The 114517-nt window shown below is 66.7% G+C and carries 99 protein-coding genes, 2 tRNA genes and 3 pseudogenes (2 of these 104 cut by a window edge); 47 read left to right on the forward strand and 57 right to left on the reverse strand.

Annotated features, from left to right (window positions below; translation table 11 throughout):
- The 3 genes from AC10QF_RS03725 to AC10QF_RS03735 form a co-directional block, all read right to left on the reverse strand.
- On the reverse strand, positions 1-1046 hold the 5' portion of the coding sequence (locus tag AC10QF_RS03725) for a peptidoglycan-binding protein (RefSeq protein ID WP_494541761.1). 679 nt of this gene lie to the left of the window's left edge; the window shows 1046 of its 1725 coding nt (coding positions 1-1046); its start codon is at positions 1044-1046; its stop codon lies beyond the left edge, outside the window.
- Positions 1047-1166: 120 nt separating this feature from the next.
- Entirely contained in the window at positions 1167-1739 is a 573-nt protein-coding gene (locus AC10QF_RS03730; RefSeq protein WP_227836791.1) for a hypothetical protein, read from the reverse strand.
- Between the two features lie 52 nt (positions 1740-1791).
- Positions 1792-2316, reverse strand: coding sequence for a hypothetical protein (locus AC10QF_RS03735; protein WP_494541762.1), 525 nt, complete (start codon positions 2314-2316; stop codon positions 1792-1794).
- 205 nt (positions 2317-2521) lie between these two features.
- Between AC10QF_RS03735 and AC10QF_RS03740 the strand changes: the two genes are divergently transcribed.
- A complete protein-coding gene (locus tag AC10QF_RS03740; RefSeq protein WP_494541763.1) occupies positions 2522-3148 on the forward strand; it encodes a YiiX/YebB-like N1pC/P60 family cysteine hydrolase in 627 nt (208 codons plus the stop codon).
- A gap of 54 nt (positions 3149-3202) precedes the next feature.
- Here the strand turns inward: AC10QF_RS03740 and AC10QF_RS03745 are convergent, their stop codons facing one another.
- From AC10QF_RS03745 to ubiA, 3 genes are all read right to left on the reverse strand, one after another.
- Positions 3203-3367: a hypothetical protein gene (locus tag AC10QF_RS03745; RefSeq protein WP_005414774.1), complete on the reverse strand. Its 165-nt coding sequence runs from the start codon at positions 3365-3367 to the stop codon at positions 3203-3205.
- Between the two features lie 272 nt (positions 3368-3639).
- Positions 3640-5064, reverse strand: a complete 1425-nt coding sequence (locus AC10QF_RS03750; RefSeq protein ID WP_175421910.1) for a short-chain fatty acid transporter — start codon at positions 5062-5064, stop codon at positions 3640-3642.
- A 161-nt stretch (positions 5065-5225) separates the two neighbouring features.
- Complete coding sequence (gene ubiA, locus AC10QF_RS03755; protein WP_005411493.1) at positions 5226-6119, reverse strand: 4-hydroxybenzoate octaprenyltransferase; 894 nt, start codon at positions 6117-6119, stop codon at positions 5226-5228.
- A 149-nt stretch (positions 6120-6268) separates the two neighbouring features.
- Here ubiA and AC10QF_RS03760 point away from each other — a divergent pair.
- Positions 6269-6345 (forward strand) — tRNA-Arg (locus tag AC10QF_RS03760).
- 39 nt (positions 6346-6384) lie between these two features.
- On the opposite strand, the gene AC10QF_RS03765 is transcribed toward AC10QF_RS03760, so the two are convergent.
- The 16 genes and pseudogenes from AC10QF_RS03765 to AC10QF_RS03840 form a co-directional block, all read right to left on the reverse strand.
- The gene (locus AC10QF_RS03765) at positions 6385-6834 is read right to left on the reverse strand and encodes an adhesin (protein WP_494541764.1); all 450 of its coding nucleotides are present in this window, start codon (positions 6832-6834) and stop codon (positions 6385-6387) included.
- The gene (locus AC10QF_RS03770; protein ID WP_494541765.1) at positions 6831-7013 is read right to left on the reverse strand and encodes a hypothetical protein; all 183 of its coding nucleotides are present in this window, start codon (positions 7011-7013) and stop codon (positions 6831-6833) included. Before AC10QF_RS03770 ends, AC10QF_RS03765 begins: the two co-directional genes overlap by 4 nt.
- A 76-nt stretch (positions 7014-7089) precedes the next feature.
- The gene (locus AC10QF_RS03775; RefSeq protein ID WP_494541766.1) at positions 7090-7383 is read right to left on the reverse strand and encodes a hypothetical protein; all 294 of its coding nucleotides are present in this window, start codon (positions 7381-7383) and stop codon (positions 7090-7092) included.
- Positions 7384-8054: 671 nt separating this feature from the next.
- Entirely contained in the window at positions 8055-8339 is a 285-nt protein-coding gene (locus tag AC10QF_RS03780) for a hypothetical protein (protein WP_494541767.1), read from the reverse strand.
- 329 nt (positions 8340-8668) lie between these two features.
- Complete coding sequence (locus AC10QF_RS03785) at positions 8669-9088, reverse strand: hypothetical protein (protein ID WP_494541768.1); 420 nt, start codon at positions 9086-9088, stop codon at positions 8669-8671.
- Between the two features lie 28 nt (positions 9089-9116).
- Positions 9117-9497 carry an ankyrin repeat domain-containing protein gene (locus AC10QF_RS03790; RefSeq protein WP_494541769.1) on the reverse strand — a complete coding sequence of 127 codons (381 nt, stop codon included), beginning with the start codon at positions 9495-9497 and terminating at the stop codon, positions 9117-9119.
- A 148-nt stretch (positions 9498-9645) separates the two neighbouring features.
- On the reverse strand, positions 9646-10011 hold the full coding sequence (locus AC10QF_RS03795) for a hypothetical protein (RefSeq protein ID WP_329847038.1): 366 nt from the start codon (positions 10009-10011) through the stop codon (positions 9646-9648).
- Positions 10012-11234: 1223 nt separating this feature from the next.
- Positions 11235-11509 (reverse strand): annotated as a pseudogene (locus AC10QF_RS03800) (RHS repeat domain-containing protein); the annotation flags it as partial.
- A 20-nt stretch (positions 11510-11529) separates the two neighbouring features.
- Positions 11530-11754 (reverse strand): hypothetical protein, encoded by a 225-nt coding sequence (locus AC10QF_RS03805; protein ID WP_164262967.1) that lies wholly within the window; start codon positions 11752-11754, stop codon positions 11530-11532.
- 254 nt (positions 11755-12008) lie between these two features.
- The gene (locus AC10QF_RS03810) at positions 12009-12467 is read right to left on the reverse strand and encodes a hypothetical protein (RefSeq protein WP_494541770.1); all 459 of its coding nucleotides are present in this window, start codon (positions 12465-12467) and stop codon (positions 12009-12011) included.
- Positions 12468-13633: 1166 nt separating this feature from the next.
- Positions 13634-14764 (reverse strand): annotated as a pseudogene (locus AC10QF_RS03815) (RHS repeat-associated core domain-containing protein); the annotation flags it as partial.
- 108 nt (positions 14765-14872) lie between these two features.
- A complete protein-coding gene (locus AC10QF_RS03820) occupies positions 14873-15250 on the reverse strand; it encodes a DUF6869 domain-containing protein (RefSeq protein WP_146257519.1) in 378 nt (125 codons plus the stop codon).
- Positions 15251-15260: 10 nt separating this feature from the next.
- Entirely contained in the window at positions 15261-20012 is a 4752-nt protein-coding gene (locus tag AC10QF_RS03825) for an RHS repeat-associated core domain-containing protein (RefSeq protein ID WP_494541771.1), read from the reverse strand.
- 315 nt (positions 20013-20327) lie between these two features.
- Complete coding sequence (locus AC10QF_RS03830; protein ID WP_494541772.1) at positions 20328-21683, reverse strand: Gfo/Idh/MocA family protein; 1356 nt, start codon at positions 21681-21683, stop codon at positions 20328-20330.
- Between the two features lie 65 nt (positions 21684-21748).
- Positions 21749-24724 (reverse strand): TonB-dependent receptor domain-containing protein, encoded by a 2976-nt coding sequence (locus AC10QF_RS03835; RefSeq protein WP_494541773.1) that lies wholly within the window; start codon positions 24722-24724, stop codon positions 21749-21751.
- Positions 24725-24858: 134 nt separating this feature from the next.
- Positions 24859-28218: a TIM-barrel domain-containing protein gene (locus AC10QF_RS03840; RefSeq protein WP_494541774.1), complete on the reverse strand. Its 3360-nt coding sequence runs from the start codon at positions 28216-28218 to the stop codon at positions 24859-24861.
- 322 nt (positions 28219-28540) lie between these two features.
- Between AC10QF_RS03840 and AC10QF_RS03845 the strand changes: the two genes are divergently transcribed.
- The 6 genes from AC10QF_RS03845 (at position 28541) to AC10QF_RS03870 (ending at position 35870) form a co-directional block, all read left to right on the forward strand.
- The gene (locus tag AC10QF_RS03845) at positions 28541-29695 is read left to right on the forward strand and encodes an SIS domain-containing protein (protein ID WP_494541775.1); all 1155 of its coding nucleotides are present in this window, start codon (positions 28541-28543) and stop codon (positions 29693-29695) included.
- A complete protein-coding gene (locus tag AC10QF_RS03850; RefSeq protein WP_494541776.1) occupies positions 29688-30626 on the forward strand; it encodes an ROK family protein in 939 nt (312 codons plus the stop codon). Before AC10QF_RS03845 ends, AC10QF_RS03850 begins: the two co-directional genes overlap by 8 nt.
- A gap of 16 nt (positions 30627-30642) precedes the next feature.
- Complete coding sequence (locus tag AC10QF_RS03855) at positions 30643-31977, forward strand: D-tagatose-bisphosphate aldolase, class II, non-catalytic subunit (protein ID WP_494541777.1); 1335 nt, start codon at positions 30643-30645, stop codon at positions 31975-31977.
- Positions 31978-32010: 33 nt separating this feature from the next.
- Entirely contained in the window at positions 32011-32787 is a 777-nt protein-coding gene (locus AC10QF_RS03860; protein ID WP_049417055.1) for a DeoR family transcriptional regulator, read from the forward strand.
- Positions 32784-33899 carry an N-acetylglucosamine-6-phosphate deacetylase gene (nagA, locus tag AC10QF_RS03865; protein WP_494541778.1) on the forward strand — a complete coding sequence of 372 codons (1116 nt, stop codon included), beginning with the start codon at positions 32784-32786 and terminating at the stop codon, positions 33897-33899. The genes AC10QF_RS03860 and nagA overlap by 4 nt, the downstream gene beginning before the upstream one ends.
- 192 nt (positions 33900-34091) lie before the next feature.
- Positions 34092-35870 carry an MFS transporter gene (locus AC10QF_RS03870; protein WP_494541779.1) on the forward strand — a complete coding sequence of 593 codons (1779 nt, stop codon included), beginning with the start codon at positions 34092-34094 and terminating at the stop codon, positions 35868-35870.
- Positions 35871-35922: 52 nt separating this feature from the next.
- Here AC10QF_RS03870 and AC10QF_RS03875 read toward each other — a convergent pair whose 3' ends face one another.
- From AC10QF_RS03875 to AC10QF_RS03905, 7 genes are all read right to left on the reverse strand, one after another.
- Positions 35923-36351, reverse strand: a complete 429-nt coding sequence (locus tag AC10QF_RS03875) for a SecDF P1 head subdomain-containing protein (protein WP_111176082.1) — start codon at positions 36349-36351, stop codon at positions 35923-35925.
- Between the two features lie 38 nt (positions 36352-36389).
- On the reverse strand, positions 36390-36941 hold the full coding sequence (locus AC10QF_RS03880) for an HdeD family acid-resistance protein (RefSeq protein ID WP_049400854.1): 552 nt from the start codon (positions 36939-36941) through the stop codon (positions 36390-36392).
- Positions 36942-36999: 58 nt separating this feature from the next.
- On the reverse strand, positions 37000-37689 hold the full coding sequence (locus tag AC10QF_RS03885; protein WP_494541780.1) for a ComF family protein: 690 nt from the start codon (positions 37687-37689) through the stop codon (positions 37000-37002).
- 89 nt (positions 37690-37778) lie between these two features.
- On the reverse strand, positions 37779-38948 hold the full coding sequence (locus AC10QF_RS03890; RefSeq protein WP_494541781.1) for an L-dopachrome tautomerase-related protein: 1170 nt from the start codon (positions 38946-38948) through the stop codon (positions 37779-37781).
- Between the two features lie 191 nt (positions 38949-39139).
- Positions 39140-39640: a hypothetical protein gene (locus AC10QF_RS03895; protein WP_188248098.1), complete on the reverse strand. Its 501-nt coding sequence runs from the start codon at positions 39638-39640 to the stop codon at positions 39140-39142.
- 23 nt (positions 39641-39663) lie between these two features.
- Complete coding sequence (locus tag AC10QF_RS03900; protein ID WP_494541782.1) at positions 39664-41034, reverse strand: chloride channel protein; 1371 nt, start codon at positions 41032-41034, stop codon at positions 39664-39666.
- Positions 41035-41402: 368 nt separating this feature from the next.
- Complete coding sequence (locus AC10QF_RS03905) at positions 41403-41711, reverse strand: hypothetical protein (RefSeq protein WP_005420123.1); 309 nt, start codon at positions 41709-41711, stop codon at positions 41403-41405.
- A gap of 159 nt (positions 41712-41870) precedes the next feature.
- Between AC10QF_RS03905 and bioB the strand changes: the two genes are divergently transcribed.
- From bioB to bioC, 5 genes are all read left to right on the forward strand, one after another.
- A complete protein-coding gene (gene bioB, locus AC10QF_RS03910; protein ID WP_005420125.1) occupies positions 41871-42914 on the forward strand; it encodes a biotin synthase BioB in 1044 nt (347 codons plus the stop codon).
- A gap of 67 nt (positions 42915-42981) precedes the next feature.
- Positions 42982-44205 (forward strand): 8-amino-7-oxononanoate synthase, encoded by a 1224-nt coding sequence (bioF, locus tag AC10QF_RS03915; protein WP_005420127.1) that lies wholly within the window; start codon positions 42982-42984, stop codon positions 44203-44205.
- An 18-nt stretch (positions 44206-44223) separates the two neighbouring features.
- Complete coding sequence (gene bioH / locus AC10QF_RS03920; RefSeq protein WP_494541783.1) at positions 44224-45003, forward strand: pimeloyl-ACP methyl ester esterase BioH; 780 nt, start codon at positions 44224-44226, stop codon at positions 45001-45003.
- A 29-nt stretch (positions 45004-45032) separates the two neighbouring features.
- Positions 45033-45812 (forward strand): SDR family oxidoreductase, encoded by a 780-nt coding sequence (locus AC10QF_RS03925; RefSeq protein ID WP_494541784.1) that lies wholly within the window; start codon positions 45033-45035, stop codon positions 45810-45812.
- A gap of 12 nt (positions 45813-45824) precedes the next feature.
- Positions 45825-46709 carry a malonyl-ACP O-methyltransferase BioC gene (bioC, locus tag AC10QF_RS03930; protein ID WP_065177888.1) on the forward strand — a complete coding sequence of 295 codons (885 nt, stop codon included), beginning with the start codon at positions 45825-45827 and terminating at the stop codon, positions 46707-46709.
- Between the two features lie 110 nt (positions 46710-46819).
- On the opposite strand, the gene AC10QF_RS03935 is transcribed toward bioC, so the two are convergent.
- Both AC10QF_RS03935 and AC10QF_RS03940 read right to left on the reverse strand, forming a co-directional pair.
- Positions 46820-47464, reverse strand: coding sequence for a YdcF family protein (locus AC10QF_RS03935; protein ID WP_072168071.1), 645 nt, complete (start codon positions 47462-47464; stop codon positions 46820-46822).
- Entirely contained in the window at positions 47449-48411 is a 963-nt protein-coding gene (locus tag AC10QF_RS03940; protein WP_494541785.1) for a pyridoxal-phosphate dependent enzyme, read from the reverse strand. Before AC10QF_RS03940 ends, AC10QF_RS03935 begins: the two co-directional genes overlap by 16 nt.
- Before the next feature lie 160 nt (positions 48412-48571).
- Here AC10QF_RS03940 and AC10QF_RS03945 point away from each other — a divergent pair, with 160 nt between their 5' ends.
- Together AC10QF_RS03945 and mnmG are read left to right on the forward strand one after the other, a co-directional pair.
- Positions 48572-49063: a hypothetical protein gene (locus AC10QF_RS03945; RefSeq protein WP_053496813.1), complete on the forward strand. Its 492-nt coding sequence runs from the start codon at positions 48572-48574 to the stop codon at positions 49061-49063.
- A gap of 542 nt (positions 49064-49605) precedes the next feature.
- A complete protein-coding gene (mnmG, locus tag AC10QF_RS03950) occupies positions 49606-51495 on the forward strand; it encodes a tRNA uridine-5-carboxymethylaminomethyl(34) synthesis enzyme MnmG (RefSeq protein WP_494541786.1) in 1890 nt (629 codons plus the stop codon).
- Positions 51496-51628: 133 nt separating this feature from the next.
- Here mnmG and smeC read toward each other — a convergent pair whose 3' ends face one another.
- The 3 genes from smeC to smeA are packed head-to-tail and all read right to left on the reverse strand — an operon-like array spanning position 51629 to position 57399.
- Positions 51629-53044, reverse strand: a complete 1416-nt coding sequence (gene smeC / locus AC10QF_RS03955) for a multidrug efflux transporter outer membrane subunit SmeC (protein WP_494541787.1) — start codon at positions 53042-53044, stop codon at positions 51629-51631.
- The gene (smeB, locus tag AC10QF_RS03960; RefSeq protein ID WP_494541788.1) at positions 53041-56190 is read right to left on the reverse strand and encodes a multidrug efflux RND transporter permease subunit SmeB; all 3150 of its coding nucleotides are present in this window, start codon (positions 56188-56190) and stop codon (positions 53041-53043) included. The genes smeC and smeB overlap by 4 nt, the downstream gene beginning before the upstream one ends.
- A 12-nt stretch (positions 56191-56202) precedes the next feature.
- Complete coding sequence (gene smeA / locus AC10QF_RS03965) at positions 56203-57399, reverse strand: multidrug efflux RND transporter periplasmic adaptor subunit SmeA (RefSeq protein ID WP_494541789.1); 1197 nt, start codon at positions 57397-57399, stop codon at positions 56203-56205.
- Positions 57400-57527: 128 nt separating this feature from the next.
- On the opposite strand from smeA, the gene baeS reads away from it, so the two are divergent.
- The 10 genes from baeS to AC10QF_RS04015 all read left to right on the forward strand — a co-directional run bounded on the left by baeS (position 57528) and on the right by AC10QF_RS04015 (position 68112).
- Positions 57528-58919: a sensor histidine kinase efflux regulator BaeS gene (baeS, locus tag AC10QF_RS03970; protein ID WP_053496809.1), complete on the forward strand. Its 1392-nt coding sequence runs from the start codon at positions 57528-57530 to the stop codon at positions 58917-58919.
- On the forward strand, positions 58916-59605 hold the full coding sequence (locus tag AC10QF_RS03975; RefSeq protein WP_005420147.1) for a response regulator: 690 nt from the start codon (positions 58916-58918) through the stop codon (positions 59603-59605). The genes baeS and AC10QF_RS03975 overlap by 4 nt, the downstream gene beginning before the upstream one ends.
- A 147-nt stretch (positions 59606-59752) precedes the next feature.
- Positions 59753-60574 carry a nucleotidyltransferase domain-containing protein gene (locus AC10QF_RS03980; protein ID WP_069138793.1) on the forward strand — a complete coding sequence of 274 codons (822 nt, stop codon included), beginning with the start codon at positions 59753-59755 and terminating at the stop codon, positions 60572-60574.
- Between the two features lie 140 nt (positions 60575-60714).
- The gene (locus tag AC10QF_RS03985) at positions 60715-61245 is read left to right on the forward strand and encodes a gamma carbonic anhydrase family protein (protein ID WP_053496806.1); all 531 of its coding nucleotides are present in this window, start codon (positions 60715-60717) and stop codon (positions 61243-61245) included.
- A gap of 123 nt (positions 61246-61368) precedes the next feature.
- Complete coding sequence (locus tag AC10QF_RS03990; RefSeq protein WP_005420157.1) at positions 61369-62058, forward strand: RDD family protein; 690 nt, start codon at positions 61369-61371, stop codon at positions 62056-62058.
- Entirely contained in the window at positions 62055-63047 is a 993-nt protein-coding gene (locus AC10QF_RS03995) for a stage II sporulation protein M (protein ID WP_065177881.1), read from the forward strand. Before AC10QF_RS03990 ends, AC10QF_RS03995 begins: the two co-directional genes overlap by 4 nt.
- Positions 63037-64653, forward strand: a complete 1617-nt coding sequence (locus AC10QF_RS04000) for a DUF4129 domain-containing protein (protein ID WP_069138794.1) — start codon at positions 63037-63039, stop codon at positions 64651-64653. Before AC10QF_RS03995 ends, AC10QF_RS04000 begins: the two co-directional genes overlap by 11 nt.
- Positions 64650-65834 carry a DUF4350 domain-containing protein gene (locus tag AC10QF_RS04005; RefSeq protein WP_494541790.1) on the forward strand — a complete coding sequence of 395 codons (1185 nt, stop codon included), beginning with the start codon at positions 64650-64652 and terminating at the stop codon, positions 65832-65834. Before AC10QF_RS04000 ends, AC10QF_RS04005 begins: the two co-directional genes overlap by 4 nt.
- A complete protein-coding gene (locus AC10QF_RS04010) occupies positions 65831-66817 on the forward strand; it encodes an AAA family ATPase (protein ID WP_164162749.1) in 987 nt (328 codons plus the stop codon). The genes AC10QF_RS04005 and AC10QF_RS04010 overlap by 4 nt, the downstream gene beginning before the upstream one ends.
- Complete coding sequence (locus AC10QF_RS04015) at positions 66814-68112, forward strand: DUF58 domain-containing protein (protein WP_494541791.1); 1299 nt, start codon at positions 66814-66816, stop codon at positions 68110-68112. Before AC10QF_RS04010 ends, AC10QF_RS04015 begins: the two co-directional genes overlap by 4 nt.
- A 41-nt stretch (positions 68113-68153) precedes the next feature.
- Here the strand turns inward: AC10QF_RS04015 and AC10QF_RS04020 are convergent, their stop codons facing one another.
- From AC10QF_RS04020 to AC10QF_RS04030, 3 genes are read right to left on the reverse strand one after another with little or no spacing between them, the layout of a single operon-like run.
- Positions 68154-68801 (reverse strand): hypothetical protein, encoded by a 648-nt coding sequence (locus tag AC10QF_RS04020; RefSeq protein WP_111175951.1) that lies wholly within the window; start codon positions 68799-68801, stop codon positions 68154-68156.
- Positions 68801-69979 (reverse strand): glutathionylspermidine synthase family protein, encoded by a 1179-nt coding sequence (locus tag AC10QF_RS04025; protein ID WP_494541792.1) that lies wholly within the window; start codon positions 69977-69979, stop codon positions 68801-68803. The genes AC10QF_RS04020 and AC10QF_RS04025 overlap by 1 nt, the downstream gene beginning before the upstream one ends.
- 7 nt (positions 69980-69986) lie before the next feature.
- Positions 69987-70559: a DUF1190 domain-containing protein gene (locus AC10QF_RS04030; protein ID WP_005420172.1), complete on the reverse strand. Its 573-nt coding sequence runs from the start codon at positions 70557-70559 to the stop codon at positions 69987-69989.
- Positions 70560-70967: 408 nt separating this feature from the next.
- Between AC10QF_RS04030 and ilvD the strand changes: the two genes are divergently transcribed.
- A complete protein-coding gene (ilvD, locus tag AC10QF_RS04035; RefSeq protein ID WP_065177877.1) occupies positions 70968-72806 on the forward strand; it encodes a dihydroxy-acid dehydratase in 1839 nt (612 codons plus the stop codon).
- Positions 72807-72945: 139 nt separating this feature from the next.
- Entirely contained in the window at positions 72946-73554 is a 609-nt protein-coding gene (locus tag AC10QF_RS04040) for a hypothetical protein (protein WP_058979311.1), read from the forward strand.
- A gap of 57 nt (positions 73555-73611) precedes the next feature.
- On the opposite strand, the gene dinG is transcribed toward AC10QF_RS04040, so the two are convergent.
- The 3 genes from dinG to aroE all read right to left on the reverse strand — a co-directional run bounded on the left by dinG (position 73612) and on the right by aroE (position 77072).
- On the reverse strand, positions 73612-75714 hold the full coding sequence (gene dinG / locus AC10QF_RS04045) for an ATP-dependent DNA helicase DinG (RefSeq protein WP_494541793.1): 2103 nt from the start codon (positions 75712-75714) through the stop codon (positions 73612-73614).
- A 155-nt stretch (positions 75715-75869) separates the two neighbouring features.
- Entirely contained in the window at positions 75870-76223 is a 354-nt protein-coding gene (locus tag AC10QF_RS04050) for a hypothetical protein (protein WP_494541794.1), read from the reverse strand.
- Between the two features lie 3 nt (positions 76224-76226).
- Positions 76227-77072, reverse strand: a complete 846-nt coding sequence (gene aroE, locus AC10QF_RS04055; RefSeq protein WP_494541795.1) for a shikimate dehydrogenase — start codon at positions 77070-77072, stop codon at positions 76227-76229.
- 49 nt (positions 77073-77121) lie between these two features.
- Here aroE and AC10QF_RS04060 point away from each other — a divergent pair, with 49 nt between their 5' ends.
- Positions 77122-77985, forward strand: a complete 864-nt coding sequence (locus tag AC10QF_RS04060; protein WP_069138802.1) for a TolB family protein — start codon at positions 77122-77124, stop codon at positions 77983-77985.
- An 82-nt stretch (positions 77986-78067) separates the two neighbouring features.
- Here the strand turns inward: AC10QF_RS04060 and AC10QF_RS04065 are convergent, their stop codons facing one another.
- The 4 genes from AC10QF_RS04065 to AC10QF_RS04080 form a co-directional block, all read right to left on the reverse strand.
- On the reverse strand, positions 78068-78337 hold the full coding sequence (locus AC10QF_RS04065) for a hypothetical protein (protein ID WP_005420179.1): 270 nt from the start codon (positions 78335-78337) through the stop codon (positions 78068-78070).
- Between the two features lie 32 nt (positions 78338-78369).
- The gene (gene hemB, locus AC10QF_RS04070; RefSeq protein ID WP_005420181.1) at positions 78370-79359 is read right to left on the reverse strand and encodes a porphobilinogen synthase; all 990 of its coding nucleotides are present in this window, start codon (positions 79357-79359) and stop codon (positions 78370-78372) included.
- 19 nt (positions 79360-79378) lie between these two features.
- Positions 79379-80296, reverse strand: coding sequence for a bestrophin family protein (locus AC10QF_RS04075; protein ID WP_134972492.1), 918 nt, complete (start codon positions 80294-80296; stop codon positions 79379-79381).
- A 123-nt stretch (positions 80297-80419) separates the two neighbouring features.
- Entirely contained in the window at positions 80420-80668 is a 249-nt protein-coding gene (locus AC10QF_RS04080) for a hypothetical protein (RefSeq protein WP_005420185.1), read from the reverse strand.
- Between the two features lie 186 nt (positions 80669-80854).
- Here AC10QF_RS04080 and AC10QF_RS04085 point away from each other — a divergent pair, with 186 nt between their 5' ends.
- Complete coding sequence (locus tag AC10QF_RS04085) at positions 80855-81313, forward strand: hypothetical protein (protein WP_005420187.1); 459 nt, start codon at positions 80855-80857, stop codon at positions 81311-81313.
- Positions 81314-81403: 90 nt separating this feature from the next.
- Here AC10QF_RS04085 and AC10QF_RS04090 read toward each other — a convergent pair whose 3' ends face one another.
- The 4 genes from AC10QF_RS04090 to AC10QF_RS04105 form a co-directional block, all read right to left on the reverse strand.
- Entirely contained in the window at positions 81404-83200 is a 1797-nt protein-coding gene (locus tag AC10QF_RS04090) for a DUF885 domain-containing protein (protein WP_005420189.1), read from the reverse strand.
- Between the two features lie 67 nt (positions 83201-83267).
- A complete protein-coding gene (locus AC10QF_RS04095; RefSeq protein ID WP_494541796.1) occupies positions 83268-83783 on the reverse strand; it encodes a cytochrome c oxidase assembly factor Coa1 family protein in 516 nt (171 codons plus the stop codon).
- A 25-nt stretch (positions 83784-83808) separates the two neighbouring features.
- Entirely contained in the window at positions 83809-86034 is a 2226-nt protein-coding gene (locus AC10QF_RS04100) for a S9 family peptidase (RefSeq protein ID WP_494541797.1), read from the reverse strand.
- A 157-nt stretch (positions 86035-86191) separates the two neighbouring features.
- Positions 86192-86881 (reverse strand): glutathione binding-like protein, encoded by a 690-nt coding sequence (locus AC10QF_RS04105; protein WP_005420195.1) that lies wholly within the window; start codon positions 86879-86881, stop codon positions 86192-86194.
- A gap of 112 nt (positions 86882-86993) precedes the next feature.
- On the opposite strand from AC10QF_RS04105, the gene AC10QF_RS04110 reads away from it, so the two are divergent.
- Together AC10QF_RS04110 and AC10QF_RS04115 are read left to right on the forward strand one after the other, a co-directional pair.
- The gene (locus tag AC10QF_RS04110) at positions 86994-87614 is read left to right on the forward strand and encodes a TIGR00645 family protein (RefSeq protein WP_005420197.1); all 621 of its coding nucleotides are present in this window, start codon (positions 86994-86996) and stop codon (positions 87612-87614) included.
- A 200-nt stretch (positions 87615-87814) separates the two neighbouring features.
- Complete coding sequence (locus AC10QF_RS04115) at positions 87815-88828, forward strand: energy transducer TonB (RefSeq protein WP_139727972.1); 1014 nt, start codon at positions 87815-87817, stop codon at positions 88826-88828.
- Between the two features lie 82 nt (positions 88829-88910).
- Here AC10QF_RS04115 and AC10QF_RS04120 read toward each other — a convergent pair whose 3' ends face one another.
- The gene (locus AC10QF_RS04120) at positions 88911-89165 is read right to left on the reverse strand and encodes a hypothetical protein (RefSeq protein WP_111128509.1); all 255 of its coding nucleotides are present in this window, start codon (positions 89163-89165) and stop codon (positions 88911-88913) included.
- Positions 89166-89243: 78 nt separating this feature from the next.
- On the opposite strand from AC10QF_RS04120, the gene AC10QF_RS04125 reads away from it, so the two are divergent.
- On the forward strand, positions 89244-90041 hold the full coding sequence (locus AC10QF_RS04125; RefSeq protein WP_494541798.1) for an AraC family transcriptional regulator: 798 nt from the start codon (positions 89244-89246) through the stop codon (positions 90039-90041).
- Positions 90042-90140: 99 nt separating this feature from the next.
- On the forward strand, positions 90141-90851 hold the full coding sequence (locus AC10QF_RS04130) for a transposase (RefSeq protein WP_069138814.1): 711 nt from the start codon (positions 90141-90143) through the stop codon (positions 90849-90851).
- Between the two features lie 21 nt (positions 90852-90872).
- Here the strand turns inward: AC10QF_RS04130 and AC10QF_RS04135 are convergent, their stop codons facing one another.
- The 3 genes from AC10QF_RS04135 to AC10QF_RS04145 are packed head-to-tail and all read right to left on the reverse strand — an operon-like array spanning position 90873 to position 94323.
- Positions 90873-92057 (reverse strand): ABC transporter permease, encoded by a 1185-nt coding sequence (locus AC10QF_RS04135; RefSeq protein WP_069138817.1) that lies wholly within the window; start codon positions 92055-92057, stop codon positions 90873-90875.
- On the reverse strand, positions 92054-92800 hold the full coding sequence (locus AC10QF_RS04140) for an ABC transporter ATP-binding protein (protein ID WP_111175975.1): 747 nt from the start codon (positions 92798-92800) through the stop codon (positions 92054-92056). Before AC10QF_RS04140 ends, AC10QF_RS04135 begins: the two co-directional genes overlap by 4 nt.
- The gene (locus AC10QF_RS04145) at positions 92797-94323 is read right to left on the reverse strand and encodes an alpha/beta hydrolase (protein WP_069138819.1); all 1527 of its coding nucleotides are present in this window, start codon (positions 94321-94323) and stop codon (positions 92797-92799) included. Before AC10QF_RS04145 ends, AC10QF_RS04140 begins: the two co-directional genes overlap by 4 nt.
- Positions 94324-94619: 296 nt before the next feature.
- Between AC10QF_RS04145 and AC10QF_RS04150 the strand changes: the two genes are divergently transcribed.
- The 4 genes and pseudogenes from AC10QF_RS04150 to AC10QF_RS04165 all read left to right on the forward strand — a co-directional run bounded on the left by AC10QF_RS04150 (position 94620) and on the right by AC10QF_RS04165 (position 99174).
- Positions 94620-95105, forward strand: coding sequence for a DUF1203 domain-containing protein (locus AC10QF_RS04150; RefSeq protein ID WP_069138821.1), 486 nt, complete (start codon positions 94620-94622; stop codon positions 95103-95105).
- Positions 95106-95338: 233 nt separating this feature from the next.
- Complete coding sequence (locus tag AC10QF_RS04155; protein ID WP_069138823.1) at positions 95339-96508, forward strand: lytic polysaccharide monooxygenase; 1170 nt, start codon at positions 95339-95341, stop codon at positions 96506-96508.
- Between the two features lie 140 nt (positions 96509-96648).
- Positions 96649-97838 (forward strand): annotated as a pseudogene (locus tag AC10QF_RS04160) (lytic polysaccharide monooxygenase).
- Between the two features lie 178 nt (positions 97839-98016).
- Positions 98017-99174: a lytic polysaccharide monooxygenase gene (locus AC10QF_RS04165; protein ID WP_111175983.1), complete on the forward strand. Its 1158-nt coding sequence runs from the start codon at positions 98017-98019 to the stop codon at positions 99172-99174.
- Positions 99175-99289: 115 nt separating this feature from the next.
- On the opposite strand, the gene AC10QF_RS04170 is transcribed toward AC10QF_RS04165, so the two are convergent.
- Positions 99290-100039 carry a ferredoxin--NADP reductase gene (locus AC10QF_RS04170; protein WP_080104359.1) on the reverse strand — a complete coding sequence of 250 codons (750 nt, stop codon included), beginning with the start codon at positions 100037-100039 and terminating at the stop codon, positions 99290-99292.
- 84 nt (positions 100040-100123) lie between these two features.
- On the opposite strand from AC10QF_RS04170, the gene AC10QF_RS04175 reads away from it, so the two are divergent.
- The 4 genes from AC10QF_RS04175 to AC10QF_RS04190 all read left to right on the forward strand — a co-directional run bounded on the left by AC10QF_RS04175 (position 100124) and on the right by AC10QF_RS04190 (position 103859).
- Positions 100124-101092 (forward strand): ABC transporter ATP-binding protein, encoded by a 969-nt coding sequence (locus AC10QF_RS04175; protein WP_069138829.1) that lies wholly within the window; start codon positions 100124-100126, stop codon positions 101090-101092.
- Positions 101089-101880, forward strand: a complete 792-nt coding sequence (locus AC10QF_RS04180) for an ABC transporter permease (RefSeq protein WP_005420226.1) — start codon at positions 101089-101091, stop codon at positions 101878-101880. Before AC10QF_RS04175 ends, AC10QF_RS04180 begins: the two co-directional genes overlap by 4 nt.
- Positions 101881-102039: 159 nt before the next feature.
- The gene (gene panE / locus AC10QF_RS04185; RefSeq protein ID WP_005420228.1) at positions 102040-102978 is read left to right on the forward strand and encodes a 2-dehydropantoate 2-reductase; all 939 of its coding nucleotides are present in this window, start codon (positions 102040-102042) and stop codon (positions 102976-102978) included.
- Positions 102975-103859 (forward strand): NAD-dependent epimerase/dehydratase family protein, encoded by an 885-nt coding sequence (locus AC10QF_RS04190; RefSeq protein ID WP_111175985.1) that lies wholly within the window; start codon positions 102975-102977, stop codon positions 103857-103859. The genes panE and AC10QF_RS04190 overlap by 4 nt, the downstream gene beginning before the upstream one ends.
- Before the next feature lie 56 nt (positions 103860-103915).
- Here AC10QF_RS04190 and AC10QF_RS04195 read toward each other — a convergent pair whose 3' ends face one another.
- A complete protein-coding gene (locus AC10QF_RS04195; protein ID WP_076739713.1) occupies positions 103916-104713 on the reverse strand; it encodes a TatD family hydrolase in 798 nt (265 codons plus the stop codon).
- A 67-nt stretch (positions 104714-104780) separates the two neighbouring features.
- Here AC10QF_RS04195 and hrpB point away from each other — a divergent pair, with 67 nt between their 5' ends.
- Together hrpB and AC10QF_RS04205 are read left to right on the forward strand one after the other, a co-directional pair.
- Positions 104781-107285: an ATP-dependent helicase HrpB gene (gene hrpB / locus AC10QF_RS04200; RefSeq protein WP_494541799.1), complete on the forward strand. Its 2505-nt coding sequence runs from the start codon at positions 104781-104783 to the stop codon at positions 107283-107285.
- A gap of 210 nt (positions 107286-107495) precedes the next feature.
- Positions 107496-107870, forward strand: a complete 375-nt coding sequence (locus AC10QF_RS04205; protein ID WP_111175989.1) for a hypothetical protein — start codon at positions 107496-107498, stop codon at positions 107868-107870.
- A 94-nt stretch (positions 107871-107964) separates the two neighbouring features.
- Here AC10QF_RS04205 and AC10QF_RS04210 read toward each other — a convergent pair whose 3' ends face one another.
- Both AC10QF_RS04210 and AC10QF_RS04215 read right to left on the reverse strand, forming a co-directional pair.
- On the reverse strand, positions 107965-108504 hold the full coding sequence (locus AC10QF_RS04210; protein ID WP_111175991.1) for a pseudouridine synthase: 540 nt from the start codon (positions 108502-108504) through the stop codon (positions 107965-107967).
- Between the two features lie 122 nt (positions 108505-108626).
- Positions 108627-109484 carry a class I SAM-dependent methyltransferase gene (locus AC10QF_RS04215; RefSeq protein WP_069138836.1) on the reverse strand — a complete coding sequence of 286 codons (858 nt, stop codon included), beginning with the start codon at positions 109482-109484 and terminating at the stop codon, positions 108627-108629.
- A 169-nt stretch (positions 109485-109653) separates the two neighbouring features.
- Here AC10QF_RS04215 and AC10QF_RS04220 point away from each other — a divergent pair, with 169 nt between their 5' ends.
- The 4 genes from AC10QF_RS04220 to AC10QF_RS04235 all read left to right on the forward strand — a co-directional run bounded on the left by AC10QF_RS04220 (position 109654) and on the right by AC10QF_RS04235 (position 114087).
- Positions 109654-110610, forward strand: coding sequence for an aldo/keto reductase (locus tag AC10QF_RS04220; RefSeq protein WP_053496774.1), 957 nt, complete (start codon positions 109654-109656; stop codon positions 110608-110610).
- 648 nt (positions 110611-111258) lie between these two features.
- A tRNA-Gln gene (locus AC10QF_RS04225) sits at positions 111259-111329 on the forward strand.
- 356 nt (positions 111330-111685) lie between these two features.
- A complete protein-coding gene (locus tag AC10QF_RS04230; protein ID WP_111175993.1) occupies positions 111686-112810 on the forward strand; it encodes a slipin family protein in 1125 nt (374 codons plus the stop codon).
- A gap of 56 nt (positions 112811-112866) precedes the next feature.
- A complete protein-coding gene (locus tag AC10QF_RS04235; protein WP_005420260.1) occupies positions 112867-114087 on the forward strand; it encodes an RtcB family protein in 1221 nt (406 codons plus the stop codon).
- Positions 114088-114196: 109 nt separating this feature from the next.
- Here AC10QF_RS04235 and AC10QF_RS04240 read toward each other — a convergent pair whose 3' ends face one another.
- Positions 114197-114517, reverse strand: the final stretch of a protein-coding gene (locus tag AC10QF_RS04240; RefSeq protein ID WP_494541800.1) for an NAD(P)/FAD-dependent oxidoreductase. The gene runs 585 nt beyond the window's last position; the window shows 321 of its 906 coding nt (coding positions 586-906); its start codon lies off the right edge, out of view; it ends in the stop codon at positions 114197-114199.

Here is a 114517-nt window from a genome sequence, read left to right on the forward strand (position 1 = left end):
AACTGGTAATGCACGTGCTGGGCATACTGACCCGCACCGCCCGGGCCACGCCCGCCCATGGTGCCGATCGGCTCGCCCGCCTTGATCGGCTGGCCTTCCTTCACCTGGGTCGACTGCAGGTGCAGGATCTCGTGCGAGTTGCCCTGTGCATCCCTGATCTTCACCGTACCGTAGTCGCCACCGACGAACGTCACCGTTCCGGAGATCGGCGCGTTGACGGTCGGGTGCTGCAGATTACGGCCGTGCTGGCCGCCGACATAGTTGAAGTCGGTGCCACCGTGCGGCTTGTGCGCGCGGTGTTCGCCGAACTCACCGGTAATGTGGGGCTTGACCCCGTTCTGCGGGGGCAGCATCACCTGCATCGTCTGCTCGAAGTTGCGCGTCTGGCCTTCGGCATGCGCCGCTGCCGGCTTGGCCTGCGCGTGCGTGGCCGCAGCTACGGCGGGGGCCGCGTGGCTGCCCTGGGACTGGCCGTGGGTCAGTCCCAGGCGCTGCTCCACGAACCGCTCGTACTTGTCCACGTACGGCATCACCTTCTTTTCAGACAGGGAGAGACCGCCGTAATCGCGGGTCGGGCCGTCGTGATGGTACTTGTAGATGTACTCCTCACCCTGGCCGCGCTTGTGCGCCAGCGTGCGGTTATCGATGTAATGGTCAACCAGTGCGTCGGACTGTGCGCCGACGTCGAAGCGGTTGCGGTTGTTGAGGTGGTAGTGGTTGCCGGTCTTGTCGATGAACTGGCCCAGGCCCGAGGCCGAGGTGGTGCCAGCGGCGGCATCGGGGTTGAAACCCGATTCAACGCGGGCGATGGCCAGTACGTGCGCCGTTTCGCGCGGGGTCAGGCCCTTCTCGCGCGCCGACTCGATGATCGTGTCGATCACCCGTGACTGTACTTCCGGGGTCGCATCGCCCCACCGGCGGGAGTTGCCATGCAGGCGGCCGTCGCTCTGGTCGATCGGCTCGCGGTAGTGGCTCCACGGTTTGATGCGGTCACTGCTGTAGGCCGCCCCGCGGGGCTGGACCATGTCCTGGTAGATGTCTGCCATGTCTGTGCTATCCATTCTATGAAAAAGGGGATTTCCTTAAGGGGTACTGCTCCTGGTACTTCTGGTACTGCGGTACTGCGGTGCTGCGTTCAGCGCGCGTGCGACGTCCTGCCGCTGCGCTCAGTCTTCGATGTAGTTCACCTCCGGGTGCTTGATGCCGAGCGAGTCGATCAACTTCTCGTACTCGTCGTTGTTGGGCTCCTGCTCCTCGCCTTCCGCGCCGCGCAGCGGCGGTGTGCTGTGGGTCAACTGGCGGCCACTGGCGTCGTACAGGTAGTACCACTCGCAGAAGCTGCAGCCGAACGGCAGTTCACCGTACTGCACGACGAAGTACGGCGTACCGCTGCGGTCCTGCACGCAGGCCAGGCCAACGGCGGTATAGCCGTCCATCTCCTTGGGCGCAGCAATGGCCTGGCGTGCGCCGTCCTTTTCAATTTCCAGCGTGGTCAGCCGGGAAGCGTCCGTGTCTTGGGTGGGCTGGGCCGCCAGGTGCAGGCGGGTGCCTTGGCAATCGATATGCATGCCGGTCTCGTCGCGCGTAAGAGAGGTGGAATGGTCCGCAACGGCAGCCGCAGGTGCGGCCGGCGTCGCTGCCGGGTCAGTGGAAGCAGGGGCCGCCGGTGCAGCCGCCTCAGGGCCGCTGCAGGCAGCAAGCATCAGGGCCAGTACGGGGGCAACGGGAGACAGACGCATGCGGGGCTCCTTGGGTGAATCACACGACCGCTCGCAGGCAGTCGCTCAGGGGTCAGATCGATTCGTCCTCACGCTTGACCAGTTGCCAGCACGGCTTCTGGGCAAAGGTGTAGATCTGCTGGTCGCTGGTATCGGGAGTGCGCATCTGCACCTGTACCTGGCCATCGGGCAGGCGGGTGACCTGCATCTCGCGGCCCTGGCGCTGCAGCGTGGCCGGGTCCGGCATCACCGGCCATTCGACCTTGGCAAGCGGCACCTTCTCCTCCACCTTGCGTGGCTCCGGCTCGGCTTCGCTGTCGATGTGGCTGTCCAGCAGCGGATCGGCAGTGGACGTTTCCTGCAGCTCGATCTCGTTGCCGAAATGCTTGAGGAAGTCGTCGAAGACCGGATGGGGGCAACTGGCAGACGCGTCTGCCGGGGCTGCGGCAACCGGCGTGGCCGGCGTCGTGGCGGCGGCCGTGCTGGTCGCAGCCGGTGCGGCGGCGTCAGCGGGGGCTGCCTGGGGCGCAGGCTTGCAGCCGGACAGCGCAAGCCCCAGGGCAAGCGCAAGCAGGGCAACGGGGCGGAGCTGGTTCACGGGATCCTCCTGATTCCGGGCGGTCGCGCGCGGTTCCGGCGCGGTAGGGAGGCAAGGATAGCCATGCCTCGGTCAATTCAGTTTCAACATCCGCTGTCAGGAATATCCCGACATGCTGAATTGAGACTAATATCACACTAATACTGAAATCAACGTCATCGCAGCAGCCGTTAGACTACGCCGCACACGCTTCGACCCTGGCCCCATGCGCGCATTCCTGCTTGCCCTCTCCCTGCTGCTGCCAACGCTGTGGCCTGGTGGTGCGGCCGCGCTGGAGGTCCGGGAAGGCGATCTGCTGTTCGTCACCGCCGGCCATGCCGGCCTGAGCGCAGCCATCGACGATGCCACCGGCAAGCAGGGCGCCCCCAGCTTCGATCACGTGGCCCTGGTCGCTGCGGCGCCAGACGGCTGGGAGGTACTGCATGCGGACGAGAAGGGATCGCGCCGGCAGACGCTGGATCAGTTCCGCGAGGACGCCCGAGGCAAGCAGCGGCAGGTCGTCGTCTATCGACTGCGCGCATCGCAGCAGGCTGCCATCAAGGATGCGATCGCGACCGCACGCATGATGCTGGGCAAGCCCTACAACACGTCGTATGTGTTGAATGAGGACAGCTACTACTGTTCGGATTTCATCGAACGTGCGTTCCGTGCGCACCATGTGTTTGCACTGCAGCCGATGAACTTCCGCAACCTGAAGACCGGGCAGATCGCACAGCACTGGGTCGATCTCTACCGCGCCATGGGCATGGAGGTGCCGCAGGATCAGCCGGGCACCAACCCGAACGACATGTCAGCAGCGCCGGTGCTGCAACGCATTGGCGTGCTGGAATAAGCGAAGCCCCGCACGGGGCGGGGCTTCGCGCATCACAGGAAGTGGGTACCGAAGTCACTCCTCCTCGTCCTGCCCACCCTGTTGCTGGTTGCGCTGGTTGCGCTGCTGCTGTTCCTGCTGCTGTTGCTGCTGCTGGTCGCGGCCACGCCCCTGCTGCTGATCCTGCTGGTTCTGCTGGCCCTGCTGCTTCTGGTTCGGGTTCTGGTTCTGCTGTGCCATGTCCGATCTCCAAAGCCACACGCGGAATGCGGTGGACGGGACCATCGTCTGCAGCGAAGAGTTAATCGCGCGTTGGTGGGCGGCTACATTGGTGTGTACGCGCGTGAATGAACGGGCAAAGCCCCTTGCGGCACAAGCCGATGAAGGATTCATATGGGTTCGGCATGTGCTCATGCCGTCAGCGCGACTGCGCGCATTCATGACGTGCTCTGCTGGAAACACGCGCTGAACGGAGCTGGCGTCCTGCTCGCGCACGGACGCCAGCCCTGCACTCACGGCATCACCGGCGGCACATACGCCAGGGTCATGCCCAGCAGCCACAACAGGCCCAGCACCAGCGGGATGTGCACCAGCAACTGGATGAAGGTGAAGCCCACGATGTCGCGTGCCTTCAGCCCCAGCACGCCCAGCAATGGCAGCATCCAGAACGGGTTGATCAGGTTCGGCAGCGCTTCGGCCGCGTTGTAGACCTGCACTGCCCAGCCCAGGTGCGCCTTCAGCTCGTTGGCGGCCTGCATCACGTACGGCGCCTCGATGATCCACTTGCCGCCACCGGACGGCACGAAGAAGCCCAGCACCGCCGAGTAGATGCCCATCACCAGCGCGAACGAATCGGTGCTGGCCACGTGCACGAACAGGCTCGACAGCCGGTGCGCCAGGGTCTGCCCGTCACCACCGGCGGCGTGGGTGAGGATCATCGCGATACCGCCGTACAGCGGGAACTGGATCAGCACGCCGGTGGTGCTCGGCACCGCCTTGGCCACCGCGTTGAGGAAGCTGCGCGGGCGCCAGTGCAGCAGCAGGCCCAGCGAAATGAAAAGGAAGTTGTAGGTGTTGAGGTTGGCGATGGCAGTGACCACCGGCTTGTTGGCGAACTCGTTGAACAGCCAGCCGAACGCCAGCAGCGAGAGCAGCACGGTCAGCAGCGGGCTGTATTCCAGCCATTCGCCCGGGCGCGTGCGTCGCTGCAGCGGTTCCGGCTCGGCCTGCGCAGCGCCGGGAAATTCCTCGGCAGTACGCGCACTGCCGGCCGCAGGCGCGGTCAGCCAGGCGATCAGCAGCGAGACAAGGATCAGCACTGCGGTCAGGGCGATCGACTGCCACAGAAAGATGGTTTCGGTGAACGGCAATACGCCGGTGATCTCCACCAGGCCCGGCGGCATGCTGGCCGGGTTGGCCTGCAACTGTGCGGCCGACGAACTCAGCCCCATCGCCCACACTGCGCCCAGGCCGAGATAGGCCGACGCACCGGCGGCGCGGTAGTCCATGCGCAGTTCGGTGCGGCGGGCCAGCGCGCGGACCAGCAGGCCACCGAACACCAGCGAGAAGCCCCAGCTGAGCAGCGAGGCAAGCATGCTGACCAGGCCCACGTATACCACCGCACCGCGGCCGGTGCGCGGCACCCGGGCCAGGAAGTCGATGAAGCGTGCGACCACCGGCGCGGTCGCCACGGCGTAGCCGCCGATGACCACGAAGGCCATCTGCATGGTGAAGGGGATCAGGCTCCAGAAGCCGTCACCAAAGGCGCTGGCGGTGGACTGAGGGGTCGAACCGAAGCCCATCGCGGCCAGCGCGACAATGACCACGCCCAGCACCGCGAACACATACGCATCGGGGAACCACTTTTCCGCCCAGGCGGCCGAGCGCAGCGCTGCGCGCGCCATCCAGCCGTCCTGTACTGCTGCCGTCGAGGCCATCGCCTACCCTCCCAGGTTCGATGGACCGATTCTGGGCGGTGGGGTGTGGGCTGTCTGCCACCTATTGGTCGTAGGTGGCGGTAGTGCCGGCCGCTGTCCGGCAAACTCGGGATCGCGCACGGGTGCAGCCGGCCAGCGGCCGGCTCTACCAACCCCTGGGGTCAGCGCAGCGCCAGGTCCACGGCGATACCGGCAAACAGCGCGGCGCCGACCCAGTTGTTGTGCAGGAACGCCTTGAAACATGGGCCGCGCTCGCGGTTGCGGCAGATCCAGAATTCGTACACCACCAGCGCGGTGGCCACGGCCACGCCGGCCAGGTAGTAGCCACCCAGCCCGCCGCGCACGCCAACCAGCGCCATGGTGGCCAGGAACAGCGCGTACAGCACGCCCTGGATGACCAGATCGAGATCACCGAACAGGATCGCGGTGGAGTGCGAGCCCATCTTCAGGTCGTCCTCGCGGTCGACCATGGCATACCAGGTGTCGTAGGCGGTCGACCACAGGATGTTGCCGGCATACAGCAGCCAGCCCAGCATCGGCACTTCACCCTGCACGGCGGCGAACGCCATCGGGATGCCCCAGCCGAACGACATGCCCAGGTAGACCTGCGGCAGATGGGTGTAGCGCTTCAGGTACGGATAGCTGGCGGCCAGGAACACGCCGATGAAGCTCAGGCCGATGGTCAGCCCGTTCAGGGTCAGCACCAGGCCGAACGCCACCAGCATCAGTACGGCGAACAGCGCCAGCGCGGCGCGACCGCTGATCGCGCCGGTGGCCAGCGGCCGCGCCTTGGTGCGCTCCACATGCGGGTCGAGCCAGCGGTCAGCGTAGTCGTTGATGACGCAACCGGCCGAGCGGGTCAGCCACACGCCGGCGGTGAACACGAACAGCGTCCACAGCGGCGGCAGGCCGCCGGCAGCCAGCCATAACGCCCACCACGTGGGCCACAGCAGCAGCAACGTGCCGATCGGGCGATCAGCGCGCATCAGACTCCAGTAATGCCGCCAACGCGGCGTCGCCGGCGACTGCGGCGAAGTGAGGGGGGTATCAGCCATGGCGATAGGATACTCCTGCCCCTCTGGCAGGGCTTTGCCGGTGGGGGGAGATTTGTTCGACGAAACTGGATAGAATGCCGGTCCCGCACCGCCTCATGGCGCTGCGATGCCCGCCCCGGCACTGGCCGACGGCGCGGCGGTTCTACAACGCGCCCGTAGCTCAGCCGGATAGAGTAGTGGCTTCCGAAGCCATTGGTCGGGGGTTCGAATCCCTCCGGGCGCGCCATTTTTCCTTCGTTGCCTGGCCGGCGCGCCGCCAGAAATGTCAGGGAATGAACGTTGCCGAGCGATGCTCGCAACCGGCAGCGTCCTGTACCACGATGGAGTAATTCGCGCCCGCGCTGGATGCGCCGGGCAGGAACAGGCCATCACCATCGAACAGAACGCTCTGCTGTTCATCCTGCCCGATCGACAGCCCGATCGCTCCCGGTGTGATTTCCTCAAGGATTACGTTGTAAGGCCGCCAGCCATCCTCGCCTGTGCGCCTCATCTCTGCGCGAGCGGTCCTTGGGTTCAACCTGCGTCTCTCATCCACCCACAGCTGAAGCGGCTGATCAGCATTGTGGGTGACCTGGAAGCGCCCATAGGTCAGTCCGTCGACGCTCTCGGTGCCGACGTAGGTGAAATGGGCCGGCGGACACTTCGTGGTGCGTTTCGGATGCGCCGCACAGGGTGTCAGTGCAACCACGAGGCAAAAGGCGTTCAGGTGCTTCATGGCTTCGAGGCCTGACGTGGGTGGTTGTCGCGGCGGTGTTCGGCAGTGAGGGGAACCAGCACTACGCCCCAGAGCGGCGTGAGCAGCACGACGCTCATCACCGTCAGCGAAACCGGTACCTGCCAGAGCAGCGATGGCCTGAATCCGCCAGCGCGCTGCGGAACATCCTGCGAAGACACGGGTGGGCCTCTTCTTCAAGCTCAAAGCGATCACGCGGCGCATGGGATGCTCCGGCACGTGCACGCCTATCTGCAATCACACTTCTTCACTCATCCTCCCCCCTATCTCGTAGAGGAGGCAGGCCAAAGCAGATAGATGATAGGCCAGTGGCTCCTGCTGCCCCGACGCTGCTCTTTGAATATCAGAGTAGTCATCGAAAAGACTTCCAACTTCAAGCTCCACCCGCTCACCGCCCATGGAGTGGCGTTCCGACCATGGCACCACGCGGTAGAACACGTCCTCCACTTCAATCTCTTGCAAGCCCCTGGAGCGCAGCGCGTCGAACAATATTGATGAGACCTTTTCCAAGGTGTCCAAATTCATCTTCATACTAGACGCCAAATTCGAATTTCATAAGGCCAGGGTGGCACTGAAAAGAAGATTGCGACTGCCGGCCCAAAGCGGGTATCTGCGCCCCCACGCTAGAAGGATACGGAGAAGATATGGGAATCACCACCTGCATATTTCCCGCGCCCTGCCGAGAACGGCCGCACTTGCCCGTCCGACTTCGAGCTTCCGTATCAATCCAGCACATTCAGGCCGATCCCCGGTTTTCACTCCATAGATCACGGGCTCACCGTTCCTATCTACTCCATCCAAATAGAGCACTGCGCAGTCACCAGCGATTGTTCCAATGCGCACCGCACGAACCTTCTCGATACTGGCATCTGGACCGGCTGCACCCTCGCACATCCCCCCGTAGTACGCACTACTCAGCTCAGCGTAGATGGGTTTCAGCTGCAGCTCCCCTAAGCGGTCATTCTCGCATCCGCTCAGGGCGAGCACGCAGACGGACGCGGAAGACAAAGCGCGTAGGAAGAAGCCTTTGGCATCGAGAGAACTCCTGAGCAACCCCGATTTCATTTGACTGCTTTCCATTAGCTCCCCAGAACAATCTGCTCGAACGCATTGGTCGCGCTGCGCAATTCCCCCTTGCGGTTGCCGAACACGCCATTGGTCGCACACCTGGCGTCGTCCGCCAAGTAGTAGGCGGAGCTAGACTATAGCGCCGCCGAGCATCGACCGAAAACGTTGGCGGGCTTCTCCCGAAAGCTCACGGCAACCACCCGTTGCTTCTGCTCACCGCAGCCCCCCATCACCCCATGCATGATGAGAAGGCCCTTGTCGTTGACGTAGCCGATGAACTTGCCCCCACTTTCATCCGAAGCGGCCCTGACGAGATAGACGCTCTCCCCGGGCGCTGGCTTCAGGTCACTCAACGACATTGGACCGATCTTCCCTTCAACCTCTGATGCCGATACCACGACCAGCGAATGCTCCAACATCCACTTCGCAATGGCTGCCTCACTATCAGGATCAAGCGTGGAAATGCGGTCAAGCGGTAGAGTCGTTGAATTGCCAGGGAAGATCGCACCGGACGAAACATCGACCCAGTCCGACCTCCATTCCGTATGTTGAAACTGATGAATGCTGCAGCCCCCCCAGCATTGGCAAGAGCAGCACCGCTACACGCAAGATGTCAGCCTTCGGCATGGACATGAGAGCCCCAGAAAGGGCCGGCCAAATGTTAATTACCATCTGCAACCCGTTCTGCAAAACGATTCAGGGACTGCGCCTCGCGCCCAAGATGGTATGTCATTTCTTGACTTCCCTATCATGGGCTGACACTTGGCGTGTCGCTACGCTGCTCCGGATTTGCGGCAGCGTGCGCAATCGAAGCACCTGACCTGCGCGCATAGCTGTAATCGGCATCCCGGCAGGCGCGCACGATCGGACTTCGTGCGTGCCTGATCACGCCCGGGAACCAGCAGAGCACCAGCACTACCAGACAGATCGTTCCCAGCCGTACCCATTCACCCGCGACACTGGCCCCGATCAGCGGCAATGCCGCCACCAGGATGACGACCTGTGTGTACAGAAGATAGAGCGTGTACGTGCCCAACCGCGGGTCTGAACGAAGCTCGACGCGACACCTCCGGCAGGACATCTTTGCTTGACGCCTTCCAGCAAATCGCAGGGGAAAGCGCTGCCCGCTGGCGCCACAAAGTGGACAGATGAAGCTCATCAGGCGCATCGGTAGAACCTCTTTTCAGAAGTTTCCATCAGCAGGTTCCATCTGCGGCGTCGACCATACGCACCACATCATCAAACCTCGGGTCCTGGCACATCATTTCCAGTGGTGTCCGATCAAGCTCATTCCATGCGTGTGGGTCTGCACCACACCATAGGAGATAGGCCGCAGCCGCGACGCTGCCATGTGCCACCGCGCTTGCCAGCGGCGTCAGATCAAGATCACCACGCACATCGATGGTGGTCACGAAGGGCATCAATGCGCTGAGGAGAGCCACATCGTTGTAATAGGCCACCACATGCAGGGGCGTGTCCTCATGGGCTCCTCGGGTCTCCGGACAAGTCAGCGCCGCATCGCCGAAGTCAGTGTCGACACCGAGCCGAGAAAGCAGTTCGCTGAGTACAGGATCCATGATGTTCATCGGGCTGCACGCACGGTAGAGCCCTTTGCGTTGGCCCGATGATGGTCCGTCCCACAATCCATCTCTCCGTCAGATCCCTGTCCACCTACAAGCCAAGCGGTGCGTGCGTCTTGGAGCGATGCACTCGACAGATCAGGAATCATGATTTGACAGGAATCAACCGGCTATCCCAAGTGCCCTCTACTAGAAGTGCAATCTCTGCGCCGACAGAAGCCTCAATGAAGACCAAGGTGTCACCATCGACAATTTCCCGGGCAGCCACTGGGTCTAGACCAAGGAGGAAGCAACACCGCTTGAATTCAAAGGAATCATCCTTTCGATTGAAGACCTTGAGATCGAGCACGACATTCTGGCTAGAGAAACCATCAACGCTTGCTCTCCTGACTTGGCCAAATACCAAATCATAGGATGCCCGCGAAGATTCATCGAACAGAGAAACAGTCACACCTGACACCGGATCAAGACGAATTCCAACCAGCTGGAAATCGTGAATAGTGATACCCATGCAATCACCTGTCGGAACCATACGTCGCGCGTGATACTCCAGGCGGAGCCTACTGATTGGATTTCATTCCTTTAATCACAATTGCCATGAACATGCCGCAAATCAGGAGTGACCCCAGCGCCATAGGCAACATTACAAAATAATCACCCCTCTCAAGGTGACTAATCGCATACACCTTCAATACAAGATAGGACGAGGACCTCAGAAAAACCAGCGCAAATAACAACAGACCAAGCCAATTCAGCATTTTCTTGCACATATGCATATCACCTCCATTATATGCAACTGCACTCAGACCCACCCGAAACATCCTTCACCGCCTTCATGGCATCCAGCGCATCCTTGTCAGGGGCTACGCATTGCAACAGTTCCGTGTGGCCTTAAGGTGACCGTTGAACGTCAAGCCGAATGACGACAGCTCTCCCGTCTTCGCGCCAACTGCCCCCCGCCACCTCGGTGTAGATGGGCTCTCTTTCCTTTGCATCCTGAGCGGTTTGTATCACTGACACTCCATCGTACGCCGTTGCTCCACCATTCACCATTACCAGGAATCCGGGGATTGCAACTTCGGGCTGCGGAGACAAAACACCGGCAATGGTGACTCCTTCGCCATTCACAGCTTCCAAGCCTCCAAAGGCGAGGTCTGCCACACCGAACGTCACGCCCAAGTAGTCGACGCACTCACACGGGCACAGACCAGGTGGATCTACCAAATACAACGGGACGCCACCTGCGTACGGCCGGCACTACCCCGGCAGTTGTTCAGAGCATCCCTGGAAAGATCTATGGTGCCCTCCTTTGCCGAAGACGGAGCAGGCCGACAGACCCGATTTTCCACATGGCAAACGCTGTGCAAAGAGAGAGCGCGACAAACGCCAAACCCGCAAATCCGTAGTCTCGTCCACCATCAGAAATATTAACCAGCACAAAGGCAAGGAGCACTGAATTTACGGCAACTCCAAGGCAAGCAACCAGCCTGAGCGCCCAGAAGAACATGATGTAGTAAGCCCAAAAAAAACGATTGTATTTTCTCATCTCAAGGACACCCGCAACCTTTTTCAGTCGGCGCAGCTATCTGACCAGGAACTGTGTAGCCAGATCCCGACATGACGCCAAACCCAACTCCAAGCAGTGGAGGGACCGAAAGGGATCCACCACCGACCTTATCTCGCCTCATATCTTCAAGTGAGAAAAGGCGGCGAAGCCACCCAATCTGCTCCACTCCAGATCGCGACATTCCGCATCGGATCGATCACCACGCGTAGCGTACCCAGGTGATCTGGCTGGACGTAAGCCAGCTCCGGCACTCCGGCGCTCAGCACATTGATCAGCGCCACCGGGTAGTTGTCCAGCCAGATGGCCTGCTGCTGCGCTTGGCCCATGGCCGAAAGTTGCCCAGCGACTGCCCCGCTTCGTCGTATAGGGTGACCTGCGCTGCGCCACCGGTCGGGGCACGCAGCACGCGTTCACCGCGATGGTTGTAGCTGTAGCTTTCCAGTTCAATGATCCACGGATGGACTAGAGCAAGTCTCGGCCCCCATTGAGAAAAAACACGATCACAATCGAGAGAACCTGCGAAAGAAGCAACATCAACACCGGCCTATCCTTGATCAGCACGGCCGAAACTGTACTGGCAAGGAAGCAAAGGAAACCTTGCCCGATGGATTTCATCGCGAAGTCGAGGGTGAGGACGCCTTGCAAGTTCTGCCCCCCCACCAGGCCATCAGGATTACGGTCGAACACAGAGTCGCCAGAACGACCCTCTCTATGTAGCTCATTTCGGCTCGCCATTCATTGCCACGCTCTCCGAAACGACTGACGATTACCCACTCCTTCAGCAATACCAACGGATCGCTCTGCTGGGGCCACCCCATCACAGGGGCGTGTTTTCGATGTTAGTTGAGGAAGGGGCCGCCAGAATTTTACGACTGCTGATACGGGAGCAGATCGGCAGCCCGAGAACGTTGCGCGCCAGCATTGAATCCACCCAGTGCCAACTATTCTTCTCTCAAGAATTTCCTCGGCCGAGCTCCAAGCCTGATGATCTTTCGCGCAGCGCCAAGATAGATATCACCGAATACAAATGAGAAAGCGACAGCTGTATAGAAAACAAGTAGTGCACCAGGAATGGGAATCGCGCGAACGAAGCTAGCGCATTCGAGATTGCGGGCGACAAGCAACCCAATCATCAGCATCTCGGCCAGGAGCGCCATTGCGAACGCGAAACGCACCCGCCCAACCTCAATCGACAGAATTCCCCTTCTCGCCAGTTCGAACTTGGAATATACGAGCAACATCAGCAACGCGAAAAAAAGAGCAAACATAACTTCCGGTGAGTACCTGGCGACTGGACAGCGCATACTCAACATGGACGCGATCAGCGCGCAACAGACCCCCAGCGCTCCCGCCGCAGCTGCGCCCTTCATGAACCTTATGAAAATCACTTCGCCGGACATTGGCATTTATTGTAGTTTGACCTGTAATTCACGATTGCTCCAAGGGGCCCCAGGATCTTCGACCCACCCCGCAAGAGATTGGCGTTCCCCGGATGCGCTGCAGCTCGATTAAGTCGACCATTGGCAACCGAGATGCGGTTGGCATCGTTGTAGGTGAACGTCTTGCTGCCGATGCTGGTGGTGTTGCCCGCTGCGTCATGGCTGCGCGCCTCGACATCCACCGCAGTCAGCCGATGGCTGGTTGCGGGACAGGGTGTAGCGGGGGCGCCGAGCCCCCGTGCATCCCTCAGCAGACGTCACCGCACCAAGGTGCCCTGCCATCACTGTGTCTTCCCAACCTCGCTGGGTACGCTCTGGCCCATATCCAACTAGGTAATTCACGCAGTGGCAGGTCCTGTTTCGCCACAGTCTCCAGCTTGGTGATCTCAGTTTCGCCTCGCTTAGTTAACTCTAGTCCGCGCTTCTCGCGGTTTCCGGGCAGGATGAGCTCCGGCCCACTGTTGATCTTAGCTCTCGTATTCCATCCCGCACATATCCTATGTGACCCAGATAGCAGACCTTCAGCACGTAACGAGTCTTATCCGGATAAACATATCCAACAACCGGAATCGGAGTAGTACTCGTACCAATTACGCCCCCGCCCTCTGCCGAATCATAAACTTCGATCACGCCCTCCGGCACAACTTCTCTACCCTTGTGTTCGCAAGAGGTGATAGTTAAGACTGAGCAGATAAGAAAAATTCCAGGAATAAATTTCATCACCTTTTCCCGCGTTGAATGGTTGAGTCATCAGACATCCACCAAAGCAGGTGGTTTATCGATTCCGGAAGAATCATGTTCACAGGCTGAAGCTCCTTGCCAATCTCCCGCATGCAATTCTGCAACGGCGTCCCGCAGTTATTATTTATTGCACTGTACTCCCCCTGCGGCCTCGCGAGACATGCCGATAGTTTTGACTCCTGCTGCGGTGTAAGTTCTATTGTGTGCTTAATGCCAGTGCGCAAATTAAGCTGAGATGAAACGTAGTTTGTACTTATCGAGTTGCCCGCAGGGCCAAATGAGTAATCGACACCATTTGAAGTTGTCGATATGTGCCCGAAAGAGGAATGCAGCTTTCCATAGCTCGGCAGCCCTCCCTCATAGGGGAGCGGCATCCATACCCAGACGTCGACCAGCCCCTTTTCATCGATCTTCGAAAGAGGCTTGCCGGAGGCATACAGGTACGTACCAATCCCTCCCATCAACCCAATCGGATCACTCTGCGAATACCGCCCCACAGCCGGGTCGTATTCACGCTGGTAGTTGTAGAACATCCCACTCGCATCCGTCGCCTGCTGGCCCGGGAAGCGCAGCGCCAGCTCGAACGCCACACCATCCCCATCCGGATCAGCGCTCGGAATCTGGTTGCCGAACACCTCGCTCTTGTTGCTCCACTCCCAGATCGCCACATCACGCACCGGATCGATCACCACGCGCGGCGTACCCAGATGATCCGGCTGCACGTAGGTCAGTTCCGGCACGCCGGCGCTCGGCACGTTGATCAGCGCTACCGGATAGTTGTCCAGCCAGATGGCCTGCTGCTGCGCCTGGCCCGTAGCCGAGTAGTTGCCCAGCCACTGCCCTGCTTCGTCGTACAGGGTGATCTGCGCTGCGCCACTACCCGGGGTACGCAGTACGCGTTCACCGCGATGGTTGTAACCGTAGCTTTCCAGTGTGGCATTGCCCTGCTTCACCGCGTTCATGCGGTTGGCATCGCTGTAGGTGAACGTCTTGCTGCCGATGCTGGTGGTATTCCCCGCTGCGTCATGGTTGCGCGCTTCGCCGTCCACGGCGGTCAGCCGGTGGCTGGTTGCGGGATAGGTGTAGCTGGCGGTGCCTGCCGAGGTGGTCAGCGCGGTGCGATTGCCGGTGGCGTCGTAGGCATAGGTTTCAATCGGCGTGCCTGTCGTCCCGTCCTGGGTCTGGGTCAGGCGACCCAGCGCGTCGTAGGCGTACTTGGCCAGCACCGACGAGCCTGCGCCGTTCTTCAGCTCGGTGATCGAACCGACGGGATCGTAGCCATAGCCCAGCGACAGGCCGCCTGCCGCGGGGTCATGCACCGCCTGCGGGCGGTAATCCAGATCCAGCGGACGCTGCAGCTGGCGGCCGTTGCCGTAGGTCCAGCCGATCGCCGGGCCGAAGGCCGCATAGGTCAAGTTGTTCACCACGATCTGGCGTGCCTGGCCGGGCCGGGTCAGGCCGATCTGGCTGATGCGGCCCGGGGTATCGCGCACGTAGTCAGCCACGCTGCCATCGGGCTAGTTTGTCCCGGTGATTTAAGCAACCCATTCAAATCAGCAGGATCTTCTCGATCGCCGAAGCTGCCAGACGTAGTCGCAAGGCGTTCGAGCGTTACCCATGGCAGCCTAACCTGATGTGGCAGCAAGTTGTACCCGCCGCCATACCTCATCCGACATCGAGTTCTTCCACGTCTGAGCAAGGAGATCCCGAAGAGATGGGTCGTGCTTTGCCAAGCTTTCAACCCTCTCGATTTCGGTCTCGCCGTGGGCAACCAAGTAGTCCTCCAAAGGTCCGGCAGCAAGATTGGAAAGTAGATGCGCATCCACATCCATTCGCCTGACAGCCTCAATGAATTTCCAACCTTCGCCAGGATCTCGCTGGATGATGCCATCAACTTCATCCAGCACGCCTGTGAGCGGACCCCGCTCATTCGCATCGACTGCGAGCCGATTAAAATTAACCCATGCTTCAGCGACTTTTTCCATGCACTCTTTATCAAGCATTGTCTAGATCTCAAATTGGTCGAGCCATAGTCGCCCATTGCCACGCCTCATTGCTATAACCTGCACAGCGCTTTGCTGCAGATTCAGCAAGCAATCGCCTCAACTGTGCCTGCTTGTTTTGAAATTGCTGCACATGCCCATCTATTGACATACGACCGGTAGCCGGAAGCCCACGTCTATCCAGTTTAAGATCCCAGTATCGCTTTCTCAGCTCGACCACCAAAGAATCTATCTTTGCTATGAGACGATTACAGTCATCGTCGTCTTCTTTCTCGCACGCCTTGGATACGATGTTCCGCGTCAGAATTGACGCGGGACTTTGCGGATTTAAGACACTGCTTGAGTGAGTTAGGCTAAGGCTGTTCAGCGCATTTGTCGTTGCGGCAAGGCCAGAAGACACTTCCCCCCAAGAAGCGGGCGCAGCGAAGTTTGATTGATTGTCTCCTGTAGGAGCTTGGTTCGAATTCATCATAGCGCGAGAGCCTGCGTGCACGCCGCTGCGCATGACTTGCAGACCCTCTGCGTCACTATGTGAGCCCGGGGAACTTAGTGCGTAGCTGAAGGTACTTATTCCACCGGCCAACCCAATCGGATCACTCTGTGAATACCGCCCCACAGCCGGTTCGTACTCGCGCTGGTAGTTGTAGAACAACCCACTCGCATCCGTCGCCTGCTGGCCTGGGAAGCGCAGTGCCAGCTCGAATGCCACACCATCGCCATCTGGATCGGCACTTGGGATCTGGTTGCCGAACACCTCGCTCTTGTTGCTCCACTCCCAGATCGCCACATCGCGCGCCGGGTCGATCACCACGCGCGGGGTGCCCAGGTGATCCGGCTGCACGTAGGCAAGTTCCGGCACGCCGGTAGCCGGCACATTGATCAACGCCACCGGGTAGTTGTCCAGCCAGATGGCCTGCTGATGCGCTTGGCCCGTGGCCGCGTAGTTGCCCAGCCACTGCCCTGCTTCGTCGTACAAGGTGATCTGCGCTGCGCCACCGGCCGGGGTACGCAGCACACGCTCGCCGCGATGGTTGTAACCGTAGCTTTCCAGCACGGCATCGCCCTGCTTCACCGCGTTCATGCGGTTGGCATCGCTGTAGGTGAACGTCTTGCTGCCGATGCTGGTGGTGTTGCCCGCTGCGTCATGGTTGCGCGCTTCGCCGTCCACCGCAGTCAGGCGGTGGCTGGTTGCGGGATAGGTGTAGCTGGCGGTGCCTGCCGAGGTGGTCAGCGCGGTGCGATTGCCGGTGGCGTCGTAGGCATAGGTTTCAATCGGCGTGCCTGTCGTCCCGTCCTGGGTCTGGGTCAGGCGACCCAGCGCGTCGTAGGCGTACTTGGCCAGCACCGACGAGCCTGCGCCGTTCTTCAGCTCGGTGATCGAACCGACGGGATCGTAGCCATAGCCCAGCGACAGGCCGCCTGCCGCGGGGTCATGCACCGCCTGCGGGCGGTAATCCAGATCCAGCGGACGCTGCAGCTGGCGGCCGTTGCCGTAGGTCCAGCCGGTCGCCGGGCCGAAGGCCGCATAGGTCACGTTGTTCACCACGATCTGGCGTGCCTGGCCGGGCCGGGTCAGGCCGATCTGGCTGATGCGGCCCTGGGTATCGCGCACGTAGTCGGCCACGCTGCCGTCGGGGTAGGTCAACGCAGTCAGGCGCCCCGACTTGCTGTAGGCATAGCGCAGGGTGGTGGCCACACCATTGACGGTCTGCACCTTGCGGGTGACCTGGCCGAAGCGGTCATGGCAGTACTGGGTGCTGCCATTGGCGTGCAGCACCTGCCCCAGACGTCCCTTGGCAAAGCGTTCGTCGGCGGCACAGGCGGCCGGCGCCACGTCATAGCTATAGCCGATATCCAGATTGGGATCCGGGTAGGCGATACCGATCAGGCGGTTGAGTGCATCGTAATGATAGGTGGCGGTGACTCCACGCGCATCGGTAGCCGTCTTGCGATTGCCGGCGGCGTCCACGGTGAAGCTGCTGGCGCCACTGTCCGGGCTGACTTGCCCGGTCATATCACCGAAACCGTTGTAGGCGTAGGTGGTATGCAGGCCCTTCGGGTCGGTGACCTGGGTGACCTGGTCCAGCGCGTTGTACTGGCTGCGGATCTCCGCCGCGACGCCGCCGACGTCCTGCAGGGTCTGCGCCAAGCGGTTCAACGGATCGTACTGCTGGCTGGTCACGCGCTGCAGGGCATCGGTCACCGTCTGTGGGTTGCCGTTGGCATCGTAGGCAAAGCCGGTGGCGTGGTTGCCCGCATCCTTCAGCGCGGTCAGCTGGCCAAGCGTGTTGAACGTCCGCGCCAGGGTACGGCGCAGGGTGCCGCCTGCATCCAGCGTGTCTTCCTTGAGGCGGTTGCCGGCGTTGTCCAATACGTAGTGGATCGTGTTGCCGCTGTTGTCCGCAATATCGGTCAAGCGCTGGGCGGCGTCATAGACATAGGTGACACTGCTGCCGTCCGGCTCGGTGACCTGCTGCACCTGGCCGGTCGGCCAGTAGCTGATCTGGGTCACCCGGTCCTCGGCTGTGGTGGCACCGCGCACGGTGACCGAGGTCGGCCAGCCGCGCGCATGGTAGGTGTAATCGGTGACCACGCCGTTGGCATCCTTGACCGACAACGGCCGCCCGAACGCGTCGTAGGCCAAGGTCTCGACCGTCTGGCCCAGCGCATTGGTCACGCTGCGCAGGTCGCCCTTGCGATAACTGCAGGCACCACTGGTCGCGCATCCCGCGTCGTCCGCGGTGTAGTAGGCATAGGTGGAGACATCCGCCACATCACTGCGTGGGCCATCCACGCTACGCAGCAGTCCCACCAGCGGGCACTCCGGCCCTTCGGCCTCACAGTAGGTCTGCGTGGTGATGCGGGTATCACCGGTCACCCTGTCGCGCACGGTGATGGTGGTTGGCTGGAGGCGCGCATTGCGTGCGATGCGGATCTCACGGTTACCGATGGTCTGCTGCACCAGCCGATTGCTGTCCATGGCCACGCGCATTTCGCTGACGCGCTGGTCCGGAGTACCGGCCGCTTCGGTGGTGGTGGTCACGCTGACGGCGCCTGCGGCAGCATCACTGGCCTCGGCATAGGCGTAGCTGGTGACGACACCACGGCGATCGGTCACCGACTGCAGCCGACGCCGGAAATCGGTGCCCTCGGGCAGATAGGCGCGAGTGATGCTGCCGTTGCTTTCGGTGATGCTATTGACCTTGCGCGGAAGGCCACTGGTGCCGCTGGCGGTCAAGGCGTAGGTGCTCTGCTTGCCCAGTGCGTCGGTGACGATGGTGGTGCCTGCCGGCGTGTACTCCAGGCGCACGCCATCAATGCCCACGTCGGCTTGACTGCAATCGCCGGAATGGCGGCTGCAGGTAACCCGCCCCTTGGCGTCGTAGCCGTACCAGCTGTAGCGCCGGGTGTCTTCGGCGGTCACGCCGGTCAGGTAGCCCGGGAAGCGGGCGTCCTCATAGTGATACGTACGGCTGGCACCGTCTGCATAGGTCGCAGTGATCAATTCCCCGGCCGGGGAATAGGCGTAGCTCACCACAGGCTGGCCGGCGATCACCAGGGCCGAGATCAGCGAATCGTCACCCGGCGCGAGATACTGGACGTCCACGCGCCGACCGGTTGAATGGGTGATGCTGAGCAGGCGGCCACGGCTGTCGTGTGCATAGGTCAGCGAAGTACCGTCTTCGAGATCACGGCGCTGCATCAAGCCATCAGCATCAAAATAAATGCGCTCTCCGGCACGTGAAAGTTGCCAGTTGGTGCCCTGCTGGACCGCACGATCGCCGCTTCCGTCCATGGCTTCGTAGCTTGCCCCCACTTTCTGGAATGCGGTCTGCCCGCCATCGGCGCCGATCAGCCCAACTTTCAGTTCGGAGCTGGGAGGGAAGGTGGAATCGTCTACGCCTGCGGTAAGCCGCAGATTGTGGGAATGGGTCCAGCCCGTGCCCAACGCGCCGCCCGCCGTGCTTGTCAGGGAGTGATAGTGGCGTTGGAAGCTCACCCATCCAAGATTGAAATCCGGCTCAGGCTGGGATTTATCGCCAGTGGTCGGATCACACGGGTTACCAACAGGACACTGCTGCGGCGGCAGCGGCCCGCTTGTGTAGGAGAGCATGGGCGACATGTGCTGCTCGTCCTGCTGGACCAGAGAGCACATCTGCAGGGCCTCATTCCACGTCAGGGACGGCCGATTCGGACAAAGCGCCGTTCTGGCCCGGCGCACACGCTCCCACCCGACTATCGACGAGCATTCTTGAGTGCTCTGATGATAGAAGTTCAAGGTGTAATGGAAATCCTTCTCCTCGTTGGTCACGCTACCGTCGTCGCCCCTGCCAAGTCCAAGGAGCTCCACCCAAGGATCCTCCGTGAGTGAAGTCGCCGGGCACTGCGGGTCGCTGACGCGGGTAGCGAGGATCACGCTACGAATCTGATCTTCGGATGAGTACTCCTGCCCTGAGTGGATGTAGACCCAGTCGGTAGTAACGATCTTCTCGGGTCTCACCCGGTAATCGTAGATGACCTTCTTTCCAAGGACGCGTTGGCGTTTGACATGCCAATCGAAGGGTTTGTCCTTTTCGTACTGGGAAAAGAGCGACTTGATGTCCTTCTGCACCGCCGCTTCGGTGGCTCGCGGCTGGCCCATCGACAGGTAGCTCTCCCACTTCTTCTGCACCTCCTGCGCCTGCGCAGCCCAAGGAGCCAAGCTCCCCAGCGCGATCATCGCCAGTGCGGCACACGAAATGGTCTTCAGTCGTTTCAACATCCCTGTTCTCCTTCCTGGACGAACACAGCACCGGCGGGAACGAGAACGTGGGGCTAATGCCTCACCACGTCATGCTTCGGATCGTCCCTGGTCCGGAATGCGGCCTGACCGCACGGTGAACGTTATCTCCGATGTGGTTTACACATTCAAGTCAGAAAGTGTGGAGCGGGTCCGGATTTCAGAGTTTTCTGATAAAGCGAGCGGCCGACCGCACAAGCAGCCGAGCGTGGGCTCGGCTCTACAAGGCGAATGCCCCATAAACAGAAACGCCGGGCATGGCCCGGCGTTCCCGTCACAGCATGGAAGGGATAAACCTCAGTACTTGCCGTCAAACGCGAAGATCGGCTTGCGCGTCTTCCACGCACCAGCAGTAAAGTCCGGGAACTCCAGCGTCTGGAAACCGTTGGCGATCGACTGCTCGCTCAGCGGCGTGATCGCACTCCAGGTCACCGCGTCATAGATGTCGATCGGCATCGGCGCCTTGGCCTTCAGTGCTTCAACGAAGGCATGGATGACGAACCAGTCCATGCCGCCGTGGCCGGCGCTGGCGGCAGTGTCGGCGTTCTGCTTCCACAGCGGATGCTCGTACTGGTCCTGGTACTTCTTGAACTCCTCCCACTGGTGCGGCGGGCTACGGCCTTCGATGTGGATCGAATGATTCACGTCCATCCACAGGCCCTTGGTGCCCTGCACACGGAAGCCCATTGAATACGGGCGCGGCAGCGAGGTGTCGTGCTGCAGCAGGATGGTCTCGCCGTTCTCGCAGGCCAGCGTGGTGGTGACGATATCGCCGAGCTTGAACTTCACCTTGGTGCTGGGGTGGGTGCTGCCGCCACTCTTGGCCACGGTGTATTCGTGCAGGCCGCGTGCCTTGGTCGCGAAGGCGTTGATGTGGGTGAAGCGGTTGCCACGGTTGATGCCGGTGTACATCGCACAGGGGCCGATGCCGTGGCTGGGGTACAGCTCACCATTGCGTTCCACCGAATGCTCGGTGCGCCAGCGAGCTTCGCTCCAGCCCTTCGGACCGAACTCCACGCCGCTGTCGTAGGGCTGGTTGGGGTCGCCGGAATTGAACTTCACGCCGCGCAGGTCGTGCTGGTAGCCGGCCTGCAGGTGCACCAGTTCGCCGAACAGGCCCTGGCGCACCATCTGCAACGCCGCCATCACGTCGCGGCGGTAGCAGACGTTCTCCAGCAGCATGTACGGGGTGCCGGTGCTCAGCTGGGTCTTCAGCACGTCCCAGTGGTCCTGCAGCGTGATGCCGGCCACCACTTCACAGCCCACGGCCACGCCGGCCTGCATCGCGGCAATCGCCATCGGTGCGTGGTACTCCCACGGCGTGGCGATGATCACGCCATCGATGCCCTTCTGTTCCAGCAGGCGCTTCCACGCGTTGGTATCACGATCCTGGCCATAGGTCTTCGGCGCGGGCTTGCCGGCCTTCGCCACCATCTCTGTGGCACGGCCCAGCATGATCGGCTCGACGTCGCACAGGGCAACCACTTCGACGTCGTCGCGGCGCACCAGCTCCTTCAGCAGCACCAGCCCGCGCATGCCGGTACCGATCATGGCCAGGCGCACCTTGCGCCCGCGTGCCCATGCCGGGGTCTGCGGCAGCAGGCTGCTGGCGGCGACAGCGGCACTGGCCGCGATGAATTCCCTACGCTTCATGGCAGACATCTCTCCTCTTGGCAGCGTGCCGGCCGCAGCCGGCACGCCAGGTCACGCAAACGGAATTACTTGAACCGGTAGCCGATGGTCACACTGTAACCACGGCCGAAGATGGTGGCGTAATCACTGGAGTCACCCAGGAAGCTGTTCGGATCGTAGAACGGCAGGCGGTTGAACAGGTTCTTGACGGTGAAGCTCAGGTTCCACGCATCATCCGGGCGCCAGGTGACGCTCATGTTGGCGGTCCACCACGACGGTGCACCATCGCACTTGCTGTTCTGCAGGGCCAGGTAGCCGCCGGTGCAGGTTTCGTTGTTGTTGCTCTCTTCGTCGATCTGGTCGGTAGCCCACTTGGTGCCACCCACGTAGTTGACGAACATGCTGGTGGTCACCTGCTTGTAGGTCCAGTCTGCATTGAGCGTGGCACGCAGGCGCGGGTTGTTGTAGTAGCCCACCACGTCGCCGTAGTACCAGCCGTTCTCCGCATCCATGTAGAAGCGGTTGCGGTTGGCGATGGTGGCGGCCAGGCCGATGTTCAGGTTGCCCCAGTCACCCAGCGAGAAGCGGCTGCGTGCGTCGATGTCGAAGCCGTCGATCAGCGTCTTGCCGCGGTTCTTGTACTGGCCGACCACGCTAGCCACGTTGCCGGCGGAGTAGCCCGGCAGGGTGGCCGGGCAGCTCACGCCGCTGGCCGGGTCGGCGCACATCGCCGCCAACTGGGCAAGATTGGCACGGTCGCTGTCGGTGATCGGCGAGCGCGACATCGAGATGATGTCTTCCATGCGGCGGTAGTCCGGCGCGACGATTTCATTGTCACGGTAGATGAACCAGTAGTCGGCCGACACCGACAGCCAGGTTGCTGGCTCGTATACGAAGCCGAGGGTGGCGATCTTGGCCTTTTCCGGCTTCAGGTCCTTGTTCGGCTGGGTCATGCGCGCCACGGTGCGGCTGCAGTCGACGTTCAGCAGGTTCTTGCCGAGGTCGACGTCACCCGGCCGCTGCGACTTCAGCAGCAGGTTGGCGATGGCGTTGGTCTCGCCGCAGCGCAGTTCATCACGGAAGCCACCGAGCTGTGCGAACACGCCGCCATTGCCGGACTCGGCCAGGCTCGGTGCGCGGAAGCCGGTGGAATAGGTGCCGCGCAGCATCAGCTGGTCGAAGGCCTGGTACTTGAAGCCGATCTTCGGCGCCACGTTGGCACTGAAGTTCGGGTACTTGTCCACGCGCACCGCCGCATCCAGTTCCAGCTTGTCGGTGATCGGCGCCACGGTCTCGGCAAACAGCGCGTAGGTGTTGCGCTTGCCGTCGAACCACGAGCCGCCCTGCTGGGTGATCAGGCCATTGGCCGCATCGGCATTGCCCGGGGTGTAGAAGGTCTCACGGCTGGCGTTGAAGCCGAACGCGGCGCGCATCTCGCCCGCCGGCAGCTGGAACAGCGGTCCTTCGATCTTGCCGTCCAGGGTATGCAGGCGGGTCCACGACTGGATGTCGAAGGTCGGGAACGCTTCACGGATCAACGCGGCGTTGGCTTCGCTGATCTCGCCGAACTTGTACGCCGGGTGGTCGGAGATGATCACCCGACCGGTGCCCGGATCGATCGTGTACGGCCCGAACGCCTTCTCGAAACCCTTGGTGTTGACGTTGATCGTCTGGTAGGTGGTGGAGTGGGTACCCGCGCTGGCGAATGCGGTTTCCCAGTTCCAGTCACCCGCGTTGCCACGTGCGCCCGCCAGCACACGATAGCTCTTGTCGGTATTGCGCTGGCCGAAGTAGTTCGGGCCGGCATCCTGCAGCAGGTAGTTCAGGCCGACCACGCCGCCCATCATGGCCTTCAACTGCGGGCTGGCGTGGTTGTACTCGTTGTTCGGGCCCAGGAACGGGTACAGGAACTGGTTGACGGTGTTGCCGGTGTTACGCGAGAACCAGCTGGTCGGGTTGCCGGTCGTGGTGCCGTAGGTGCGCGGCGTGCCGCCGTTGGCGCGCAGGTCGATGTCGGTGTAGGTCGCCTCGGCGAAGATCTCGGTGTTGTCACCGACCAGGAAGGTGCCGTTGAGGTAGGCGGTGTTGCGCTCGGACTTGGCGCCGGCATCGATCTCGTTGTTCATCCAGGTTTCCCAGACGCAACGCGGGCCGGCCGCTTCACTGGTCAACACGTTCCTGCAGCCCGGCGCAGCTTCCTGCACGCGGCGGCCGGTGACCGGATCGAAGGCGAAGTAGGTGCCCGGGTTGAACTCGCCCGGCCTGCTGCCCACGCCCAGGCGCAGGTTGTTGAGGTAGTTCGGGTTGTTGACGTAGTACTGGTCTGGACGCTTGTCGTAGAAATCGCTCAGCGGAATCGCGTCGCGACGGTACATGTTGACCGCGCCGTAGATGTTGAAGCGGTTCTCGGCCAAGTCACCGAAGCCGGCGGTGATGCTGGCCTGGCGCTCACCGTAGGAATCGATGCGCGAGGAGGTGTCGTTGGTGAAGCTGATCTCGGCACCCTGGAAGTTGCGCTTGGTGATCACGTTGATCACGCCCGCCACCGCGTCGGTACCGTACACCGCCGAGGCGCCGTCGGTCAGCACTTCCATGCGCTCGATGGCCGCGGCCGGAATCGCATCGATGTTGACGAACTGGGTCTGGAACCCGGCCGGTGCGCCGTAGTACGACAGGCGGCGACCGTTCAGCAGCACCAGTGTGCCCTGTGCGCCCAACCCGCGCAGGTTGGCCTGCGAGGCACCGTCGGAACCGGTGAACAGCGAACGCGCGTCCTGCTGCGCAGGGCGGGCGGCCGGCAGGTTGTCGAGCACCTGCAGCAGCGTGCGCGCACCCATGTTCTGGATGTCCTGCTTGCTGATCACCTGCACCGGCGAGGCGGTTTCAACGTCGGTGCGGCGGATGTTGGAGCCGGTGACCTCGATGCGGGCCAGGTCGGTGGCGTTGTCCTTGCTCTCCTGGGCGAAGGCAGGAGCGGCAAGCGAGAACAGCGCGCCGGCGATGGCCAGCGTCAGCGGAGCGATCGAGCGGCAGGGGGGGCGGTGGTGGCGGGCGGGCAACATCGGGGTTCTCTCCTGGCAGGGGTGCGGCGCAACTGAGTGAGCGCGTGGGCGTTCGGCGGGCAAAACGCTCCCGGGCCACGGCCATGAGGGCCGTAGTCGGGATGGGGCGGGGGAGGAGCGGTGTTACGTGGGGGTCATGGGGCGACGATGCTGGCGGAGTCGCCCTCCTGGCCGATCAGTACGGCGTTGGCCCAGTTGGCACAGACCTGGGCGGGTTGGCTGCCCTGCGCACCCAGCGTGCGCAGGCTCAGGGTGGAAAGGCCACGGATGTCCAGCTCCGGCTTGACCACGCCGGGCGCCTTCACCAGGCCGCTGTCGTACAGCAGGCGGTTGTCGCCCCATACCTGGAACTGCAGGCCGCCGGCGCTGCGGCAGGCGTCGTCGATGCCGAGGTCGGCACGCAGCAGGTGCCAGCCGCCCTGCAGGCGCAGGTCGATGCGGCTGTTGGCGCCGACCCCCAGGCCACGGCGGAACTGCAGGCCGTTCATGCGCATGCCAGCGTCGCCACGGAAGGACTGGTCGGTACGCAGCTGGCTGGCCAGCGCGGCCGGCACCGGCAGCTCGGAGAGATAGCGCTGCCGGGCCGGTCGCTCCGGTTCCTGGTGTTCGAGGATGTGGAAGGTGGACAGTGCGATCGGGCCGACGTCGCGCGGCTGCAGTGCATCGAACGCGCGGGCGCTGCCCTGGGCGGCGGTCACCATCGGGTCGGTGCTGCTGGCGCCGTCGCCTTCGGGGTTCTGCACGCTCAGCACGCGGAAGCGCAGCAGGCGGCCGGCATGGGCCGGGAAGTCGATGCGTTGCACGCCTTCCTTCAGCTGCAGGCGGCCACGGGCGATCGGCTCGCCCCACTCGCCATTGCTGTCGCCCAGGTACACCTCGTAATCGCGCACCTGGCCGTGCTTCCAGTTCTTGTCGTTGCGCGGCGCGATGTCGATGCCATCGATCATCCTGCGCTCGCCGAAGCCGATCACCCACTCGTGCGCGCCAGTGCGCACGGCCTGGTTGCGCACGCTGCGGAACCAGGTGTTGGGATCGTCATCGAAGGCGTTCTCCAGCGCATGGCCGGGCTCCTCGGCCGGGCGGTTGACCACCAGCAGGCTGTCTGCGGGCAGTTCGCGGCCGAGTACCGGCGCGGCCGGATAGGCATCGTCGGCGGCCGCAGCGGCCGCCGCGAAGTCCAGCTGCAGCTGCAGCGGCTGGCGGATGTCCTGGACAGCGGTACGCACGTGCAGCGTGCCGCGACGCTCCCGCGCGTCGAAGTACCAGCCCTCGTTGGCGCTGTTGAAGGCGGCGGCATCGGCCAGCGCCGGCAACGCACGGCCACTGACCTGCACTGCACGCGGCGCCTGCCGGCTGAGCACGCGCAGGCCGTAGCGGCGCTGCGCCAGCTGGCCGTTGTACTGGCCCTGCACCGCGTCGATCTGCACCTGCACCGGGCCGCTGCCCTGCGCCGGCGCCCGCACGCGGATCTGCTGCGTGCTCGACTCGCCCTGCTGGTAACGGCGCGTGTTGCCATCGTCTTCGTACAACGTGTACTGCGAGTCGCCCTGAGGGTACAGGTCGAAGGTCACTTCATCGAGCGGCTTTTCGCCGTCGAACAGCATCGACGGGTACATCGGCAGGATCGCACCGGCGCGCACGAACACCGGCAGCGTGGCCAGGTCCACCTGGCGGTCCAGCTGGCGGCCGTCGGCACCGGCCTGCACGCGGCGGCCGTCCCAGTAGTCGATCCAGCCGCCGGCCGGCAGGTGGATGTCGCGGCGCCAGCCACGGCTGGCGGCCTGGCTGCGGTACACCGGCGCCACCAGCAGGTCGCGGCCGAGCAGGAACTGGTACTTGTAGGTCTCATCCTGTGCATGCGGGTCGCGCGGGTAGTCCCACATCAGCCCCCGCACCGGCGGTGCGCCGGTCTGCGCGGCCTCGTGCACCAGCCCGTACATGTACGGGGTCAGGCGCATCTTCAACTTCAGGTAGTCGCGGTTGATGCTGCGGTACGGCTCGTCGTACCACCACGGGTGCTTGCGCGCGTTCGACGACCAGCCGCTCATGCCCATCAGCACCGGGGTGAACGCCTTCCACTGCAGGTCGCGGGTGAAGGTTTCGGCGCTGCCGCCGAAGATTGCATCGACGTCGCCACTGGCGTAGGCCATGCCGGAGAGGCCCGAACCGACCAGGGTCGGCACGTGCCAGCGGATGTAATCCCAGCTGCTGCTCTGGTCGCCGGTCCACGCTACGGCGTAGCGCTGGATACCGGCCCAGCCCATCACCGTCCACAGGAACGGGCGCGAATCGGAGTTGTCGAGGATGCCGTTGAACGCCTGGCGGTTGGCATCCATCGCGAACTGGTAGCCCTTGCCGGTCCAGGCCACGTCCAGCTTCTGCACGCGGCTGCCGGCCTTGCCGACTTCCCAGGCGATCTTGTCGACGCCGTTCTCGGTCCACAGGCCGGTGCGGAAGCCGTAGCCGGCGAGCCCCTTCACCGTTTCCGGCAACTGCTTGTAGCCGCAGCCGTAGCCATCATTGGGCAGGATCCAGCCACCGGGCATGTCGTGGGCGCGGTACTGCCTGGCCACGCTGTCGATCACATCCGGCGTGGTGCCGGTCGGGCCGTCGCTCCAGCCTTCGGGCACGGTGCCGGGCTTCTTGCTGTTGTCGCCGTCGTTGTAGCAGTCGGCATCGCCATAGGACAGCGCCCAGCGCGCCACCATGTTCGGGCGGCCGGTCAGCTGGGTGTAACGCTCGATCAGCTTGGGCAGGTCCGCGCCGACGAAGTAGTAGGCATCGAAGCGGTCTTCGCGATGCAGCAGCGTGGCCTGGTCGGGCTGGCGCAGGTCGTAGCTGCCATCGCTCCAGGTATTGCGCAGCATGCCCCAGCCACGGCTGCTCAGCAGCATGGGTGCCGGGCTGGGGCGGTCGCCCTCTTCCCAGCCGCCGGAATAGGACACCTCCAGCTCGCGGCCCTTGAACTGATAGCGGCCGTTCTGCTGGCCGCCACCGAAGTAGCCCTCATCGGCCTGCGAGGACAGCACCTGCACGCTCTGCGTGGCCTCCAGGTCCAGCGGCTGCAGTTCCTGCCACAGCGCGGTGGGCTGGCCGTTGTCCAGGCGTTCCAGGCGCAGGCGCAGCGGTTGCCGCTGCACATGCAGGACCAGTGCGTCGGTACGCACGCGGATTTCCTGCGCGTCTTCTTCCAGCTGCGCCTGCACGTTCGCCTTGGGCTGCGGCAGCACGATCGGTGCGGCCTTGTCGCCGGCGCCGGTCAACGTGCCGTTGCGGCCGGCCTGCACGCGGATGATGTCGGTCGCCGGCAGTTCAATGCGGATGCGCGCGCCCTTGTCGGTCTGCAGGTCCCAGCCCTGCACGCCATCGCGGCTGGCGCTGGCGCTGACCGATCGCAGGTGTCCGACCGGCTCGGCCCGGGCCGTCATGGACGCCAGCATCAAGGCCGGCAACAGGGCCAGCATCAGCGGCGAGCGACGTACGCAGTTTTCCACGCGGACTCCCAACCCGTTCACCGGGCGTTTCGAAAGCGATTGGGCCGACTCTAGGGCAGCGATTCGAAAGATGTCAACAAATTGAAAGGAAAAAGGAAGATATATTCCATTGAAACGAAAGTTGTTGCGTCGCAATACTTTGTGTAAGCGCTTGCAGTCGCCTGTTAAGCATTGTGCAATACGGCATTTGACCCGTACTTTCGTTTTCCTGGTCATGCCGTGACTGGGAAAGCCACTCGGCCATTTTCTTTCTTTTTACTTTCGATGTTTGACATTTCGAAAGAAAACACAGATGGTGCGCTGGCCCAACTGGAACCTCCGAATGGACGTCACCCTGCTTTCCGATGTGTCCGCCTGGCAGCGCCTTGGCGGAGCCGATACCGCAACCGAAATCGCCCAGCAGCCTGCGCTGTGGGAAGCACTCGCACAGGACCTGTCGCGTGCCCGCGACCGCCTGCAGGCCTTCCTTGGCGACAGCCTCAACGATCCCAACCAGCGCGTGCTGTTCACCGGCGCCGGCAGTTCCGGCTTCATCGCCGAGATGGTGGCTGACGCGATCAACGCACAGTGGCCGGCCGAGGTGCGCGTGGTGCACACCACCAGCCTGCTGACCCACCCGGCGCTGTACCTGCAGCGTGACCGACCGACCCTGCTGGTGTCGTTCGGCCGCAGTGGCTCCAGCCCGGAAAGCGTGGCAGCGGTGGATCGCGTGCGCAGCGACGTGGACGACGCGCGCTTCCTCGACATCACCTGCAACGCCGATGGCGAACTGGCCCGCCGTGGCGCCGGCCGTGGTGATACGTGCACCCTGCTGATGCCGTCGGCCAGCTGCGACCGTGCCTTCGCCATGACCAGCAGCCTGACCTGCATGCTGCTGGCCGCACTGACGGTGTTTGATCGCTCGCCGTGGGATGCGCGCGTGGCGCGCCTGAAGCAGATCGCCGCGCTGGCCCGCGAAGGGCAGGCGCAGTGGGACGCACCAGTGGCAACGCTTGCGCAGCGCCCGTTCAACCGCGTGATCTACCTTGGCAGCGGCCCGCTGGAAGCGCTGGCCCGCGAGTGTGCACTGAAGGTGCTGGAGCTGACCGCTGGCCGCGTTCTGGCGCTGGCCAACACGCCGCTGGGCTTCCGTCACGGTCCCAAGTCGACGCTGGATGGCAACACCCTGGTGGTGGTGCTGCGCAGCGTGCAGCCGCTCGCGCGCCGCTACGAGCAGGACCTGCTGGAAGAACTGCGCCGCGATGGCGTGGCCGGGCAGGTGCTGGCGATCGGTCCGCATTCGGATATCGGCGCCGATGACGATTACACCCTCACCGTACCGGCGCTGGACGATCCGTGGCTGGCACCGGTGTGGCTGGGCTTCGCGCAGCTGTTCGCGCTGCAGCGCTCGGCCGCGCTGGGACTGACCCCGGACAACCCGTTCCCGGACGGCACCGTCAACCGCGTCGTCAAGGGCGTCACCATCCACCATGGCTGAGCTGATCGCCCACGCCTGCTATGGCATCGACATCGGCGGCACCAAGATCGAGCTGGTGGCGTGCGATGCGGCGATGCAGGTCACCTGGCGCCGCCGCGTGGCCACGCCGCAGGGCGACTACGATGGTTTCCTGCAGGCCGTGGTGACGCTGGTGGCCGAGGCCGACGCCGCGCTGGGCCGGAATGATACGGCCATCGGCATTGCCCTGCCCGGCGTGCGTGACCGCCGCAGCGGCCGCCAGCTCAGCGCGAACGTGCCCGCACTGACCGGCCAATGCGTGGCGAAGGATCTGCAGGCGCGGCTGCAACGCTCGCTGCATTTCGGCAATGACCTGCAGTGCTTTGCCCTGTCGGAAGCGCACGGCGGCGCCGCCGACGGCTACCCCAGCATGTTCGGCGCCATCCTCGGCACCGGTGCCGGCGGTGGCTTCTGCCTGCAGGGCCGGCTGCTGTCCGGCTTCAACGGTCTGGCCGGCGAATGGGGCCACTGGAGCGTGCCCGGCCATCTGCTGCAGCGCCATGGCCTGCCGCTGCTGGACTGCGGCTGCGGCCTGCAGGGCTGCGTGGAGCGCTATGTGTCCGGCAGCGGATTGGCCATGATCGAACGCCACCTCGGAGGCAGCGCCGTCGACGCCAGTGCGGTGATCACGCTGGCCGAAACCGGCGATGCCCGCGCGCGCAAGGCGCTGGACATCCATCGTGACCTGCTCGGCCACAGCCTGGCCGCGCTGGTGCTGGCACTGGACCCGCACGTGATCGTGCTCGGCGGCGGACTCTCGCAGTACGCGCCGCTGTACCAGCAGCTGCCGGCCGCCATCGCCACCCATCTGTTCAATGGCGTGCAGGTCCCGCCGATCGTGCCGCCACGGTTCGGCGATGCCGGTGGCGCACGTGGTGCCGCCCTGCTCGCCTGCCAACCCTCGTTTTCCTGATCTCCGGAGCCTGACCATGTCCCCGTTGCAGACCCTGCTTGCTTCCCACCGCGCCGGCGCCAACGTCGGCCTGTACAGCGTCTGTTGCAGCAACGAGCAGGTGCTGCGCGCGGCCATGCACGTCGCCCTGGCGCATGGCACCGTGCTGCTGATCGAGGCCACCTCCAACCAGGTCGACCAGTTCGGCGGCTACACCGGCATGACCCCGCCGCAGTACCGCGACTACGTGGGCACGCTGGCCGATGAAGAAGGCTTCCCGCGCGAGCGGCTGATGCTGGGCGGCGACCACCTCGGCCCGAATGCCTGGCAGAAGCGCCCGGCGGCCGAAGCCATGACCCACGCGCGCGTGCTGATCGAAGCCTACGTCGCCGCCGGTTTCCACAAGATCCATCTGGATTGCAGCATGTCCTGCGCCGATGATCCGGTGCCACTGCCCGATGCCATCGTCGCTGCGCGCTCGGCCGAGCTGGCCGAAATCGCCGAACGCACCGCCGCCGAACATGGCCTGCCGCCGCCGGTCTACGTGATCGGTACCGAAGTGCCGATTCCCGGAGGCGAAGCCTCGCTGGCCGAGGGCCTGCAGGTGACCACGCCGGCCGCGGCCGCGCAGACCCTGGCCATCCACCGGCAGGCCTTCGATACCCCGCAGCTGCGCGATGCGTGGCAGCGTGTGATCGCGATGGTGGTGCAGCCCGGCGTGGACTTCGACCACAGCAGCGTGCACGAGTACGACGCCGCCGCTGCCAGCACGCTGGCCGATTTCCTCGAACAGCAGCCACGCATCGTGTTCGAAGCGCACTCCACCGACTACCAGCGCGAGAGCGGCCTGCACGCGCTGGTGCGCGACCACTTCGCCATCCTCAAGGTCGGGCCCGCGGCCACCTTCGCCTACCGCGAAGCGCTGTTCGCGCTGGCCGCGGTCGAGGCCGAACTGCTGCCGGCGGCACAGTGCTCGCGCCTGCCGCAGGTGCTGGACGAGGTGATGGTGGCGCAGCCGAAGTACTGGCAGTCCTATTACCAGGGCGATGACGCCGCGCTGCGCCTGCTGCGCAGCTACTCCTTCAGTGACCGCTGCCGTTACTACTGGGGCGAGCCCGCGCTGGTGCAGGCGGTGCAGACCCTGTTCGCCAACCTGGAACAGCACGCGCCGCCACTGGTGCTGCTCAGCCAGTACCTGCCGGAGCAGTACCGCGCCGTGCGTGAGGGCACGCTGGCCAACACCCCCACCGCGCTGGTGCAGCACCGCATCGGCCTGTGCCTGGGCGAGTACGCGCGCGCCTGCAGCGCCAACCAGGCCGGAACCCGCACGCAGAACGCAGGTTCGGCTGCCGCAGTTGCTGCGAACGGCTAATCTCTACCTTTCCCCGCGAAACCGAGAATGGCCATGCGCAACACCCGCTCCCGCCGGCAACAGATCCTGCAGCTGCTGATCGAGCACGGCTCGGTGCAGGTGGCCGATCTGGTCGAGCGTTTCGGCGTGTCGGCGGTGACCATCCGTGCCGACCTGACCCACTTCGAGTCGCAGGGGCTGGCCAACCGCACCCACGGCGGCGCCACCCTGGTGCGCACGCCGCCGCAGGAACAGGACATCCATGAGAAGGACGCGCTGAACCTGCCGTTGAAGGAATCGATCGGTGCGCGCGCTGCGCGCCTGGTGCAGCCGGGCGACAACATCATCATCGATTCCGGCTCGACCACGATGACGCTGGCCCGCCACCTGCGCGCGCATCGCGACGTGACGGTGATGACCAATGGCCTGAACATCGCCTGGGAACTGGCCAATGCCGCGGGCATCACCGTGCTGCTGACCGGTGGCCTGCTGCGCCAGCAGTCGCTGTCGCTGCAGGGCAGCCAGGCCGAGGCCAGCCTCAACTCGTACAGCTTCGACACCCTGTTCCTGGGCGTGGATGGCCTGGACCTGCAGTTCGGCCTGACCACCCACGACGAGGCCGAAGCCCGCCTCAACCACCGCATGGTCGAGCGCGCGCGCCGCATCGTGGTGCTGACCGACGCCTCCAAGTTCGGCCGCGTCAGCCTGCACCGCATCGCCCGCCTCGACCAGATCCACGCCATCATCACCGACGCCGGCATCGACGACGCAACCCGCGAAGGGCTGCAGCGGCTGGGTATCGAAGTGATCATTGCCGAGCCTCCCGCATGACCGACATCCGTTCCCTGCATGGCCGCATCCTCACCCCGCTGGGCTGGCGGCGTGGCCAGGTCCACTTCGATTCACACGTGCGCCAGCTGCAGGTGGATGACCACAGTGGTGCTGACGACCTGCAGCTGCCGGTCATCCTGCCCGGCTTCATCGACCTGCATGTGCACGGTGCGGCCGGGGTGGACCTGATGCAGGGCGGCGACGTGGCGCGCACCATCGCGCGCACCCATCTGCGCTTCGGTACCACCACGCTGCTGGCAACCACCATGACCGCCGGCCTGGATGAGATCGAGCACGCGCTGCAGGGCGTGGCTGCGACGATGGCGGCGCCCGATGCCGACGCCGCCAGCATCGTCGGCGTGCATCTGGAAGGACCGTTCATCAGCCCGCAGCGGCTCGGTGCACAGCCCAACCGTACGATCGAGGCGACGCTGGCGCTGGTGCAGCAACTGCACGCACTGGCGCCGATCCGGGTAATGACGCTGGCACCGGAAATCGGCGAGCACACCGCACTGATTCCGGCGCTTTCGGCGATGGGCATCCGCGTGCAGCTCGGCCACAGCGCCGGCACCTACGAGGAAGGCGTAGCCGCGCTGCAGGCCGGCGCCTCCGGCTTCACCCATCTGTTCAATGGCATGACCGGTGTCGACCATTACCGACCCGGCATCGCCGCGGCGGCGCTGGCGCATGCACAGTACGCCGAGATCATTCCCGACCTGCAGCACATCCATCCCGGCGTGATCCGACTGGCCGCGCGCGCGATCCCGCGCCTGTATGCGGTGACCGACGCGACGGCCGCCACCGGCATGCCTGACGGCGAGTACGCGCTGGGCGAGCAGCGCGTGCACAAGTGCGGCGGCTGCGTGCGACTGGCGACCGGTTCACTGGCCGGCAGCGCCCTGACCATGGACCAGGCGCTGCGCAACCTGGTGCGCGTGGGTCTGGAGCTGGCCGACGCCTCGCAACGTGTTTCCACCTTCCCGGCCGACTACCTGGGCCTGGGCGATCGCGGCCGCATCGCGCCCGACGCCCGCGCCGACCTGGTGGTACTGGGCGCCGAACTGCGCCTGCAGCAGGTGGTGGTTGGTGGGCGCGTGGTCGATCTGACCTGACGCAAGCGATGCGGCCCGGATGCCGCGCGGGCTCCCTGTAGAGCCGAGCCATGCTCGGCTCACCGCACGAAGCGCGGCATGGGGAACCTCGATATCGGAACGGAAAGCAGCCGAGCATGGCTCGGCTCTACAGAATGCACTCTGCGACGAACCGCCGCCTGGCCTGGCCCGGCGCTACCACAGGAACTGCCGATGACTCCAAGCACCGCTCCGCGCTGGCCCGTACGCTACCTGCTCTTCATCGGCGGCCTGGGTGGCCTGCTGTACGGCATCGACATCGGCATCATCGCCGGCGCCCTGCCCTATCTTGAAGCAACTGCCAGCCACGCCTGGCAGCTCAGCAGCCAGCAGCTCGGCTTCGTGGTGGCAGCGGTACTGCTGGGCAGCGTGCTGTCCTCGCTGTTCGCCGGCATGGTTGCCGACCTGATCGGCCGTCGCGGCGCGATGCTGCTGGCCGGCCTGCTGTTCACCGCCTCGATTCCGATCATGGCACTGGCCTCCGGCTACACGCCGCTGCTGCTGGGGCGCCTCCTGCAGGGCATCAGTGGCGGTTTGATCGGCGTAGTGATTCCACTGTACCTGGCCGAAGTGCTCAGCCCCGAGCGACGTGGGCGCGGCGCGGCGATGTTCCAGCTGCTGCTGACCGTTGGCCTGGTGCTGGCAGCCCTGATCGGCCTGTACCACGCCCACGCCGTGGATGCCGCCACCGAAACCGTGCGTTCGCTGCCGGTCGCGCAGCAGGCACAGGAACTGTTCACGGTGAAGGACCACGCCTGGCGCACCATCTTCTGGACCTGCCTGGCGCCGGGCCTGCTGTTCTGCGCCGGCATCTTCTGGCTGTCCGAATCACCACGCTGGCTGGTGCGCCGCGGTCGCATCGATGAAGCCCGCCGCAGCCTCCAGCGCGTCCTGCCGGCCGCAGATGTCGAGCCCACGCTGGCCCAGATCCAGGCGCCGGAATCGAGCAGCAGCGACGGCAAGCGCGATCCGCTGCTCAGCCGCCGCTACGTGGTGCCGTTCCTGCTCGCCTGCGTGGTGCTGGCCTGCACCCAGGCTACCGGCATCAACTCGGTACTGGCCTACGCGGTGAACATCCTCAACCAGGCCGGCCTGTCCGGTTCAGTGGCCAACGGCGCCGACGTGGCAATCAAGCTGCTCAATGCGGTGATGACCGTGGTCGCGTTGCTGCTGGTCGACCGCAAGGGCCGCAAGTTCCTGCTGATGCTCGGCAGCGGTGGTATCTGCGTGGCCCTGCTGGCAGCGGCCACGCTGTTCTTCCAGGCCGAGCGCGGTCGCGCTGATGTGCAGCCGCAGTTGCAGGCGGCGGTCAATGGCGATGGCCTGCAGCTGGTGCTGGATGAAGCCCAGTGGCAGCGCCTGAGCAATGGCATCGACAGCCAGGGCCGGCCGCTGCAGCTGACCGTGTCGTACGCCTACGGCGACTTCACCAATGTGCGCGCCGTGCGCAGCGACAACCTGATTGATCGCGAACTGCGTATCGACCGCACCGGCACCGTACAGCCAGACAGCGTGATCGGCGCATTCTTCCGCAAGTTGCATCTGAACCCGTTCGCCGACCCGGCCAGTGCCGCGCAGGCGCCGCTGCGCGTCGAACAGGCCCGCATCGGCCCGGTGCCGCCGCCTGCACATGGCTGGGCGGTGGCCGCCTGCATCCTGGTATTCGTCGCGTTCTTCGCGGTCGGCCCCGGCGTGTGCGTGTGGCTGGCACTGTCGGAGCTGATGCCGAACCGCATCCGCTCCAACGGCATGAGCATCGCACTGCTGATCAACCAGTTCGTGTCGACCACCATCGCCGCCATCTTCCTGCCCACGGTGGGCCACTACGGCTACGCCAGCATGTTCGTGTTCTGGGCGGCGTGCACCTTCGTGTTCTTCTTGGTAGCCGCGTTCTGGCTGCCGGAGACCAAGGGCAAGTCGCTGGAGGAGATCGAGGCACGGTTCGCCCGGTAGCGGTCGACCTTGGTCGACCTCCGCGCGTAACGCGGTGGTGTTGGCGCGCCCGTCACTGACCGGTGATGTGCTTCGCCAACGCCTGTGCCTCGGCAATGCTCGGCAGCCCGCTCAGCATCATCGATTCACCGAACGGGCCTTTCACCGTCGCCACCATCAGCACGCGGCCGTCCACGCTGAGCGCCGCGCGCTGGCCCACCAGTGCTGCCGTGCCATCGTGGATGCGCTGGTGCGCTTCGGGTCGATAGCGGATCTGCAGGCCAGGTTGCTTGGCTTCATCCAGCACGTAGCGCACGTCGGCAATGTCGGTGCTGCCGGCAATCGGCGGCTCGCGCAGGGCCAGGGTTTCGCCTTGCCACTGCGCCTGCCTGCCCTTGCCGTCCGCATCGACCGCGCTCAGGCGTACATCCACACCCGCGCGCGGTACGTGTCCCTCGACCGCCTGCACTGCGGGCGTGGCACCTGGCGTGCATCCGGCCATGGCCAGTGCCGCGCCCAGCAACAACGCAAGCGCCGTTCTCACTTCAGCTTCCGCAGCTTGAACGCCACCAGCACCTGCAGCAGGCCGTACAGCAGGCTGCCAATGCCGATCCACAGCGTGGTCACCGCCACGCCCGCGTACGGGTTGGCCGCGAACAGCAGGCCCAGCACCACCGCCAGCACGCCGCTGAGAATCAGCAGCCACTCACCCTGGATCTGCTTGCGCACGCGGATCGCGAACACGATGCGATAGATGCCTGCCACCAGCAGCCACGCCGCCAGGAACAGCACCAGCACGCTGGCGGTGGCCAGCGGATTGATCACCGCCAGGATGCCGAAACCCAGCGAGGCGATGGCATACAGTGCCAGCCAGCCACGCGACGCGCCGCTGCCGCCGCTGACCAGTGCGAACAGGCTGATGACGCCTTCAACGATGGCCATCACGCCCAGCGTCCACGCCAATGCCATGGCGGCGGACAGCGGCCAGCCGATGGCGATGATGCCGAAGCCCAGCGCTACCAGGCCATACAGCAGCAGGATCCACCAGCTGCGACCCACCGCCGACAACAAGGGAGACAAGGGGGAATTCATGGTCACTCCTTCGATCCGGAACCGGCCACATCCTAGCCCCCGGCGATGAAGACAACGATCACGGCACCCGCGCGCACACCCATACCCGCACCTCTTCAGCACCCACGCAGCGCAGCGTTTCGGCAATCTCCATCACCGTACTGCCGGTGGTCATCACGTCGTCAACCACGGTCAATCGGGGTGGCACCGGACCGCGTACATCGAACGCATCGAACAGGTTTTCCCTGCGCTGCTCGGCCGTGCGTTCGGACTGTGGCGCCGTATGCCGCCGCCGGTACAGCCCGTGCCAGACCGGCAACGGCAGCAGCCGGCACAGCTCGGCGGCCTGGTTGTAGCCACGCTGGCGCAGGCGGCGGCGGTGCAGGGGTACCGGCGCCAGTGGTGGGCATGACCAGGCGGGCGGTGCCCGCTGCATCAACTGCGCCAGCAGGCGGCCAGCCGCCAGGTCCTGATGGAACTTGTAGCGCAGCAGCAGCTGGTCCACTGGCGGCAGGTACAACAGGCTGGCATGGGTGGCCGTCTGCGGTGGCGCTTCCTCGCGGCAGCTGCCGCAGACGATCAGGGCGGCGTCCGGCAACGGCAGCGCGCAACGCAGGCAGGCGCGGCCGGCCCAGGGTAGTTCGGCGAGGCAGGCGCGGCATAGGTCAAGGCCATCATGGCCTGGGTCGTCACAGACCAGGCAGCGCAATGGCAGCAGCAGGCGAAGCACGGACTGCAGGCTGCAGACGGCGCGGGGAAAGGCAGGCATACGTTGCAGCGTGAGCACCTCGATGGCGCGATGCCATCGGCGGTGTTCCCGGCGAGCCGTAGGAACTTTCACCGTTCTACCGGATCACTTCACCTCGTGGGCGCCGGCGCGGCATCCACCCGCGTGCGGTACACCATGTACGGCGTCTGCCGGCGATCCACGCCACCATTGAAGCCGGCCTGTCGATGCAGCTGGTTGGCGGTGAAATACAGATAGCCGTCCGGCCCCATCGACAGCGTATCCGGCCACAGGATGCGCGGGTCGTGCACCACCGTCGTCCATCGCCCCTGCGCGTCGCGGGCATGGATGGCGTTGTGCTCGTAGTCGCTGGCATACAACCGCCCGTTGGCGTCCATCTCCATGCCATCGGAGGCGCCTTTGTCGCCCAGGTCGACCACCGCTGCCGCCAGTTCCGCTTCACTCAGCTTCGGGTCGCGCAGCAGCGCGGTCGGCACGCTGTACAGATGACGGCTGGACAAGGGTGTGTAGAACAGGGTGCCGCCATCGGGCGACAGGGCGATGCCATCGGCGGCCACGGTGAACGGCTGGGTCGAACCATCCGCGTTGCGCAGCCGCATCTGCTGCCCTTCCACGATCGGTACGAAGGTCGGGTCGGCTGACGTGGACACATGCCCGATCAGGCGCTTGGTGGCGCTACCGGTAGCGAGGTCGATCACGATGATGCCGCCGATACCGCTCAGCGACGAGTCGGTCACGTAGGCCACGCCCTCGCGGCCGACCCGGAAATCGAAGCGCACATCGTTGACGTAGGTGCGCGCGTCGATGACGTTGGCCGGGAACACCAGTGTCCTGGCCACGGTATTGGTAGCCAGATCGATCGCCACCAGCTTGGCGCCACCGGCCTGCGGTGCGGAGAATCCGGGCGCTGCAGTGTCCAACACCCAAAGCCGGCCTTGGCCATCGGCCACCACGCTCTGCACGCTGATGAAGTGTGCAGCCGGGTCGGCTCCGTCCGCGCTGTTGATGCGCGCATCCGGATAGGGAACGGCGCGGCCGTCGCGCCATTCGGCCACGCTGCAGCTCACGTCATCGCCCCAGCGCGGGAAGTTGACGAAGATGCGCCCGGTTTCAGATACCGCCACGCTGGTGGGCATGGCACCCTCGAAACGCGCCACCGGTTCGAGGGTACCGATGCTGCGCTCGCTGGGCAGCATGGGCGCGCCGGACATCGCCAGCGCGGGGGAACTGGCCAGGGCCAGGACGGCAGCCGCCAGGCTGCGGATACGGCAGTTGATCATGTTGCTCTCGATGCGGGTCCGGGTGCAGCCCCGGCGTGGACGCATCTTCTGCGGCGCACGCGGCATCGGGTAGACGGTGCAGTGCGGAATCAGCTTCACTGCTGGAGTGAAAATGGAGGGTTGATTGATCGCATTGATTGAAGCAATGATCGTTGTCTATCCGTTGCGTGCCTGCCTTGCGGCAAACCCGCTCAAGACATCTCAACGGCTGCCAACGCGGTTTCGAACCTGTGCTGGCCCTCTTCACCCCACCAGGGAACGGTCATCACGCCCCCCCGCCGCTGCAACTGGTGTAGAAGGAGCAGGAAGGCCTGGACCTCCCGCTGGCCCCATGACGCTCCCATGCGGTAATCGAACGTCAACCCATGGCGCATGACGAGCACACCCAGTTCTGGCAGAAGAACGCCGCCGCAGGCAATGTCTGCAAGACCGACATGGAAGGGTTCCACTTCGTCCTGGAGAACGCTTCGCGCGTCGCCCGGTCCCATGAACGGCTGATCACGATCTTCTGCACGGTGCCAGAGTTGCACGCTTCCAGAACCCGCGACGCGGGCACCGCAGGCAAACAGATAGGCGAACGCATCGGCCGTTCCGGCGGCCTCACGGTACGCGAGCTCCACTTCCGGAAGCGAGCCATCATCGGTCACGAAGTAGCACCGTAACGTCGCCAACAGCTCCTGTGGGATGAACATTGCGACTCCAGGCTGCATTGCTCCTAATCATCTCCATTTTCACGGGTGCGCGAGGTTCGCACGGCAGGCGCCTTGACAGCCACATCTCCAGCCGTTTTCGGCACCATCAACAGCTCCGCCAACCCACGGTAGATCGGCACGCGGCACACCAGCCCGGACACGCCGCGCGCGATCAGCACCGTGGCCAGGATCGGCAGGAGCAGATCACCACTGTCGGTCAGCTCCAGCGAGATCACCGCCGAGGTCAGCGGGGCCTGGGTGACGCCGGTCAGGTAGGCACACATGCCCAGCAGCACGAACGCACGCGGATCCACGCCCGGCATCAACATCGCCAGGTTATGCCCAAGACCGGCACCGACCGCCAGCGCCGGCGAGAACAGGCCGCCGGGAATGCCCGCCACGTAGGACGCCAGGTTCGCCAGCAGCTTCATCAGACCGAACTCGTGGCCCACCATCGCCTGCCCCTGCACCAGGCTGCGCGCCTGTTCGTAGCCGGTGCCGAATGCGCCTTCTCCGAACGCCAGGGCCAGCAGCACCACCACCGTCCCGCAGCCTGCGGCCAGCAACACGGGATGCCGCTGCCGCAGTTGCCCGAGCCAACGGGGGCGGCCCGCCGCACTGGCCAACACCGCGCGCGCGAACAATCCGCCCAGCAATCCGGCCACTGCGCCGCACAGCAGGATCGCCAGCCAGCCCTGGCCGAGCGGCAGGCGCGCACTCACATGGCCGAAGTAGGTGTAGTTGCCGAGCAGGCCCAGCGAGACCACGCCACCGACGATCACTGCGGTCAGCAGGGTGCCGGAGAAGCGATGCTCGAAGCGGCCGCTGAGCTCCTCGATGGCGAAGACGATGCCGGCCAGCGGTGTGTTGAACGCCGCCGCGATGCCGGCCGCGCCCCCGGCCAGCAGGAAGTGCGAGAGTTCGCGCGGGTCCTTGAAGCCGAACCAGCGGCCGAACAGGTACATCAGGCTCGCGCCCACATGCACGGTCGGGCCCTCGCGACCAACGGACGCGCCACCGAGCAGGGACAGCGAGGTCAGCAGCAGCTTGCCCGCCGAGACCGCGGGCGACAGGTTGGTCTTGCGGAAGGACTCGTCCGGCCTGTCCAGTGCGGCAATGACCTGCGGAATGCCGCTGCCCCGCGTGGGCTTCAGCACGCCACTGGTCAGCCAGGCCAGCAACGCGAAGATGCCGGGCGTGAGCAGCAGGGCCCACCACGGCGAGTGCGCGGTGATGCGCTGGAACAGGTGGAAGGCCGCGTCGCTGGCCTTGGCAAACAGGATGGCCACCAGCGCTACGGCCACAGCCCCGCCCCAGAGCGCGGCACGGCGGCGCCAGGCCTCACTGAGAACCAGCGCGGTGATGCGGCCGCGGAGGCGATGGAGATCGGTCATGCAGGACAGTCTGGACGCTGCGGAGGAAGGCGGACAGCGGCTACTGTGGCTGAAGGCCTTGCAGGATGCGGTGAAATGCCCCGATACGGGTCGTCCCGACTGCCTGCCCCGTGCGTGCATCGCTGGACGCGCAGGCGCTCCCGCCACCGGCGCTTTTGCACCCCGCACTTCCAGTACGCCGCGCGCGACCCGTTCGCGCACACGCTGGGCGTAGAAGACATCGGCAATGCCGGGGTGGCGCTGCGGGTCCAGCGACATCGCGTTCCCCACGATGCAGGCGATGTTCGGAACTGTCCATCGCAGTGGAAACGCAGTTGCGCATCGATCCGGGCGATGCCTCCATCGGTCAGCGCGGCGGTGCTTTGCCGCTACTGGTCGGTGAGAGGGACATCGCTGTCAGGACCTTCGTCCGTATCACGCAGGCAACCGTTTATCGCCAACAAGCGAACCAAGACATAGTGACCGAATGCTTCAAGTTCCTCCTTCGGCAGCATCGCCGGATCGAGCTCCCCCGCCGCGTAGTCCTTGAAGGTCACGAAGGTGTGATTCTTCCACTGCCCCGGCGCATCGGCCTGACGCAGATCATCCAGCACCACGCGCAGGCCGCCGTCAGGAAGTGCGGCCAGGCTGCACAGCACCGCGTCGCGGCGGATCGGATAGGACTGGTAGCTGTTCATGGCATGTACTCGCGCGTCCGTATGCAGCAATGAACTTACACCGTAGCGCCCATTCATGGCGGCCGCTCAATGTAAACTTTTCTATATATAATTTGGTTGACAGCACTCACCAACCCACCCACACTGCCGCCCTCGCTCCACTCGTACCCAAGGTCCGCCATGGCTGCTGCCATCCGCCACGACTGGCAACACGACGAACTGCAGGCCCTGTTCGACCTGCCGTTGCCCGAGCTGCTGTTCCGCGCCGCGGCGGTCCACCGTGAGCACTTCGACCCGGCGCAGGTGCAGGTCTCCACGCTGCTGTCGGTGAAGACCGGAGGCTGCCCGGAAGACTGCGCGTACTGCCCTCAGGCGCAGCGCTACAGCACCGGGGTGAACGCGCAGAAGCTGATGGACACCGATGCGGTGCTGGCCAAGGCCCGCCAGGCCAAGGCCGCCGGTGCGTCGCGTTTCTGCATGGGTGCCGCGTGGCGATCACCGAAGGACCGCGACATCCCGAAGGTAGCGGCGATGATCGCCGGGGTGAAGGCGCTGGGCCTGGAGACCTGCGCCACGCTGGGCATGCTCAGTGGCGAACAGGCACGCGCGCTGAAGGACGCCGGCCTGGACTACTACAACCACAACCTCGACACCGCACCGGACTACTACGATTCGATCATCCACACGCGCCAGTACCAGGACCGCCTGGACACGCTGGAGCACGTGCGCGAGGCCGGCCTGAAGACCTGCTGCGGGGGCATTGTCGGCATGGGCGAGACGCGCGCGCAGCGCGTTGGCCTGCTGCTGGCGCTGGCCACGCTGCCGGCGCATCCCGATTCGGTGCCGATCAACAGGCTGGTGCAGGTGGCGGGCACCCCGCTGCATGGCAGCGCGGAGCTGGACCCGTTCGAATTCGTGCGCATGATCGCGGTGGCACGCATCGCCATGCCGCGCTCGATGGTGCGGCTGTCGGCCGGGCGCGAAGCCATGAGTGACGAACTGCAGGCGCTGTGCTTCCTGGCCGGTGCCAATTCGATCTTCTACGGCGACAAGCTGCTGACCACCGGCAACCCGGAGAGTGAGCGCGACCTGGCCCTGTTCGCCCGGCTGGGACTGCAACCGATGGCGGTGCAGGTGGATGCCGAGGGCCACGATCACGGCGGTACAGTGCACGCCGACATCAGCGCCGATGCGCCCGGCTGCGGCTGCGCTCACGCGGCCTGAGACGGGGTACAAGCAGGCGTCGCGGCAACGCGCTACCCTAGCCGCCCCGTCGCCGCATTCAGCCGCCATGGCCCGCCCCGACCTGACCGCCCGCCTCCACGCCCAGCGCGCCCTGCGCGATGCCCAAGGCCGTCGCCGCACGCGGCGCACGGTCAACCGTCGTGATGGCGTCCGCCTGGAAGTGGACGGCCAGTGGCTGACCGGCTTCTGCAGCAATGATTATCTGGGCCTGGCCCAGCAGTTCAGCGTGGTCAACGCGCTGCAGGATGCCGCTGCACGCGAAGGCGCCGGCGCCGGTGCATCGCATCTGGTCTGCGGCCACCACGCCCTGCATGACGCGCTGGAGCGCGAAGTGGCGGAGTGGCTGGGCTACCCGCGCGCGCTGCTGTTCGGTAGTGGCTTCGCCGCCAACTTGGCCGTGCAGCAGGCACTGCTGAGCGAAGAGAGTGATGTCTGCGTGCAGGACAAGCTCAACCACGCCAGCCTCTTGGATGCGACGCGGCTGGCCGGTGCGCGCCTGCGCCGTTATCCGCACCTTGATGCCGAAGGCGCGATGCGCCAGCTCAAGCACGCGCCCGACGGCGCGGCGATGCTGGCCACCGATGGTGTCTTCAGCATGGATGGCGACATCGCACCGCTGCGTGCATTGTCGCTTGTGGCACGCCTGCAGCAGGCGCTGTTCTATGTGGACGATGCGCACGGCGTAGGCGTGGTCGGTGACGGCCGTGGCGCCGTGGCCGCCGCCGGGCTGGGCGTGGACGATGTGCCGCTTCAGCTGGTCACGCTGGGCAAGGCACTGGGCGGTTCCGGCGCGCTGGTGCTGGGCCGCGACGATCTGGTCGAGCACCTGGCTGAAACCGCACGCCCCTACATCTACACCACGGCGATGCCGCCACCGCTGGCCGCCGCTGCACTGGAAGCGGTGCGCCTGGCACGCCGTGACAACTGGCGCCGCTCGAAACTGACCGACCTGATCGCGCTGTTCCGCAGCGAGGCACGCCGCCATGGCCTGGACCTGATGGCTTCGGAAACGCCGATCCAGCCGCTGCTGTGTGGTGACGATCACCGCGCCGTGGCGATGTCCAAGGCACTGGAGCAGGCTGGTTGGCTGGTCGGCGCGATCCGTCCGCCCACGGTGCCCGAAGGCAAGGCGCGCCTGCGTGTGACCCTGTCCGCCCTGCACACGCCGGAACAGGTGCGTGGCCTGGTGGACGCGATCGCCAGCGCGCGCGATCGCGTGGATCTGGCGGTGCGTGACGCCGCGCCACCGCCATTGCCTGTCTTTGCCTGAGCCTGCTGTCGTTTTCCCATGCATATCGACGTCACCGGCCAGGGGCCGGACCTGGTACTGATCCATGGCTGGGCCCTGCAGGGCGGTGTGTTCGCACCCTTGGTGCAGCGCCTGGCCGACCGGTTCACCCTGCATCTGGTTGATCTGCCGGGCCATGGCCACAGCCGCGAAGACACCACGCCGTTGCGCCTGCCGTTCGTGGTGAACGCCATTGCCGCGGCCACGCCGCCGGCGGTGTGGTGCGGCTGGTCACTGGGCGGCCTGTTCGCACTGCACGCCGCCGCAACGCTTCCGAAAGTGCGCGGGCTGGCGATGATCGCGGCCACGCCGCGCTTCGTGCGCGGCCACGACTGGCCGCATGCGGTGGAGCCGGCGGTGTTCGAGCAGTTCGGGCGCGAGCTGGCGACCGATTTCGGTGGCACCCTGGAACGCTTCCTGGCGCTGGATGTGATGGGCTCGGCGCACGCCCGCGAGGAGCTGCGCACGCTGCGCCAACGCCTGGTTGAGCGCGGCGCGCCCACCGAACGGGCCCTGCTGGAAGGCCTGCGCCTGCTGGAAAGCACCGACCTGCGCGGCGCATTGCCAACACTGGGCAAACCCAGCCTGTGGATCGCCGGCCAGCGCGACCGGCTGGTGTCTCCGGCGGCGATGCAGGCCGCTGCGGCATCGGCCCCGGGTGCGCAGGCGCTGACCATCGCCCATGGCGGCCACGCGCCCTTCCTCGGCCATGCCGACGAGGTGGCCAGCGCCCTGCAACACTTCGTTGCCGGCCTGTCACCGGCCGATGGCGGACAATGAGCGCCTTCCTCATTCCACGGGATTGACGCATGGATCTAGGTATCAACGGCCGCTGGGCACTGGTCTGCGGCGCAAGCAAGGGCTTGGGCCTGGGCTGCGCGCGTGCGCTGGTGCGCGAGGGCGTCAACGTGATGATCGTGGCCCGTGGCGAGGCTGCACTGCAGGTCGCTGCCGAAGAGCTGCGTGCACTGCCCGGTGCCGCTGAGGTGCGCGCGGTCGCCGCCGACGTCACCACCGACGCCGGTCGTGCCGCGGCGCTGGCCGCATGCCCGCAGGTGGACATCCTGGTCACCAATGCCGGTGGCCCGCCACCGGGCGACTTCCGCACTTTCGAGCGCGACGACTGGATTGCCGCGCTGGACGCCAACATGCTGGCGCCGATCGCGCTGATCCGCGCCACCGTGGACGCGATGATTGCGCGTGGCTTCGGCCGCATCGTCAACATCACCTCGTCGGCGGTGAAAGCCCCGATCGACATCCTGGCGCTGTCCAATGGCGCGCGCAGCGGCCTGACCGGGTTCGTCGCCGGCCTGTCGCGCCGCACCGTGGCGCACAACGTCACGATCAACAACCTGCTGCCCGGCCAGTTCGACACCGACCGCCTGCGCGCCAACTTCGCCCACACTGCGGGCAAGGACGGCGATGCCGGCGCAGTGGCCGAACGCCGCCGCCAGCAGATTCCCGCCGGCCGCTTCGGCACGGCGGACGAGTTCGGCGCCGCCTGCGCCTTCCTGTGCAGTGCACACGCCGGTTACCTCACCGGGCAGAACCTGCTGATCGACGGCGGCGCCTACCCCGGTACGTTCTAAGAGACTTTCGCAATGCCGTCCCAATTCGATGCCCGCCATGTCCGCCGCGCATTCGCGCGTGCCGCCACCAGTTACGACGCTGCCGCCGCCCTGCAGCGCGAGGTGCAGTCGCGGCTGATCGAATCGTTGGACTACCTGGAGGCACGCAAGCCCGAGGTGGTGCTGGACATCGGCGCGGGTACCGGCCACGCCAGCGCGTTGATGAAGAAGCGTTGGCCGAAGGCGCAGGTGATCGCGCTGGATGTGGCACTGCCGATGCTGGACCAGGCCAAGCGCCAGGCCGGCTGGTGGAAGCCGTTCCAACGCTTGTGCGGCGACGCCGCCGCGCTGCCGCTGGCCGACAACAGCGTGGACGTGATCTTCAGCAACCTGTGCCTGCAGTGGGTGGACGACCTGCCGGCGGTGTTCGCAGGCTTCCGTCGCGTGCTCAAGCCCGGTGGCCTGCTGCTGTGTTCCACCTTCGGCCCGGAAACCCTGATCGAACTCAACGAGGCCTTCGCGGCCGCCGATGACCGCCCGCACGTGAGCCGCTTCGCGCAGATCGCCCAGTTCGGCGATGCGCTGATGATGGCCGGCTTCCGCGACCCGGTGCTGGACCGCGATCTGTTCACCCTGACCTACGACGACCTGCCCTCGTTGATGCGCGAGCTGCGCGCGATGGGCGCGACCAATGCGCGGGTGGATCGCCGCCACACGCTGACCGGGCGTGGCCGTTTCGCTGCGGCGGCAGCGGCGTATGAACCGATGCGCCGCGCCGACGGCAAGCTGCCCAGCAGCTGGGAAGTGATCTATGCCCATGCCTGGGCACCGGACCCGGGCGCACCGATCCGCGAAGGCGGGCATGACGTGGCCTCAGTGCCGGTTTCGGCGATTCCGATCCGGCGCAAGCAGACCTGATCGCCTGGTAGTGCCGGCCGCTGGCCGGCAACCTCACGTTTCCATGGTGGGCATCTGCCGGCCAGCGGCCGGCACTACCGAATGGTAGCCGCCCAAATCAGGCTCCCGCCTCAGGTGTTGGCCGGCGAACTCAGCGGCGGCCGTACCAGGTCGCGGTGGAAGAAATAGATTTCCTGCACCAGGAAACGCCAACTGGTGTGGAAGCTGCGGAAGCGCGTGCTGGGCGTGGACGAGGCCAGTGCATCGATGCCCAGCGCCTTGCTCAGGCGCAGCGCACGCGCCATGTGCAGCGGGTCGCTGACGATGATCACCCGGTGCAGGTTGCGCTGGTCCATCAGCCGCTTGGCTTCCACCAGGTTCTGCACGGTGTTGCGGGAGGCAGTCTCGATCAGGATCGCATCGTCCGGCACGCCGTGCTTGAGCGCATAGCGCCGCGCCACCTGTGACTCGGAAAAGCGCGCGCCGGTACCACCATAGCCGCCGGTGAAGATCAGCAGTGGCGCGAACCGGGCCTCATAGAGATCCAGCCCATGACGGATGCGTTCTTCGAATACCGGCGACGGCTTGGCGTCATAGGCCGCCGCACCGAGCACGATGATGGCGTCGGCCTTGGCAGCCTGGTCACGCTCGCCGACCCAGACGATCCAGGCAGTCACGCCCAGCAGCCAGATCACCAGCAGGACGAACAACCGCCACAGCCAGCCCAGCAGGCCAGTGCGATGCCGGTGCCGGTCGCGGCTCACGGCGCGCCCCAGCGCAGTGCGGGCAGGTCGACGTTGCCGCCGGACAGCACCAGGCCCACGCGCAGGCCGGCAAAACGCTGAGGCTGCGCCAGCACCGCGGCGAGCACGGTCGCCGATGACGGCTCGACCACCTGCTTGAGGACCTCCCACAGCAAGCGCATCGCCGCCATCGTCGCCGCGTCATCGACCACGATCACCTCGGCGTTGGCCGCGCGCAGCAGCTCGAAGTTGGGCGCGCCGATCAGGGTGCGCAGACCGTCGCAGATCGTGTCTGGGGTGAACGGCCCCGGGCGCTCGCCAGCGGCCAACGAGCGCGCGGTGTCGTCCGCGCCGGCCGGCTCGGCCAGCACCAGCCGGGTCTGCGGGCTGGCGAGCTGCAGGGCCCGCGCGGTACCGCTGGCCAGGCCACCGCCGCCCACCGGTACCACCAGCACGTCGAACGGGCCGTCGCTGTGCAGCAGCTCCAGTGCTGCGGTGCCCTGCCCGGCCATCACCGCCGGGTCCGCATAGGGATGGACCAGGGTCGCGCCGGTATCAGCCTGTACTTTGGCGCAGGTGGCCTCTCGGTCAGCGACGGTCGGCGGGCAGCGCCAGAGCGTGGCGCCATGGCGGGCGATGTTGGCCAGCTTGGCCGCCACTGCACCTTCGGGCACCACCACGTGGCAGGGAATGCCACGGGTGCGCGCGGCCAGGGCCAGGGCGGCGCCGTGGTTGCCGGAGGAATGGGTGACCACGCCGGCGCCGGCGCGATCGGCATCCAGCGACCACACCGCATTGCAGGCGCCGCGGAACTTGAATGCGCCACCGCGCTGCAGATGCTCGGCCTTGAACGCCAGCTGCGCGCCGGCCAGCGCATCGAGCGTGCGCGAGCGCAGCACCGGGGTCACGCTGGCGTGCGGCGCGATCCGCGCAGCGGCAGCCAGGACATCATCGGCACGGGGCAACAGTGAATCGCTCATGACGCAAGATTAACGTATGGCTCCCTGCTGGCGACCCCGGCACAGGTCATGCCAGCATGGCAGCCTTCACCTCCATTCATCCTGGACAGTGAAGTTAAGGGCCGATTCAACGCCTGCGCACGAAGCTCACTGTACAACCCGTCCTCTGGGGGGACCCACCATGAAAACGCGCCTGATGCTTGCCGGTGGCCTGATGCTGGCCCTGGCCGGCTGCACCACCTACGACTATGTCGGCGGTGGCCGCAGCGGCAGCTACTACCACGGTGCGCCGTCGGTGGAGTACCGCTACCCCGCCGGCTATCCCTACAACTACGGCTACCCGTACTACGGCGGCTATGGCGGCTACTACGGCGGCTATGGCAATCCGTATTACTCGCGCCCGATCTACCGCCCGCCGCACAACCACCGCCCGCCACCGCGCCCACCCGGCAACGGCGGCGAGAACCGCCCGCCACCGCCGTCGCGGCCGTCGTACAACGGCGGTTCGCCGTGGCGGAACATGGACTCGATGCGCCGGCCGCCGCAATCGAACATCCAGCCCTCTGCGCCCCCGCCGCCGGCCCGTCCGGCTCCGGCGCCGAGTGCGCCAAGAATGAACGGTTCCCCCTGGCGCAACATGGATCGTGGGACGCAGCGCACAGTTGAGCGCTGAACCGTCTTGCATTTCACACGGTCCAAGCCGCACTCTACGGGGCCAGTGACGGCCCGCGTCACAAAGTGACAAAAACGACACGGGCCGCCGCAAAAATCTCTACGTCGATATCCGACAGGAACATCTGGATCCCCCCTGTTCCGGCCCTGTCGGATGTCGGCACCTCTGAAAGCAGACGGCCCCGCAGTGCGGGGCCGTTTGTTTTGCGGGGTCGTCAACCGGCGGCCGCAGCTTCCGTAGATCCACGCCATGCGTGGATGGCGGCCTCCCGATAGCGCCAAAAAACAGGGCCGGGCAGTCCCCCGACTGCCGGCCCCCTGCTCCCCCACCGTGCGCCTGTACCGGCCCCTGTTCCAATTCCGGTCACGGGCGCCTGCGGCGCCAGCCACGGTGGGTGCTATTGGGTTATCTGCAAAAATCCTGCCAACTTTAGGGCTGATTTCGACGGGAGCCGGCCGGCGCCGACGTCCCAGCCCCGAATGGCGCTAAAATCGCCACCCCGGTGCCGCCCCGGCCGCGCCCGCCCCCAGCTGAACAGCCCCATGAACCCGTCCTTCCATCGTTACGACGTCATCGTCATCGGCGGTGGCCACGCCGGCACCGAAGCCGCGCTGGCCGCGGCCCGTACCGGCGTGCGCACCCTGCTGCTGACCCACAACATCGAAACAGTGGGCGCGATGAGCTGCAACCCGGCCATCGGCGGCATCGGCAAGGGCCATCTGGTCAAGGAAATCGACGCCCTGGGCGGTGCGATGGCGCATGCCGCCGACCGCGCCGGCATCCAGTGGCGCACGCTCAACGCCTCCAAGGGCCCAGCCGTGCGCGCCACCCGCTGCCAGGCCGACCGCAACCTGTATCGCATGGCGATCCGCGCCATCGTCGAAGGCCAGGCCAACCTGACCGTGTTCCAGGCCGCCGTCGATGACCTGGTCATTGAAGGCGACGCCGTGCGCGGGGTCATTACCCAGACCGGCCTGCGCTTCGACGCCGGGGCCGTGGTGCTGACCGCCGGCACCTTCCTCGCCGGCAAGATCCATGTCGGCCCGACCCAGTATGCCGCCGGCCGCATGGGCGACCCGCCGGCCACCACGCTGGCCGCGCGCCTGCGCGAGCGCCCGTTCCAGGTCGACCGCCTGAAGACCGGCACGCCGCCGCGCATCGATGGCCGCACGCTGGACTACAGCGTGATGGACGAGCAGCCGGGCGATTCGCCGCGGCCGGTGATGTCCTTCCTCGGCTCGGTGGACGAGCATCCGCAGCAGGTCAGCTGCTGGATCACCCACACCACCGAGCAGACCCACCAGATCATCCGCGACGCGCTGCACCGCTCGCCGCTGTACAGCGGCCAGATCGAAGGCATCGGCCCGCGCTACTGCCCGTCCATCGAGGACAAGGTGGTGCGCTTCGCCGAAAAGGCCAGCCACCAGATCTTCGTCGAACCCGAAGGCCTGGGCATCGTCGAGATCTACCCCAACGGCATTTCCACCTCGCTGCCGTTCGACGTGCAGCTGGAGATGGTGCGCAGCATCCGTGGCTTCGAGAACGCGCACATCACCCGCCCGGGCTACGCCATCGAGTACGACTTCTTCGATCCGCGCGGGCTGAAGGCGTCGCTGGAGACCAAGCTGGTCAACGGCCTGTTCTTCGCTGGCCAGATCAACGGCACCACCGGCTATGAGGAGGCCGCCGCGCAGGGCCTGCTGGCCGGCCTCAACGCCGCACGCCAGGTGCGTGGGCTGGACGGCTGGTGCCCGCGCCGCGACGAGGCCTACCTGGGCGTGCTGGTGGATGACCTGATCACCCACGGCACCAACGAGCCGTACCGCATGTTCACCAGCCGCGCCGAGTACCGGCTGCAGCTGCGCGAGGACAATGCGGACCAGCGCCTGACCCCGACCGGCCGCGAGATGGGCCTGGTGGATGATCGTCGCTGGGGTGCGTTCGAGACCAAGCAGGCCGCTGTTGCTGCCGAGCGCGCACGCCTGGGCGCGCTGTGGGCAACCCCGGCCAATGCGCTGGGCCGCGAAGTGCAGGACACGCTGGGCGTGGCGGTCAGCCGCGAGACCAACGTGCTGGACCTGATCAAGCGCCCCGAGCTGGATTACGCGCAGCTGATGCAGGTGCCATCGCTGGGGCCGGCAGTGGCCGACGCCAAGGTGGCCGAGCAGGTGGAGATCGGCGTGAAGTACGCCGGCTACCTGGACCGCCAGCGCGAGGAGATCGAGCGCCAGCAGCGGCATGAGGCCACGCCGATCGCCGAGGCGTTCGACTATGCGACCGTGCGCGGGCTGTCGGCCGAAGCACTGCAGAAGCTGGAGCGGGTGCGCCCGCAGACCATCGGCCAGGCGCAGCGTATTCCGGGCATGACCCCGGCAGCGATCTCACTGCTGCTGGTGCACCTGGAGCGCGCGCGCCGCGGCCGCGTGGCGTAACGCGGGACCGTCCGCTTCTGGTGGGTGCCGGCCTCGGCCGGCACGAATCATCCGATAGCGACACTCCGTGCATGTGTGCCGACCAAGGTCGGCACCCACCGGAGCGGAACACGCACCCACCTTGGCGAACGCGCTACCGTGCGTCGGCACCGCCGCCCAGCACCCTGAACAACGTCACCCGGTTGCCCGCTTCCTGCTGCTGCAGCGCGATCAGGTCCTGCTGTGCGGCAAACAGGCTGCGCTGCGCATCCAGTGCCTGCAGATAGCCGTCCAGCCCGGTGCGGTAACGCGCATCGGCCAGCGTGTAGCTGCGCTGGCTGGCGGCCACCAGCGCGCGCTGTGCGTCCATCTGCACGGTCAGGTGATCGCGCGTGGCCAGCGCATCGGCTACTTCACTGAAGGCCTGCTGGATCGCTTTCTCGTACTGCGCAATGCCGATGTCCTTGCCGATCTTCGAGGCATCCAGCGAGGCCTTCAGCGCACCGGCGTGGAAGATCGGCGCGGTGATGCTGGGCGCGAACGACCAGCCACGGGTGCCGGCCGAGAACAGCGTCGACAACGCGGTGGAGCTGTGGCCGTAGTTGGCGGTCAAGGTCAACGTCGGGAAGAATGCGGCGCGCGCGGCACCGATATCGGCATTGGCCGCCTGTAGTGCGTGTTCGGCGGACAACACGTCCGGGCGCTGCAGCAGCACGCTGGACGGCAGGTTGGCCGGCAGCGGCGCCAGTGCCACGCTGCCATCCAGCGCCTGCGCGGTTGGCAGCAGGGCCGCATCCAGCGGCGCCCCCACCAGCAACTGCAATGCATCGCGATCCTGCGCCTGCTGCCTCTGCATCTTGGCCAGCGCACCGCGCGCGGCTTCGACGCTGGTCTGTACCTGCGACAGGTCCAGGCCCGAGGCCAGGCCCTGGGCGTGGCGGGCCTCGGTGCGCTGCAGGGTCTGCTGCTGGCTGTCCAGGGTCTGCCGGGTGAACGCCAGTGACTGCTCGTCCGCTGCCAGCGCCAGCCACGCCGTGGCCACTTCGGCCACCAGGCTGGTGCGCGCGGCGCGCTGGTTCTCGGCGCTGGCCAGCCAGTTCTGCAGGGCCTCGTTCTTCAGGCTGCGGATGCGTCCGAACAGATCCAGTTCCCAACTGCTGATACCCACCTGTACGGCATCGGATTCAGTCACCTGGGTGGCACCGGTCTCGCTGTTGGCATCACTCACCCGCAAGCGGGTGACACTGCCGCTGGCATCCACCGACGGCAGCAGCGCCGCGCGCTGGATGCGGTACTGCGCCCGCTCCTTCTCCACCTGCAGCACGGCCACGCGCAGGTCGCGGTTGTTCTGCAGCGCCAGCGCGATCACCTGCTGCAGGCGTGGCTCAAGGAAGACTTCGCGCCAGGCTGGCACCGCAAGTGCTGGCTCGGCCTCGCCCGTGGCGGCATTGCCGAATTGTGCCGGCACCGGTGCCTCGGGCCGCTGGTAATGCGGCGCCATGCTCACGCAACCACCCAGCACCGTGGTGATCATTGCGGCCGCCAGGGCGCGCAGCAGCATCGGCTTCATGGGCTTGCCTCCGGGGCAGCGGCGTGGGCCGGCGCGCGGCCCGGGAACAGGCGGCGCACGAGCAGGTAGAACAACGGCACGAAGAACATGCCCAGCACCATCGAGGCGACCGTGCCGCCGGCCACGCCGGTACCCAGCGAGCGGCGCGCGGCCGAGCCGGCGCCGGTGGCGAACACCAGCGGCAGCACGCCCATCAGGAACGCCAGCGAGGTCATCACGATCGGCCGCAGGCGCAGATAGACGGCCTGCAGGATCGCCTCGCGGGTGCTCCTGCCCTGCTGTTCAAGGATGCGCGCGAACTCGACGATCAGGATGCCGTTCTTGGCCGCCAGGCCAATCGTGGTCAGCAGGCCGACCTGGAAGTACACGTCGTTGTTGAGGCCACGCAGATTCATCATGAGCACCGCACCAAACACGCCCACCGGCACCGCCAGCATCACCGCGAACGGCACCGCCCAGCTTTCATACAGCGCGGCCAGGCACAGGAACACGAACAGCAGCGAGATGGCGTACAGCATTGGCGCCTGATTGCCCGACAGCTGTTCCTGGTAGGCCATGTCCGACCAGGCATGGCTGAAGCCTTCCGGCAGTTTGTCGGCCAGGCGCGCGATCTCGGCCATCGCCTCGCCGGAGCTGACGCCGGGCGCGGGCTGGCCGGTGATCTCCATCGCCGAGATGCCGTTGTAGCGTTGCAGCGCGGCCGGCGCGCTGGACCAGTGCGCGCTGACCAGCGACGACAGCGGCACCATCTGCCCTGCCTGGTTGCGCACGCTCCAGCGCTCGATGTCCTGCGGCTGCATGCGCGCTTCGGCCGTGCCCTGGATGAACACCTTCTTGATGCGGCCCTTGTAGATGAAGTTGTTGACGAAGTCGCCACCCAGCGCCGCGTTCAAGGTGTCATTGATGTCCTGCGGATTCACGCCCATCGCCTGCGCCTTGGCGTCGTCCACCTTCACTGCATACACCGGCGCGTCTTCCAGGCTGGCGTAGCGCACGTTGACCAGCTTCGGATCCCTGGCGGCCTCCTTCAACAGCGTGTTGCGCGCGGCCACGGCGGCGGCATGGCCGGCGCCGCCTTCGTCCTGCAGTTCCAGGGTGAAGCCGCCCGCGTCACCCAGGCCAAGGATGGCCGGTGGCGAGGTGATGAACACCTGCGCATCGGGCACGCTGGCCGTGGCCGCGGTCAACCGCGCGGCAATGGTGTCGGCGTCATCCTTGCGGTCATCCCAGTCCTTCAGGCGGATGAAGGCCTGGCCGACGTTCTGGCCGCTGCCGGTGACACTGAAACCAGCGGTGGCCTGGATCGACAGCACGCCGTCGTCCTTCACCGCGGCGGCACTCAGGCGATCCATCACCGCGCGGGTCTGCTCCAGGGTGGCACCGGCCGGCAGCTTCACCAGCGCGTTGAGCATGCCCTGGTCCTCGTCGGGCAGGAACGCGCCGGGCAGGTGCCACAGCAGCAGGCCGGTGGCCACGCTCAGCGCCAGGTAGAACAGTACGCCCAGCGTGCGCCGGCCAAGGAAGCCATCCACCCGGCGACGCAGGCCGTTGGACGTGCGCTCGAAACGGTGGTTGAACCAGATGAAGAACTTGCCCAACAGGCTCGGCTCGCCGCCGTGGTCGCCATGCGGATGGCCGCCCTTGGGAATCTGGTGCAGGATGCTGCCGCACAGGGCCGGGGTGATGGTCATCGCCACCAGCACCGACAGGATCATCGCAGCGGCAATCGTCACCGAGAACTGGCGATAGATCACGCCGGTGACACCGCTGAAGAACGCCATCGGCAGGAACACGGCGGTCAGCACCAGCACGATGCCCACCAGCGCGCCGGTGATCTGGCCCATCGCCTTCAGCGTGGCCGGCTTCGGCGCCAGCCCTTCGAAGGTCATCACCCGCTCCACGTTCTCCACCACCACGATGGCATCGTCCACCAGCAGGCCGATGGCCAGCACCAGTGCGAACATGGTCAGGGTATTGATCGAATAGCCAAATGCCGCCAGCACGCCGAAGGTGCCCAGCAGCACCACCGGCACCGCGATGGTCGGGATCAGGGTGGCGCGCCAGTTCTGCAGGAACAGGTACATCACCAGCACCACCAGGATGATCGCCTCGATCAGGGTGATCACCACTTCCTTCAGCGAGATGGTCACGAACGGCGTGGTGGTGAACGCCACGTGGTAGGTGTAGCCGTGCGGCCAGTACTTCTGCAACTGCTGCAGGCGGGTCTCGATGGCCTTGGACACGGCGATGGCATTGGCGCCGGCATTGAGCTCGATGCCCAGCGACGCCGACGGCTTGCCGTTGAAGCTGCTGATGCTGTCGTAGCTCTCCGGCCCCAGGCCGATCGTCGCCACGTCGCCCAGGTGCACTACGCTGCCGTTGGCATCGGCCTTCAGCACCACCCGCGCGAACTGTTCGGGCGTGTGCAGGCGGCTGCGCGCGGTGACCGTGGCGTCCAGCTGCTGGCCCTTCAGTGCCGGCTGGCCACCCAGCTCACCGGCCGAGACGTCGGTGTTCTGCGCCTGCAGTGCGGTCTCGATGTCCGACGGCATCAGCGCGTACTGGCGCATCTTCTCCGGGTCCAGCCAGATGCGCATGGCGTATTCCTGGCCGATCGGCTGGATGTTGCCGACACCACTGACGCGGCTGATCTGGTCGTCGATGCGCGCTTCCATGAAGTTGGCGACATCGAAGTTGTCCATGCTGCCGTCTTCGCTGGTGAACGACAGCACCTCGAAGATCGAACCACTGGACTTGGTGATGGTCAGGCCGTTCTGCTGCACCGCCTGCGGCAGCGTCGCCATCGCCGCCTGCAGCTGGTTCTGTACCTGCACCTGCGCGGTGTCCGGATTGGTGCCGGTGGCAAACACCAGGTTGACCTGCGCCGAGCCATCGGAGGCGCTGGTGGAGGTCATGTACATCAGGTGGTCCAGGCTCTGCTGGGACTGCTCGATGACCTGGGTGACCGCGTTTTCCACGGTCTGCGACGAGGCGCCGGTGTAGGTGGCGCGGATGGTGATGGTGGGTGGGGCGATCTGCGGGTAGCGGTCCACCGGCAGGATCAGGATCGCGAGCAGGCCGAGCAGGCTGACCGCGATGGCGATCACCCAGGCGAAGATCGGCCGGTCGATGAAGAAACGAACCATGCGCGGCAGGCCTCAGTGCGACGTTTCGTCGGTGTTGCCGGTCGGGTCGATCGCCGGCATTGCGGCCAGCTGCGCGGTGGTGGCCGCCACCGCCTGCACCTGCTGGCCAAGCGCTACCGCGCTGCCGTTGCTGACGATCACCCGATCGCCAGCCTTCAGCCCCTGCGTGATCTGCCACTGGTTGCCCACCACCTGGCCGGTGCTGACCCGGCGCTCGACCACGCGGTCCTTTGCGTCGAGCAGGCGCAGCAGCGGCTCGCCACGTTCATTGCGCAGCACCGCCTTCTGCGGCACCAGCAGGGCGCGCGCATCGGTGGCCATCGGCAGCACCGCCCTCAGGTACATGCCCGGCAACAGCAGGCCCTCCGGGTTCGGAATGACCGCGCGCAGCACCACGTTGCCGGTGCCCGGGTCGACTGCGCTGCCGACAAACTCCAGGGTGCCTTCATGCGCGTACGTGCTGCCGTCCTCCAGCAGCACCTTCACCTGTGCCTTGCCGTCGATGGCTTTCACCCGGCCGGCATCGAGCTGCTTGCGCAGCGCCAGCATCTGCGTGCTGGACTGGGTGACATCCAGATAGACCGGGTCCAACCGCTGGATGGTTGCCAGCGCCGCGTCCTGGCCGGCGGCGACCAGCGCGCCAGCGGTGACGCTGGACGTGCCGATGCGGCCATCGATCGGTGCAGTGACCCGGGTGTAGTCGAGGTTGATGCGGGCCGCCTGCAGCGCAGCGCGCGCGGCGATCACATTGGCCTGGGCCTGCTTCAGTGCCGAGGTGGCATCGTCGGCGTCCTGCTTGCTGGCCGCATCCATGCCCAGCAGCGTGCGGGTGCGCTCGGCCTTCGGCTGCGCCGACAACACGGTGGCCTCGGCCTGCGCCAGCTGGCCACGCGCGGTATCGAAGGCGGCCTGGTACGGCGCCGGATCGATCTGGTAAAGCAGCTGGCCGGCCTTGACCTGCTGGCCTTCGGTGAACAACCGCTGGCGGATCAGCCCAGCGACCTGCGGGCGCACCTCGGACACCTCGAACGGTACGGCGCGACCGGGCAGGATCTGCTGCAGCGCCAGCGGCTGTGCGCTGGCAGTGATGACGCCCACTTCAGGGATGGCCGGGGCCTCGGACCTGCCCGCCGAGCAGGCCGCCAGGGCCAGCAGCAGGGGCAGCAACAGCGGAAGGGGGGAGCGGGACAGCGGGCGCAGGAGTGACATGGGGGGCGTGGGAGCCTTGCGTTGACCCGTGCACGCTGCCGTGGAACTGTGCAGAGAATATGGAGATTGTGCGACCGGCTCAGCGGGCGCTTGCTTTCGGCGCCGCATGCGCCGCTAATGGCCCCGCGATGGCGAAGATTCGACTCAAATTCGGCCTGACCGCGAAGACCTTCCTCGCGATCTTCACCGCCTGCCTGCTGGTGCTGGCAGTGAACGGTATTGCCAGCCGCGTGGCGTTCCAGACCGGCTTCCTGGACTACCTCAATGACCAGGGCGACCTGCGCATGCAGCGCGTGATGCCGCACCTGCAGCGCGAGTACAGTGCGCACGGCGGCTGGGAGCACCTGCGCGGCGACAGTGACCGCTGGGCGCGGCTGCTGCGCCCGGATCTGGCCCATGGGCACGAGGGGCCCGTGCCACCGCTGTCCGACCAGACCGGCGTTCCCTCCCGCCTGGGCCTGTTCGATGCACAGCATCGGTTCGTAGCCGGCAACCCGGACGCCACCAGCGACGACGAGCCGCACGCCGTGCAGGTGGACGGGCACACGGTCGGCTGGCTGGGCATGGTGCCGTTCCAGACCGTCATCGCCACCAACGACCTGAACTTCTACAACACCCAGATGCGTGCGTGGTGGGTGATCGGCATCGCGCTGCTGCTGGTGACGGTGCTGCTGGCCTGGCTGGTATCGCGCGCGCTGCGCCAGCGCCTTGCCAAACTGGCGGCGGCCACCCACCGGCTCGCCGCTGGCGACTACGCCACCCGCATCGAGCGCACCAGCGACGACGAGCTGGATGCACTGGTCAACGACTTCAACCGGATGGCGCAGGCGCTGGACGACACCGAGCGCAACCGCCGTGCCTTCATCGCCGATATCTCGCACGAACTGCGCACGCCGCTGGCGGTGGTTCGTGCCGAACTGGAAGCCATCGAGGACGGCATCCGCCCGCTGGACCGCGCCAACCTCGGTGCCCTGCAGGGCGAGATCCGCCAACTGGGCAAGTTGATCGACGACCTGCACGACCTGTCGATGACCCAGTCCGGCGGCCTGGCCTACCGCTTCGCACCGCTGGACCTGGCGGCGCTGCTGCGCAGCGAGCTCAATGGCATGCGCGTGCGCTTCTCCACGGCGGGGCTGGCACTGGAGGAGAACCTGCCCGCCACACCGCTGCAGGTATCCGGTGACGAACGACGCCTGCAGCAGGTGCTGGCCAATCTGCTGGAAAACGCATTGCGCTACACCCACGCCGGGGGCCGCGTACGCGTGCAGGCAGCGCGCGTGCCTGCCGGCGTGCAGCTGATCGTGGAAGACACCGCGCCAGGCGTGCCGGCGGACAAGTGCGCGCTGCTGTTCGAGCGCTTCTACCGGGTGGAGAGCTCGCGCAACCGGGCCAGCGGCGGCAGCGGGCTGGGCCTGGCCATCAGCCACAACATCATCCTCGCCCACCACGGCCTCATCCACGCCGAGCCATCGCCGCTGGGCGGGCTGCGCGTGGTCATTACCCTGCCGGAGCCTGCATGAGCCTGTCCACCGCCGCGTCCTCGAAGATCCTGATCGTCGAGGATGAGCCACGCCTGGCCTCGGTGCTGCGCGACTACCTGGCCGCCGCCGGCATGACCAGCGAATGGGTGGACGATGGCGGCCAGGTGATCGACGCATTCGCGCGCTACCAGCCCGACCTGGTGCTGCTGGATCTGATGCTGCCGCAGCGCGATGGCGTGGACCTGTGCCGCGAACTGCGCGCCAGCAGCGATGTACCGGTGATCATGGTCACCGCACGGGTGGAGGAGATCGACCGCCTGCTGGGCCTGGACATCGGTGCCGACGACTACATCTGCAAGCCGTTCAGTCCGCGCGAAGTGGTCGCACGGGTGATGGCGGTGCTGCGCCGCTACCGCCCGGACCCCGCTGCGCGTGCCAACAGCGGGCTGCATATCGACGAACCGGCAGCCCGCGCTACCTGGAACGGCAAGGGCCTGGACCTGACCCCGGTCGAATACCGCCTGCTGCGCACGCTGCTGGCCACGCCGGGCCGGATCTGGGCGCGCGACGAGCTGCTCGACCGCCTCTATCTGGACCACCGCGTGGTGGTCGACCGCACCGTCGACAGCCACGTGCGCAACCTGCGCCGCAAGCTGGCTGACGCCGGCATGGAAGGCGAACCGATCCGTTCGGTGTACGGCATGGGCTACAGCTACGAACCGTGATCGCGTTCGCCGGGCTTGGCCCGGCGCTACCCCGTCATGCCTCGTCGACGAACGTCACCCTCTGGTAGCGCCGGGCCATGCCCGGCGAGCGCAGCGATGCAGACCTGCGCTACAGTCGAGAACGCTCGACATTAAGAACACAACTGCATGGACGACATCCACCCGATCGCGCCGGACAAGCGCGCCGCCATCCTTTCCTCCCTGGCCGACATCGAACAGCGCTACAGCGTACGCGTGCTGCTGGCCTGCGAGTCGGGTAGCCGTGGCTGGGGCTTTTCCTCGCCGGACAGCGACTACGACGCACGCTTCATCTACGTGCATCGCCAGCCGTGGTATCTCAGCGTCAACGAGAGCACCGGTCCCGGCGAAGCGCAGCGCGATGTGATCGAGCTGCCGATCGACGATGAGCTCGATGTCAGCGGCTGGGACCTGCGCAAGGCACTGCGGCTGGTCTCAAAATCCAATCCGACACTGATCGAATGGCTGCGCTCGCCGATCGTGTACCGGCAGGATGACGCTGCGGTGGCACTGCTGTGGGAAGCCGCAAAGTCCTTCTATTCGCCGCTGGGCACGTGGTGGCACTACTTCAGCATGGCACGCTCGAACCATCGCGGGTACCTGCGTGGCGAGATGGTACGCACCAAGAAGTACCTGTACGTGCTGCGCCCACTGCTGGCCTGCCAGTGGATCGAGCACGAGCAGACACCTCCGCCGATGGCCTTCGAGGATCTGCTGGATCGACTGCTGCCGCATGGCCCGGTGCGTGACGCCATCGATGCCCTGCTGGTAGTGAAACGCGCCAGTGCCGAGGTCAATGCCGGACCACGCATCGCGGCGATCAGCGATTTCATCGATCGTGAGCTGGCCACCCGGACTGCGCAGGCGCCACAGCTGCCCGTTGGACACGGTGATGCGGCGTGGCTGGATGAGCTGTTCCGGCAGGTGCTGGCCAGGCACGCGCCGGCATGAAGAGCCGCAGCTGCTTCCGGTCGTGCCGGCCGCTGGCCGGCAACCGCGCGGCACGCCTGGATTTCCGTGGTTGCCGGCCAGCGGCCGGCACTACCACACGGGTATCATCGTCGCGAACGCCCTGATTTCCGGAGATATCGATGAACCCGCTGCGCCCCTTCCGCGACAAGATGCCCGTCCTCGGCGAGCGCGTGTACATCGACCCGGCCTGCACCGTCATCGGTGACGTGGAGCTGGCCGAGGACGTATCGGTGTGGCCGGGCACGGTCATCCGCGGTGATGTCAATTACGTGCGCATCGGGGCGCGCACCAATGTGCAGGACGGCACGATCATCCACGTCAGCCACCACAGCCCCTACAACAAGGCCGGCTACCCGACCCTGATCGGCGAAGGCGTGACCGTCGGCCACGGCTGCATCATCCATGCCTGCACGATCGGCGACTACAGCCTGATCGGCATGGGCGCCTGCATCCTCGACGGTGCGCGCGTCGAGCGCCATGGCTTCGTCGGCGCCGGTGCGGTGGTCGGCCCGGGCAAGGTGGTTGGCGAAGGCGAGCTGTGGGTGGGCAATCCGGCCCGCCCGGCGCGCACGCTGAGCGACAAGGAGATCGAGTCGCTGCACTACTCGGCCGACCACTACGTGCGGCTGAAGGACGAATACCTGGGCTGAGCAGCCAACGCCGCCATGCGGCTCTGCTAAAGTCTGGGCCCGACCAGGACCTGTCGAGACCCCCATGCCTGTGGCTGCCTGCCGGAGAGGACTCCGGCGCCCACAACGAAGGCCATCGCACTGATGGCCGCACCGATGCTCGATACCTACCGCGAGGTGGTGACGCCGGAGGGTGTGCCGCTGCAGCTGCCGGCAGCCGGCCCGGTGCCACGGGCGATGGCGTGGCTGGTGGATCTGGGCGTGCGCATCGCGGTACTGGTGGTGATGTCGATTCCACTGGCACTGCTGGATTCGTTCGGCTCCGGGCTCGGCCTGGTGCTGATGTTCCTGGTGTACTGGGCCTACCCGATCGTCTGCGAAGCGCTGTGGGGCCGTACCCTCGGCAAGCGCGCGCTGGGCCTGCGCGTGCTTGCGCGCGATGGCGCGCCGGTAGGCTGGATGCCTGCCATCACCCGCAACCTGCTGCGCACCGTGGACATGCTGCCGTTCGGCTATGCACTGGGCCTGATCAGCAGCCTGTTCGATCCCCATGGCCGTCGCCTGGGCGATCTGGTGGCCGGCACCGTGGTGGTGCATGCGCCCGTGCTGTACCTGCCGCCTCCGCCCACCATCGACAGCGTGCTGGCCCCGCCGCAGCCGCTACGACCGGAAGAGCAGGCCGCGCTGATGGCCTTCGCCGAGCGCGCGCCACGGCTGTCGGCGGCCCGCCAGCAGGAACTGGCCGGCATCGCAGAACCGCTGACCGGCACCCACGGCCAGGTCGGCGTACTGCGCCTGTATGCCATGGCCAACTGGCTGTTGGGGCGACGATGAAGCAGGAACAGTTCGTCGCCCGCTACCAGCAGGAATGGCAGGACCTGGAACACTGGCTGCTACTGCGTGCTGGTGCTGCGCGCCGCACGCGGCGCAAGGCCAGCGCGCTGGCAGTGGACGACGCCGCCTTCCCGCAGCGCTACCGGCGCCTGTGCCAGCAGCTGGCACTGGCCCGCGAGCGCGGCTACAGCCCGCAGCTGGTGCAGCGCCTGCAGCAGTTGATGCAGCAGGGCCACAGCGTGCTGTACCGCACGCCGCCGACGCGCTGGCGCGGTGCACTTGAATTCCTGGTGGCCGACTTCCCGCTGCTGGTGCGCAGCCAGGCGCGCAGCATGTGGGTGGCACTGGCGATGTTCGCGCTGCCGGCGGTGGCCTGCTTCGTGCTGGCGCAGCTCTACCCGGACCTGATCCACATGGTGATGGACAACCGCCAGATCGCCGAGATGGAGCGCATGTACGATCCAGCGGCCGAGCGCCTCGGGCGTGACAGCGGCACGGACTGGATGATGTTCGGCCACTACATCCTGAACAACATCAGCATCGCCCTGCGTACCTTCGCCAGTGGTCTGCTGGCCGGCCTGGGCACGCTGCTGGTGCTGCTGTTCAACGGCGTGATCATCGGTTCGGTGGCCGGCCACCTGCAGCACATCGGCCATGGCGATCCGTTCTGGCGCTTCGTCGCGGGCCATGGTGCGTTCGAGCTGACCGCGATAGTGATCGCCGGCGGTGCCGGCCTGCAGCTGGGCATGAAACTGCTGGCCCCCGGCCGGCGCAGCCGCCTGGATGCCCTGGTCGAAGGCGGCCGCATCGGGGCCCGGCTGTGCCTGGGCGTGGCGTTCATGCTGCTGGTGGCCGCGTTCATCGAAGCGTTCTGGTCGTCGATTGCCGAAGTGCCGGCGTGGGGCAAGTTCAGCGTGGCCGGCGTGCTGTGGGCCGGCGTGCTGCTGTGGCTGTGGCGCGGCGGGCGCGGAGGCGGCAATGCGCATTGACCGCCTGGACGTGGCGCTGCGCGCGCGCAGTGGCTGGGAAGCAATGGAGCTGGGCAGCGCCCTGTCGCGCCGCCACGCGCGTGCGGTATGGGGCAGCTGGCTGCTGGCCAGTGCACCGCTGTTCGTGATCTTCAACGCGCTGGGCTGGTGGCTGGATGCATTCGGCTGGGCCTGGCTGGCGATGTGGTGGTGCAAGCCACTGTTCGAGCGAGCGCCGCTGTACGTCCTGTCGCGCGGCATCTTCGGTGAGCCGGTGGGCGCGCTGGCAGCGCTGCGCGCGCAGCGCAGCTGGGGCAATGCAGGCTTCTGGGGCTACCTGGGCTGGCGCCGCTTCAGCGTGCTGCGCAGCCTGTGCCTGCCGGTGAACCTGCTGGAAGGCAACGCGCCGGCCCAGCGCGGTGCACGCCGCCGCGCCGTGGCGGCCGGTGCCGCGGGCGCCGCCGTCGTGCTGACCGTGGCCTGCATGGCCTTTGAAGGGGTGCTGGTGTCCGGTGCGATCGGCGCGGTGTTCATGTTCATGCCACTGGAGCTGATGTCCGAATCATGGCGTGCCGCATGGGACATGATCGGCCAGGACACGCCTGCCTGGGCGCAACTGGGCTTCAACCTGGCGTGCTGGCTGGCATCGGTGCTGATCGGACCGTTCTATGTCGGCGCCGGCTTCGGCCTGTACTTGAACCGGCGTACGCAGATGGAAGCGTGGGACGTGGAGATCGCCCTGCGCCGCCTGCGCGAGCGGCTGCTGCCGGCAGCATCGACGCTGGCGCTGCTGCTGTGCCTTGCCCTGCCGCTGGCCTCCGCGCCAGTGCATGCGCAGGACGCGCAGACGGTCGCTGGGCAGGCCAGCGATGCCGAAGGGGACGAGGACAGCGCGGAAGAACCCGCCACTGCGGCCAACGACCCGGCCAATACGCCGGCGATGATCTTCGGTGCGGCGCCGGTGGACACCGCCGGTTTCCGCCAGGCGGTGAACCGCGCCTATGAAGATCCGCTGCAGCGCCCGACCCGCCAGGTCACGCGCTGGAAGCCGATCGAACAGGCCGAGGAAAAAAAGAAGGAAGACAAGGCGCTGCAGAGCGACGGCAGCAGCAAGGGCGAGCGCAGCAACCGCAAGGCCGGCATTGCCTGGCTGGCGCGCCTGGCCGAGTGGGGCCTGTGGGCCCTGCTGGGCGTCCTGCTGCTGGTGCTGCTGCTGACCGCACGGCTGTGGCTGCCGTGGCTGCGCGGCAGTGGCCGGCGCAAGGCCGACGCTGTACCGCAGGTGGTAGAGGAACAGGTGGAGCTGCCGGTCGTGCTGCCGCCGGACGTGGCCACCCAGGCCGGCCTGCTGTGGGACCAGGGCCGGCCGCGTCAGGCGCTGGCCCTGCTGTACCGCGCCAGCGTGCGCACGGTGGGCGAGCGCAGCGGCATCGCGCTTCCGCCCGGTGCCACCGAAGCGCAATGCCTTCGCGCCTCGCGGCGCATGCCCGATGCCACCGACCGTGACCTGTTCGCGCGCATCGTGCGCATGTGGCAGTACGCCGCCTACGGTGGCCGCCTGCCCAGCCGCGCCGATTTCGATGCACTGGCCGACACTCTGCGCCAGCAGTACCGGTGGCTGGCATGAGCCCGCGCCTGTTCTGGTCGCTGTTGCTGGGCGGGCTGGTGCTGCTCGGCGTACCGCTGACGATCCTCTACCTGCGCACGCATGAGCGGGTGACCGAGACCGTGCAGCTGCCGCCGCAGGGCGAAGCTGGCTACAACCCGCTGTACGTGCTTGGGCAGGCCCTGCGTGCCGATGGCATCGACGTGCACGCGCGGCCGCGGCTGGACCTGCAGCAGATGGCGCTGGGTCCGCGCGACACGGTGGTGCTGCTGCAGGACAGCAGCGAACTGCCGGCACCGGCGGCCAGGGCCCTGCTGGCCTGGGTCGATGGTGGTGGCCATCTGCTGGTGCGCACGCCGCCACCCGCAGAGGACGACGCCAGCAGTACGCAGGGACCGCTGCTGGACCAGCTGGGCGTGGACAGCCTGTACCAGCAGAGCGACTGCCAGCCGTTCCACGTCATCGACGATCCCAGCCATGTGGAGTTCTGCGGTGGTCGTCGCTTCACGCTGGGCTTTGCCGCCCGTACACACACCGAACGGCGTTGGGGCAACGAGCGCAACCTGGTGTTCGCGCGACTGCGCCACGGGCAGGGCAAGGTGAGCGTGCTGGCCGACATGGAGTTCATGCGCGGCGAGGTGGATTCGCCGGCAGCACGCCTGGCGTCGGCTGCGGGCAAGGCCAGCGACGGCCTGCACGATCTCTCGCACCGCGACCTGACCCGCTATCTGCTCGATCCGAACTACGGCAAGGGCACTTTCTGGCTGGTCTACGCCAGCCGCCCGCCGTCGCTGTGGGCGCGCCTGTTCTACCAGGGCTGGCCGGTGTGGGCGCCGCTGCTGCTGGCCCTGCTGGGCTGGCTGTGGGGCCGTTCGCAACGCTTCGGCAGCCGCCTGCCGTCGCCGGTGCTGGAACGCCGCTCGCTGCTGGAACACGTGCGTGCCAGCGGCGAGCTGCTGCTGCGCTTCGGCCAAGGCGCGCGCCTGTATGACGCCGTGCTCGCCCTGTTCCTGCATCGCCTGCGCCTGCGCGCACCGGTGGCCGCCGCACTGGACGGCGCGCCGCGCGAACAGGCCATCGCCGAACTGCTGTCCTGGCCGCAAGGCCGCGTTGCCAGCGCGCTCACGCCCCCTCCGCCGCACGATTCCTCCGCCCTGCGCGAGCGCATCCGCTTGCTGCTCCAGATGAGATCCCTGCTATGACCGAAGTCCCCGAGCTGCCGGCGGCCGCCAACGCCCGCCTGATCGAACGCGTCGATGCCATCCGCGATGCCGTCGGCCACGCCTTCATTGGCCAGGCCGATGTACTGGACCAGATCCTGGTGGCGCTGCTGGCCGGTGGCCACGTGCTGATTGAGGGCGTGCCCGGGCTGGGCAAGACCCTGCTGGTGCGCGCACTGGCACAGGCCCTGGAACTGGATTACGGCCGCGTGCAGTTCACCCCCGACCTGATGCCCAGCGACGTCAGTGGCCATGCGGTGTACGACCCGAAGAGCGAGAGCTTCAAGATCCGCCGTGGCCCGGTGTTCACCAACCTGCTGTTGGCCGACGAGATCAACCGTGCGCCGGCCAAGACCCAGTCGGCACTGCTGGAAGTGATGCAGGAAGGCCAGGTGACCATCGAAGGCAAGGCGTTCACCCTGGCGCCGCCGTTCATGGCGCTGGCCACGCAGAACCCGCTGGAGCAGGAAGGCACCTACCCGCTGCCGGAGGCACAGCTGGACCGCTTCCTGCTGAAGGTGCTGATCGACTACCCGCAGCTGGAGGACGAGAAGCGCATGGTGACCGCGATCACCAGTGGCCGCGCCGCCAGCGATTTCGACCTGAGCCAGGTGCCACGCGTACTCGGTGCCGGCGAACTGCTGGAACTGCAGCGCGCCACCGCGGCGATCACCGTCGATGACGAAGTGATCGACTACGCAGTACGCATCGTCGCGGCGACCCGGCAGTGGCCGGGCATCGCGGTCGGCGCCGGCCCACGCGGCAGCATCGCGCTGGTGCGTGCCTCGCGTGCGCAGGCGGTGCTGGCCGGCCGCGACTTCGTCACGCCGGACGACGTGCGCGACATTGCTCGCCCGGCACTGCGCCACCGCATTGCACTGGCCCCGGAGCTGCAGATCGAAGGCCAGGACGCCGACGACGTGCTGGGCGCACTGCTGACCAAGGTGGAAGCACCGCGCCGATGAGGCCTGCCCCGCTGCTGCTGGCGCTGCTGCTGGCCTGGGCCGCCCTGGGCGGCCTGGTGCTGGGCGGGTTGCTGCCGCGCTGGAGCTGGGCGCTGGCCGCCGTGGCCATCGCGCTGCCTGCGCTGTTCGACCTGTGGCGCCAGTCGCAGCGCCCGTCGCCGCAGGTACAGCGCGAACTGCCCGAAGCGCTGGCGCTGGGCGTGCGCCGCGAGGCGGCGCTGCGGCTGCAGGCCGAGCAATCGATGACGGTGCAGGTGTTCGACCTGGTCCCCGGCGGCTGGCCGCTGGAATCGCTGCCACAGCGCGTGCGCCTGCGGGCCAGTAGCGCCTCCACGCTGCACTACCACCTGCAGCCGCTGCAGCGTGGGCACTTCCGCTTCGAAGGCGTGCACCTGCGCATGCGCTCGCCGTGGCGCCTGTGGTGGCAGCAACGCACGCTGCCGCCCGCACTGGACGTGCGGGTCTATCCGAATTTCGTGCCGCTCACGCGCTTTGCGTTGTTCAGTGCCGACCAGGCCTCGCGGCTGGTCGGTGCACACGTGAAGCGCCGCCGTGGTGAAGGCACCGACTTCCACCAGATGCGCGAGTACCGCGTCGGCGACAGCCTGCGCCAGCTGGACTGGAAGGCCACCGCGCGTGCGCGCAAGCTGATCTCGCGCGAGTACCAGGACGAGAAGAACCAGCAGTTGCTGCTGATGCTCGACAGTGGCCGGCGCATGCTGGCCAGCGAAGGCGGTCTCTCGCACTTCGACCATGCCTTGAATGCCTCGCTGGTGGTGGCCTACCTGGCGCTGCGCCAGGGCGATGCCGCCGGCCTGTTCGCTGCCGGTGGCGAACGCCGCTGGGTCGCGCCGCAGCGCGGCATGGGCACGGTCGAGCACCTGCTGCGCGCCAGCTACGACCTGCAGCCACGCGCGGTGGCCACCGATTACCTGGCCGCTGCCACCGAGGTGTCGCTGCGCCAGCGCCGGCGAGCACTGGTGATGCTGGTCAGCAACGTGCGCGACGAGGACATCGAAGACCTGCTGGCGGCGGTGCGCCTGCTGCAACGGCGCCACCTGGTGTGCGTGGCCAGCCTGCGCGAGCGCGAGCTGGACGGCGTGCTGGAGGGCGAAGTGCAGACGCTGGAGGACGCCACCCAGGCCGGTGCCGCGGCGCTGTACCTGCAGCAGCGCGCGAAGGCGCACGAAGCGCTGCGCAGCGAGAAGGTGATGGTGCTGGACGTCACCGCCGACGCCCTGCCGGGCGCGCTGGTGGAGCGCTACCTGGCGGTGAAGCGCGAAGGGTTGCTTTGAGCCGAGCGCGGGCTCGGCTGCCGGCCAGCGGCCTGCACTACCTACCCCTGCAGCAAGCGACGCTGCAACCGCTCCACCGCACGCTGCAGCAGCGCCCGGTTGCGGGCCAGCTTCATCCACTGCGGCAGGCGCGAGAACATGGATCGATGATGGCCGCGGCCCTCGCGCAGCGTCGCGCCCGCGTATTCGTGCAGTGCCTGCAGATGTTCGGCGTTGTAGGCCCACAGCAGGCCCGCGCGGGTCGATTCGACCAGGCGCAGCGGCAGACCGAAATGCGGATCGGCAGGCTCGGCGTCACGCAGGGGACGCGTCAACACCGTGACCTCGGTGCTGCGATCGCACTGTGCGCATCGGGCGGGGAAGGATGCAGGCGCGGGGATGCCGGCGGGAATCGGCCGACACACATGCAGCCACTGATGCCCGCAGAATCCACAAGGCTGGCGGCCGAGAATGCGGACCGCACCCACCCAGTCGCCGCTGTCCAATACAGCGCTGCAAGCGGTGCAGCGGAAACGCGCGGTCCATCGATAGGGTTCCCAGCGGGCGATCACCCAACCGGGGGCATCGCAGCGGTGGCAACGCACCGCGACGCGGTCCGCGAAGGCCTGCAGGCTGCGCCCGTCATCGAAATGCCGGCCCGGCGCGGGCGTGGCACGCCCATGCCGGCCAGGCCAACGCCGCACCGTCATCAGACGTAGATCCGCGTCGGCGCCTCGTCGACGATCGCGTGCGGCACGAACCGCGCACTGTCGCGGGTGATCGCGCTGTCGTCCTCGCGGATGCCGATGCCGCAGGCGTGGTCACCCACCACCCAGCTGCCGATCAGCGGGTAGCCACCTTCGAAGCGGGTCAGCGGATGGGCGCGCTGGATGATCGCCGGGCCGTCATAGGGACCGTCGCTGCGCTGGGTGCTGCCATCGGCCAGGTGCATCTCGATGTTGGCACCTTCGCGCGAGAACAGCGGCTTGCGCACCCAGCCCGGGGCCAGCGTGCTGCCGTCATCGAAGTGCGCCTCCAGCAGGTTCGGATGGCCTACGTTGCGCTGCCACAGCAACGGCAGGATGCCCTTGTTGCTCAGCACTGCCTTCCACGCCGGTTCCAGCAACTGCACGCCCGAAGCGGGCAGCGCGCGGCCGAACTCTTCGGCCATCAGGTCTTCCAGCGGGTACAGCTTGAACAGCGTGCCGATCACGGAATCATCCAGCGCGGTGAAGCGGCCGTCCTCGGACAGGCCGATGTCCTCGATCGCGATGGCCTGGCCATGCAGGCCGGCCTGCGACGCGCAGTCGCGCAGGTAATCGACAGTGCCACGGTCTTCTTCCGAGCTTCCCACCGCGCTGAAGTACAACGGCGGCGGCAGCTGCGTGGCCAGTTCGCCGAAGCGCTCGACCAGCGCCTCATGGATCGCATTGAACTGGTCGGCATGCTGCGGCAGGCGGCCAGTGTTGCGCTGGTCTTCCAGCCACTGCCACTGGAAGAAGCTGGCCTCGAACAGCGAGGTCGGCGTGTCGTAGTTCAGCTCGTACAGCTTGGCCGGGCCGGTGCCGTCGTAGGCCAGGTCCAGGCGGCCGTAAAGGTGCGGCTGGCGCTGGCGCCAGCTGTCGGCGATCCAGTCGCGGTAATGCGACGGAATCGCCAGCTGGTCCATCAACCGCTCGCTGCCGATGACATCACCGACCAGGTCCAGCGCCATCTGGTGCAGCTCGGCACTGGGGTCTTCGATGTCCTGTTCGATCTGGCGCAGGGTGAACGCGTAGTACGCGCTTTCATCCCAGTAGGGCTGGCCATCGATGGTATGGAAACGGAAACCCGCTTCCTCCGCGCGTGCCCGCCACTGGGCACGCTCGGCAATCCGGATGCGCTGCATGGGTCGATCAGCCGCCGTAGCTGCCGCTGGTGCTGCGGCGTGCGCTGGTGTTGCCGAAGCCACCACGGCTGGCAGTGACCGCACGGTTCGGTTCGCTGGTGACCGGTGCCAGACCGGCCTTGCCGGCGCCGATGCCGCTGGCGGTGTTCAGGCCACCGGTGCCGCCCGGTGCCGGGCGCGCCCAGCCAGCGTTCTTGTCCTGGTATGCCGGTGCCGACGCCGGCGCCTGCGGGGCGAGGCCGCCGCGGTTGCTCAGCATCTGCGACATGAAGAAACCCATCATCATCGGGCCGATGAACGAGGTGCCGGCCGAGGTGTGCTGCTGCACGCACTGCTCCGGCTTGTAATCCTTCTCGCAGGCTTCCTTGCTGGCGTACTTCGGCGCCGCATCGGCGGCCTGCTTCTGCGCTTCGGCAAAGGCATTGCGGCACGACGACGGATCACCGGTGGCCTCGGTGCAGGCCTCGACCGAGGTGTACAGACCTTCCTGCACCTTCACCTCCGGCTCCTTCTGGCAGGCGGTGAACAGCAGCGGCGCAGCGCTCATCAGCAGCAGCGCGGTGGTGCGGGAACGTTTCATGGCCTCATGCCCTGTATACGGATCAATGCCCCAATGATGCCAAATCCGGGCCAGCAACCGGAATCGGCAAAGTGGGAAAGATGAACGGCCTTTCATTTTCGTCGGCATTGGGGTCAGAGCCCATCGCGCTGCGATGGGATCCGCCCCCGGGCGGCACACCGCACTGGTAGGTGCCAACCTTGGTTGGCACACGCCCCGCGGCGCCGCGCTATGCCCGGCGCGCGCAGCCAAGTCTCCGGCGAGAAGCCCCCTTGTTGTTCAAGGGGGCGCGCCGCAGGCGCGGGGATAAGGGGAAATGCGCGGACCACCAAGCCGCTGCAAGCGGTGAAGGTGGTTGCAGCAGCAACCGAAAAAATTGGCCATGATCGGCTGACCCCCACGTCGTACGGCCCGCCCGTTCCGCCCGCCATGCCCGAATACCGTTCCCGCACTTCCACCGCCGGCCGCAACATGGCCGGCGCCCGCGCCCTGTGGCGTGCCACCGGCATGAAGGACGGCGACTTCCACAAGCCGATCATTGCCATCGCCAACTCCTTCACCCAGTTCGTGCCCGGCCACGTGCACCTGAAGGACCTCGGCCAGCTGGTCGCGCGCGAGATCGAACAGGTCGGTGGCGTCGCCAAGGAATTCAACACCATCGCCGTGGACGACGGCATCGCGATGGGCCACGACGGGATGCTGTATTCGCTGCCCAGCCGCGAGATCATCGCCGACGCCGTGGAGTACATGGTCAACGCACACTGCGCCGACGCGCTGGTGTGCATCAGCAACTGCGACAAGATCACCCCCGGCATGCTGATGGCTGCGCTGCGCCTGGACATCCCGGTGGTGTTCGTCTCCGGCGGGCCGATGGAAGCGGGCAAGACAAAGCTGTCCGAGCACAAGCTGGACCTGGTCGACGCGATGGTGGTGGCCGCCGATGACAGCGCCTCCGACGAGAAGGTCGCGGCCTTTGAACGCAGCGCCTGCCCCACCTGCGGCTCCTGCTCGGGCATGTTCACCGCCAACTCGATGAACTGCCTGACCGAAGCGCTGGGCCTGTCGCTGCCCGGCAACGGCACTACGCTGGCCACCCATGCCGACCGCGAGGCGCTGTTCCGTCGCGCCGGCCGCCTGATCGTCGAGCTCTGCCATCGCTGGTACGGCGGCGAAGACCCGAGCGCGCTGCCGCGCGGGATCGCCACCCAGGCCGCGTTCGCCAACGCGATGACCCTGGACATCGCCATGGGCGGCTCCACCAACACCATCCTGCATCTGCTGGCCGCAGCGCAGGAAGCGGAGGTCGACTTCGACCTGACCCACATCGACGCGCTGTCGCGACGCGTCCCGCAGCTGTGCAAGGTGGCGCCGAACACACCGAAGTACCACATCGAGGACGTGCACCGCGCCGGCGGCGTGTTCGGCATCCTCGGTGAACTGGATCGCGCCGGCCTGCTCGATACCACAGTGCCGACCGTGCACAGCGCCAGCCTGGCCGAAGCGCTGGAACGCTGGGACGTGGTGCGCAGCGACAACGACACCCTGCATACCTTCTTCAAGGCCGGCCCGGCCGGCATCCCCACCCAGGAGGCCTTCAGCCAGGCCACGCGCTGGCCCGCGCTGGACCTGGACCGCGCCGAGGGCTGCATCCGCTCGCTGCAACATGCGTATTCGCTGGAAGGTGGCCTGGCTGTGCTGCGAGGCAATCTGGCCGTCGATGGCTGCGTGGTGAAAACCGCCGGCGTGGATGAATCGATCCATGTGTTCGAAGGCCCCGCACGCGTCTACGAAAGCCAGGACGCCGCCGTAGCCGGCATCCTCGCCGACGAGGTGCAGCCGGGCGAGGTGGTGGTGATCCGCTACGAAGGGCCGAAGGGCGGCCCGGGCATGCAGGAGATGCTGTACCCGACCAGCTACCTGAAGTCGAAGGGACTGGGCAAGCAGTGCGCGCTGCTCACCGATGGCCGCTTCTCCGGTGGCACCTCGGGGTTGTCGATCGGCCACGTTTCGCCGGAAGCGGCCAGTGGCGGCGCGATCGGGCTTGTGGAAGACGGTGACCGCATCCGCATCGACATCCCGGCCCGCCGCATCGACCTGTTGCTGGATGAGGCCACGCTGGTACAGCGCCGCAGCGAGGCCGATGCACGCGGCTGGAAACCGCGTGCGCCGCGCCCGCGCAAGGTCACCAGCGCGTTGAAGGCCTACGCCCTGCTCGCCACCAGTGCCGACAAGGGCGCCGTACGCAACACCGCCCTGCTCGGCGATTGATGCCGATCCGGTAGTGCCGGCCGCTGGCCGGCATCTGCACGCCGCGTCCCACATCATTGAGGTTGCCGGCCAGCGGCCGGCACTACCCGTCGTGATCCGTTATGGTGGCCAGGAGGTCATCAACACGGAGGTTGAGAGGATGTTGCTTTTCTTTGCACTGGCCGCTGCCATGGGCACGTCAGCAGAACCACCCAAAGCACCCGACTGCAGCTACGACCGTGCAGCGATGCTGGCGATGGAACCGGATGCGTTCGATCAGGACCTGGAAGGTGGCTGGCGCACGCTGGCCGACCGTGGCTGCCACCGTGAAGCCGCTGATCTGCTCGCCGCCTATGCTGTGCTGCCCAAGGCTGCGGGCAACACCATGATTCTGTGGCATGAAAGCCAGATGCGTGCGGAGGCGGGCCAGTACCCGGAGGCGGTGGCGCTGATGCAGCGCACCTACAAGCCCACCGCCACCGACCCCGGTTACTGGAACGCCTACGTGGACGGCACGATCGCCTTCCTGCAGCGTGATCGTGCGGCGCTGGAGAAAGCGCGAGCAAGGTTGATTGCGATTCCTGCGCCGGAGCAGATTGCCAAGGCGCTGAAGGATGGGCGTTATCATTTCACGACCGCCGGCGGGCAGAAGGTGGATGTGCCGTGGCCGCCCAACCTGGACGTGCTCGATGGCTTCCTGCGCTGCTTTGATCGCGATTACCACAATGCGATGGGCAACCAGGCCTGCCGGAATCCGGAGGGCGATTGAGCGACAGAGGGCGTGGTCGGGTCAGAGCCCTTCCTTCGGAAGGGATCCGACCCCGTCTCAGCCGATCACGCGCTTGAACGGCGGCAGCGCGTCGATGATGCGCTTGCCGTAGCGGCGGGTCAGCAGCCGCGAATCGAGGATGATCACGCGGCCGGTGTCGGTGGAGGTGCGGATCAGGCGGCCGGCGAACTGGGTCAACGTGCGCAGCGCGTGCGGAATGGCGATCAGGTTGAACGCATTGAGCCCGCGGCCCTCGAACCATTCGCTGAGGGTGGCAGTCTGCGGATCGGTCGGCACCGCGAACGGCACCTGGGTGATCACCACCGTGGTGCACGCTTCACCGGGCAGGTCGAGGCCTTCACCGAACGAGTTCAGGCCGAACAGCACTGAACCCTCACCCGCTTCGACGCGGCGCAGGTGTTCTTCGATCAGCCGGGTCTTGGACATCTCGCCCTGTACCAGCACCTGCTTGCGCCGCGCGGCCGGCATCAGCCCGGCCACCTTTTCCATCTTCCAGCGTGAGGTGAACAGCACCATCGAGCCCTTGGCCCAATCCAGCTCGGTGTCCAGGTAGCGCGCCACTTCGCGGGGATGGCCTTCGCGATCGTCGGGGGTGACCGGAAACTTCGGCACGATCAGCTCGGCCTGGTTGGGCAGGTCGAACGGCGACGACAGCGAGACCATCTCGGCCTCTTCGGGGATGCCGTTGTCGATCGCCAGCGACTGGAAATCGCCGCCACCGGTCAGCGTCGCCGAGGTCATCACCACCGAATCCACTTCATCCCACAGCAGCTTGCGCAGCACGTGCGCGGCCGATACCGGCGAGCCGTGCAGCACCAGGTCGCCGTCGCGGGTGGCGGTGACCCAGCGCGCCATCGGCGGCGCGCCGTCCTTGTCCTCGCGGCGCCACGCCTGCCACAGGTTGTACTGTTGCTCGATCATTTCCAGCGCCATGCCCAGGTTGCGCTGCAGGCGCTCGCGCGCGGCATCGTCCGGCTTGCCCTTGGCCACCTGCGCGGTGGCGGCATGCGCCCAGTTGTAGAGGCTGCGGGTCTCGTCGGCCAGTGCCTCGATCGGCTCGCGCCAGGCCTCGGGCAGGCGTCCATTGGCCGCACGCCACATCGGCTCCTCGTCCGCCGGCGCCGGCATCCACACCCGCTCGATGTGATCGCGGAACGCGCGCAGCTGCTTGGCGACGTTGCTGGCCACCTCGATCGCTTCGTTCGGCAGCAGGTTGCCGAGGCGGTCCTTGTCGACCGCGCGGTAGGCACCGGCAATCAGGATCTGCAGGCGGCCGGTGCGCTTGGCCATTTCATCCAGCGCGAGGCTGGCCGCGCCCTGGTCGATCGCCACGTTGCCGATGTGATGGCCTTCGTCCAGCACCAGCAGCATGTCCGACGGCGGCGCGATCAACGGCTGACCGTTGTCGCTGTCGCCGATCGACAGCGCCGACAGCAGCAGCGCGTGGTTGGTGACCACGATCTGCGCATCGCGCACGGTGTTGCGTGAACGCAGCACCGCGCACTGCGCCGAATACGCACAACGGCGCCCGGCGCAGCCCGAGGCCGGCGTGGTGATGCGGCTGCGCAGGCCGGGACTGATGGTCTCCGGCGCATTGTCGATATCGCCGTCCCAGCTGCCGCCGGTGAAGGCATCGGTCAGGCGCTTGGCGATGTCCATCTCGATCGGCGCCAGCGGCCGGTCGAACAGTGGTGCATCATCCTCGAACATGCCGCCCTGCGAGCCCTCGCCCTGTGCTTCGGCGGCGTTACGCGTGCACAGGTAGCGGGTACGGCCCTTGGCCAGCGCCACGGTTGCTTCCAGGCCGGTGGCCTTGAGGAAATTCGGGATATCGCGCTCGACCAGCTGCGACTGCAGCGCCACGGTGCCGGTGCTGATCACCAGCTTCTTCTTGCTGGCCAGCGCAATCGGTACGCCCGCAGTGAGGTAACCCAGGCTCTTGCCGACGCCGGTCGGCGCCTCGACCACGCCAACGCCGCCGCTCTTCGACAGCGCGCGTGACACCACGCCGATCATCTGGCTCTGCGAGCGGCGGGTGGAGAAGCCGGGAGTATTGGCCTGCAGCGTCGTGTACGCCTTGCGGATCGCGTCCTTCAAGGGGTCATCGAGCGTGCGCGGAGCGGCGACGGTTTCGGTCACGCCGGGAATTACCGTGGCTGGATCGGGCCGGTCATTGTCGCATGGCCGGCCATGTCCGCCGCCGCTGGCTGCCTGAACGGGGCAGCGGCGACGCCCGGCGGCTGGATGAACACACCGTACGCTGCTGGTGACGGCCCTGGGCCGTCACCGCGGTGTCACTGCACCGCGTTGCCGCGCAGCCGCAGCAGGCGCACCAGCGCCCACACCAGCAGCACCACGCCGATGGCCTCGACCATTGCCAGCGCGAAATGCAGCACGCCGAGGATGGCGCTCAGGCTCGACACGGCACTGAAATCACCACTGCGGACCATCCACATCGGCAGGATGCCCGCCGCCATCCCACCGAGGCTGGTCAACAGCAACAGCAGCAGGCCGACCAGCGCGCCGGTGCGGGTCGCATCACGCGGCGCACCGACCACCCAGACCAGGCCGACGCACAGCGCGATCAGCATCGGCAGGCGCACACCGACCATGCTCAGCACGGTCACCATCAGGGTCGTGCCGTCCATCGATCAGTCCTCGCCGGCCAACACAGCCGGGCCCTGGCGCAGCGCCTGGTAGACCTCGTCGGTCTGCGGGCGCACGCCGTGCCACTGCAGGAAGCTCTCGGCAGCCTGCTCGACCAGCATGCCCAGGCCGTCGACGGTGTTACGGCACTGCGCCGCACGGGCCCAGGCCAGGAAGGCGATCGCCGCCTCGCCGTAGTTCAGGTCGACGGCGGTGGTCATCGAGTTGACCAGCGACAGCGGCAGCTTGAACTCGACGTCGCGGTCGCGGCCCGCCGAGGTGGCGTTGACGATCAGTTCGAAGTCGCCCAGCTCGCGCAGGTCTTCCCAGTATCGGCTGATCGCGCGGCCCGGTTCGCCCATGGCATCGATCAGCTCGTCGGCACGTTCCGGCGTGCGGTTGACCACCACCAGTTCGGTGATGCCGGCATCGAGCAGCGCCGGGGCGACGCTGCGCGCCGAGCCACCGGCACCGATCATCAGCACGCGACGGCCGCGCAGGTCCAGGCCGTGGCGGTCGGTCAGGTCGCGCACCAGGCCGATGCCATCGGTGGTGTCGCCGTGCCAACGGTCGCCCTTGCGCAGCAGCGTGTTGACCGATCCGGCGCGGCGCGCCCGTGCGGTCAGCGTGGTGCACACCGAGAACGCGGTTTCCTTGTGCGGCAGGGTGACGTTCGCACCGACACCGCCCTCGGCAGCGAAGGCCTCCAGGCCGGCCAGGAACGCCTCCGGGGCCAGGTCGATCGCGCGATAGTCGATGGCGATGCCTTCCTGGCGACCGAACGACGCATGGATCTGCGGCGACTTCGAGTGGGCGACGGGGTGTCCGAAGACGGCGTAACGGTCGGTCATGGAATCCTCAAGCTGGCTAGACTGATGCTCTGTTCGTGCATGGAACCGGATGATGCGCATCACCCCGCCCCTGCTGGTGCTCGCCGCCAGTCTACTCTCTGCCCCCGTGGCGATGGCGTTGAACGAGTACGGCATCGAAGGCATGGGCGTGGTCTCGACCCGCGCCGACGAGGGTCGCGCCACGATCAGCGCCGATGGCCAGCGCATCGTTTTCGCCCGCCGCGACGAAGCCGGCTGGGGCCTGTGGGAGGCACGCGTGGTCGACGGTCGTTGGCAGCAGGCACAGGCACTGCCGGTCGGCGTGGCCGGTGAAGCCCGTGATCCCTACTTCAGCCGTGATGGCCGCTGGCTGTTGTTCGCGGCCGGCCGCGAGGGCGCGCTGGCGCTGTACCGCGCTGCGCTGGCCACCGATGGCCGGCTGGGCCCAGCGCAGCCGCTGGGCGGTGACGGCGGGCGCCGGGAAGAGCGCGGACCGGCCCTGAGCGCGGATGGCAAGCAGCTGTTGTTTGCCCGCCAGCAGGGCCATGGCGCCGGCTGGGACCTGTTCGTAGCGACGCTGGATGCGCAGGGCCTGCGTGGCCCGGCCACCGAACTGAGCGCGCTGAACAGCGCCGACGACGAGACCGACGGCGACTGGCTGGGCCATGACGGCGCCGTGGTGTTCAGCCGCGGCCACGGCAGTACCGCGCAGGTCTGGAGCAGCGGCTGTGCGTGGAGCGGTGTGGCGCTGCAGCCGCTGGGACTATCGTTCAACCAGGCCGGCGGCTGGACCGGCGCGCCGGTGATCGACAACGCCAGGCCCGGCGAGATGATGGTGGCCAGCAGCGCGGCAAAGGCGCCGCGCGCCGGTGGCGTGGACGTGTACCGGTTGGCGGTGCCCAGGGTGGCGGCGGTGGCCGGGTGCGTGCGGTAGATCCACGCCATGCGTGGATGGCGCCCGCGAAGGGGTCAGAGCCCTTTCCTGCGGAAAGGGATCCGACCCCGGGGATTGCCCGTCAGCGCGACAACACCTTGGCGCGCAACTGCTCGTACTCCATCTCGCTCAGCTGGCCGTTGTCCTTGCGCTGGTTCAACGCAGCCAGCTCGGCCTGCACGCTGTCCGGCAGGGCCTGCTCACGGGCTACGTGGCGGGCGGCGGAAAGCTGCTCCGGCGGGCGCTTGCCCGCCCGCCAGGCGGCGATGAAGACACCGACGATGATGGCACCGAACACCAGGACACCGGTGCCCCAGATCAGCCATTGCATCCATCCCAGTTCGGGTCCCATCGCGCAGTCCTCCGTCTATCGTGGCGCTATTGTCAGCGCTCGCGCAGCCATCGCGCCACCTGCGGCGCGAAATAGGTCAGCACGCCATCGGCACCGGCCCGCTTGAAGCCCAGCAGCGACTCCAGCACGCAGGCACGCTCGTCCAGCCAGCCGTTGGCGAAGGCGGCCTTCATCATCGCGTACTCGCCACTGACCTGGTAGGCGAAGGTCGGCACGCCGAACGTGTCCTTCACCCGGCGCACCAGGTCCAGGTACGGCATGCCCGGCTTGACCATCACCATGTCGGCGCCCTCTTCCAGGTCCAGCGCGATCTCGCGCAGGGCCTCGTCGCCGTTGGCCGGGTCCATCTGGTAGGTCTTCTTGTCGGCCTTGCCGAGGCTGGCCGCGCTGCCCACCGCATCACGGAACGGCCCGTAGAACGCCGAGGCGTACTTGGCCGAGTAGGCCATGATGCGCACGTTGATGTGGTTGTCGGCATCCAGCGCACGGCGGATCGCGCCAATGCGGCCGTCCATCATGTCCGACGGCGAGACGATGTCCACACCGGCCTCGGCGTGCGACACCGACTGCTTGACCAGCGCTTCGACCGTGATGTCGTTCAGCACATAGCCCTTGTCGTCGATGATGCCGTCCTGGCCGTGGGTGGTGTACGGGTCCAGCGCCACGTCGGTCATCACGCCCAGTTCCGGGAAGCGCGACTTCAGCGCGCGGATCGCACGCTGCGCCAGGCCGTCCTCGGCCCACGCCGCCGATGCGTCCAGCGACTTCAGCGACGGGTCGATCACCGGGAACAGGTCGATCACCGGAATGCCCAGTTCCAGCGCTTCTTCGGCCACCTTCAGCAACTCTTCGATCGACAGCCGCTCCACGCCCGGCATCGACGGCACTGCGGTGCGGCCCGCCAGTTCGTGCACGAACACCGGGTAGATCAGGTCGTCGGTGGTCAGCGTGTTCTCGCGCATCAGGCGGCGCGAGAACTCGTCGTGGCGCATGCGGCGCGGGCGGTAAAGCGGATGGGACATGGCAGGCTCCGAGGAGTGGCTATTGCAACAGGTAACCCTGCGGCAGCAGGGGTTCGGGCAAGGGGCGTTCGCCGAGCGCGTCGAGCTGGTCGATCTCGATCGTGCGCACCAGCGCGTCCAGCGGCAGGTCGTTCGGCTCCAGGCCGAACGGGTCTTCCATTTCTTCGCCCAGCTGGTCCAGGCCGAAGAAGGCATAGGCCAGCACCGCCGACAGCACCGGCGTGCCCCAGCCCAGCGAACTGGCCAGGCCGAACGGCAGCAGCACGCAGAACATCCACGCGCAGCGATGCAGCAGCAGGGTGTAGGCGAACGGCAGCGGCGTGGTGAGAATGCGCTCGCAGCCGGCCTGGATCGACGACATCGCGTGCAGGCGCTCCTCCAGCTGTGCGTAGAGGATCGGATCGAGCTCGCCGGCGCGCAGCGCCTGGGCCAGCTCGGCAGCGATCATCGACAGCAATGCATCCGGCACGTTCTCGCGCTGGCCCAGCTGCTCGCGTTGCGGCTTGTCCAGCCATGGCAAGGCGGCCAGGGCCACGATGCGTCCACGCAGGCGCGCGGCCAGCGCATGGGCGAACGCGGTGGTGAGGTACGCGATGCGGCGACGGCGGCCGCCGTCATCGGCCAGCAGCAGGTGCACCTGGCGCGCCAGCGAACGTGATTCGTAGACCAGCTGGCCCCACAGCTTGCGGCCTTCCCACCAGCGGTCATAGCAGGCGCTGTTGCGGAAGCTGAGGAAGATCGACAGGACCAGGCCGAGCAGGGTGAACGGCGTGACCGACACGCGTTCGATGCCGGTCGGCGGGGCCAGTTCCACCACGGCCGCCACGGCAATGGACAGGATCAGGATGGCCAGCACCTTCGGCGCGATCGCTTTGACGATCGAGCCGCGCAGGATGTACAGCAGTTGCCAGCCGTGGGGACGGGGTCGGATGATCATCGGGCAGCCGCGCCAGGCGCGGAATCACAGGCACGCGGGGGGCTCGCGCAGCCGCTCATTGTACGCCCCTGCCCGGCCAGCAGCCGTGTACCTGCGACGCCCGGTCGCACCGGGTGCCAGGATTCAGATCACACCGCCGCCCAGGCCCAGGCGCAGGATGCCGACCACCACCACGATGCCGTTCAGCACCAGCCCGGCCCAGGCCCGACCGCGCTTGGTCGGGTGGGTAAACAGGATGCCCAGCGCGGCGATCACCGCGCCGACGGCGGCGAACGGGATCAGGAACCAGTTGCCCCAGCCAAGCAGCGGAATCAGCGCCAGGATCATCCACAACAGCGCCAGTACGCCCCACAACAGACTGATCACGCCCATTCCGCTCTCCCGCAGTTGGTTCCTGTCTGTCCACCATAGTCGTTCACGCGGTCGCCGCCTACTGCCGTTGGCGGGGCTGTCACCCGACGCGTGCTAGCGTGCTGCCGTGGGTGCCCGGGCCCGGGTGTTGGCGCCGATTCAGAGTGGCCCACCGAAGATCGCAACCAGTCCTACAGGGGTCGTGCCATGAACATCCGTTGGGCCGCGCTGGCGGCCATCCTGCTGGTCGCCGCCGGTTGTGCCAGCACCTCCAAGGTCATGCTGGGGCGCGCCCGCGCGCCGATCGATCCGGCACTGGTGCAGATCTATTCCACGCCACCGGCCGGCTCGCAGGAAATCGCGCAGCTGGAATCGGCATCTGCCGTGGGCTTCGGCACGCAGGGCCAGACCGATGCCGCGGTGGCACGCCTGAAGCGTGAAGCGGCGGCACTGGGCGCCAATGGCGTGGTGCTGATGGGCGTGGGCAGCAGCGGCTCACCGGTGGGCATGTCGGTGGGCGCCGGCACCTTCGGCTCGCATGTGGGCGGTGGCGTCGGCATCGGTATTCCGACCACGCAGAAGCGCGCCGCCGGCGTGGCGATCTGGGTACCCAATCCGGAACCGCCGGCACGGCTGCCGACCCAGGTGATCACGCCGCAGCGGTGATGCAGTAGATCCACGCCATGCGTGGATGGACATTTACGCACGGGGTCAGAGCCCTTTCCTGCGGAAAGGGATCCGACCCCGGCGCGGGCATCACTTGTACTTCGGCACGAACACCTTGTTCACCGCATCGGCCAGCTGGTCCGGGGGCAGCAGGCCCTGGTCGAGCAGGAAGTTGTTGAACGCCAGGCGGTCGAACTTCGCGCCCAGTGCCAGCTCGGTCTGCATGCGCAGTTCCAGGATGCGGGTGTAGCCATAGAAGTAGCTGCCCGCCTGGCCCGGCATGCGCACCATGTAGCGGTCCAGTTCCTGGGTGGCCATCGCCTTGGACAGGCCGACCTGCTCCATCAGCACGCGTTCGCCGTTGGCGCGGTCGGTCAGGCCGAGGTTGAGCATCGGGTCAAGCATTGCGCGTGCGGCCCGCAGCAGGCGGAACTGCAGGGCGATCATCTGCCCGTCCAGCGGCTCGTACGGCACCATCTCGGCCTCGGCATACAGCGCCCAGCCTTCAACATTCACCGAATTGAACGCGAACATGGTGCGTGCCAGCGAGACACCACGCTCGACCATCGCGGTGAACTGCAGCTCGTGGCCGGGGCGGCCTTCATGCGCGCTCAGCGTCCATGCCGCCGCACCGAAGTTGAAATCGTCGTATTGTGCGCCCGGGCCCGCCGCCGGGTTGCCCAGCGGCAGCACGAAGGTGCCCTGCTGCCCGGTGTTGTTGACCAGCGGCGCCGGCAGGAAATGCGGGGCCGGGCTGGCCGCGCTCTCGGCGGCCGAACCCAGGCGCATCTGCATGGCGCGCTTGGGCACGTCGACGATGGCATGCTCGCGGATCAGCGGATCGATTGCATCGATCACCTTGCGGTAGTGCCCTTCCAGATGGTCGTCGGCGATCTTGTCGGCCTTCAGCGCGCGGATCACCGCCACCGGGTCACTCGGGTCGGCCACCTTCAGACCCTTGTCCTTCACCACCAGCGGCGCCAGCTGCTGCATCGCCGAGCGGGTTTCCATGAACTCCAGCTGCGCGCGCTGCATCAGCAGCTTCGGATCGATATCGATACCGACCTGCTTGAGCTGGTAGGCGTACAGCGGCGCCGGCAGGCGCGCATCGGTGCGTGCCTTCGGCAGCACGTCCTTGCGGGTCCAGGCGGCGTAGTCCTTCATCTGCCCGGCCAGGGCCTTCATCGCCTCATCGGCGCCGGCGATCTGGTACTTCTTCAGCAGCGACTCGATGCCGGTGATGTACGTCTCGACATTGTCCAGCGATTGCTGCACTTCGATCTTCGTCGGCTGCAGCAGGCTGCCGTCCTTCAAGCGCTCTTCGTAACGCTGGCGGGCCAGCGTGGTAAACGCGGTGCCACCCGGCTGCAGCCCGGCGTAGGCCTTGAGGCGGTCGATCGCCTTGGCCCGGCGCTCGGCCGGCACCTGGTCGGACAGCAGCAGGTTGAGGCCGCTGAAGATGGTCTGCGGCGCGTCACTCCATGGCAGCAGGTACTTCTCGTTGAGCTCGCTGCCTTCGATGTTCTGGTTGGCGGCGTGGATCATGATCTCCAGGTCCTGGCGGACGTTGGGATCCTGCTCGGTGGCCAGCTTGGCTTTCAGTTCATCGCGGGCCTTGGCCATCGCGGCGCGGTAGCGCTTGCCATTGTCCGCACCGAGGTCGGCCACCTTGTCGTCATAGCCGGGCACGCCGAAGAAGCCGGTTTCTTCCGGCTGGAACGGGCCCTGCGCATCAAGCAGGATCTGCGCCAGTGCGTTGCTGCGGGCCACCCAGGCCGGGCTGGCCGGAGTAGCGGCCTTGGCGGCGGGTGCCGCCAGCGCCGGCGGTGCGGACATCAGCGGGGCGGCAGTCAGGGCCAGGGCAACGGCCAACGCGATCGGCTTCATGGTGCACTCCAGGACAGGGTTGCCCGCACCCTACGCGCTCAGCGCTGTGGCGACAATCGGCCGGAGGTCACAACGCCGCGGCCAGCGGGCATTCGCCGCGTTCGCGGCAGGCCTGCAGCTCGCATTCCTGCGCGGCCTCGTCATCATCCAGCGCGGTCAGGTCGAACGTCTGCTTGTTCTCGCCCAGCACATACATCACCGGATAGTCCCAGACGTCGTCGCTGCGGGTGCCCTTCACGAACAGCCGGCCGTGCGCGCGCGGGCCTTCCAGGGCCACGGTCAGGCCGACGTCGCGCTGGCCGTTGATCGCGGTCTGCATGCTGCCCAGCGGCATCGACTCGGCACGCAGCGGCTCGCCGAAGGCTTCCACCAGTTCGATGCTGCATCCAGCGCGGCGCATCGCCTCGCGCATCGGCGGGCTCTCGCGTGCGGCCTCGCTCCAGCGCAGCACGCTCCAGGCCACCACGCCACCGGCACTGGCCAACACCAGCAGCACGGCCAGCGGCATCGCCCAGCGCCAGTGACGGGACCACCAGCCGGCAGGCTTCGGGCCATGGGTGGGAATCGGCGGCGGCAGTGTCATCGGCGGGCTCCTTCCCGTTTGTGCATCAGGGCTTCAGGCAGCGTCCCAGGAAGGCTTCGGCCACACGGTAGCGATGCAGGGCATCGGCGCCGGACAGGCCATGCTTGGCACCCGGATAGGTCATCAGCTCGAACGGCTGGCCGCGCTTCTGCAGCGCGCTCATCAGGCTGGTCGAGTTGGTGAACAGCACGTTGTCATCGGCCATGCCGTGGATCAGCAGCAACGGCGAACGCAGGCCTTCGATATGGGTCAGCACGCGCGCTTCGCGGTACCCCGCTTCGTTGCGCGCCGGCAGGTCCATGTAGCGTTCGGTGTAGTGGCTGTCATACAGGCCCCAATCGGTGACCGGTGCGCCGGCCACGCCACAGGCGTACTGGTTCGATGCCTTGGCCAGCAGCATCAGAGTCATGTAACCGCCGTTGGACCAGCCCTGCACGCCGATGCGCGCCGGGTCCACCCACGGCTGCTGCTTCAGCCAGGCCACGCCGCGCAGCTGGTCGGTCACTTCCACCGTGCCCTGCTTCCCGTACAGCGCACCACCGAAGTCGCGGCCACGGCGCGGAGTACCGCGGTTGTCCAGCGAGAACACCACGTAGCCCTGTTGGGCCAGGTACTGGTTGAACAGATGGTCGCCGCGGCCGGGCCAGCTGTCGGTGACGGTCTGGCTGGCCGGGCCGCCGTAGACGTACACCGCCACCGGGTAGCGCCTGGACGGATCGAAGCCGGCCGGCTTGATCAGGCTGTAGTTCAACGGGGTCTTGCCGTCGGCAGCCATCAACGTGCCGAACTCGACCGGGCGCTGCGCATCGCGGTAGCGCGCATACGGGTGCTTGGGATCGGTCAGGTCGTTCTCGACCAGCGTGGCGATCTTCTCGCCGTTGGCGCGGAACAGTTCGATCTGCGGCGGCGTGGTGCTGTTGGACCAGCTGTCCACGTAGACGCTGGCATTGCGGGCGAAGCTGGCGCTGTGCATGCCCGGCGCCTTCGACAGGCGCTGCGGCTCACCGCCCTGCAGCGACACCGCGTAGATCTGGCTTTCGCGCGAGGTCTCGATGCCAGCACGGAAGTAGGCCTTGCCGGCCTTCTCATCGACCGCCAGCAGTTCGTCCACCGGCCAGTTGCCATGGGTCAGCGCAGTGGCCTTGCCCTTGCTGTCGATGCGGTACAGGTGCTGGAAGCCGGTGCGCTCGGACGACCACAGCACGCTGCCATCTTCAAGGAAGCGCAGGCTGTTGTGCAGCGGCACCCAGGTCGGGCTGGTCTCGTGTGCGAGCACGCGCTGGCGGTTGGAGTCGAGCGCCACTTCGACCAGGTCCAGCTGCTTCTGGTCACGCGACTGGCGCTGGAAACTCAGGTGCTGCGCATCGCGCCAATCGACGCGGGCCAGGTAGATGTCCTGTTCCTTGCCCAGGTCGATCCAGCGCGGCTGCGCATCGGCGGCCGGTGCGATCACGCCCAGCTGCACACGCACGTTGGCGTCGCCGGCGGCCGGGTAACGCTGTTCGATCACATCGGTGCGGTCGGCGTAGACCTCGTAGCGCTTCTGCACCGGCACCGGCGCCTCGTCGATGCGGGCGAAGGCGATGGCCGAATCATCCGGCGCCCACCAGTAACCGGTGTGGCGATCCATTTCCTCATCGGCGACGAACTCGGCCACGCCGTTGCCGATGGTGGTGCTGCCGTCGCGGGTCAGCTGCAGCTGCTTGCCACTGGCCAGGTCGATCACCCACAGGTTGCGGCCACGGATGAAGCTGACGAAGCCGCCCTGGGGCGACAGCTTGGCGTCGGTGGCGAAGCCTTCACCGTGGGTCAGCTGGCGCACGGCCGCCTGGCCATGCTGCTTGAGGTCGTACAGGTAGAGTTCGCCGCCCAACGGGAACAGCAGGCGCTGCGCGTCCGGCGACCACTGGTAATCGACGATGCCGGTCATCGCGGCGATGCGCTGGCGCTCGCGTCGGGCCTTTTCCTCATCGCTGAGGGTCTCGGTGCCGGGCAGCACCACCTTGGAATCAACCAGCAGGCGGGTCTGGCCGCTGCCGATGTCGTAGGTCCACAGGTCCAGCTGGTTGCGGTCGCTGTCCTTGCCGCGCAGGAAGCTGACCTGCGAACCGTCCGGCGCCACCTTGGGCTTCATCAGGGTCGGGCCGGACAACGGCAGGGGGCCGGTGATGGCTTCCAGGGTCAGCTTTTCGGCGTGGGCGGCGGTACTGGTGGCGAGCATGAGGGCAAGCGAAGCGAACAGGTGGCGCATGGAGGATCCCGGCAAACGGCAGGTCCGCCTCCACGCGGGGCGCGGGACGGTCGTCCCCCATCCTAACCAAGCCCGTGCGGGAAGGCAGCATGACCTTCTGCCCATAAGGAGTGCCGGTAAGGAGTGCCGACCAACGGTCGGCACCCACCGAACTGGGTCAGCGCTGGCCGAACAGATGCTTGCGCTCTTCGTCGCTGAGCGGCTTGCCGGCGTTCGGGTTCACCTGCTGACGCAGCGCATAGGCGCGCTGGGTGGCCGGGCGCGCGGCGATGGTCTCGTGCCAGCGCTTGAGGTTCGGGAACGCGGCGAAGTCCACCGGCAGCTTGTCGTAGGCGCCGATCCACGGGTAGCTGGCCATGTCGGCGATGGTGTACGCGTCGCCGGCCAGGAAGGCGTGCTGGGCCAGGCGCTTGTCCATCACCCCGTGCAGGCGGCGCACCTCGTTGTCATAGCGCTCGATCGCATACGGGATCTTCTCCGGGGCATACACATTGAAATGCCCCATCTGGCCACTCATCGGACCCAGGCCCGCCATCTGCCAGAACAGCCACTCCAGGGTGGTGATGCGGCCGCGCGGGTCGCTGGGCAGGAAGCGGCCGGTCTTCTCGGCCAGGTACAGCAGGATCGCGCCGGACTCGAACACGCTCTGCGGGGCGCCGCCATCGACTGGGGCGTGGTCGACGATGGCCGGCATCTTGTTGTTGGGCGAAATGGCGAGGAATTCCGGCTTGAACTGGTCGCCCGAGCCGATGTTGACCGGGTGGATGCGGTACTCCAGGCCGGTTTCCTCCAACAGCAGGGTCACTTTATGGCCGTTCGGGGTGGGCCAGTAATACAGGTCGATCATGGCGTCGGCTCGGGGTGCGGAAAGGAACCTGAAGTCTAGTGCGTGAGTTGGGTTGGCACCGTCATGGCGGGCCGGTAACCTCGCCTCTCCCCCGAAACGCAGCATCCCCCGCATGAGTGCAAACCGCCCGCCGCTCTCCCCGTTGTCCACGCTGATCTTCGCCTCACGCTGGCTGCAGCTGCCGCTGTACCTGGGCCTGATCGTGGCGCAGTGCGTCTACGTGTTCCTGTTCGGCAAGGAACTGTGGCACCTGATCTCGCATTCCGCCTCGATGGGTGAACAGCAGATCATGCTGATCGTGCTGGGCCTGATCGACGTGGTGATGATCTCCAACCTGCTGGTGATGGTGATCGTCGGCGGCTACGAAACCTTCGTCTCGCGCCTGCGCCTGGAAGGCCACCCGGACCAGCCGGAATGGCTGAGCCACGTCAACGCCAGCGTGCTGAAGGTGAAGCTGGCGATGGCGATCATCGGCATCTCCTCGATCCACCTGCTGAAGACCTTCATCGCCAGTGGCGCACTGAATGGCATCCCGCTGTGCACGCCGGAGCAGATGAGCGTGGCCGCCGCCAACATCGGTGTCGCCCGCTGCTCGATGCTGACTCAGGAAGGCGTGCTGTGGCAGACCATCATCCACTGCGTGTTCATCCTGTCGGCGATCGGCATCGCCTGGACCGACAAGCTGATGTCCAACGGCCACAGCAAGTCGCACGACAAGGCGCACGACCACTGAGGTCGGCGCCGGCAACGGCACGGCCGCCGTTGCCCATCCCGGCCACTGCTCTTGTACGCGGCGGCGGCCGGGATGCTAGATTGCACCCTCGCCGTTGCCGGCGGTGGCGTCGGGAAACGTCACCCTGCCGCGCCCGGACCGCAGGTCCCGGCCATGCATATCAATGATTTACGTCACGTCGTCTTCTAGAGGGGAGCAGGATGTCGCACGTCTCAACGATCACCGCCGCGCGCCGGTGGCTGCCGGTTGCCCTGGCACTGGCACTGGCTGCCTGCTCGGGCAAGGAGGAAACCGCCGCACCGGCCCCGGCCGCCGCACCCACCGCCGCTGCACCGGCCGCACCGGTGGTTGCCGCCAAGGTGCAGTCGATGGGCACCGAGCAGCTGCGTGAGTCGGCCAGCCAGGCCCTGCGCGAGAACCGCATGTACGCGCCGGCCGGCGACAACGCCATCGAGTACTACCTTGCCCTGCGCGACAAGACGCCGGACGACGCCTCGGTGAAGAGCGCACTGACCGACCTGCTGCCGTACACCCTGATCGCCGCCGAACAGCACCTGGGCCGCGAGGACTACACCGAAGCGCAGCGCCTGGTGGCACTGATCGAGAAGGTGGACGCCTCTGCGCCGGCGTTGCCGCGCCTGAAGGACGGCCTGGCCAAGGGCGTGCAGAACGCGGCCAAGCGCACCGAGGCCGAAGCCGAGAAGGCGAAGAAGGACGCCGAGGACCGCAGCAAGCAGCAGACCGAACAGCAGCGCCTGGCCGAGCAGCGTGCCAAGGAAGCCGACGCGGCCAAGCAGATCGCTGCCCAGCAGGACGCTGCCCGCCGCGACAACGAGCGCCAGGAAGCCGAGCGCCAGGCTGCGGCCCGCCGCGACGCCGAGCAGAAGCAGCAGCAGGCTGCCGCCCAGCAGGCCAGCGCCGCACGCCAGGCCGCAGCACCGGCGGCCGCTGCGGCGCCGAACCTGCGCCCGGTCAGCACCCCGGCGCCGCGCTATCCGTCCGAGGCGCTGCGCGCAGGCACCTCCGGCGAAGTGCTGGTGGAAATCACCGTCGGCACCGATGGCTCGGTGACCAATGCCCGCGTACTGCGCGCAACACCGTCGCGCGTCTTCGATCGCGAGGCCATGAACGCGGTCAAGCGTTGGCGCTTCGAGCCGGTCAGCGCACCGGTCACCACCCGCCGCACCCTGGTGTTCGCCCCGGGCGGCAGCTGACCGCGAAAAGGGGACGGAGGGGATTAAGTCGTTTCCGCCCCGCAATGACCACACGGCCCGGCATGTCCGGGCCGTGTTCGTTTCAGGCGAGGCTGTCGATCAGGCGTTGCAGTGCCGGATCACGCGCGGCCAACACCTGGAACAGGCCCAGCGCATGCAGGCCCGGCAGCAGCGCACGCAGGTCGGCTTCGGCGGTGGCGCGGGTGGCGTCATCGCTGGCGGGGTCCTGCCAGTCACGGACGCTGGCGAGGAAGGCGCCGACGCTGCCCTTGCGCACGGTGAGGCCGTTCACCTGCACCTCGTTCTGATGGTCGGGAAGGATGTCCTGCGGCTGCATGGGTGATGCTCCTGTGGGATCGGGAGCCCAGTGTGCCGCCCAGCCAGCGGCACTTCTGCCGTATAACTGCCAATGGATATGGCAGATCAGACATCACCCGCGTTGATTGACCCCGCTTTGGCGAACGCCGAAGACGGTCCCCTCATCCTGGCCTCGCAGCTGCGGGTGCCGGGACGGCGCCGCACCGCACGCCACCAGCACGTGCGCGGCCAAGTGCTGGGTGCCCACCACGGCCTGCTGCGGATCGAGGCCGGCGATCTGCACTGGTTGCTGCCGGCGGGGCACGTTGCCTGGATACCGCCCTTGCTGCCCCACGCCCTGGTAGGGGCAGAGGCATTCGATGGCTGGAGCCTGTACTTCAACGCCGAAGCCTGTCTGGAGCTGCCCGCCGTGCCGCGCATTTTCCAGCCGAACGTGCTGTTGCAGGCGGCGATGATGCGCGCACTGAGTTGGCCACATCAGGCGCTGGACGCCGCGCAGGCACGCCTGGCCGGCGTGATCACCGATGAGATCGCCGCCAGCACGCCTTTGCCGCTTGCCTTGCCACAACCGCAGGATCGACGGTTGCGGCGGATCGCGGCGGCGCTGGCACGGTCGCCGGACGACCTTCGCAGCGTCGAAGCGTGGGCAGCCGCCAACGGACTGTCCGGCCGCAGCCTCGCCCGCCGGTGGCAGGCCGAAACAGGCATGCCCCTGGGCCATTGGCGGCAGCGCCTGCGCGTGCTGCTGTCGCTGCCACGCCTGCTGGCCGGCGAGCCGGTGATCAGCGTTGCGCTGTCGATGGGCTACGACACCCCGAGCGCGTTCATCACCGTGTTCAAGCGCGAGATGGGGGTGACGCCTGCGCGGTACGCAAAAGGGGACGGAGGGAATTAAGTCGCTTTTGACTCTTCCGACACGGCATCGCGGCGTTGCCTGATGTCCGGCTTCGCGGCCGCAATGACAGGCTGAAACCCCGTCCAGTCTCCAGATCCGATGCCCCGACAAGCGCGCCTGATGCTGGCAGGCCAGGCCTATCACGTGATCCAGCGCGGTGTGAACAAGGGCGCGATCTTCGTCGACGACATCGACCGCCAACTGTTCCTGCATCTGTTGCACAGCGCATTCCTCAAGCACCACGTCGCACTGCATGCCTATGTCCTGATGGGAAACCACGTTCACCTGTTGGCCACGCCCTCCACACAGCAGGGTCTGGCTGGTGCAATGCGCATGCAGGGCAACAACTACGTACAGGCCTTCAACCAGCGGCACGGGCGCAGTGGGCCGCTGTGGCAGGGTCGCTTCCATTCCTCGATGATCGACAGCGATGCCTATCTTCTCAGCGTATACCGCTACATCGAACGCAATCCGGTTCGTGCCGGGATTGTGGTCAGCGCCGAAGATCATCCGTGGTCCAGCGTGCACGGCAACCTTCAACGACGCGATGATCCGATGCTGACACCGCATCCTGCGTTCAAAGCACTGGCAGCGACCGCTCGGAAAAGGGCGACGTTGTATGCCGAGTTCCTGCGCGACGTGAATGCATCCGCCGACGTACCTGCGATCCGCAACCACAGTGCCAGGCAAAGCCCAATGGGGGACGCTGCATTCCTGCGGATGGTGGAACAGACGCTGGGACGCCCCGTGGTGATGCGCAGACGAGGGCGCCCGCGCAAGCAGGGGACGGGAGAGGCAGAAACGACTTAATCCCCTCCGTCCCTTTTTTGGTCAGCCGGAGATCGCCAGGCGCTCGTTGTGATAGCGGCGCACGGCGGCGAACCACAGCACGGCGGCCAGGCCGAGGCTGGCGCCGAGGTAGATCGCCCAGACCGCCGGGGTGATGATCTCGTGGCGGATCACCTTCAGCAGCATCTGGTTCTGCGACAGGAACGGCACGGCGTACTGCCACAGCTCGCTCTTCAGCGGATAGGCCACCAGTGCATAGCCAGGCAGCATCGGCAGCAGCATCAGCCAGGTCATGTGGCTTTGCGCTTCCTTCATGCTCTTGGCTGCGGCCGACAGGAAGGTCAGCAGCGAGGTGCCGATCAGCAGCATCGGCAACATCACCAGCAGCATCTGCAGCATCGAGCCGACGTTCATGTTGAACTGGCGGCCGATGTTGCCGGGCGCGATCTGCGCGCTCACCTTGAACGCGACCAGGGTCAGCAGCAGCGACACGAAACCGACCACGCAGGCGGCGGCGATCTTGCCGCTGACGATCGCGCTGCGCGAACCCGGCGTGGCCAGCAGGGGTTCCAGCGACTGCCGCTCGCGCTCGCCGGCGGTGGCGTCCATTACCAGGTAGGCGCCACCGATGAACGATGTCAGCGTCAGCAATACCGGCAGCAGCATCGACAGAATCATGCCGCGCTTGGCCTCGGCACTGGCCAGGTCCTGGCGCGCCACGTCCAGCGGGCGTGCCACCTGTGCGTCGATGCCACGCGCCATCAGGCGCAGTGCACCGACCTGGCCGTTGTAGGTGGCCAGCGCCGCCTCCAGGCGCGCACTGGGTACTTCAGCCGCGCGACGCGTGCTGTCCTTGATCACCTCCACCAGCGCCGGCTTGCCCTCGGCCCAGTCCTTGCCGAAATCATCGCTGATGCGCAGCGCCACATCGATGTCCTGGGTGCGGATGGCCTCGGCCAGGTCCTTCGGTGCCGGTGCGGCATTAAGGCCCTGTGCGGCGAGGAAGCGCACCAGGTTCGGCGCGTTCCCGGCGCCGATGGTCGGGATCTGCAACGGCTCTTCGATCTGGGTGCGTACCCGGCTCTCGGCCAGCTTGCCCATTCCCAACAGCAGCACCGGGTACAGCAGCGGCCCGAACAGCAGGGTCAGCAGCAGCGTGCGGCGGTCACGCGACAGGTCGCGCAGTTCCTTGCGCATCACCGTCATCAGGGTCGACATCATGCTCATGCGTGCAGGCCCTCTTCGCTGCCGATCAGTTTCACGAACGCATCTTCCAGGTTGGCTTCGCCGGCCTGCGCACGCAGCTCGTCGGCGCTGCCGGCAGCCATCACCGTGCCCTTGGCGATGATCACGATGTGGTCACACAACGCCCCCACCTCCTGCATGATGTGGCTGGACAGGATCACGCAGCGCCCCTCATCGCGCAGGCCGAGCAGGAAGCGGCGCAGCGCGCGCGTGGTCATCACGTCCAGGCCATTGGTCGGTTCGTCGAGGATGACGTTGCGCGGGTCGTGCACCAGCGCGCGGGCAATCGCGGTCTTGGTGCGCTGGCCCTGCGAGAAACCATCGGTCTGCCGGTCGAGGATGTCCCCCATGTCCAGCGCGTGCGACAGCACCTCGATGCGTTCGCGGATGCGCTCGGCCGACAGGCCATGCAGTTCGCCGAAGTAGGCGATGTTCTCGCGCGCGGTCAGGCGCTTGTAGACGCCACGCGCATCGGGCAGCACGCCGAGGTGGCGACGTACCTCCACCGGATTGCGCGCCGCATCGATGCCGTCGACAGTGATGCTGCCCTGGTCGGGCGTCATCAGTGTGTACAGCATGCGCATGGTGGTGGTCTTGCCGGCACCGTTGGGGCCGAGCAGGCCGGTGATCTGCCCATCCCGGGCGCGGAAGCCGACGTTGGCGACCGCCTGGATGCGGCCCGTGCGGGTATCGAAGGCCTTGTGCAGGTTGTCGGCGACGATCATGGTTCCCATCCGTTGAACGAGGTGAACGCCGGCACGTAGCTCAGCGTGTCCAGGCAGCCGGCATCCAGCGCCTTGGCATCGGTCTTGTCGATGAACTGTCCGAGCAGGCGCGGCATGCAGCCGGCGGTCAACGTGCCATGGCCCTGGCCACGGGCGACCAGCGCACGGCCGTTGGGCAGGCCCTTGAGCACCTGTGCGGCGTAGCGCGGTGGCGTCACCGGGTCCAGCTCACCGGACAGCAGCAGTGCCGGCACGTCGCTGCGCAGCGGCACGGCATCGGTTGCCGGCGCCGGACGGTGCGGCCACACCGGGCAGGCCGCGAAGAACGCACTGGCCACCTCGTTGCCGAACAGCCGCTCGGGATCCTCGGCCGGCGCGTGGTAGCGCGGCGCATCCTCGCTGCAGATCACCGACCACTGCATGCCGCGGTTGATCTGGAAATCCATGCTGCGGTTCGCGCCGCGCGCCAGCGATGCCAACGGGGCATAGCGCCCGTGTGCGGCTTCATCCAGCACCAGTGGCAGCAGCGAGGAATACTGCGGCACGTAGGAGAAGGCGAAGGCAAGGCCGACCACGCTGTCCGGCGTCAGGACATCCTGCCGGGGTGCGTTGGTACCCGGGTCGCGATACTCGACCGAGACCGGTGCACGGCGCAGGGTGTCGACCACGCTGCGCAGCTGCGCGCGGGTATCGGTCGGGAAACGCTTGCTGCACGCGGCATCCTTGCGGCACTGCGCCGACTGCAGGGCGATCGCATCCTCGAAGGTGGTCGCGAAGTCGCCACCGACCACCAGCTCGTTCGGTACCACGCCATCGATGACGATGCTGCGGGTATGCTGCGGATAGGCCCCGGCATAGCGCTGGGCCACGCGGGTACCGTAGGAGCCGCCAACCAGGTTGAGCTGGTCCACACCGAGCGCCGCACGCACCGCATCCAGATCGGCGATCGCCTCGGTGGTGGTGTAGAAGCGCGCATCGGCACGCCCCTGCAGCGATGCGGCACAGCGCTGGGCGTAGTCGCGCAACGCTGCCTCGGAAGGCGCGGCATCCTCGTCCACCTGCAGCGGCTTGCCGTCCGCGCCCAGGCAGCTGAGCGGGTTGGAGCCGCCGGTGCCGCGCTGGTCGATCAGGAACACGTCGCGCTGTTTGCGCACCTGGCGCAGTGCAGTGTCGACGATGACCGCCACCTCGCTGGCCGCCTGGCCGGGGCCGCCGGCCAGGAAGAACACCGGGTCCGGCTGGCTGGCGCCGCTGCTGCCCGATTCCAGCCAGGCGATACGCAGGCCGATCCGGCGACCGTCAGGCTGGGCCCGGTCCTCCGGCACCTGCAGGGTGGCGCACTGCGCCTCCACGTTGGCGCTGGCACCTTCGGTGGACAGTGTGCAGGGCTGGAAGTCGATCGTGCCGAAGCGGCGGCTGGGTGCATCGCTGGCGCTTCCGGCGTCGGCCGGCGGCGGCTGGCTGCACCCGGCAAGCATCAGGCTGGCCAGCATCCCGGCCAGCGCGAGGTGGTGTCTTTGCATCGTGCTCGTTTCCCCTGGAGGACGTTCCTGTCGACCACGACGGGCTGCCGCGGAAGATGTGACCCAACTTACACGGGCAGCGCGCCGACGGCGATGGGCAATGACGAATCCGCCGCCGACGGCGCGCAGACCAGGCGGTCCCGCCTCTCGGCCTTGGCCGGCACAGGGCGGCATTGGCGGCGGCCCGCAGCGCCCCATGGGCCAGTGCACCGGCCCGGCGGCGATGCGGGGTCTGAAAACGGCGAGCACGGCCGCCGGCGCACGCGCAGAATCCGCCGCAGACCCAGGAGACGCTCATGCACACGTGGTACCTCGGTGGCATCGACCATCGCCCCTTCCTGCACCTGTTCGAGATGAGTGACAGCGCGCTCGCCGCGCTCGGCATCCAACGTCGCTGGGCCGGCGCCAACGGCGGCCATCCCTGCCGGATCAGCCTGAGCGATCCCGCGCCTGGCAGCGAGCTGCTCCTGCTGTCCCACGTCCACCTGCCGCTGCATTCGCCGTACCGCGCCGCCGGCCCGATCTTCGTGCAGCGCGGCGTGACCCGTTGCGTCCTGCCGCCGGGCGAGGTGCCCCCGTATGTGCAGCGCCGGATGATTTCGATGCGTGCCTATGACCACGCCGCGCTGATGTGCGGTGCCCAGGTCTGTGCGGGCACCGAGGTGGCCGACCACCTGGATGCACTGTTTGCCGACCCGTCGGTGGCGTTCGTCCAGCTGCACAACGCGGCGCATGGGTGTTTCTCGTGCCAGGCAGATCGGGTGGGTACCGAGACTGCGTAGCGCGATCTCCATGACGTGATCGATGCCACGCCGGTCACGTGACGTCCAGCGCATCCGTTCAGCCCTGCGTGAAGCCTGCGGGAAGGGCTTCACATGCGCAGTCACGGATCGGCACTGCGAGGGTTCCGTCGCCTGCAGCGCGACTCGATACTCGCCGTGGTGCCGCCGGAAGTCCACTGCGCAGCGCAGCGCCTGCGGTCACCGTTCCCTTTCGACGACCACAAGGATGCGCCATGTCATTCCGATCCACACCGCTGCTGCTGGCTACCTCGTTCGTGGCTGCGGGCCTGTCCCTGGCCGGCAACGCGTTCGCCCACGGCACCATGACCACGCCGGTCAGCCGCGTCTACGCCTGTTTCCAGGGCAACCCCGAGAACCCGACCAACCCGGCCTGTGCCGCCGCCAAGGCCATCGGCGGTTCGCAGGCGTTCTACGACTGGAACGGCATCAACCAGGCCAATGCCAACGGCAACCACCAGGCCGTGGTGCCCGACGGCAAGCTGTGCAGCGGCAACAACCCGACCTTCCGCGGCCTGGACGTGAACCGCAGTGACTGGCAGACCACGCCGATCCAGCCCGATGCCAATGGCAGGTTCACCTTCGTGTTCAAGGCGACCGCGCCGCACGCCACCCGTGACTGGCGCTTCTTCGTCACCCGCGAAGGCTGGCAGCCGGGCAGCCCGCTGCGCTGGGCCGACCTGCAGGAGTTCTGCACCCTGGGCAATACACCGCTGTCGGCCGATGGCACCTACAAGCTGCAATGCACGTTGCCGCAGCGCACCGGCCAGCATGTGATCTACAACACCTGGCAGCGCTCGGATTCGACCGAGGCGTTCTATACCTGCATGGATGTGCGTTTCCAGGGCGGCGGCGGAACGGCACCGGCAACGCAGTGGCAGGATGCCGGCCCGGTCACCGCGCGCGGCGAGCTGCCGGTCGGCACCACGTTGGCGCTGCGCGTGTTCAATGCCAACGGCAATGATGTCGAACGCGTGGAAGCCACGCTGGCCAGCGGCCAGACTGCCGCCGCACAGTGGCCGCTGGTGCTGGCACGCAAGGTCAATGCCAGTGCGCAGCACGCACGCGTGGGCGTGCTCAGCAACGGCGTGATCACACCGGCCGCCTCGGCCACCGACAACCGGGTGTACCTGAAGGACGGCAACCGCTTCCAGCTCGACACCCGGGTGCCCGACGCGGGCACGCCGTCGCCGGGCGGTGATTTCGACCACGTGTACCCCGCAGGCATTGGCAGTTACGTCCCCGGCCAGACCGTGGTAAAGGGCACCGACGGCAAGCTGTACGCCTGCCGCCCGTTCCCGGAAGGGGCGTGGTGCAACGTCAATGCCGAGGCATATCGCCCCGGTGTGGGCAGTGCATGGCGCGATGCTTGGGTGCCCTACTGACCCGTTGTAGAAGGCGGTGCGCATCGCGCCGCCTTCTGCCTGGGCCGCAGTGCTTTGAGCAGTGTGCTGCAGATCAGGCACGACAGCCATCAAATTCAAACTTGTCCGATGTTGACGGCGCGTCTGCATGTGAAGACTCCATGAGGTTTCCCACACCTCGCAAAGGAGTCTCTGCATGGGCAGTCCTCGCTCTGTCCGTCGTTGCCGGCCTGGCCCTGTCCGGCAGCGCCTTCGCCCACGGCACCATGACCAAGCCGCTCAGCCGCGTGAAGCAGTGCCACGAGGGCAATCCGGAAAACCCGACCAACCCGGCCTGCGCCGCCGCCAAGGCCATCGGTGGTTCGCAGCCGTTCTACGACTGGAGCGCGATTGCCCACGGCAATGCCAATGGCAACCATCGCGAACTGGTGCGCGACGGCGAACTGTGCAGTGCCAGCATTCCCAAGTACCGCGGGCTCGACCTGAACCGCACGGACTGGCCGACCACGCCGATCCGCGCCGACGCCCGTGGCCGTTACACCTTCGAGTTCCGCGCGCCGGCGCCGCACGCCACTCGCGAATGGAAGTTCTACGTCACCCGCGATGGCTGGCAGCCGGGCAGCCCGCTGCGCTGGGCCGACCTGCAGGAATTCTGCACGCTGGGCAACACGCCGCTGTCCGAAGGCGGTGTCTACAAGCTGGACTGCCCGCTGCCCAAGCGCAGTGGCCAGCACATCATCTACAACACCTGGCAGCGCTCGGATTCGCAGGAGGCGTTCTATACCTGCATGGACGTGCGCTTCGAAGGCGGCGATGGCGTGGTTCCGCCGCCGCAGTGGCAGGATGCCGGCGCCGTGACCGCCAACGGTGCACTGGACGTGGACAGCACCGTGACCCTGCGTGTGTTCAATGCCAACGGCAATGACCTGGCGCGCGTGGAGACCACGCTGGCGGCCGGCCAGACCGCTCCCGCACAGTGGCCGTTGGCGCTGGCCCGCAAGGTCAATGCCAGTGCGCAGCACGCCCGCGTCGGTGTGATGAAGAGCGGCGTGATCACGCCGGTCGCATCGGCCACCGAAAACCGCGTGTACCTGAAGCCGGGCAATCGCTTCCAGCTGGAAACCCAGGTGCCGGGCCCGGTTGATCCGGTCGATCCGCCGGGTGGCGATTTCGACTTCGTGTATCCGGCCGGCCTCGGCAGCTACACGCCGGCCAGACCGTGGTAAAGGGCACCGACGGCAAGCTGTACGCCTGCCGCCCGTTCCCGGAAGGCGCGTGGTGCAACATCAATGCCGATGCCTATCGCCCGGGCACCGGCTATGCCTGGCGTGATGCCTGGGTCGCGTACTGAACTCGACGGGGGGTGGCACTTCGGTGCCACCCCTCCTGCATGACGTTTCTTGCGATGGAGGTCGCATGGAAAAAGGCGATGGGTTCCCAACCTCGTTTTTTTAGGAACCGTTGAATGGAGGACGCTCTTTGCTGCGTGGAAACTCGGCGGGTCTTCCACGCGTCAAAGGACGTCTTCGATGCAAGCCCACCTACTTGCAGCAGTTGCTGCCTCCCTGTGCGCAGCTCTCTTCGCCTCACAGGAGGCCCAGGCCCACGGCACCCTCTCCAAGCCAATCAGCCGCATCTACGCCTGCCGTCAGGCCAACCCCGAGAATCCGACCAATGCGGCCTGTGCGGCAGCCAAGGCCATCGGTGGCGCGCAGCCCTTCTACGACTGGGCCGCCATCAGCCAGGCCGAGGCTGACGGCAACCATCGCCAGGTCGTGCCTGATGGCGAACTGTGCAGCGGCGGCAATGCAAAGTACCGCGGCATGGACCTCAATCGCACGGACTGGTCGACCAGCCCGATCCGCGCCGATGCCCGCGGCCGCTACACCTTCGAGTACCTCGCATCGGCTCCGCACAAGACCCGAGACTGGGTCTTCTATGTAACCCGCGAAGGCTGGCAACCGGGCAGCCCGCTGCGTTGGGACGATCTGGAGCAGTTCTGCTCGCTGGGTCACGTGGACGAGGACGCCAACGGCATCTACCGGCTGGATTGCCCACTGCCCAAGCGTACTGGCCAGCACATCATCTACAACACCTGGCAACGCTCGGATTCGAAGGAAGCGTTCTATACCTGTGCTGACGTACGTTTCGAAGGCGGTGACATCATCCCGCCACCAGAGTGGGAGGACGCTGGGGCCATCACCGCGCGCGGTGACCTGGAGACCGGTACCACCCTGACCCTGCGCGTGTTCAACGCCAACGGCAATGACCTGGAAAGCCCGAAGATCACCCTCGCCACCGGGCAGACCTCCGCCACGCAATGGCCGCTGGCGCTGGGCCACAGGGTCAACGCTTCTGCCCAGCATGCCCGGGTGGGCGTGCTGAAGAACGGAATCATCACTCCCATCGCCTCGGCCACCGAGAACCGCGTCTACCTGAAGCCGGGCCATCGCTTCCAGCTCGACACGCAGCTGCCGGATCCGGTCGATCCGCCACCGGGCGACTATGACTTCGTGTATCCGGACGGTATCGGCAGCTACACGCCGGGCGAAACCGTGGTCAAGGGCGCCGACGGCAAACTCTACGCCTGCCGCCCGTTCCCGGAGGGCGCGTGGTGCAACGTCAATGCCGAACCCTACCGCCCGGGCACCGGCTCTGCCTGGCGTGACGCCTGGATCGCGTACTGAGGCCGGGCACCGGGGGCGGCGTGGTGCCGCCTCCGGTTTGCGGGGGGTTGCCGGCCAGCGGCCGGCACTACCGGGGTTCATGGGGTTGCCGGCCAACGGCCGGCACCACCCGGGCCTACTTGCTGCTGACGTACTTCTCGCGGCGGATCTGCGGGTTGCCCAGGCCGGCCGCCTTCAGCAGCTCGGCGCAGGCATCGACCATGTCCGGGTTGCCGCACAGGTAGGCGATGTCGGTGGCCGGGTCCGGCGTGAAACCGGCCAGCGCCTGCTGCACGTAGCCGTGCTGTACATCCGGGTGCGGTTCGGTCGGCAGTTCGCGCGACAGGCACGGAACATAGCGGAAGTTCGGGTGCTTTTCGGCGAAGCTGTAGAAATCTTCGCTGTACAGCAGCTCGCCCGGGCTGCGCGCGCCCTGCAGCAGCACGATCTGCACGCCGCGTTCGGCCATGGCCTTCTCCAGCAGCGGCAGCATGGAGCGGTACGGGGTAACGCCGGTACCGGTGGCGATCAGCAGGTAACGGGCGTTGTGGTCACCGGGATTCAGGCAGAACCGGCCATAGGGGCCGGACGCACTGATCTGGCTGCCCTGCTCCAGCGCCTCGAACAGGGCCGTGGCGGCGCCACCGGGCACGAAACTGACCGCGATGTCCACCGCCTCGCCCGGGCCCAGCGCATGATCGTGGATGGTCGCCAGCGAGTAGCTGCGCTTGGTTTCGGTGCCGTCGGCGTAGCTGAAATGGACCTGGATGAACTGGCCGGGCTGGAAATCCAGCGGCTGCCCATCGTCACGCACGAACTGGTAGTGGCCGACGGTCGGGGCCAGCATGCGGCAGCCGACCAGCTTGAGGGGGAATTGAACAGGCACGACTTTTCGGGACAGTGTGTAGCCGGGGCAAGCCCTCGGGGTCTTCTATAATAGCCCCTCCCCGCCCCTCTCCAGCGCCAGCCCATGGGCGCGAAGGCTTCGAGCTTGGCATCCCAGAACGATACGGCGCCCGCCCTGCGCGTGCGCGACCTGCGCAAGACTTATGACAACGGCACCCAGGCCCTGAAGGGCGTTTCCCTGGAAGTGGCCCCGGGCGACTTCTTCGCCCTGCTCGGCCCCAACGGGGCGGGCAAGTCGACCCTGATCGGCATCATCAGCTCCCTGGTCAACCTCAGCGAGGGCCAGGTGGAGGTGTTCGGCAGCGACCTGGTGCGCAACCGCAGCGCCACCATGCGCCTGATCGGGCTGGTGCCGCAGGAGATCAATTTCAACCTGTTCGAAAAGCCCTTCGACATCCTGGTGAACTACGCCGGGTTCTACGGCGTGCCGCGCGAGGAAGCCGAGCAGCGCGCCGAGGAAGAGCTGAAGCGCGCGCACCTGTGGGAAAAGGCCCAGGTGATGAGCCGCACGCTGTCCGGCGGCATGAAGCGCCGGCTGATGATCGCCCGCGCGATGATGACCCGCCCGCGCCTGCTGATCCTGGATGAGCCGACCGCCGGCGTGGACATCGAGATCCGCCGCGACATGTGGCGCGTGCTGAAGGAGATCAACGCTGCCGGCACCACGATCATCCTCACCACGCACTACCTGGAAGAAGCCGAGTACCTGTGCCGCCACCTGGCGATCATCAACCATGGCCAGATCGTCGAGCAGGGGCCGATGCGCACCCTGCTGGCCAAGCTGGACGTGGAAGGCTTCCTGCTGGACATCGACGGTGACCTGCCGGCGCAGCTGCCGGTGATCGAGGGCGCGACGCTGACCGCGCCGGACCCGCACACGCTGGACATCGACATGCCACGCGCGATGGACCTCAACCGCGTGTTCGCTACGCTGAACGCGTCCGGCATCCGCGTGCGTTCGATGCGTACCAAGAGCAACCGCCTGGAGGAGCTGTTCGTGCGCCTCACCGGCAACATGGAGAAGCCTGCATGAGCACCACCGAGCTGACCGACGGCCAGCGCAACCGCATCGCGCTGATGACCATCGTGCGCCGCGAAGTCGCCCGCATCATGCGCATCTGGGGCCAGACCCTGGTGCCGCCGGCGATCACCATGACCCTGTACTTCCTGATCTTCGGCAACCTGATCGGGTCGCGCGTGGGTGACATGGGCGGCTACACCTACATGCAGTTCATCGTGCCGGGCCTGGTGATGATGAGCGTGATCCAGAACAGCTACGGCAACATCAGTTCCTCGTTCTTCGGTGCCAAGTTCGGCCGCCACGTCGAAGAACTGCTGGTCAGCCCGATGCCGAACTGGGTGATCCTGTGGGGCTACGTGGCCGGTGCCGTGCTGCGCGGCCTGATGGTCGGCGTGATCGTGCTGATCATCGCCATGTTCTTCACCCCGGTGCGAATCCCGCATCCGATCGTGATGCTGACCACGGTGATCCTCGGCGCGACGATCTTCTCGCTGGCCGGCTTCATCAATGCGGTGTACGCAAAGAAATTCGATGACGTGGCGATCGTGCCGACCTTCATCCTGACCCCGCTGACCTACCTGGGTGGCGTGTTCTATTCGGTGAAGCTGCTGCCGGGCTGGGCCGAAGCGGCCACGCACGCGAACCCGATCTTCTACATGGTCAATGCGTTCCGCTATGGCCTGCTGGGCAGCAGCGATGTGCCGCTGCCGGTGGCCTACGGCCTGATGATCGGTTTCGTGGTGGTGCTGACGGCGCTGGCCCTGTGGCTGCTGCGCCGTGGCGTGGGCATGCGCAGCTGAGACCTGCGTGGTAGTGCCGGCCGCTGGCCGGCAACACCAGATCCACGCCATGCGTGGATGCAGCAGCCTGTAGAGCCGAGCCTATGCTCGGCTCTTTTTCGCCAGCAATCTCCGGCACAATCGCAGTTCTGATTCCCCCCAGAAAACGGTGAACGTGCAATGCGCATCCTGATCCTCGGCGCCGGCGGTACCGGCGGTTACTTCGGTGGCCGCCTGGCCCAGGCCGGCGTGGACGTGACCTTCCTCGTGCGCCCCGCGCGCGCCGCGCAGCTGGACCATGATGGCCTGGTCATCCGCAGCCCACTGGGTGATGCGCGTTTCCCGGTTCAGCACGTCACTGCTGATGCACTGCCCGCACTGGCCGCGCAGAAGCCCTTCGACCTGGTCATCCTCAGCTGCAAGGCCTACGACCTGGACAGTTCGATCGATGCCATCGCCCCGGCAGTCGGCGCGAACACCACCGTGCTGCCGATCCTCAACGGCCTGCACCACTACAACGCACTGGATCTGCGCTTTGGCCGCGACGCCGTGCTCGGCGGCCTGTGCTTCATCAGCGCCACCAAGGCGCCCGATGGCGCGGTGCTGCATCTGGGCAAGCCGGCCAAGCTCACCTTCGGCGAGCGCGACGGCGGCGCGATCTCCGCGCGCGTGCGCGCCTTCGCTGCGGTCTGCGCGAAGGCCAACCTTGATCACCTGGCCAGCGAGCGCATCGGCCAGGAACAGTGGATCAAGTACACCTTCCTGACCGCGCTGGCCGCAGCCACCTGCCTGCTGCGTGCGGATATCGGCACCATCGTCGCCACCGATGATGGCGAGGCGATCGTACGTGGCCTTTACGACGAGTGCCTGGCCGTCGCCGAAGCCGCCGGTGAACCGGTTCCGGAGGCAGCGCAGGACACTGCGCGCGGCACGCTGACCCAGGCCGGCTCGGCGTTGAAGGCCTCGATGCTGCGTGATCTGGAGGCCGGCCAGCAGGTGGAGGCCGAACAGATTGTTGGCGACATGCTGGTGCGTGCGCGCAGGGCTGATCAGGAAGCCCTGCTGCTGCAGGTTGCCTACAGCAGCCTGCAGGCCTACCAGGCACTGCGGGTCGCGTGAGTCCCGCCTTGCAGGCCAGCCCATTGCCCGCGCGGGTACTGGTTCTCGGGCTGGGCTGGAGCGGACGCGTGCTGGCCGCGCAGCTGCAGGCGCATGGCGTAGGCGTGGCCGGCACGGTGCGCGATCCCTCGTTCGCGCCGGACGATGGCCTGCCACGGCATCAGCTGCACGCCGACACGCCACCGTCGCCTGCCCTGCTCGATGAGATCGCGCAGGCCGATGCCGTGCTGTGCAGCGTGCCGCCCGACGCGGAGGGCGACCCGGCACTGCGCCTGCTGCTGCCCGCGCTGCAGGCCAGCCCGGCATTGCGCTGGGTCGGCTATCTGTCGTCGACCTCGGTGTATGCCGACCGCGCCGGCGGTTGGATCGACGAGCGCAGCGCGGCCGACGCCACTGAAGCGGCTGGTGTGCAGCGCCTGCTCGCGGAAGCCCAGTGGCGTGCACTGGCCGGACAACGCAGCATCGCCTCGGCGGTGTTCCGCCTGCCCGGCCTGTACGGGCCGGGTCGCAATGCGCTGGTGCAGTTGGCGCAGGGGCGTGCGCGCCACGTGGTTCGCCCGGGCCAGGTGTTCAACCGACTGCACGTGGATGACCTGGCAACCGTCATCATCGCCGCAATGCGGCGACCTGCCCGGCAGGGTCTCTACCTGCCCAGCGACGACGAGCCTGCACCGCCGCAGGATGTGCTGGCCTTCGCCGCGAAGCTGGGCGGGTTTGCGCTGCCGCCCGCCGTGGCCTGGGATGACCCGGCACTGAGCCCGACGCTGCGGCGCTTCTACGAGAGCAACAAGCGCATCGACAGCCGTGGCACGCGTGAAGCATTGGGCTGGGAGCCGAGGTTCCCCAGCTACCGTGAGGGCCTGCGCGACCTGCTCCGGTAGTGCCGGCCGCTGGCCGGCAATCAAGATGTGCTGCCGGCCAGCGGCCGGCACTACCATCAACCCGCGTCGGGCAGGCGGAAGAACGCGCGGGCGGCCGCCGTGGCATTGGCCGCGGTCACCGCAACGTCCTCGCCACGGTCACGTGCCAGCTCTTCCACGATGTGCGACAGGAACATCGGCTCGTTGCGCCGGTCCTTCGGCATCGGCTTCAACGTGCGCGGCAGCAGGTACGGCGCGTCGGTCTCGATCATCAGGCGGTTGGCCGGGATGCTCTTCACCAGTTCGCGCAGGTGCGCGCCACGGCGTTCGTCGCACAGCCAACCGGTGATGCCGATGTACCAGTCCTGGTCCAGGTAATCGAACAGCTCATCGCGTTCGCCGGTGAAGCAATGCACCACCGCCGGGCCGATGCGACCTTCGAAGTTCTTCATCTGTGCCATGAAGTCGGCATGCGCATCACGCTGGTGCAGGAACAGCGGCTTGCCATTGTCCGCAGCCAGCTGCAGCTGGCGCTCGAACGCGCGGTGCTGCGCCGGGCGCGGCGAGAAGTCACGGAAGTAGTCCAGCCCGCACTCCCCCACCGCCACCACTTCCGGATGCGCGTGCAGCGCGCGCATCTCGGCATCGCATTCCTCGGTGTATTCCACCGCGTGGTGCGGGTGCACGCCGGCGGTGGCGTACAGGAAGCCGGGGTGCTGCTGGGCCAGCTGCAACGCCAACGGCGAGTGCTCGCGGCTGGCGCCGGTGATGACCATCTGCACCACGCCGGCCTGGCGCGCGCGGTCCAGCACGGCATCGCGGTCGCGGTCGAAGGAGTCGTGGGTCAGGTTGGCGCCGATATCGATCAGGAGCATGGTCATCGCGGGGGAAAAGTGCCCGCGCATTGTACCTGCGCCCGCCGTGCCCCCTTATCCTTTGCACATGAACGCCCCGCTCTTCCCGATTTCCCCGCTGCTGCCGCAGATCCAGCAACACCTGGCCGCGCAGCAGCGACTGGTGCTGGAGGCCCCGCCCGGTGCCGGCAAGACCACCCAGGTGCCACTGGCACTGCTCGACGCACCGTGGCTGCAGGGCCGCAAGATCATCCTGCTGGAACCACGGCGGGTCGCCGCCCGCAGCGCCGCGCTGTTCATGGCGCGGCAGCTGGGCGAGGAGGTCGGTGGCACGGTCGGCTACCGCATCCGCTTCGAAAACAAGGTTTCGGCGCGCACGCGCATCGAGGTCGTCACCGAAGGCATCCTGACCCGCATGCTGCAGGACGACCCGATGCTGGAAGAGGTCGGTGCGATCCTGTTCGACGAGTTCCACGAGCGCCATCTCAGCGGCGACCTCGGCCTGGCGCTGGCGCTGGATGTGCAGGCGCAGCTGCGCGATGACCTGCGCCTGGTGGTGATGTCGGCCACGCTGGACGGCGAGCGGCTGGCACGTTTTCTCGATGCGCCGCGGCTGAGCAGCGAGGGCCGCAGCTACCCGGTGGCGATCAGCCATTTCCCGGCGCGCCGCGATGAGGCGCTGGAACTGCAAGTGCGCCGCGCGGTGCAGCAGGCCCTGGCCGAGCACCCCGGTGACCTGCTGGTGTTCCTGCCCGGCCAGCGCGAGATCGCGCGGGTGCAGGCGGGCCTGCAGGAATCGCTAAATGGCGATGTCGAAGTCCTGGCGCTGCACGGTGAACTGCCCGTGGAACAACAGGCGCGCGTACTTCAGGTGGCCAGCGATGGCCGCCGGCGCGTGGTGCTGGCGACCAACGTCGCCGAGTCGTCGGTGACGTTGCCCGGCGTGCGCGTGGTGATCGACAGCGGCCAGGCACGCGAACCGCGCTACGACCCCAACAGTGGGTTCACCCGGCTGGACGTGATGGCCATCGCGCAGGCATCGGCCGACCAGCGCGCGGGCCGCGCCGGCCGCGTCGCCGAGGGCGTGGCCTGGCGGCTGTGGCCACAGTCGCAGCGGCTGGAACCGCAGCGCCGCGCCGAAATCGACCAGGTGGAACTGGCCGGACTGGCACTGGAACTGGCGGCCTGGGGCAGCAGCGATCTGCGCTTCCTCGATCCGCCACCGGCCGGCCCGATGGGTGCCGCGCGCGAACTGCTGCAGCGGCTCGGCGCCCTGTCCAGCAGTGGCGCGATCACCGAACTGGGCCGGCGTGTGCTGGCGCTGGGCACGCATCCACGGATGGCGGCGATGCTGCTGGCAGCGCCCGATGCCCGCGCCCAGGCGCTGGCTGCCGACCTGGCCGCGCTGCTGGAGGCGCGCGACCCGTTGCGCCAGGGCGGCGACGCGCTGGCGGCCCGCTGGCGCGCACTGGCCGCGTTCCGCAATGGCCGCACACCGGGCGATGCCAACCGCAGCGGGCTGGCCGCGATCGATGCCGCCGCCAAGCAGTGGCGTCGCCGCCTGCGCTGCGAAGCCACGCCGCCGGCCAGCATCGAGGCCCATGAGCTGGGCGACCTGCTCGCTCATGCCTTCCCTGACCGGATTGGCTTCCAGCATCCCAGCGATCCTCTGCGCTACCTGCTGGCCAATGGCCGCAGCGCGCGCCTGCACGAGCTGAGCGACCTGCGCGGTGAGCCGTGGCTGGTGGCCAGCGAACTGCGCTTCGAGGCGCGCGATGCACTGCTGCTGCGTGCCGCACCGGTGGACGAGGATCGGCTGCGCAAGGCGTGGCCGGATCGCTTCGTCACCGAAGACGTAGTGCGCTGGGACAGCGAGCGACGCGCCCTGGTGGCACTGCGCGAGACCCGTTTCGACCGCATCGTGCTGGACAGCCGCTCGGCCGGCCGGGTCGATCCGCAGCACGCCGCGCAGGCACTGACCGATGCGGTAGCCGAACTCGGCCTGCAGGCCTTGCCGTGGACCGAAGGCCTGCGCCAGTGGCAGGCGCGCGTCGAGTCACTGCGGCGCTGGATGCCGGAGCTCGGCCTGCCCGACTGCAGCGACGCGGCCCTGCTGGCCAACCTCACGCAGTGGCTGCAACCCGCGTTCGCCGGCAAGAGCCGCCTGGACGCGCTGGATGAGGCCAGTTTCGGCGAGGCACTGAAGTCGCCGCTGGAATGGTCACAACGGCAGCTGGTCGAGCGCAATGCGCCGACCCGCATCACCGTGCCGTCCGGGCTGGAGCGGCCGATCACCTACGCGTTGGACAGCGAGAGTGGTGATCCGCTGCCGCCGGTGCTGGCGGTGAAACTGCAGGAACTGTTCGGCCTGGCCGACACGCCGCGCATCGCCGATGGCCGCGTGCCGCTGACCCTGCACCTGCTCTCCCCCGGCGGCCGCCCGCTGCAGGTCACCCAGGACCTGCGCAACTTCTGGGAAAACACCTACGCCGAAGTGAAAAAGGAAATGAAGGGCCGTTACCCGCGCCATCCATGGCCGGATGATCCGTGGACAGCCACGGCCACGCACCGGGCAAAGCCGCGCGGAACCTGAGGGCGGGGTCGGATCCCATTGCATCGCAGTGGGCTCTGACCCCATACACCGCGCCGGGGTCAGAGCCCTTTCCCAAAAGAAAGGGATCCGCCCCACCCTGCCTGATCCTGAATGGCTGCGGTAGAGTCACGCCACGTGCGTCCCCGGCTGACATACCGTTTACGGGCAACGCGCGACACTGGACTTCGACCCGAGGCAAAGGACCCCCGCATGAGCAAGCTGACCGTAATCACCGACCGCGCCCTGGAGCGCGCCCTGGAGCTGGCCCACACCGCCGGCGATGGCCTGAAGAGCGCCGGTGGCAGCCTGCGCAATGCGGACTGGATCAAGACCGGCGCCGCCATCGGCGCAGTGAAGACCGGCGGCAAGGCCGCGACCAAGTTCGTGCGCCGCAATCCGGCCGTGGCCGTGGCCGCTGCTGCGGTGGGTGTTGGCCTGCTCGGCTATGCGCTGTACCGCAAGCAGCAGAAGAAGAAGGTCGCCAATGGCCACGTGGTGAATGGGCAGGCGCAGCGCATCAGCGCGCGTGACCGCCGCAACGACACCGTCGTGGACGAGCACAGCGATATCGGCAGCGACGCGTGAATCTGCCAGGGTCGGATCCCTTCCGCGGGAAGGGCTCTGACCGCAAGGCACTGCATGAGGGCCGGACGCCGCAAGGCCTCCGGCCCTTTCTGTTTCAACCGATCTGCCGCCACTGCCCGGGCTGCAGGTCCTCCAGCCGGTACGGTCCCATCGACACCCGCACCAGCCGCAACGTCGGCAGGTTCACCGCTGCAGTCATCCGCCGCACCTGGCGGTTGCGGCCCTCGCGGATCGTGATCGCCAGCCAGCTGTCCGGCACGGTCTTGCGGAAACGTACCGGCGGATCGCGCGTCCACAGCGTCGGCGCCGGGTCGAGGCGCTCGATCTTCGCCGGCAGGGTCGGTCCATCGTTGAGCACAACGCCATCGCGCAGCTGTTGCAGCTGCTCGTCACCGGGCGTGCCTTCCACCTGCACCCAGTAGGTCTTGTCGGCCTTGCGCCTGGGGTCGGTGAGCTTGTGCGCCAGCGTGCCGTTGTCGGTCAGCAGCAGCAGGCCCTCGCTGTCATGGTCCAGGCGGCCGGCGGCATACACGCGCGGCGGCAGGCCGAACCCGGCCAGGGTCGGCCGCGGCGGCACGCTGCGGTCGGTGAACTGGCAGAGCACGTTGAAGGGCTTGTTGAAGGCGATCAGCATTGCAGGCACGGCGGGCGGCGGGTAAGACATTGTCCCACGCCGCGCCACGCACCACGTCCCTGTGGAGCCGAGCAAGGGCCCGGCCCCACCACGTCAACACGCGCACGGCATGCGACGTGCCCTTACGGCTTGATGAAACGCAGGGTCATGCGGTCGCTTTCGCCGATCGCCTGGTACTTCGCATCATCGGCCTTGTCGTGCTGGTTGGTCGGCGGCAGCGTCCACACGCCATTGGGGTGGTCCTTGGTGTCGCGCGGGTTGGCGTTGACCTCGCTGCGCGCGTCCAGCTTGAAGCCGGCGGCCTCGGCCATTGCGATCACCTGCTGCTGGCCAACATAGCCGGTGTCATCGTCGTCGGCCACGTCGGCCTCGGCGCGATGCTCGACCACACCCAGCACGCCACCCGGCTTGAGCACGTTGAAGAAGCCCTGGAACATGCCCTGCGCCTGGCCGGCCTTGCGCCAGTTGTGCACGTTGCGGAAGGTCAGCACCACGTCGGCTGAGTTGGCCGGGCCGAACACCGGCTTGGCCGGATCGTAGGCGACCACGGCGGTCCTGCCGAACTGCGCGGGTGCACCGGCGTACTTCTTTTCCAGGCTGTCGCGGCTGCGCTGCTGGTAGTCGCGGCCGCGACCCTCGGGCACCGCCATCGGATCGACCACGGCAGCCACATAGTGGCCCTTGTCATGCAGCAGCGGCGCCAGGATCTCCGAGTACCAGCCGTTGCCGGGGGTGATCTCGATGACGGTCTTTTCCGGTGCCACCTTGAAGAACGACAGCGTCTGCGCCGGATGGCGGAAGCCATCGCGCTTGACGTTGTTGGCATCGCGGGTGGACGCCTTCACCGCCGCGTCGATGGCCGGCAAGACCTCGATCTTCGCCGGTGCCACCGTGGCCGGTGCGGCGAACGCGGGAACAGCAGCAAGCAGGGCCGAAGCGAGCAGCAGGCGGCAACCACGCAGGGACGAAGCAGGCATCATCGGGACGACTCCAGCGGAAGATGCGGCGAGACTAGCAGTCGCAGCGTCCCAGGTGTTCACAAAACGTTAGCGGCGTGCGCGTCGCGGAACACTGTTTTGTGGTCGTCGCCGCAGCACGGTCACACATCGCGTTCTATTCTGGAACACTTCCCCCAAGGAGTCCGTGCCCATGACGGCAACCCGCGAACTGGGCCGTTCCGGCCTGCATGTACGTCCGCTCGCCTTCGGTGGCAACGTGTTCGGCTGGAGCGCCGATGAGAAGGCCAGCTTCGCCCTGCTCGATGCCTTCGTCGATGCCGGCTTCAACCTGGTCGACACCGCCGACGTTTACTCGGCCTGGGTGCCGGGCAATTCGGGCGGGGAATCGGAAACGCTGATCGGCAAGTGGTTCGCCCGCAGCGGCAAGCGCGACAAGGTGGTGCTGGCGACCAAGGTGGCCAAGTGGGCCGAACGCCCCGGCCTGACCCCGGACAACATCAATGCGGCGGTCGAGGATTCGCTGCGCCGGCTGCAGACCGACGTGATCGATCTGTACCAGGCCCACGAGGATGACGAGTCGACGCCGCTGGAAGCCACGCTGGCCGCGTTCGGCCGCCTGATCGAGGCCGGCAAGGTGCGTGCGATCGGTGCTTCCAACTACAGCGCCACGCGCCTGGCCGATGCGCTGAAGGTGTCCACCGACTACAAGTTGCCGCGTTACGAAACCCTGCAGCCGGAGTACAACCTGTACGACCGCGCCGGCTACGAAAAGGAACTGGAACCGCTGGTGCAGCGCGAGCAGATCGGCGTGATCGGCTACTACGCGCTGGCCAGTGGCTTCCTCAGCGGCAAGTACCGCACGCCGGCCGATGCGGCCAAGAGTCCGGCACGTGGCGAGACGGTAGTGAAGCGCTATCTGAACCCGCGCGGCCTGCGCATCCTGCAAGCGCTGGATGACGTAGCCAGCAAGCACAGCGCCAGCGCCGCGCAGATCGCACTGGCCTGGCAGATCGCGCGGCCGTCGATCACCGCGCCGATCGTCAGCGCTACCAGCGTCGAACAGCTGCACGACCTGCTGGCCGCAGCCAACGTATCGCTGAGCGTGCAGGATGTCGCGCAGCTGGATGCCGCCAGCGCCGAATCATGAGACCCGGTTGTGCCGGCCGCTGGCCGGCATGACACGTACATCGAAGAAAATAATTCAACAAAATGGTTGCACGCGACTAAATCGTGGTTTATCGTGCGCACCTCGTTTCAACACCCACTGGAAACTTCCCTTGAACGCGCATTCCGTCGCCATCGCCAAACTGCTGCCATGCCTGCGCATGGACCGGCCGGCGCGCGCGTTCGGCAAGGAAGACCAGCTGACAACGGCCTGATACCCGCCCTGCGGAGATCGGCCACCCCGATCTCCGAGGCCTGACGACGCCCTCGGAACGCAAGTCCCGGGGGCGTTTTCGTTTGCGTCGGCACAAGGACCCGCGATGCCAGAACTGCACCCCCCGCGGCAACCCGCCGCTCACTGATCCAGGTTTTTCTGCCGTGCCGGAGGATTTTCTCCGCGTGCATGGCAACGCCTGGACATTATCTGCATCGCACCCAAACATTATCGCTCGTCGATAATGTCGGTGGCCTGCACCCTCGACTACCAACGGTCCCGTTTCAACCACGGGCTGGTGCGCGCGGCGTTGCCGTGGCGTATGCCGGAGGTCGCGGACATGCCATCGCCTGGATCGCCTGCTGGAGGCAGGCGCCGGTTCGCCGGTACGCGGTTCGATTCCGCGCGGTTCACCACTGGATAGCTCAGTCGGGTAGAGCAACGGATCCTGATTCCGTCTGTCGTGGGTTCGACTCCCACTCCAACCACATGACCTGTCACGTCATGACTTGAAGCAACACCCGGGGCGCAAGCCCCAGCGGCCATCGTCGCCGTCCACGGTCACTGCCCTCGGGCGGGGCGTGGAAGGCAACGGACCGCACGCCGGGCCTCGGCCCGCCGTCACTGCCAGCCACGTTCCGCCCCGGTGCTGCCTGCCGGGAACGACGATGGCAGCACTGCCGGTGCACCGAAGGCTCCGCGCGCGGACCGTCCGCCGATGGCCGCCCTCTTCCGCTGCCTGCACGTGGTGTGCAGGCGGCCTCGCCACGACCTGATCGACCCGGGTCATGGCGATTCATCTGCAACGGGTCGAACCACCAGAGCCATACAAGGAGAGACTCCCATGTTCTGGACCATCAAGGTCGTGATCGGCGACGGCGAGCGCGGCCTGGTGTATCGCAACCGTCGTTTCCAGCAGATCCTGCTGCCCGGCGTGCACCGCCTGTCGCCGTTCGGCGGCCGCCCGCACGTGGACATCCACACTGCATCGAAGGGCACGGCCTACACCGGCAGCGACCAGGACAGCCTGATCGAGGCACTGGGCGCGCGGTTGGACACGCACTTCGTGCTGGCCAACGTCGGCGCCAGCGAAGTTGGCCTGTTGCTGCGCAATGGCCGCATCGATGAAGTGCTTCCGCCGGGCAGCCGTCGCCTGTACTGGCGCGGTTCGGTCGACACCCAGGTGCGCGTGATGGCGCTAGGTGACGAGCCGCGCATTCCGGCGGACGTGCAGCAGCGGCTGGGCCAGCTGGGCGTGCTGCCGCGTGTGGCGGTGATCAGCACCGTGCCGAGCGAGTCGGTGGGCCTGCTGTTCATCGATGGCACGCTGCGGCAGACCCTGGACGCCGGCCTGCACGCGTTCTGGAACTTCAACGGCAACGTGTCGGTGGAGCGTGTGGAGCTGCGTGCGCGTTCGCTGGACGTATCCGGCCAGGAGCTGCTCAGCCGCGACAAGGTGACCCTGCGGGTGAACCTGGCCGCGACCGTGCAGGTGGTCGACCCGGTGCGCGCACACCGCTCGCTCAGCAATGCTGATGAGTTCATCTATCGTCAGCTGCAGTTCGGCCTGCGCCAGGCGATTGCCGCGCGCAGCCTGGACGAGCTGCTGGGTGACAAGGCGGCACTGGACGGTGAGATCGCCGCCCATGTGCAGGCCGCGATCGAGGGCCACGGTGTACGTCTGCTTGGCGTGGGCATCAAGGACGTGATCCTGCCGGGCGAGATGAAGGAGATTCTCAACGGCGTGGTGCTGGCCGAGAAGCAGGCCCAGGCCAGCGTGATCCGCCGCCGCGAGGAGGCCAATGCCACCCGTTCGCAGCTCAACACCGCAAAGCTGATCGAGGACAACCCGGTGTTGATGCGCCTGAAGGAGCTGGAGGCGCTGGAGAAGGTCACCGAGAAGATCGACAAGCTCACCGTGTTCGGCGGCCTGGACGGCGTGCTGAAGCAGCTGGTGACGATCAGGTAGGGGGTCGCGGTGGCGCAGGGACGCGCCGCCGGCCCATCAGGGACATACACGAAGACATGGACACTCAACACAATTATCAATGGCTGCATGCCGAGGGCAGCACGCCGATCAAGGGCTGGGTCAACGGCGTGCCACTGGAGGCGCAGGCGCATGAGCAGCTGCGCAACATCGCCGCGATCCCGTTCGTCGGGCCGTGGGTGGCGGTGATGCCGGACGTGCACCTGGGCAAGGGCGCGACCGTCGGCTCGGTGATCCCGACCCGCGGTGCGATCATCCCGGCCGCAGTCGGCGTCGACATCGGCTGCGGCATGGCGGCCGTGCGCACCACGCTGCGCGCCAACGACCTGCCCGATGACCTGCGGCAGCTGCGCAACAGCATCGAGCGCAGCATCCCGGTCGGCAACGGGCGCGGCGGCGAGCATCAGCGCATGCCCGACAGCATCCATACCCGGCTGGTGCAGTCCGGGCTGGCCGCCGGCCTGGAGAAGATCAAGGACAGGCACCGCAGGATCCGCACCGACAAGCTCGACCGCCAGCTCGGTACGCTGGGTGGCGGCAACCACTTCATCGAACTGTGCCTGGACGAGACGGATACGGTGTGGGTGATGCTGCACAGCGGGTCGCGCGGTACCGGCAACCTGATCGGTACCTACTTCATCGAGAAGGCGCGCGAGGAACTGGCCCGGCGCGTGCTGGGCTTCCACCTGCCGGACAAGGACCTGGCGTTCTTCATGGAAGGCGAGCCGCTGTTCGATGACTACGTCGAAGCCGTGTCGTGGGCACAGGACTACGCCCGGCAGAACCGCGAGGCGATGATGTCGCGCGTGCTGGCCGAGATGCGCCACCGGCTGCCGAAGTTCCAGCTGGCGGCGATGGCAGTGAACTGCCACCACAACTACGTGCAGAAGGAAACGCACCACGGCCAGGAACTGCTGGTGACGCGCAAGGGGGCCGTCAGTGCCCGCGAGGGTGAGCTGGGCATCATTCCCGGCAGCATGGGCACGCGCAGCTACATCGTGCGTGGCAAGGGCAACGCGGACAGCTTCCACAGCTGCAGCCACGGTGCCGGCCGGGTGATGAGCCGTGGCGCCGCGCGCCAGCAGATCACGCTGGCCCAGCATCGCGAGGCCACCGCGCATGTGGAATGCCGCAAGGACAGCGGCGTGCTGGACGAGTCACCGGCCGCGTACAAGTCGATCGACGATGTGATGGCCGCGCAGCTGGACCTGGTCGACGTGGTGCACACGCTGCGCCAGGTGTTGTGCGTGAAGGGGTAATGGAGCGGTGCCGGCCAAGGCCGGCACCCACCGCACCCAATTGCAGTAGATCCACGCCATGCGTGGAGGGAACGGCGCCGACCAGGGTCGGCCTCTACCTGTGCAACGTTCAGCGCACGACGCTGTCTTCGGCCACCAGCGCGTGGTGCACGCCGATGCCCGCGCGCACGCCTTCGGCCATGGCCAGGGTGATGTTGCCGACCGTGGTCGCATCGCCTGCGGCGTACACGTTAGGCACCGAGGTCTGCTTCATCATGTCGACCTCGATCAGCTCGCCCAGCGGGCTCTCGGCCAATGTGCAGCCCAGCTGCTGCACCAGCGGTGTGGCCATCACCTGGGTGGCCGGCACGAACAGCGCCCGCTGGGTGATGCGGCGGCCATCGGCCAGCTCCACTTCCAGCCAGGTCGGCTGGTCGCCCTGCACGCCCAG

Source organism: Stenotrophomonas maltophilia complex sp. Om-AH-Sm3 (genome assembly GCF_059337855.1).

Bases quoted from the DNA above. Each gene is read 5' to 3' on its own strand.
- AC10QF_RS03900 (WP_494541782.1), bottom strand. From the start codon at position 41,034: ATGACCGATCTCCATCGCCTCCGCGGCCGCATCACCGCGCTGGTTCTC.
- AC10QF_RS03830 (WP_494541772.1), bottom strand. From the start codon at position 21,683: ATGAAGCGTAGGGAATTCATCGCGGCCAGTGCCGCTGTCGCCGCCAGC.
- AC10QF_RS03775 (WP_494541766.1), bottom strand. From the start codon at position 7,383: ATGAAGATGAATTTGGACACCTTGGAAAAGGTCTCATCAATATTGTTC.
- AC10QF_RS03875 (WP_111176082.1), bottom strand. From the start codon at position 36,351: ATGGCCGGATGCACGCCAGGTGCCACGCCCGCAGTGCAGGCGGTCGAG.
- AC10QF_RS04145 (WP_069138819.1), bottom strand. From the start codon at position 94,323: ATGCAAAGACACCACCTCGCGCTGGCCGGGATGCTGGCCAGCCTGATG.
- AC10QF_RS03990 (WP_005420157.1), top strand. From the start codon at position 61,369: ATGGCCGCACCGATGCTCGATACCTACCGCGAGGTGGTGACGCCGGAG.
- AC10QF_RS04220 (WP_053496774.1), top strand. From the start codon at position 109,654: ATGACGGCAACCCGCGAACTGGGCCGTTCCGGCCTGCATGTACGTCCG.
- AC10QF_RS04195 (WP_076739713.1), bottom strand. From the start codon at position 104,713: ATGCTCCTGATCGATATCGGCGCCAACCTGACCCACGACTCCTTCGAC.
- hemB (WP_005420181.1), bottom strand. From the start codon at position 79,359: ATGTCCCATCCGCTTTACCGCCCGCGCCGCATGCGCCACGACGAGTTC.
- AC10QF_RS03925 (WP_494541784.1), top strand. From the start codon at position 45,033: ATGGATCTAGGTATCAACGGCCGCTGGGCACTGGTCTGCGGCGCAAGC.
- AC10QF_RS04030 (WP_005420172.1), bottom strand. From the start codon at position 70,559: ATGAAACGTTCCCGCACCACCGCGCTGCTGCTGATGAGCGCTGCGCCG.
- AC10QF_RS03880 (WP_049400854.1), bottom strand. From the start codon at position 36,941: ATGAATTCCCCCTTGTCTCCCTTGTTGTCGGCGGTGGGTCGCAGCTGG.
- bioC (WP_065177888.1), top strand. From the start codon at position 45,825: ATGCCGTCCCAATTCGATGCCCGCCATGTCCGCCGCGCATTCGCGCGT.
- AC10QF_RS03895 (WP_188248098.1), bottom strand. From the start codon at position 39,640: ATGTTCATCCCACAGGAGCTGTTGGCGACGTTACGGTGCTACTTCGTG.
- AC10QF_RS04105 (WP_005420195.1), bottom strand. From the start codon at position 86,881: ATGATCGACCTGTATTACTGGCCCACCCCGAACGGCCATAAAGTGACC.
- AC10QF_RS04020 (WP_111175951.1), bottom strand. From the start codon at position 68,801: ATGACGGTGCGGCGTTGGCCTGGCCGGCATGGGCGTGCCACGCCCGCG.
- AC10QF_RS04025 (WP_494541792.1), bottom strand. From the start codon at position 69,979: ATGCAGCGCATCCGGATTGCCGAGCGTGCCCAGTGGCGGGCACGCGCG.
- hrpB (WP_494541799.1), top strand. From the start codon at position 104,781: ATGAACGCCCCGCTCTTCCCGATTTCCCCGCTGCTGCCGCAGATCCAG.
- AC10QF_RS03975 (WP_005420147.1), top strand. From the start codon at position 58,916: ATGAGCCTGTCCACCGCCGCGTCCTCGAAGATCCTGATCGTCGAGGAT.
- AC10QF_RS03885 (WP_494541780.1), bottom strand. From the start codon at position 37,689: ATGCCTGCCTTTCCCCGCGCCGTCTGCAGCCTGCAGTCCGTGCTTCGC.
- AC10QF_RS03835 (WP_494541773.1), bottom strand. From the start codon at position 24,724: ATGTTGCCCGCCCGCCACCACCGCCCCCCCTGCCGCTCGATCGCTCCG.
- panE (WP_005420228.1), top strand. From the start codon at position 102,040: ATGCGCATCCTGATCCTCGGCGCCGGCGGTACCGGCGGTTACTTCGGT.
- AC10QF_RS04125 (WP_494541798.1), top strand. From the start codon at position 89,244: ATGGCAGATCAGACATCACCCGCGTTGATTGACCCCGCTTTGGCGAAC.
- AC10QF_RS03850 (WP_494541776.1), top strand. From the start codon at position 29,688: ATGGCTGAGCTGATCGCCCACGCCTGCTATGGCATCGACATCGGCGGC.
- AC10QF_RS04155 (WP_069138823.1), top strand. From the start codon at position 95,339: ATGTCATTCCGATCCACACCGCTGCTGCTGGCTACCTCGTTCGTGGCT.
- mnmG (WP_494541786.1), top strand. From the start codon at position 49,606: ATGAACCCGTCCTTCCATCGTTACGACGTCATCGTCATCGGCGGTGGC.
- AC10QF_RS04065 (WP_005420179.1), bottom strand. From the start codon at position 78,337: ATGGGACCCGAACTGGGATGGATGCAATGGCTGATCTGGGGCACCGGT.
- AC10QF_RS03790 (WP_494541769.1), bottom strand. From the start codon at position 9,497: ATGGATCCTGTACTCAGCGAACTGCTTTCTCGGCTCGGTGTCGACACT.
- aroE (WP_494541795.1), bottom strand. From the start codon at position 77,072: ATGACCGACCGTTACGCCGTCTTCGGACACCCCGTCGCCCACTCGAAG.
- AC10QF_RS03995 (WP_065177881.1), top strand. From the start codon at position 62,055: ATGAAGCAGGAACAGTTCGTCGCCCGCTACCAGCAGGAATGGCAGGAC.
- ilvD (WP_065177877.1), top strand. From the start codon at position 70,968: ATGCCCGAATACCGTTCCCGCACTTCCACCGCCGGCCGCAACATGGCC.
- AC10QF_RS04095 (WP_494541796.1), bottom strand. From the start codon at position 83,783: ATGACACTGCCGCCGCCGATTCCCACCCATGGCCCGAAGCCTGCCGGC.
- AC10QF_RS03745 (WP_005414774.1), bottom strand. From the start codon at position 3,367: ATGGCACAGCAGAACCAGAACCCGAACCAGAAGCAGCAGGGCCAGCAG.
- AC10QF_RS04120 (WP_111128509.1), bottom strand. From the start codon at position 89,165: ATGCAGCCGCAGGACATCCTTCCCGACCATCAGAACGAGGTGCAGGTG.
- AC10QF_RS04110 (WP_005420197.1), top strand. From the start codon at position 86,994: ATGAGTGCAAACCGCCCGCCGCTCTCCCCGTTGTCCACGCTGATCTTC.
- AC10QF_RS03795 (WP_329847038.1), bottom strand. From the start codon at position 10,011: ATGGGTATCACTATTCACGATTTCCAGCTGGTTGGAATTCGTCTTGAT.
- AC10QF_RS04140 (WP_111175975.1), bottom strand. From the start codon at position 92,800: ATGATCGTCGCCGACAACCTGCACAAGGCCTTCGATACCCGCACGGGC.
- AC10QF_RS04005 (WP_494541790.1), top strand. From the start codon at position 64,650: ATGAGCCCGCGCCTGTTCTGGTCGCTGTTGCTGGGCGGGCTGGTGCTG.
- AC10QF_RS04075 (WP_134972492.1), bottom strand. From the start codon at position 80,296: ATGATCATCCGACCCCGTCCCCACGGCTGGCAACTGCTGTACATCCTG.
- AC10QF_RS03785 (WP_494541768.1), bottom strand. From the start codon at position 9,088: ATGCGCCTGATGAGCTTCATCTGTCCACTTTGTGGCGCCAGCGGGCAG.
- smeA (WP_494541789.1), bottom strand. From the start codon at position 57,399: ATGTCACTCCTGCGCCCGCTGTCCCGCTCCCCCCTTCCGCTGTTGCTG.
- nagA (WP_494541778.1), top strand. From the start codon at position 32,784: ATGACCGACATCCGTTCCCTGCATGGCCGCATCCTCACCCCGCTGGGC.
- AC10QF_RS03905 (WP_005420123.1), bottom strand. From the start codon at position 41,711: ATGAACAGCTACCAGTCCTATCCGATCCGCCGCGACGCGGTGCTGTGC.
- AC10QF_RS03870 (WP_494541779.1), top strand. From the start codon at position 34,092: ATGACTCCAAGCACCGCTCCGCGCTGGCCCGTACGCTACCTGCTCTTC.
- AC10QF_RS04050 (WP_494541794.1), bottom strand. From the start codon at position 76,223: ATGGACGGCACGACCCTGATGGTGACCGTGCTGAGCATGGTCGGTGTG.
- AC10QF_RS03985 (WP_053496806.1), top strand. From the start codon at position 60,715: ATGAACCCGCTGCGCCCCTTCCGCGACAAGATGCCCGTCCTCGGCGAG.
- AC10QF_RS04230 (WP_111175993.1), top strand. From the start codon at position 111,686: ATGTTCTGGACCATCAAGGTCGTGATCGGCGACGGCGAGCGCGGCCTG.
- AC10QF_RS03730 (WP_227836791.1), bottom strand. From the start codon at position 1,739: ATGCGTCTGTCTCCCGTTGCCCCCGTACTGGCCCTGATGCTTGCTGCC.
- AC10QF_RS03820 (WP_146257519.1), bottom strand. From the start codon at position 15,250: ATGCTTGATAAAGAGTGCATGGAAAAAGTCGCTGAAGCATGGGTTAAT.
- bioB (WP_005420125.1), top strand. From the start codon at position 41,871: ATGGCTGCTGCCATCCGCCACGACTGGCAACACGACGAACTGCAGGCC.
- smeB (WP_494541788.1), bottom strand. From the start codon at position 56,190: ATGGTTCGTTTCTTCATCGACCGGCCGATCTTCGCCTGGGTGATCGCC.
- AC10QF_RS04015 (WP_494541791.1), top strand. From the start codon at position 66,814: ATGAGGCCTGCCCCGCTGCTGCTGGCGCTGCTGCTGGCCTGGGCCGCC.
- AC10QF_RS04210 (WP_111175991.1), bottom strand. From the start codon at position 108,504: ATGCTGATCGCCTTCAACAAGCCCTTCAACGTGCTCTGCCAGTTCACC.
- AC10QF_RS04040 (WP_058979311.1), top strand. From the start codon at position 72,946: ATGTTGCTTTTCTTTGCACTGGCCGCTGCCATGGGCACGTCAGCAGAA.
- AC10QF_RS03810 (WP_494541770.1), bottom strand. From the start codon at position 12,467: ATGTCCGGCGAAGTGATTTTCATAAGGTTCATGAAGGGCGCAGCTGCG.
- AC10QF_RS03845 (WP_494541775.1), top strand. From the start codon at position 28,541: ATGGACGTCACCCTGCTTTCCGATGTGTCCGCCTGGCAGCGCCTTGGC.
- AC10QF_RS04080 (WP_005420185.1), bottom strand. From the start codon at position 80,668: ATGGGCGTGATCAGTCTGTTGTGGGGCGTACTGGCGCTGTTGTGGATG.
- bioF (WP_005420127.1), top strand. From the start codon at position 42,982: ATGGCCCGCCCCGACCTGACCGCCCGCCTCCACGCCCAGCGCGCCCTG.
- AC10QF_RS03860 (WP_049417055.1), top strand. From the start codon at position 32,011: ATGCGCAACACCCGCTCCCGCCGGCAACAGATCCTGCAGCTGCTGATC.
- AC10QF_RS03825 (WP_494541771.1), bottom strand. From the start codon at position 20,012: ATGTTGAAACGACTGAAGACCATTTCGTGTGCCGCACTGGCGATGATC.
- AC10QF_RS04205 (WP_111175989.1), top strand. From the start codon at position 107,496: ATGAGCAAGCTGACCGTAATCACCGACCGCGCCCTGGAGCGCGCCCTG.
- AC10QF_RS03765 (WP_494541764.1), bottom strand. From the start codon at position 6,834: ATGAAGCACCTGAACGCCTTTTGCCTCGTGGTTGCACTGACACCCTGT.
- AC10QF_RS04010 (WP_164162749.1), top strand. From the start codon at position 65,831: ATGACCGAAGTCCCCGAGCTGCCGGCGGCCGCCAACGCCCGCCTGATC.
- AC10QF_RS04165 (WP_111175983.1), top strand. From the start codon at position 98,017: ATGCAAGCCCACCTACTTGCAGCAGTTGCTGCCTCCCTGTGCGCAGCT.
- AC10QF_RS03980 (WP_069138793.1), top strand. From the start codon at position 59,753: ATGGACGACATCCACCCGATCGCGCCGGACAAGCGCGCCGCCATCCTT.
- AC10QF_RS03945 (WP_053496813.1), top strand. From the start codon at position 48,572: ATGAAAACGCGCCTGATGCTTGCCGGTGGCCTGATGCTGGCCCTGGCC.
- AC10QF_RS04180 (WP_005420226.1), top strand. From the start codon at position 101,089: ATGAGCACCACCGAGCTGACCGACGGCCAGCGCAACCGCATCGCGCTG.
- bioH (WP_494541783.1), top strand. From the start codon at position 44,224: ATGCATATCGACGTCACCGGCCAGGGGCCGGACCTGGTACTGATCCAT.
- smeC (WP_494541787.1), bottom strand. From the start codon at position 53,044: ATGAAGCCGATGCTGCTGCGCGCCCTGGCGGCCGCAATGATCACCACG.
- ubiA (WP_005411493.1), bottom strand. From the start codon at position 6,119: ATGGCTGATACCCCCCTCACTTCGCCGCAGTCGCCGGCGACGCCGCGT.
- AC10QF_RS03890 (WP_494541781.1), bottom strand. From the start codon at position 38,948: ATGATCAACTGCCGTATCCGCAGCCTGGCGGCTGCCGTCCTGGCCCTG.
- AC10QF_RS03940 (WP_494541785.1), bottom strand. From the start codon at position 48,411: ATGAGCGATTCACTGTTGCCCCGTGCCGATGATGTCCTGGCTGCCGCT.
- AC10QF_RS04060 (WP_069138802.1), top strand. From the start codon at position 77,122: ATGATGCGCATCACCCCGCCCCTGCTGGTGCTCGCCGCCAGTCTACTC.
- AC10QF_RS04085 (WP_005420187.1), top strand. From the start codon at position 80,855: ATGAACATCCGTTGGGCCGCGCTGGCGGCCATCCTGCTGGTCGCCGCC.
- AC10QF_RS04175 (WP_069138829.1), top strand. From the start codon at position 100,124: ATGGGCGCGAAGGCTTCGAGCTTGGCATCCCAGAACGATACGGCGCCC.
- AC10QF_RS04150 (WP_069138821.1), top strand. From the start codon at position 94,620: ATGCACACGTGGTACCTCGGTGGCATCGACCATCGCCCCTTCCTGCAC.
- AC10QF_RS04115 (WP_139727972.1), top strand. From the start codon at position 87,815: ATGTCGCACGTCTCAACGATCACCGCCGCGCGCCGGTGGCTGCCGGTT.
- AC10QF_RS04135 (WP_069138817.1), bottom strand. From the start codon at position 92,057: ATGAGCATGATGTCGACCCTGATGACGGTGATGCGCAAGGAACTGCGC.
- AC10QF_RS03780 (WP_494541767.1), bottom strand. From the start codon at position 8,339: ATGTTGGAGCATTCGCTGGTCGTGGTATCGGCATCAGAGGTTGAAGGG.
- AC10QF_RS03750 (WP_175421910.1), bottom strand. From the start codon at position 5,064: ATGGCCTCGACGGCAGCAGTACAGGACGGCTGGATGGCGCGCGCAGCG.
- AC10QF_RS04100 (WP_494541797.1), bottom strand. From the start codon at position 86,034: ATGCGCCACCTGTTCGCTTCGCTTGCCCTCATGCTCGCCACCAGTACC.
- AC10QF_RS04090 (WP_005420189.1), bottom strand. From the start codon at position 83,200: ATGAAGCCGATCGCGTTGGCCGTTGCCCTGGCCCTGACTGCCGCCCCG.
- AC10QF_RS03740 (WP_494541763.1), top strand. From the start codon at position 2,522: ATGCGCGCATTCCTGCTTGCCCTCTCCCTGCTGCTGCCAACGCTGTGG.
- AC10QF_RS04215 (WP_069138836.1), bottom strand. From the start codon at position 109,484: ATGATGCCTGCTTCGTCCCTGCGTGGTTGCCGCCTGCTGCTCGCTTCG.
- baeS (WP_053496809.1), top strand. From the start codon at position 57,528: ATGGCGAAGATTCGACTCAAATTCGGCCTGACCGCGAAGACCTTCCTC.
- AC10QF_RS04130 (WP_069138814.1), top strand. From the start codon at position 90,141: ATGCCCCGACAAGCGCGCCTGATGCTGGCAGGCCAGGCCTATCACGTG.
- AC10QF_RS04000 (WP_069138794.1), top strand. From the start codon at position 63,037: ATGCGCATTGACCGCCTGGACGTGGCGCTGCGCGCGCGCAGTGGCTGG.
- AC10QF_RS04235 (WP_005420260.1), top strand. From the start codon at position 112,867: ATGGACACTCAACACAATTATCAATGGCTGCATGCCGAGGGCAGCACG.
- AC10QF_RS03855 (WP_494541777.1), top strand. From the start codon at position 30,643: ATGTCCCCGTTGCAGACCCTGCTTGCTTCCCACCGCGCCGGCGCCAAC.